The organism is Bradyrhizobium zhengyangense (assembly GCF_022012555.1).
Classification (GTDB): Bacteria; Pseudomonadota; Alphaproteobacteria; order Rhizobiales; family Xanthobacteraceae; genus Bradyrhizobium; species Bradyrhizobium zhengyangense.
Window position 1 is genome coordinate 56,298 of the sequence record NZ_JAKLTZ010000003.1, and the last position, 108,643, is coordinate 164,940.

The following is a 108,643-nucleotide window of genomic DNA, read 5'->3' on the forward strand; positions in this document are numbered from 1 at the left end:
ATCTAACGTGCGGCGACCTTTGATAGGCCCTTGGCTTCGGCCTTGCCTGCCGTCAGCGCCATCGTCGCGACGCTGACGACACGCTGCACCACGTCCTCAACGTCGTCGAGGTCGCATTTTCCTTCCGACAATTTCGTCAGGCGCTCGCTTTCGCGGATGGTGTGGTGCGCCATCGCGAGCGCAAAGTTGAGGCCCCAATAGATATCGACATCGCTGCGGTCGGGCAGGGAGCGGCGCATCGCGCCCGCGAATTTGCGCAAATGGTCGATCTCGCGGTTCTTGATGCGTCGGATCGGCGGCACGGATTCGATCGAGGCGCGGATCATGAAACGCGCCGAGGTGGAGCGCTGGTTCTCCGGCCCCAGACAGCCGCGCAAGGTCGGTCCGACCAACGCGCGCAGGATCACCTCGATCGGCGCGCGGCCGCCGCCGGCTTCCTCGGCCGCCTTCAGTTCACGCAAGCGCTCGCGATTGGTCGCGATCGAGCGGGTGACAAATAACTCCGCAATCAGTTCGTCCTTCGAGCCGAAATGATAGTTCACCGCCGCCAGGTTGACGTTGGCCTCGGCGACGATGTCGCGCAGCGTGACGTCGCCAAAACCGCGATCGGCATAGAGCCGTTCGGCGGCGGCGAGAATGGCAGACCTCGTATGATCGCTGGCCATGGATTGCCCTCAAGGAGGGGAGTTGCAATTCAAACACTTGTATGAAACTATCGTTTGAAGGTCGGAGAAAGTCAATCCGCATGATGGAATTGTGCCGCACCATGGTGCCGCCGGTTCCACGCCCCGCAATCCGCCTGATGGCGCTTGCGGGCCGCGCATCGCGGGAGGACAGTCCGACGCAAAACAGGCTTTCAAAGCGAGACCGAGGAGCGTCCCATGGATTTCGATCTGTCGCCCAAGCAGAAGGAATGGCTCGACCGCGTGCAGTCCTTCATGGCCAAGCACGTGCGTCCGGCGGTGCCGATCTACAATGAGCAGGACAAGAGCGGCGACCGCTGGAAGGTCATCCCTGTTCTCGAAGATCTCAAGAAGAAGGCGAAGGCCGAAGGCCTCTGGAACATGTTCATGCCGCCGAACGAGCATGAGGACGATGAATTCCGCGGCGCGGGATTGACCAATCTCGAATACGCGCTGCTGTCGGAGCAGATGGGCCACATCTCCTGGGCCTCGGAGGTGTTCAACTGTTCCGCGCCCGACACCGGCAACATGGAAGTGTTCATGCGCTACGGCTCCAAGGAGCAGAAGCGCAAATGGCTGCGTCCACTGATGGACGGCGAGATCCGCTCGGCTTTCCTGATGACGGAACCGGCGGTGGCTTCGTCCGACGCCACCAACATCGAGACCAGCATCAAGAAGGACGGCGATCACTACGTCATCAACGGCCGCAAATGGTGGTCGTCGGGCGTCGGCGATCCCCGCTGCAAGATCGCGATCCTGATGGGCAAGACCGATTTCAACGCCGCAAAACATCAGCAGCAGTCGCAGATCCTGGTTCCGCTCGACACCCCAGGCATCAAGGTCGAGAAGATGCTGCCCGTGTTCGGCTTCGATGATGCGCCGCATGGCCACGCCCAGGTGCTGCTCGAGAACGTGCGCGTTCCCAAGGAGAACATCCTGCTCGGCGAGGGCCGCGGTTTCGAGATCGCGCAGGGCCGTCTGGGGCCTGGCCGTATTCATCACTGCATGCGTACCATCGGCAAGGCCGAGGAAGCGCTGGAGAAGATGGTGAAGCGTCTGATGTCGCGCACCGCCTTCGGCAAGAAGATCGTCGAGCACTCCGTGTGGGAGCAGCGCATTGGCGAGGCCCGCACCAATATCGAGATGACGCGTCTTCTCTGCCTAAAGGCTGCGGACATGATGGACAAGGTCGGCAACAAGACCGCGCAGGCCGAGATCGCGATGATCAAGGTCGCAGCTCCGAACATGGCGCTGAAGATCATCGACGAGGCGATCCAGGCCTTCGGTGGCGCGGGTGTCTCCGATGAGGCTGGTCTTGCCAAGGACTATGCCGGCATCCGCACGCTGCGGCTCGCCGACGGTCCGGACGAGGTGCACAATCGCGCCATTGCCAGACTTGAAATCCGGAAGTATGCCAACTCTCCCAAGCATTAATTGGGAGAGCCGGGACGCGCTCCCGACTTGAAGAAACGAGCCGGCGTGATCCAACTGGGGTGACCGCTTGACGCAAGTGCGTCAGCGGTTACCGATTAGGATCATGTTCGGACTGCAGAGGGAGCGTCACCGTGACTGACGGCGTCAGGAAAGACGAAGAGTTCTCGGGCACCAAGCCGGTCGAGGAGCGTCATCGCTTCGACGAGCTCAGGCTCGAGACCTGGATGCGCGAGCACGTCGAAGGCTTTGAAGGCCCGCTGGTCGTCCTGCAGTTCAAGGGCGGCCAGTCCAATCCGACCTACCGGCTCAACACGCCCAAGCGCTCCTACGTGATGCGCAGGAAGCCGTTCGGCAAATTGCTGCCGTCGGCGCATGCGGTCGATCGCGAGTATCGCGTCATCGCTGCCCTTGGAAAGCAGGACTTTCCGGTCGCGCACGCCTATGCGCTGTGCCAGGACGACAGCGTCATCGGCGCCGCCTTCTACATCATGTCGATGGAAGAGGGCCGCGTGTTCTGGGATCCGACGCTGCCGAGCCAGGACAACGATGCGCGTCGAAAGATCTTCACCAGCAAGATCGAGACGCTGGCGAAGCTCCACATGTACGACCCAGTTGCAATCGGTCTCGGTGATTTCGGCAAGCCCGGCAACTACTTTGCACGCCAGATCGACCGCTGGACCAAGCAGTATCGCGCGTCCGAGACCCAGCACATTCCGGAATTCGAGAAGGTCGCCGAATGGCTGCCCAAGACCGTGCCGGAGCAGGCGCGCGTCTCGATCGTCCATGGCGACTACCGCCTCGACAACATGATTTTCCACGCGACGGAACCGCGCGTGCAGGCAGTACTCGATTGGGAGCTGTCGACGCTCGGCGATCCCATGGCCGACTTCACCTATCTGTTGATGCAATGGATCATGCCGGGCCTCGAGGGCGCCGACCTCAAGGCGCTCAACATCCCGAGCGTGGAGGAAGCCGCGCAGATCTATTGCAACCTCACCAAAATGACGGTGCCGGATCTGAACTGGTACTTCGCTTACAACCTCTTCCGCCTCGCCGGCATCACGCAAGGCATCGCCGGCCGCGTCCGCGACGGTACCGCCGCCAACGCCAAGGCGCTGGAATCCGCCAAGCGCACCGTGCCGCTGTCGAAAGCGTCATGGGAATACGCGCAGAAGGCCGGCGCGGTTTAGGAATGGTGAAGGCGCGGTCGATGGCCGCGCCTTTTTGTTTTGTGCGATGCTGCTCCCCCACACACCGTCATTGCGAGCGAAGCGAAGCAATCCAGACTGTCTCAGCGGCAGTCTGGATTGCTTCGTCGCAGCAAGAGCTCCTCGCAATGACGGGGAGGCCAGCCTGTCCTTGTCCAGCCACCAAGCGTGACCATATCTCCTCCCCAAGGAGACGGTCATGATCCAGCAATTGCGCATCTACGAAATCTTCGAGACAAACAAGGCCGCATTCCACGCCAGGTTCCGCGACCATGCCGCGCGCATCATGCGAACCAAGTACGGCTTCCGGATCGTGGCGATGTGGGAGACGAAGTCAGGCGACCGCACCGAGTTCGCCTATCTGCTGGAATGGCCGGACGAGGCGGCCAAGACATCGGCGTGGTCAGCCTTCATGGCGGACGCCGAGTGGAGCGAGATCAAGCGGATCACTCACGCGGAGCACGGACTCATGGTAGGTCAGATCGAGGACCGCCTGCTCGTGCCGGTGGACTATTCGCCGTCGTTCAGCCTCCTGAACTGATCCGCCTTCGGAGCCGCGACCATGATCGACCACGCAACGCTCGTCACCTACGTCCTGATCGTCTTCGGTTTTGTGTTCATTCCAGGTCCGGCGACGCTACTGACCATGGCGCGGGCAGCCAGCTCGGGAACGAGGGTGGGCATCGCGACCGGCGCCGGGATTGCGGCCGGCGACTTGATCCACACCAGCATGGCCATCGTGGGCCTCTCGGCGATCATTGCCGCCTCCGCGCTGCTCTTCAGTATCGTCAAATATGCGGGCGCGGCGTTCCTGATCTATCTCGGCATTCGCGCCATGCTCGACAAGGCGCCGATCGAGCTGAACGGCGGTGCGCCCGCCATCAGCGCGGGCCGCGCCTTCCGGCAGGCTGTGCTGACCGAAGTGCTCAATCCCAAGACCGCGCTGTTCTTCCTCGCCTTCCTGCCGCAATTCGTGCGGCCGGAGCACGGCTCAATCGGACTTCAACTTGCGACCCTCGGCATTGTCTTCGTGTTGCTCGGTCTCGTCAGCACGGTGGTGTTTGCGGTCGGCGCCGGTCGCCTTGGCAGTCTCCTGCGCCGCCATCCCTCTGTGGTGAAGTGGCAGGGCAAGGTGGTCGGGACCATCTACTGCGCCGTCGGCGTGCGTCTGGCCTTGCAGGAACCATGAGGGGGCAGCACTGGCTCCTCCGCTAGCTATCGTAGAGTGGGCAAAGGCGCGTAGCGCCGTGCCCACCAGTCGTTCGTGAAGGATACAGATCGTGGGCACGCTTCCGCCTTCGCTCTTCGAGCTACGGCGGACGAGCCGCTTTGCCCACCCTACGACACCTACGATGCCGTCTTCGCGCAATGCGCGATCAGCTTCTCCACGAAGCCTGCGCACTTCTCCAGTTCCGCCATCGCGATGAACTCATCCGGCGTATGCGCCTGCGCAATTGAACCGGGACCGATCACCACCGAAGGGATATCGGTCATGCTGGTGAACAGGCTCGCCTCGGTGCCGAAGGCGACCTTGGCGTGGTCGTTGCGGCCGGCGAGGCTTTTGGCGAGCGTGACAATGGCTGCGTCGGCCTTGGTGTCGAGCGCGGGGTAGTCGAGGATCTCCTCGAAATCGATGCCGCACTCGGAATGTCTCGCCTTCATCGCGGGCTCGAGCTCGGCCTTGGCCCAGGCGACGATCGCATCGGTCACCTCCTTGGACTCGGTGATGCCGATGCCGCGGCATTCGAAATCGACCGTGCAGGTATCAGGCACGATGTTCAGCGCGGCGCCGCCATGCACGATGCTGGTCAGCAGCGTCGAGTGCGGCACATCGTAGAGACTGTTGCGTTCGGCCTCAGTCGCGAGCTTCACGGCGCGGCGGCGGATCTCGGTGATCAGCTCGGCGGCATATTCGATGGCGTTGACGCCGTCGGGCGCGATCGAGGAGTGGCGGGCAAGGCCGTGGAACGTCGCACGCACGCCGTGCTTGCCCTTGTGGCCGATGGTGACCTTCATCTCCGTCGGCTCGCCGATGAAGGCGCCAAGCGGCCTGATCTTTTTCTTGGCGACCTCGGCAAGCATCGGCCGCACGCCGACGCAACCGATCTCCTCGTCATAGGAGATGGCAAGATGGATCGGCGTGGTCAGCTTCGCTTCCAACATCTCCGGCACCATGGCGAGGCACACCGCAACAAACCCTTTCATGTCGGTGGTGCCGCGGCCATAGAGCTTGCCGTCGCGTTCGACCAGCTTGAATGGATCGTGGCTCCAGTCCTGGCCCACGACGGGCACGACGTCGGTATGGCCTGACAGCACGAGACCAGGTTTATCCTCCGGTCCGATCGTCACCCAGAGCGAAGCCTTTTGCCCTGTTTCGTCGGTGATGCGTTCACCCTTGACGCCGAGGAAGGCGAGATAGTTCTCGATATGCGCGATCAGAGGCAAATTGGTGCGATCGCTGATCGTGTCGAAGGCAACAAGCTCGGCAAGCATGTTGCGGATGCGATCAGGACGTGAACTCGGGAAGATCGGATTGGGCATTGTCACTTCTTGTCGGAGATTGCGGAGGCTCAAGTTGCCTGCATGAACCATACCAATGTGACGGCCAGTCCGGCAAATCAACATCGAGGTTCCGGGCTTCGAGGCCACAACACCTTGCGTTGCCTGGCGGGCAAAACACCCTGGGCGTAGGGCATTATCCGCCGGCAAAAACATTCCACTTTACCGAAATTCGGAAACGGCGCATGTGTCGCGCAGCCCGGCCCATGGAGGAGGGGCGTATCGCGATCGTCACGACGCGGGCCGGACGGGTGGGCGTGGGTCACGTCGGCGCGAAGGGCTTTGCAGGGCGGGCAACCGTGAGCGAAGACCTCGCGCAAACGACCGGTGTGATCCGCGTACGGCAAAACCGTGTGGTCCTGGCGCCCGGAGCCTGTGCGCCAAGGCTCGTGATGATGTGCGATGTCCAACCGGGCGTGCACATCAGTCATCTGCGAGACGACGGGGGCAATAGTGCATCGCTCCCCGGGGAGATCACGACATAAGCCGTCAAACCACTGCGCAGGGAAGGCCGGATGTTTCGGCTTCACCTGTATGCCGCCGTGCAGCCTGTTGTAGCGCAGATATCGCACAGTGGACCGCGGGTGCCAGCCTTGCACCCGGTCTTCCCTGCGCCCTCTTTCAGAGGAGGGTGAGACGATGAAGCAAAACTCGGGCGAGATGAGCCCCGAGGATGCGAAAATGTGTCTGAGAGGAAGACGCAAACAATAGGGCGATGCCGATGCACCTCACTCCGTCATTGCGAGCGTAGCGAAGCAATCCAGACTGCCACCGCAGAAAGACTCTGGATTGCTTCGCTACGTTCGCAATGACGGTGTTGATGCAGGTGTGCCCAAAAGCAACCGTCTCGTGCCCCGGACGCAGCGCAGCGTCCCCGGCGATGCGAAGCATCGTCCGGTGCGGTGCGCTGCAGAGCCGGGGCCCATGCCACAGCGGACTCGGTTGCTTGCTCGATCCCGGCTCTGCGCAGCAGCGTAAGGACGCTGCAGCGCGTCCGGGACACGGAGAGCACGTGTCAGACCGGCTTGCCCGTATACGGCATCGATGCCGTCAGGCCACCGTCCACGGGGAACGCTTGCCCATTCACATACGACGCTTCGTCGCTCGCCAGGAACAATCCCATCGCGGCGAGCTCGTGCGGCTGGCCGGGGCGCTTTAGCGGGTTGAGCTGGCCGATCTTGTCCTGGGTGCCACGCTCCTTGGCGCGATCGAAGATCGGCTTGGTCATGCCGGTTTCGATCAGGCCGGGGCACACCGCATTGATGCGCACGCCGGTGCCGGTGAGCGAATAGGCCGTGGTCTGCACGAGGCTGATCACGCCCGCCTTGCTCGCGGCATAGGGATGCCCGCTGGCGCCGGCCTTGAGGCCTGCCACCGACGCCGTGAGCACGATCGCGCCGGATTGCTGTTTCACCATATGCGGCATCGCATGTTTCACCGCGAGGAACGGTCCGATCAGATTGATGCGGAGCACCTCCTGCCAATGCTCGACGGTCTGCTCGCCGAGCGGAACGAGACCGCCGGAGATGCCGGCATTGGCCCAGATCACGTCGAGCCGGCCGTGGGTCGTCACGGCCTTGTCGATGAACGCCATGACGTCCTTTTCGGAGCCCGCGTCGGCGATCATCGCCTCGGCGACGCCACCGGCCTTCTTCACTTCGTCGACGGTCTCTTTCACCGCCTCGGTGCGATCGACCGCGATCAGCTTGGCGCCTTCCCTAGTGAACAGGAGCGCAGCCGCGCGGCCGATGCCGCTGCCGGCGCCGGTGATGATGACGGATTTGCCTTGCAGGCGGCCCATGCGTTTCTCCCTTTGCTTCGCACGCGACGCTTGCCGCGCGACGGAATTTCAAACAAGATTTCAAACAGTAAAGTGTCTTGAGACACGTTCACACCTCACGTACAGCGACATCACACGAGATGGAAGGGTTTCGATGGCAGCCGAAGACAAGCCTGTGATCACGACGCGGTGGTGGTGGGTCCGGCATGCGCCGGTGCGAAACGACGGCGGCAACATCTACGGGCAGAGCGATCTGCCCTGCGACACCAGCGACACCTACGTCTTCAATGCCGTTGCCAAGGTGCTGCCACGCCAGGCGGTCTGGTATTCGAGCAATCTGATGCGCACGCATCAAACCGCCGAAGCGATCTGGGAGGCGGGCTATCCGCGGCCCGCGTCAATGCAGCGGGAAGCGGACCTCGCCGAGCAGAATCTCGGCCGCTGGCAGGGCATGAACCGCGCCGCTTTTATTGCCAGCCGTCCCCTCGGCTCGAACTGGTTTGCTGATATCAACGAGCCCGCGCCCGGCGGCGAGAGCTTCATGGATCTTTATGTCAGGACGCGCCGGACCATCGAGCGGATCAACAACGAGGCGGCCGGGCAGGACGTGATCGCGGTCGCGCATGGCGGCACCATCAAGGCGGCAATCGGCCTTGCACTTGACGGCCAGGTCGAGCGGGCGCTGTCGTTCGATATCGACAATGTCTCGATCACGCGGCTCGATTATTTCGCAAGCCCCGAGCGCTCGGTCTGGCGTCTGCCGATGGTGAACCAGCAGCCGTGGATCGCCGATGACGCCCATGCCGAGATGCATCAGCCGTCGGGGCCGGAAGTCAAGAAACTCGCGTGAGAGAATTGTCATTCCGGGTTCGATGCTTCGCATTGCACCGGAATGACATTGAATACGAAGACCAATCTGGGAGGAAAGCATGACCTTGTTCGACATGAAGGGTAAAGTTGCCGTCATCACCGGCTCGACGCGCGGCATCGGGCTTGCGATCGCCGAGCGCATGGCAGAGCACGGCGCCAAGGTCGTGATCTCCTCGCGCAAGGCCGATGTCTGCGAGCAGGTCGCCAAAGACATCAACGGCAAGTTCGGCAAGGGCACTGCGGTGGCGATCGCCGCCAACATCTCATCGAAAGAGAATCTGCAAAACCTCGTCGACGAGAGCAACCGCGCCTTCGGCAGGATCGACGTGCTGGTCTGCAACGCCGCGTCGAACCCGTATTACGGTCCGCTCGCCGGCATCTCCGACGATCAGTTCCGCAAGATTCTCGACAACAACATCGTCGCCAACAATTGGCTGATCTCGATGGTGGTGCCGCAGATGATCGAGCGCAAGGACGGCTCGGTGATCATCGTGTCGTCGATCGGCGGATTGAAGGGCTCGACCATCCTCGGCGCCTACGCGATCTCCAAGGCTGCCGACATGCAGCTCGCGCGCAATCTCGCCTGCGAATACGGCAAGCACAACATCCGCGTGAACTGCATCGCGCCCGGCTTGATCAAGACCGATTTTGCCAAGGCGCTGTGGGACAATCCGGAGAATTTGAAGGCCTCGACCTCGCGTTCGCCGCTGCTGCGCATCGGCATTCCCGACGAGATCGCAGGCGCGGCGGTGTTCCTGGGTTCGAAAGCCGGTGACTTCATGACTGGCCAGACCATGGTGATCGACGGCGGCGCGACGATTAGTTGAGGCGTCGCGCGGGAAGGGCGTGCAGCTAGCCCAATGACAGGTGTCATCGCCCGCGAAAGCGGGCGATCCAGTACTCCGCGGCGGAAGTTATGTGAACGAACTTCCGCTGCGGCGTACTGAATGCGCTGGTCAAGCCGGGGCATGACAGCGAGTGTGTGGATACGGTGTCGCGACTAGCAAGACTTCGCGCCCAATCGCAGACCTCAATCCACCGCCGCGTAAACCAGATCCCGCACCAAGGTCCGCGTAAAATCACGCTGTCCCGGGCCTTGGCTCATGAACACCGTGAACAGATCCTCCTTCGGATCGATCCAGAAGAACGTGCCGGCAATGCCGCTCCAGAAATACTGGCCGACGCTGCCGGGGAAGGGCGCGATGCCGGCCTCGCGCCGCACGGCGAAGCCGAGACCGAAGCCGTGGCCGGGCGGGAGCAGCGTGCCGTTGGTCTGAACGTGAGGGCCGAGGTGATCGGAGGCCATCAGCTCCAGCGTCTTGCGGCCGATGACCCTGGCGCCGTCGAGGGTGCCGCCATTGCGCAGCATCAGGGCGAAGCGGGCATAGTCCATCGTGGTCGAGACCAGACCGCCGCCGCCGGATTCCATCACCGGCTGCTCGAGCATGTTGAACAGCGCGACCTTATCGCCGGTCCAGGGATCGGCTTCGAACGGTTGGGCGAGCCTGCCGGCATTGGCCTCGGAGGTCGAGAAGCCGGTCTCGGTCATCTGCAAGGGCGCAAGGATGCGCTCGGTCAGGAATGCGCCGAGCGATTTGCCGCTGATGACCTCGATGATGCGGCCGAGGATGTCGGTGGAGCGGCTGTAGTTGAATTCGTCGCCGGGGTGGCAGACCAGCGGGAAGCTCGCCACCAGGGCGGCGTGCTCGGCATTGGTGATCTTGCGGCTGCGGACGCGGGATTCCTGATAGAGCTTGTGCACGGGGCCGTCGCCCTGGTGCTCATACGTCAAACCAGACGTGTGGCGGAGCAGGTCCTGCACCGTCATCGGCCGCTTCGGCGGAATCAGCTCCAGCCTGCCGCCGCTGATTACGCCGACCTTCTGATTGGCGAATTCCGGAATGAACTTGGCCACGGGATCGCCCAGCAGAAGGTGTCCATCTTCGACCAACGCCATGACCGCAACCGACACGATCGGCTTGGTCATCGAAAAGATCCGGAAGAGCGAATCGCGCGCCATCGCTGGTCCCGCCGGACACTGCTTGCCGAGCGCCTCGAACCAGCCGACCTGACCGCCTCTCCACACAAGAACGGTCACGCCGGGGATGGTTCCCTTGTCGATCTCACGCTTGAACGCATCCGACATCGCCTGCAGGCGGGGCCGCGACAGGCCGAGGGTTTCGGGACGGGCGTCCGGCAGGGCGGGTGTCCGGGCTACGGAGGCAGCTGTCGTGGCGGCATGGGCGTTCATGGGGGCTCCCGGGTGCGGTTTCTTGTCGTTCGGGCGCAACACTGGCCCAGAAGCGGCTCTGTGAACAAGCGGCCCCAATGCGCTTCTCCCTTGCAATCCGGTCGTCCCCTGTGCTTGAAAGCGCCCCTGAGCCGCGGCGACGCAGGTTCGTAGGAGTGTAGCTCAATTGGTAGAGCACCGGTCTCCAAAACCGGGGGTCGCAGGTTCGAGCCCTGCCACTCCTGCCAGCAAAATCAATCACATAAGCCGGCATCACCTCGAACAGACACTGAACTTGGACCCAAGCTGGACCCAAACGGTCAGGACCCAAGAATTCCGGCAGAGATAGCGTTGATGACGTTTGCGACCGAGGTGTCGGCCGTCTGCTTACGCTTGCGCTTGGCGTAGTTCCTCAGCAACACCGCAGGATCGTCTCCGATCCGTTCGGCCACGGTGTGCACCGGCACGCCCTTGTCTAGGAGCAAAGTGGCATGGGTGCCGCGGAGGTGGTGGAATTCAAACCCCTCGAAGCCAACCTTCGGGAACAACTTCGCAAGGGCGTCGACCGAGCGCCGGAACGTCTTCGAGAAGGCGCTCGGATCCCGCGGCTTGGTGAGGTCTGCACCGGCCGGAAAGATCAGGGCATCCTCGGGCAGCCGGACCAGGCTCATATCGACCTCGACTCCGTCAGGTATGCCCGCCAGCAACCGCTGGTGCTTTTCCCGCTCAGTCAGCAGCAAGGCCACCGTGCCGTCATCCAGCGCGATCGTACGTTTCCCACGCCACGTCTTGGGTGGCTTGTAGCGGATGCCAAACTTCTTGGTGACCTCCAGAGCGCGCTCGACCCGGATGGTCTTCTGCTCAGGATTGAAGTCGATCCAGCGGAAGGCTAGCAGCTCGTTGCGACGGACACCGGTTGCTGCATCCACAGCAACGGGGACGTACATCGTCGCCGACGGCTTAAACCCGGTGACGAGAGTTTTCAGGTCTGGCTCGTCGAGCGCGAGGCCGTGATCGCTCTCGCCGGCCGACGGCAACTGCTCGATCCGAGTCATGGGGTTGCTCGCCAGCATCCCCTTGCGCTCGGCCGTCGATAGGCACGAGTTGAAGCACCGGTGCACGTGGTTCACCGTCATCGGAGCAAGCTTCTGCTCGAGCTCGCCATAGAGATCGTCAATCTCAGTAGCCTTGAGCTTTTGCAGGATTTTATCACCAAGCTTCGGCTTCACGTGGACGCGCAATAGCTCCTCGTAACGTTCGAGAGTGCGCTGACCAACCTTCTGCTTTTTTCGACCGGGGGCGCCGGCGGCGATCCATTGGTCAATCCACTGGCTGACCGTGATCTTGTTCGGGTCAACGTGTTCGCCAGTATCGACCTTGCTGGTGAGGGATCGTAATTCCTTGCGGGCCTCAACCTTCGTGCCGTGAAACGTTTTGGTGTGACGCTTGCCGTTCGCGCGCCAGCGCAGGCGGAAGATGTTTTCGCCGCGCTCGTCGATCCCGCCTTCGCCGTGCCCTCGCTTACTCATGCTCGTGGTCCTTTCTCAGCATGGGGTTCCTTGCCAAAATTGCTTGCCGCGTGCGCTCATTTTCGAGCTTTAGGCGCTCGTTGCTCCTGGATTTGAAATCAAAGGCTTCGATTGTCTGACCGATCGCTTCGGGGTCGTCGGACGAAGTGATGATCCGGTTTGCAGGAAGCTCGCCGGCTTTGAACGAGGGATCCCCCTCCGGCTTCAACCGGGCAAGACGCGCGGTAATTGCGAAGCGAAGGGCTCGGTTTGCGGCAGGATGTTGGTGCCAGGAGCTACCTGTTTCTCGTTCCACATCGAGCGCCAAGCTAATGACGGCATCAGCGAGATCCCGCGTGCGAACGTCCACTGTTTCGTCGGCGAAGCTCTGAAACAGCCGCCGGCGCACTTCCTCCCCCAGACTGACGCTGGATTTTGCGGCAGCGGCCTCCAGTTCTCGCCTCAAGTGAGGGGTGAGAGAGACCGGCAGTTGTTTCGGTTTTTCCGGCGCGGGCTTCTGCTTTCTGGCCATCTCCACAACTTTCCCTAGCGAATGAAATTTTATTGCTTGACGTAATCTACAAGCAGATTGTACGTAATCGAACCATAGTTGACGGTCCGCGTAAAGGACAATTTGTCACCGATTGACATGGGATAGACTGACAATGCTGAAAAGCTCAGCGAAATCAGAGGATGAACGCCGCACGCGCACTGTGGACGAAGCTGCAAAGATCCTCGGCATCAGTCGGGCTTCTGCCTATACGGCCGCAAAAAACGGCGAACTGCCTACGATCCGTATCGGCAATCGCCTGCTCGTTCCGGATAGCGCGCTCGAAAAACTGCTGGCCTCGGCCTAGGGGGCATCCATGGCCAAGCGTCCAGAGATCGCCGAGCCGATCGAGGTCTACAAGGGCTGGATCAATCGCAAGCATGATGCCGTCGTCGTCAACTTGCAGACGTGGCAGGGCAACAACCTCGTCGATATCCGCAAGTGGATTATGGACCGCGATGGCCGCCTAAAGGCGTCGCCGAAGGGAATTGCTATCAGCGTTCGGAGGCTGCGTGACCTCCACAACGCGCTGGGCCGTGCGATTGCGAAGGCGGAAGAGCTCAAGCTCATCGACGGCGAGGACGCCGAATGAGCGATATCACCGACTTCCAGGAGCTTTGCCACGACTACGCCGGTTGGCGCCGCAACGGCATCTTGGAAAAGATCGACGCGGTCGATTGTGTGCAACGTCATGCTGAACTGTGGGGCATGATCGACGCGTATTGCGTTGACACCATTCAGGCGGCCATAGCCGAGGCATTCGCGCCAGAAGAAGATTTGCCGTCGGACTATGGTTCGCGGCTTCTGATGCAATGGGAGCTTGATGACCGACGCGATCGTTGGCGCTGGACGGGCGAGCTTCCTTCGGCAGAACCGGCAGATATCGTCGAGAAACGGGTCTACAGCACGTCGCAGTCGACGAGGGACGCTTTCGCATTTGTTGTCAGCACCGGCGATGCCGAGCGGCTTGCGGCCTGGCTGCGCAATCACCCCGACGACGCGGCTGCGCTGCTCGAGACCTTGGAGGCCGCGTAATGCTCAGCCCGGCAAATCGCGCAATGGCGCTGCGGGTATTCGAGGAGCTCGGCTTCAGAGATGAAACCGCGTCACACGACGAGCCGCCGCCCGTCGACTCTTTCGATGCTTTCGGTGGTGGTGCTCCGACGGAGCCGGAAGCGGCGACGACTGACGAGCGCCGGCCTGCCAATGCTGCGATCACACAGGCGGGGGCGCTGGTACTTGTCAGCCCGTCGACATGGCGCGGCGTAGCGCTGTTGCGCATGCGCTGGCTAGCCACAAGCCGGATCCCTGCCAGCGACGCCACAATTCTCTCCGGCGACGGCGGCGGCGGCAAGACCACGGTGGCGCTGCAACTGGCCGTTTCCGTCGCCTGTGGCCTTGGTGACTGGCTAGGCACCACCGTAGAGGCTGGGCCTGTGATCTTTTTCAGCGCCGAAGAGCCGGACCACGAAATGCGGCGGCGGCTGGTGCGCGTCGCCGAGAAGCGCGGCCTCAATCCGGACGAGATCGAAGAACTGCACTTCCACTTCGCCAGCCCGGAAAATTGCTTGCTAGCTGTGTCGCGGCCCGACGGGGTCATGGTCCCGACGCCGCTGTTCGAGGGATTGGCGCGGGCCGCCGCCGAGCTCCGGCCGGCCCTGATCGTTGTCGACAGCATAGCGGCGACATTCGGAGGCAGCCAGAACGATCGCGTAAGTGCGCGGACGTTTGTCAGCTTGTTCCGCCGCCTCGCCCAGGACGTCGACTGTGCGGTGCTGCTGCTCGACCACCCGAGCTTGTCCGGCATCACCAGCGGCACCGGCCGCGGCGGCAGCATGGACTGGCAGAATGCGACACGAGCGCGCCTGCATCTCGAGACCGTGCAGACAGACGGCGGCATTCCAGGCCGCGTGCTCGAGGTGAAGAAATCGAACTACGGGCCGACGGGCGAGAAGGTGACGCTGCAATGGGAGGACGGGTGCTTCGTGATGGAGGGCACCGCCAGTGCTCCGCATCAGGCTGCAGCTCACGCCAACGCCGAGCAGCGCTACCTTGAATGCCTCGACGCGGTGACGGCGCAGGGTCGCCACGTCTGCCACGCACCAGGACGCAGCTACGCGCCCAAGACGTTCGCAGAAATGCCCCAGGCTGGCGGCATGACGTGGCGCGCATTCCAGGCCGCACAGGAGCGCCTTTTCGCCACCGGCGCTATCGAGAACGTCCCCTATGGCCCGAAGTCTAAGGGCACCAAATGCATCGCGCGGAAGGCCTGACCATGCCTGCGATCCCCCTGCGATCCGTTCAAAACACCCTGCAATCCACCTGCGATCCCCATACCAATCAACCTTCTATCTGCCTGCGATCCGTTGCGATCCCCCTGCTTCTTTCCCCCCTTATACCCCGGGCGGATCGCAGCCCCGCCTTGGGCCGGTGGGCCCGTCGGTTCGGCGACCCGAAAAAGGGAAGGGACGCAAGAGGGGCAAAAGGACCTCCTCATCCTGATGCGCACGGTAACTCCGAGCATATGATCCGCTCGCAACGCTGTGTTTCGTGCATTATGCCGCTCGAGCTTCGGCAGCTGGGCAAACGGATAGCTTGTAACCATAACCGTTACGGGTCCAGCTTTGGGTCCAACGCCTCTCATCGCGTTGATATCGCTTGCCTGGCACCGGTTTGCTCATCCGGTGACGGCGAAAGGACACTAAAATACGCGCGCAGTGAAACGGATCTATCGGTAGGGAATGCGCGCGCGAGGCAATCGGCGGCGAAACCTGGATCGATGGCGATGTTTGGCTGGGCGAGGGGGCAAAAGAACCCGGCACCCAGTGGGGGTGGGGGAAGAACGCCTGGCCGCTCTGATTATCGACCTTCCACCATTCTTTCGCGGCCCTTCGAAAAATTTAAAGGCGTCCCTCCGCAAACATCGTCCACCTTTGCACCGGTGGAAGACTGATGACGCGAGACCTGGAAGAAATCGCGGATCAGACGAGCTTCGCGTTCAACGAAGGCGAGAGGGGCGCCGCGTCGCGGCCGGGCTTCTGGACGATCTCGCCGGCATTGGCGCGGGCGAAAGTAGCCCGCGCCCCGAACGACTCACCACCGGCCACCGCTAGCCCGCCTGAGGCCGTCCCAGCGGATGAGCCGGCCGAGCCAACCCCGATCCGCGACATAGCCGGAATTCGGCAGGCTCTGCGAGACGCAAAGCGGGCGCGCGGCATCACCTTTGCCACGATCGACCACATCTCAGGCCTGCCCGACGGCTACTCGAGCAAGGTGATGGCACCGAACCCGCCGAAGATGTACGGCAATCAGTCTCTCGGCGAGATCATGCAGGCCGTCGGCAAGATGCTGATCATGGTCGACGATCCCGAAGCCATCGCCCGCGTGCAACACCGGTGGGTGAAAAGCCAGCGTCCGGACCCGGAGACACCGCCGAAATTTTCGATCGCGGGGACCCTGAAGGACAAGGCGTTTATCCGCGAGAGGGACGAGCGGCGACAGCGTGGTCTTGATGGTGCGTTGATCGGCATCAGCAACTCGGCGCAGATTTCGTCCACCAACGTCCAGACCATAACCGAGGACAGCGATGTCGCGACCACAAAAGCCGCACTTGAGCTTTCGACCCACGCCGGAGCTCGCGACTGCGATCAAAGTGAAGGCAGCGGAGCAGAGGCGAACGCCGAGTCAATTAATCTCGATCCTCCTGGAGGACGTCCTGATGCCCAGGACTGATCAGCAGCAGCCGGAAGCCGCGCGGAGCGTAGCATGACTGCCGAGATCGTGGGCCTGCCTGGCTGGCCGCCGGTGTTTCGCGGCGTGCCGCTGACCGACGCTGAAAAGCGCGTTTACGGCGCCGAGGCCGAGCGTTGCGAGATCACTGGCTTCATTTTCGAATGCGGTATCGGTGCGGCCCCGAAAGAGGTCCAGACCGAGCGCTTCAAAGCCAACCTGCGCGACCCGAAATGGGTCGTCGACTACCTCCGGTCCGATCCTCAGGCTTGCGTGCGGCATCCCGCGCTTTACGGGGCGTTCAAATCGAAAGCGAGCGGCGATGCAACAGCATGAACCCATCGCCCCGGTGATTATCGCCAAGATCGACGGCGCGCGCGCAGCGGTTGCCGCTTTTGAGGCCGAGACCGCCGAGCTCGCGCTTGCCGCGGTGAAGGGCAAGGCCGGCGCGGCGGGCCAGTTAGCTGAGCATCGCAAGAAGCTCGAGTCGCTGCGCAGCGCCGAGGCAGAATTGTCGGCAGCGCTCACTCTGGTGCGGAAGCAAGATGAGATCGCCGATGTCGAGGCGCATCACAGCGATCTGCGCACCACGCTCGGCAAGATCAAAACCGCCGTTCAGAAACGGGACAAGGCCGCGGTACGCTTCTCCGAACTCGCCAAGGAGATTGTCGACACCTATCGCGAGTTGATCGACACGAGCTTCCTGATTGAGAACCTGGCCCCGCGCGACCTTGGCATGGTGCATGGCTTCGCTTTCCGGGGTGAGAGCATCATCGATGGCCGGGCATTTCCGTGCGGGCTCGATGGCCTCATCTCAAACGAACTTTTCAGGTACTCAGGCCCTGGCAAGACGGGGTTGCTTCCAAAGGCGGAAGCGCTGGGGCTCATGAATGTGATGAACCCGAAAGCCTCGGAGAGTATTGCGACGAGCTTACCTCGCCTTGGCGCGACGATCATCGCCACAATCGAGGACCGCATCGAGAGAATGCATCGGCGCGATCTCAAGCGCTGCAATTCGGAGGTTGCCGAGCAATGACCGAGACGCTCGTCACGACCACCACCCCTGTTGATCCGGCGAGCGCGCAGGCTCGTCGCGACGAGCTGGTTGGCAATGCCGAATGGCGTGAGCGATACCTGAACGGCGGCCCCGCCGAGCGGACAGAAATGCACTCGCTCAACGAGGTGATTGCCGGGCAAGCTCAGGCAGATCAGCAGATGGATCGATCGCTGTCCATCGACTTCGCGCGCGACCGTGGCGTCTCGGAAGAAACCATCAAATATCACCTGATTGATCGGACCCCGATCTCCGCCGAGGAACATGCGGCCGCGCTGCGCTGGCGCCAGTCGCACTTCGCGGACCCCAAATGGCGAGAGCTTTACATGACCGGCGATGTGACCGCGCGTCGCGAAGCCACGCTGTCCAGCATCCTGATTTCATCGCCGGTCAAGCCGGCAGCTTAACGGAGAAGAACATGACGCAACGTGTGCAGAACAAGACTGGCGGCCCAACCTTTCCGCGCACCGCCGCGGAGTGGCAGGAGAAGGGCCATTCACCGGCCCAGGCTGATCATAAGATGTGCCAGGACGTTTTTGGTCACGACTACAGGATCGACGCCAAGGGCTATCCCATTGAGACCGGCCGCGGCAGCGCCGCCAATCCCGTGACTGAAAGCCTCATCGCGCAGGAGCGTGAGAAGGACGCGGCGGAGCAGGCCAAGATGCGCCTCGGTTGGCACAAGGGCCTTGAGAATGCGTTCGATCCTCGCTCAGCACCGGCGGTGCGCTGATGTGGCCCGAGCTGGAGCTATTCCTCAAAGAATATCGGACCGGCCTGGAGCTCCACGCCGAGCATCTCGTCGACGTCATGCGCGACGAGATCCAAGGCATCTATGAGACGATCGAGAGCCCGGCCGCACTTGAGAAGTGGGATGAATTCCGCACTCTCGTTCGCTCGCCAGTCCCGTTCCGCATCAAGTATGAACGATCACGGCTATTGCTCGCTGAAGCTTGCGGCAAGCCTAACAACGAAGACGAAATTCAATGAGCGCGAACCAGGAGACCATGCGGTCGTCGATCAAGGCTGCCGACGTGGTCAAGACCGTTGCCGTTGCCAACGCCGAGGCGACCCGGCAGGGAACGCTTGCCGCAGCAAGCGTTCTCACCGGTTATCGTCCCGGCTTCCCCAGCGGCGCATCCACATTCGACGCCGCTGTGAAATCGGCGAACACGCAGAAGGTTGCGGATCTGTTCGCCGCAGAATCCGCTCGGCAGGCCGCGGTCTTCCTCGCGAAAGACCTTTTGCGCTCGCAGGGCGAGATCCCGTTCTAGGGAGCAGCACATGAACGAGCGATTAGAGGCGTTCATGGCTGAAGTCCGCGAATGCCCGGAAGTTGTCGCAGCAGTCCGAGACGATTGTTCGCTGGAAGCAGACTTGCGGAAGGTCGAGCGAGTGTTGCACGCGCTGAGCGCCAAGGCCGAACGCGAGAGGCTCCTGGAGCCTATTATCCAGCAGATGAACATTGTTGTGAGCCGCAACGACATCTCGATGCCGAGCAAGCTGTGTCGAATGAGGAGACTTCTACTGCTCGCTTGCCCAACACGCCCATCCGTCAACTGAAGGTCTTTCAGCATGGCTTTGGACATCTCGGGCTTCAACAGCATCGCCGGCGCGGTGAGCGATCTCTTCGCCGCCGACGCTGACCGCGCCAAGGGCAGTGCGCTGCGGCTCAAGGCGCAAGGCGATCGGATCGAAGGCGAGAACTACGGACTCGCGGCTGATCTCGCCAGCCAGAATGCGAAATTCACGGAGGTCTCGACCGCGATCAAGCAGACCCAGCTTGAGCGCGAACAGACCATGGCAATCGGCAGCACCCATGCGGCCATCGGCGGTGCGGGCCTTGCGGAGTCCGGCTCGGCGCTCGACGTTCTGGCCGACAGCACACGGCAGGCATCGCTCGCAAAATCGGTGCTCGGACAGCAGGGCCTTATTACCGAGGCCGGCTACCAGGAACAGCAGCAGTCGTATCTGAACATGAAGAAAGCGGCCGGCATCGCCGCGCAGGCGGATGAGGAATCGGCGAACGCCGCCGACAGGGCCGCGGAAGGCGCGACAATAACCGGCATCGCTAAGGGAATTATCGGAGTGGCATCGCTGTTCACGGGCGGTGCCGCTGCTCCGGCAGGACAGGCCGCCGGATCCGCCGTTGGGTTCGATGGCGGGATTGGCAGCTTGTACTGACCGATGTCAGCAAGGGCGGCAAACGGATTGATGCGAGCGGCGAGCGTTCAGACGCCAGCTAGAACGCAACAAGCGATCGCGGTGTTATGGCGCAAGCGCCACAAGAGGCTGGAAGTGATTGCCCTCGCGGGTTTAGCCGCACTCTCTCTATGTTGCGGTGTTTTGGGAGCCCCGATTTGTATAGATGAGGCGAGGCACCATTGCGCCGTCTGGGCCGCGATACAAACCGTCAAATTGAACGCTGAAACAGATTTCGGATGTCCTCACGAAATCCGGCTCAAAAATGGTTCGGTACCTCACGCGGGAGTAAATGAAGCATCTGACGGCACCGAGACGGAAATGTCCGAGATTGTCTCCGTAAATCCATTGGTGCACGCCAATGCCGCCGAGGCCGGGGCCAACGATACCGCCGGAATCTTCAGGGGGCGGAGTTTCAAATGTTGGGATTGGGCCATCGATGCGTTCGGCCCGCATTGTTGTGAATATTTCGACCCTAATGGCTGGGCTGCGTCCAGTGTTCTTCCATTTCGGGGCAATACCTATCGCCTCGGGATAACGGCCGTCTTCGGTGATCAAATCAGTCGACAAGGCCTGATCAAATCCATCCATGGACATCCATGCGCGCTCAGAATAGGCGGCGTCAGCGGCGGAGCGTGCGGCGGCTTGAGCTGCGGCAATGGAAGCCCGCATGTCGCGCGATTGCTTGATACTGGAGCGGATCGCGAACCGAAATTGCTTTTCGCCGGTTCCGTACAAGAGAACAGTGGCAATGCCCAATCCCACCGTGGCGAAAGCCAAAACGCCAGTGAAGGCCATCAACCAAAGCGTATAGTAAGCGAGCGCTTCGTCGGTTTCGTCTTTCTTGGACTTGGTTGCTTCGTTGGTGGCCTGTTGTTCATGCTGGGAAGCTATGCTGCTTTCCGTCACGTTGCGGCCATACAAAGCAAAGAAGAAGCTCGCGCCCAGCGCAAAGCCCATAAGGCCGGCATAGAGCGGCCAAACGACCCACCATTTCCGCACCAAGCGCCCCCCTGCGCTAAATCTCCTCCGATGCTACCCCTTCGAGTTCCAGAGCCGCAATACACACGAGAAAAAGTTTAGGAAAGCGCTTTTTTGGAGCGGCCTGGCGCGACCCACTTTGCTCTTGCCACTCAGGCGCGCGCCCTTCCGCAACGCCGAGCTTGTCGAAATCTGAGTCGTCGACCATGGGCTGATTGATTCCGCAACCGAAGGGCGAGCGCAATAGCGGAACGGATCGACCTCGAAATCAGGTGATTTGCTTCCAAAATGCATGAGCGGCACAAAGAGCCGCGACAAGTGCGGCCGTCGCCGCCCAGGCATTTACTTTGCCAATGCGCTGAAGCTCTCCGACGATTGTGTCAATGTTGTTTGGGACGTCGATGAGTGATCCCCAGAGCCATAGTCCGGCCGCGGCCAACGAAGCCGCAACACCTATCACAGCGATTGCCTTATCCATTATTTCCCCTTGGCCTTCAGCCCGATTTCGACCAGCCGGCGGATAGCTTCGGAGCGCGTCGGAGCGTCCGCCTGGCTGCCGGCCCATTTGTCGACTGCAGCGCCGACCTCGGGCGACAGGCGGACGGCTGATACCGGATAGACGCCACCAGCCTTCTTCGGTCGACCACGCGATTTTTTGTTTACGGAAATTGCTTTCTTCATATTTTCAGTTTACATAAATCGAGCCGAAACGGAAGTTGGAATTCCGCTCGGCTCTAACCTCGATCACAGAAGGGTATTCAAGATGACCGAAGCTGACAGCGTGCATAGCACGCCACCCCTAAACTCGTCTGCAAGCAACGTCATTGACTTGTCAGCCGCCCGCGCTGCGGCTGAGCCTGCCGCACCCGCGCCTCTGGGCACCATTGCCAAGGTGAAGAGGCTTGCTCCTCCACCGAAGTCCGAGGAGGAGCTTGACCGAGAATCCAAGATCATGAGGGCCGCCGTGACCTATACGGCGCTGAATGGCCTCTGGAACGGCGCCTGGATCGCCGAGCACACTGGCAATTCCACCGTCGCAGAAATTGTCGTTGAGGGGGTGTGTGAGCGGCGCGATGCCGTTCTGCGCAAGCTCACGCGTCTAATCCGCAAAACGGAAGCAGCTCGGACGGTTGAGATCTGGTCGCTCGCGAGCGTCGCCAAGGTGGTGCTGAACCAAAACGGCGATGAAGAGTCGGGCCGCAATCTCAGAGATTTCGAAATTTTGTTCTTGCAATCGATGTTCGAGCTGATCGAGCGCAGTTGCCAGCGCGAGGAGCGATCAGCATGAGCAACATCACCCAGCTTTTCCCAGGCCGAGGACAGCCCGGACGTCCTCATGCCGAGAAGCCAAAATCGACATTCGAACCCAACCACCTCAAGCGAGAGCGGTTAGCGAGCCGCGATCGCAAACAGGTTCAGGTGGACATTGATTGTCACATTGCAGCGCGATTTGCCTACGGGCAAGCGCTCGCCCGCGTGCAAGCGATCGAGGACGGAAACCTGCCGACGGCACAGATCGCGGATGCCCACCTGAAAGCCTATGAAGCCTATGCCAAAATGACGGAGGCCGCTCGGCAGCTGTTGATCGTCATGCCTACGGACCTGAAGGCACTGGTCGACCTGCTGCTGTACCTCGAAAAAAACTTCTCGCTATTGCCGCCGGAGATCGCAACCGGTGTCAGCAACGGCCAGACGCTGGCGTTCACCCTGCTTCAAACCGTGCGGCTCTCTCTCAGGCGCATAGCGAAATACGGCAAGGGCAAGTGTGACGGCCAGTCGGACGAGGAGGAGCAATGAAGCGCCGTCGCCGAGCACATAGACGGCGGGATCGCCAGAGACTCATGACGCACAGACGGCGGCTGAGGCGGTAACCGGCTGTCAACAGGTGGCGCGTTAAAGTAAGTCATCGCGGATTGGTGACGAGTACCGCGTACACGCATGGGCATAGAGAACCCGCCGGCTCCCATGTCGGCGGGTTTTTCTTTGCCTTCTAGTGGTGAGCTACAATTGCGGCCATGCTGAATGCTGCAACGCAAGCAGCGCCCAATGACCAGAATGCTATCGCGACCTGTTTTGGCATGGTGATGAGTCCTCCACTCAACAAAAGCCGCCCTTGGGGCTGACCTTATAGCACCGGCTTTTTAGTTCTTGACCCACCGTCGTAAGTTTCACCGGGTCGCGCAGGCGGGCTTCTTTCCAAATTTGAACCGCTGATTATGATCTACGGATCGAGAGAGTAAGGTCGGTCGCTCATCAATTTCACAGTTCGTGCTCCAGACGCAATTGATGCCGATCTGGTAGCCGATTCTTACTTACGGGACCGAGGTTGGGCGATTAGATCTCCTGCGCCGGAACCTGAGGTGAGCTTAAACTGTTTCAAGGCCGTCGTTAGTGGCGCGCAGCGCAATCCGGCACGAGCGCGCTGAGTTTTGTCCATTCCGGGCAGCGGAAACAATGACGTATGTCCTTGGTTTAGTCGGCGCGGCGATCGTTGGCGCAGCAGCCTGGTTCGCGACGTCCTTTGTCGCGCAGCCGATCCGGGTATTTTTCGATCTGCGAGAGGAAGCATTGCGCCAGCTGATTGTTTTGGACGAGTGCGAGGGGCAGATTTCCTTAACCGAGTGCCCGGAGGGTGAGACGCAGCGAGGACCTGCAAAAAAGCTGGCCGCCGCCCGGCACGAGCTACGCTGGCTCGGCGCCACGATCATCGCATTCGGGCAGCGCGAAAAGCTAGCGACCTCCTACCTCAAGTTATTTGGGTACGACCCGATGCGCGCAGGTGAGAATCTGATGATAGCCGCGGAGCAGCTCGGCAGTTGGGGGCCGAAAGCAGAGGCAGCAGTCAAGCAGGCGAAAGCATCGCTATAACTGCGATGACGAGGCTCGCCAGAGATGAGTTGGCGGCCTCTTTCATCCAATGCTGGACGATCCAGCGTGCGGCCTCGTCCTGTCGCCGGTGAATTGCTCGACGTAGTCGTCGATCGCGCTCCGCAGCTTCTCTGCGTCTGCGCCGTGGGCGCGCCGTCCAAGATGAGGTAGCGGCGCAGTCGGTCGAGCTCGGCGAGGTCCGCGGCAATGTCAGCAGCGCGGTCGGCCTCGCGGCGCTGTTGCTCACGATATTCGCGCCAGGCCTTCGCGGCTGCTCGATTCTCTGCCTTCGTCATGACGCCATCGAACCGCGGCGGCGGCGAGAGTCAAATCGTCAATCGGTGGTGGCTTGAACGGCCCGTGACCTACTGCGCGTGGTGAGTGGGAAAATGCGCCGGTCCGCGCTGGCGGGCCTTTTCGCATCATGTGCGCCCTTAAGGCAGTTGCGCTTGCCTTGCGTGCCGAAGCGCCGAGTTGGTCACGCATTCCGCCACTTTGTCCGCTTCACTGTGTGACTGTCGGCATTCTTCCCGAAACTGTCTGGTCAGGCTGTGGTCGTGGTGCAAGACAACCGTCGCATAGCCTGCCGCGAAGCAAAGAAACACGAGCAACGCGATACCAATCGGCCTCATGGCATGCCTCCGCCTGTTCCAGAAGCCTCGTATGCGAACGCGCCCGAAGGGCAAAAAGAGCCCCAGCTCAGTCGGGGTCAGCGAGCTGGGGCTAGCGAGTGCCCTTCGATGGGCGTCGGGAAAACTTGGCAGTACAACCAACGTTCCTATTCCCAGCGAAGTTTTCGAGCACGCCGGTCACGCTGGCGCGGGGCCTATCACGTCGTATTCGAACGCCACGCCCTCGGGGTCGTTTTCTTCAAACCATTTCTCCGCGGCGTCGACAGTCGCGAACACCTTGATGTGGTCCTTATCGCCGACCTGCTTGGCGGTATTGACGTATATGAAGACGGTCATTGATCCCTCTTCCGTTGGGCCATGACACGGCGGAGAGCCGCCCCGGCTTCAGGGGGCTGGGGGGGATGGCCGGGGCCGCTCCGCCAGCCCGACGGCGGGCCAGCGAGACTCACAAGCCCGGGGGGCGGCCTTCGTTCCTGTGAAATTTACGGGTGGTCAGCGCGACATGAGATTGTCGCCAGGCGACAAGAGCCGCACATAGGTACCGCTCTCGTGCATCTCGAGCCATCCCTGGTCGATCGCGTATTTGATGCCGGCTCCGAACTCGGCACCGCTGGCCTTGAGCGTGAACAGAAATGGCGCGTTGATCTTCTCGATGTGAATGCGACCGTCTTGGACCGCCTCGACGCCTTTGGCGAGCTCGATCAGCTTGCGCGCCGCAGCCTCTGGATCAGTGTAAGGTCGGTCGCTCATCAATTTCATAGTTCGTGCTCCAGACGCAATTGATGCCGATCTGGTAGCCGATTCTTACTTACGGGACCGAGGTTGGATGGCTAGCTCGGTGCTATTGCTGCCCGCGACGATGTTCGATCCGCGCATGCCGCATGCCGTGCAGATGAAGCGCGGCTCAAGCTGGGAAATTCTGATTCCGTCCGGCCATCGGTCGACGTACTCGGCTGGCAGCTTGACGTTGTGGCTGCACCGATAGTCCTGGCAAAACACAATCAGATCACGCACGCCGGTCGACCGCAGATCCCCCAGCGTGATCTTGAGCGGGCGGCCGTCAGGCTCGGTGCGGTCTTTGTGTCGCGGGCGTGGCATGGCGCCATCGAAGCGCGGCGCTGGCCATAGTCAAATTGTCAATCGGTGGTGGCTCGGAGGGCGTGCGAGCTACAGCGCGTCGTAGGTGATCCAGCTAAGTTCGCTACCAGAAGGTGGAAGATCTGGCCGGCCCCCAACTCCATTTGCCGGGTACGTACGGCTCAAGCGGATCAGCCGGTTGCTTTGCCGAGTCTGAGACATCGACACTAACTGCACGTTGTTGGATCGTTACGATCTGACCTGATGCAATCTCCGTGCGCCGTACTTCTTGGTCGATGCTCTGAGCGACTTCAAATGACATGCTTGGCCCTCCACACGCCGCAGAAGTTAGCAACGACGATCGACGAATGCTGTAGCCGAAGTGCTACAACTGCTGAGGAACAGCGCTGTCGGTGGGTTTGTTACACGCCTGTACCATAACGTGAATTGCCGCCTTGATGGCTTCAGGAATACTGGGCGGGCTATGGTGGCAGGGTTTTTGATTACCGGCGGTGTTGCCATGTTGGCCCTAGGCGTCACATTCGGCGTGGTGATGTACATGGACGGTCGAGCCGAGCGAAAGCGCCATTAGAAGATAGTTTTCTATGATACGCCCCGAATGGTCTTGACGCCGCGGCGACGGCACGCGTGTGCAGCTACTGCGCGTTGTGCGCACGGAAAAGCAAAGTGAGTGGCCACTAGAGAGCGGCGAGGGCCGCCTATGCCCAAAGTATACAGACCCGATTGCCGAATGCCCTTAGACCTTAGCAAGCCTCGGCGGCCCCCATTATTGTCGAGGCCTCCAGCGGCTCCGCCGGGTTGTGTTGGGGCCGTTTTTTGCAAGTGCAGCAATGAGCGCGCGCCCTTCAGCGCGTCGAGGGTGTGGAAGAGGCGCTATTATTCGGGTGAGAGTTGAGGGCGAATGACCGGAGTTTTGTCTTGAGGTCGAGTCTTGGCAAAATTGATGAAAGGCATTTCGAAAAAGCGCCACGATAACCAGGCTAGAGGAATCGTATAGGCGACAGCCATTGCAAAAATCACGAGCGAAGATTGTGTGCCGGATCTTGCCGCCAGAGTCAGGCCGATTGGGTGCAGCAGGTAGAAGCTATAGGAAATCCTGCCCATAAAACGAACCGGGGCCAAATCTAGTAACGCGAAGAGCCGATCCCGATCGCTTAGGGCGACGAGATGGATCAACATGGCAGAACCAACGGTCTCCCCCAAAATCGTTAGCGCGGTTTGCTTTCGCAAGCCGCAGATAAGCAAGACCGAAAGTGCGACGGCCGTACGCGCAACGCGAAATCGCGGCACATGGCCGGCATGGGAGGCGAAATGCAAAAGGACGCCGATCACGAAAGCATAGAGCGGTGCCAGATTGGTGAAGCCGCCAAGAAGGTCTCTATAGGGACCCCATGACGAGATACCGGCAAGTGCGATCGCCATAGCGATCAGCGGACGCGGCCCGTACGTTCGATGGAGTCCGAAGCATAACAGAATGAGCGGAGAGGCGACGCACTCAACGGTCAGTGACCACATGACGCCGTTGATGTCGCTTTTGATAAGCAATGCGTTCAGGACGATATTCGTCCAGGCAAAGGAGGCCTCGAACCCGACATAGAAACCAAATAGGGCATGAAGCGTGGAGAGCAGCAATACCGTGCCCGCGGCAGCAGGCAAAAGCCGGAAGGCGCGATGGCGGAAAAATCTGATAGCGCTCGAATTTCTATCGAGCGAGCGCGAGAGGACGAACCCGCTCAACACAAAGAAGAGCACAACAGGCGCCATGCCTGTAACCGCGCTGTCGTGGAACATGCCGTATGCATGGAAACCCACTACCGAAACGGCGGCGAGACCACGCAACGACTCAAGACGCGGGATAAACTGATGCGAGGGCACTGCCTGGGCTGATCAGATAAGATTGACGGCCGGGTTAAGTCATTTTGGTTGATCAGTCATTCGAATTCTCTACTTAGTATACCAATTCGATCGCCCCCGGAGTCTGATCCGCCGCATGGGGCAGCATCAGCGCGACATCGACGAGACTCGCGCGCATGGTGCGCATCTGGACCCAACTGTGGACCCAAAGGCGAAAGTACGGGACAGAACCAGACGGACAGGGTGGACCAAGGGGCGGGCAGGGCCGCTTGATTTCCTTACGCAATATTACAGGGCGGCACCAGATGGTACGATGCCGCCCGCACTCCAAAACCGGGGGTCGCAGGTTCGAGCCCTGCCACTCCTGCCAAGCAATCTCAATGACTTATCAGGAAATTGACGAGCCCGCGCTACCGGCAAATCGGCTATAGTAGCGCCTGGGTAGCAGCGCGATAGTTGGCTGCCAGATCGAGCAGCGCGTCGCGCTCCAGGGGCAGGGCGCTTTCCTCTGCCAGATCCCGGCTCCATGCGCGCGAGCTCGTCGAAGTCGTGCTGATGCTGCCGATGCCGACGATCAGACTCCCCGCCGTGCCAACCCGTCAAGAGCCGGCACCACCCGGAAATTTCCCAATGTCGCCCCGACTGCGACAGTCAGATCATCTCGAAATGAAATCACCCAAGGCCAAAGAGTGGACCGCGGCGGAACAGAGACGGCTAGCGTGGCTGGCACGCCGCCGGACTGCCGCTGAAATAGCGGAAGCTCTCGGCCGACACATCGGATCGGTACGGCGCATGGCACGGGAGTTGCGGCTGATCCTCAAAAAGTAGCCAAACACGGCACGTAGTCTGCCTATCTCACTGCAACCTTGGCGAATCGTGCGATCATGCGAACGATGAGCGAGCGCGGTTAGCGGGGCTTCCCCATGTCTCATTTCATGATGGACTGTTATTTCCCCGACGTGACGAAGCCGGGCGGGCTCGCGTGCGACGCCCTGCCAATTAAGGCCCTCAACGAGCGGGATGCAATCGAGGAAGCAAAAAGGATCGCGATTTGGAGAAAGCCTGTCCGGTTCGACGTTCGATCCGTCAGCCGAGGTGAAGAAAAAACGATATTTGCTTCCTAGATGAGCGGGCGGAAACCGCGCGCCTGCTGCGCCTCTTACTTTCCCACACCCACGACGCGCAGTATCTCACGCGTGCGCCGAGCCACCACCGATTGACGATTTGACTCTCGCCGGCGCGGCGCTTCGATGGCGACATGACTGTCCGTCTCATCAAACACGAAGCCGTGCCTGGCACCGGCAGCTTCGAGGTGCGCTTCGCTGATGGTCGTCGGAGTGTCTACTGCTACTTCGACGACCTGCCGTCGCGTCGGCTGAGGCCGAAGCAAATGCTCCGCGAGCAAGCGCTCGATCTGGCGACGATGTTCGCGCGAATTATGCGCGGCTTGATTGAGGGCTGGTCCCAAGGCAAAGGCCCGCCAGCGTGAACCGCTATTGCTCCTGAATCGAGACTCAGTCCTAATTCCCTATCATTGGGCCAAAGGGGGCGATCGTGAACGGCGAAGCCGGATGCACGGTTTGTAGCCAAGCTCGACTGCTCAAAGCTATTTTCCCCGTGGTCAAAGGCTACGAGCTGAAGCTGTATGAATGCGCCAGCTGCGGTAGCGATCTGTGGCTAGTTGCCAGAGCGTCCAGATCATCGAAGCCCAAGCGGCAGAGGGGAAGAGCTCCTCGAGGTACGCGGCTCAAGACCATCGAGGCGGCGTTGAAGGCCGCTGCTCGTGCCGCAGTTGCTCCAAAGCTAAAAGGCCCGCCAGCGTGAACCGGCGCAGGAGCTTTCGTCTGATCCGGATACGGAAAAGCCGCAGCGCGGTTCCAGCCCCACTGCGGCCCATCCCGGGCAACTTGAAATGACTAGGGTTTAAATCTCGCCGGTGTTCCTACGGTAGAACACCCCGTTCCGAAAATGGACTCCGTATAACTACCGGAGTTCACGGTTCCACCCATTGTCATTAACAGCCGAACATGGCACAGCTCGCTCTTCCAGCCCCCAATGCTCCCGGCTGCCGATTCAATTGCGGATCAGTGCGCCAGGAGTGCTAGGCCCGCCAGTATGACCGGCGGGCCTTTTGCTGTCACCGTCTCAGTCTCCGGCGGTGCGTTAGGAGTCCGGACCGTCCTGCCAGAGTTCAAGACCATCGGGGCGAGCCTCACTGGTCATCACAAAGGTGTCGTGCGATCCGCCGGTGTGGCCGCCGAAACACCAGCCGCGCGCGCCGACGATACGCCCAAGCGGCTGGTCCGTTTGAAGGCGTACCAGCTCGGCCAGTGCGCGCGCCACGCCGGCATCGTGACGCTTCATATAGCCGATCGCATAGACCAGGTTTTGTCGCCGCGCGGCTTCGATCAGTGACGCAGCCTGGTCCGTCGTGTAAGCCATCGGCTTTTCCGACAGTACGTGGCGGCCGCTGTCGAGCGCATCCAGGACTATCGGGCCGGTCGCGCGACGCTTGGTCACGACGACGACGGCGGAGACCTCGCGATCCGCGAGTAGCTCGTGGTGCGTCCCGTATATCCGCGAGACGCCGAATTTCTGTGCTGCTGCGGCAGCGAGATCAGGCCGGAGATCAGCGATCGCGACGACGCGGCAGGCGGGATTGGCGGCGAAATTGGCAAGGTGGCACATCTGGCCGACCATGCCCGTTCCGACAATGCCAATTCCTGGCTTCACGTGCTACGCTCCCGCTGCGCGCTTCCGGACGACGAGGAAATGCGCTGGCTGTCCCCAGTCGTTGAGGAACGCCTGATCGGATTGGGTGAAGGCGGTGACCCCTGCCATATCCCGCTGCGCGATCGCGCTGAAGATATGGTGGAGCTCTCGAGCGTCGCGGCAAAGGCCTCGAGCTCGGCCGGGTCGTCGGCAAGAATCTCGGCGCTTCGGATCGTCGCGCGCAGCGAGGCCAGACTCGCAATTACGCGCGGCAGGCTGTCGCCGAAGGGATCGTCGATCATCCTATCGACATCGAGCACCAGCGCTTCGATCGAAGCCGAGATCGCGCCCCACGGCTTCGGCCTTGCCGACCAGATAGAGCTTGCGTCCGCCGAGGAAGCTGAGGCGGCTGCGACCGAGGTGACGCGTCGCGCGCTGCAGCTTCTCGTCGCCGGACAGGACCTTTTTGTGCCAGTAGACGGCAAGGCTGTCGTGATAAGATGGCCACGCGGAATGGATATCAAATCCTTGACCGTGCGCCGCCGTGCACAAGGCCGCCGCATCGAGAAAGTAGCGGTAGCGGACGAAGGGGTTTTCGAGCACGTCCATCAGCCGGGATTCGAAGCTGCGGGTGTGCGGAATGCTGTCCCACTTCGCTTCGAACAGCGTCTTCGCGGTTTTGAGCGCAGATCGGCCCGTCAACGCCTTGCCGGCCGCGTGGACCGCCTTGAGTGCGAGTTCAAAGAAGCCGCCGTAGCGCTCATAGTAGGAGACGACGGCGAAACCGTCCGGATTGAGCAACCGGTGAAAGATGCCGAGCCAATTTTCGGTCGGCTGCACTGTGTAGATGAATCCTTCGGCATCGATGACGTCGAAGCGACGATCGCTGCGGAATGCCTCGACATCCGACGATACAAGCTCACGCAGACATGTCGTTTGGCCGAATTGCGCGAAGTAAGCGTGAATTTTGGCGTGCGCATGCCGGTTCGGCTCAGCGAGCGTCAAGTTCGCTCCCCACCGCGCAAACACCAGTGCGTTCTCGCCGGAATCGGGGCCGAACTCCAGCACCTCAGCGTCTTGGAACAGGCGCGGCGGCAGCACCAGCTTGTCCGAAAACAACTCCCGTCGCTGGCCGGCATAGGCTTCGAGCGCGGCGGACGATTTGAAATTGCCGAACGTCGGCAGAACGTCTTGGCGTTCGTAATAGTTGAAGAGTTTATCCTCAGCCATGCAGCGACCCTGCGGCGGCGTCGAGCCGGTCGAGTTCGCTCCAGATGTCGGACGGCGCGAAGATCGAGACGATCTGGAGCGGGCGCTTCAAATTCTCGCGCAGCCGGTTGCTGACCTTGTCTTCATTCTCCTGGTTCACGGCGAGAAGACAAACCAGCGGGCCGAATCTGCCGGTGAGGTCTTCCGGCGAGCGGATCGGAATGCCGGTGCCGGGCAGGAACAATCCCTGGCGCTCCTTCTGGTCGTCGACCGAGACATCGACCAGCTCCGCGAGTTCGTGGGCATTGGTGAAGGTGCAGGTGCGCGGCAGCCGGCGCCGTAGATTGCGATCTCGGCGCCGCTGGCGCGGGCCTTGGCGAGGATCGGGCGGAGACGGGCGCCGTACTCCCTCGCACGCTGACCGAATTTCTCGCCGACGCCAGCCGGCGCAGGCGGCGCTGTCACTGCGCCTGTGGCGCGGCGGGCTGCGATGGCCAGGCTGCCGCCGCTGAAATTGTATTTCTTGACGGAGACCGCCTCGAAGCCATGGCGCGCCAGCAACGCAAGCAGCGTCGGCTCGGTAAAGTAACTGACGTGCTCCTCCCAGAGCACTGAGAGGTCGCCCGCCATGGAGCCGGGCGCGAAATCAGGCACGTCGATGAACAGCAGTCCGTCGTCGCTGAGCGCGATCTTTATACAGGCGAAGAAGTTCTCGAAATCGATGATGTGTTCCAGCACCTGTCGCGAGACCACGAGATCGAACTTGCCGGCGTGTGCGACCGCATCGTGGCACAGTGCCGGGCTGATCATGTCGGCATAGACCTTGATGCCGCGCCCGCGGGCGATCTTGCCTGAGACCGGGTTGGGCTCCACGCCGACCAAGACCTTCGCGCCGCGCTCGCGCAACCGGTCCATGAACAGGCCGTCGTTACATCCGATCTCGAACACAGATTGATGCTTCGAGAATTTCGCGATGGTATCGAGCTCGTCCACTTGGTGCGGCTCCGGCTTCCAGCTGCTGAAATTGTAGTTGAACTGCCGATACAGAATGTCGGGGTCGATCGGTCTGACGATCTGGGGCAGGCCGCAATCGCCGCAGGCCTCCTGAAGAGCCATGGCGCGGCCAGCGTCGTGATTGCCAACAACATGATCGCCAATGTCGACAATCTCGATCCGCTGGTGATCGTGGTTCGCGATGTGCTGCGCGGGACGGCCTGTTCGTATTCGAGACGCAATACGGCGTCGACGTCACCGAGAAGAATCTGCTCGATACCGTTTATCACGAGCATCCGTCGTATTCTAACATCAAGCCGCTGACGCGCTTCTTTGCGCGACTCGGGATGGAATTGATCGACGTCCAGCACATCTGGACCAAAGGTGGCTCGATCCGCGTGACGGTTCAGCGCGCGGGCGGCGCCAAGAAACCGTCGGCGGAGGTCGCGCGCTTCATCGCCGAGGAAGACCGGCTCGGCGTCGATCAGCCGGCCTATTACGCGCCCTACGTCAAGAGAATCGCAGCCATTCGCGACGAACTGGTCGCGATGGCCGATGCCGCCCATGCGCAGGGCCAATTGGTCGCCGGCTACGGCGTTTCGGTCGGCACCACGGCGCTGCTGCCGCAGTTCGGCCTGGAGAGCAAAATCGACTTCCTCGTGGACGACGATCCCAAGAAGGGGAACGTGATGGCGGGCCCGGGGTACGACATCCCGATCCTGCCCCCCGCCGCACTCTACGAGCGCAAGCCGGCCTTCGTCGTCGTCTTCGCCTGGCGCTATGTGGACCCGATCCGGGCAAAGCACGCCAGCTATTTCGCCGAGGGCGGAAAGTTCGTGGTGCCGTTGCCGGGCATTTCCATGGTCGACAGTGCCGTCTGAGGGGCGATCGCCAAAAGCGCCCGAGGGGAGGGCGCTGATGGGCGATCTGCAGGGAACGGGTCAACGCCTTTTGGGACGCGCCCGTAAGAGACGGATAAGCCCTTGATCGGTTTGGGCTCTGCTTGGTCGTCCAAGCAAAGCCGGCCGGGCCGGGAAGGCTCCCTCGATCTTGACCTTTGGCCCCATCCGCAGTAGATACCCCGCACTCGCAGCCGGCCCGTTAGACGCGGATCTCCGGCGCGGCTTTGAAATCCCCGAACATCAGAGCCCGGTTTTCCGGCTCATCCTTCGAGACAGAGGGCTGGGCCACAGGCGGCTGTTCGGATCCCCGAAATCCTTATTGGCGTCTCAAACGATGGCAGTCAGCCCGTTCAAGTTCTTGCAGGAAGTGCGCTCGGAGACCGCCAAGGTCACCTGGCCGACCCGTCGTGAGACCACGATCACAACCATCATGGTTTTCGTGATGGTCGCCGTGGCCTCGATCTTCTTCTTCGCCGCCGACCAGATCATCCGCTACCTCATCACCTTCCTTTTGGGCATTCACTGATGGCAACAGCCGCCGCAACCCAATCGTCCGACAAGCGCTGGTATATCGTCCACGCTTATTCGAACTTCGAGAAGAAGGTCGCCGAATCGATCCGCGAGCAGGCCAAGCAGCGCGGTCTCGAGGAGCTGTTCGAGCTCGTGCTGGTTCCGACCGAGAAGGTCACGGAAGTGCGCCGCGGCCGCAAGATCGACGCCGAGCGCAAGTTCTTCCCGGGCTACGTGCTGGTGAAGATGAAGCTGACCGACGAGGCGTTTCATCTCATCAAGAACACGCCGAAGGTGACGGGCTTCCTCGGCGCGGAAAACAAGCCGATGCCGATCTCGGAATCCGAGGCCATGCGCATCCTGCACCAGGTACAGGAAGGCGTGGAACGGCCGAAGGCGTCGGTGTCGTTCGAGATCGGCGAGAACGTGCGCGTGGCCGACGGCCCGTTCGCCTCGTTCTCGGGTGTGGTCGAGGAAATCGACGAGGCGCGCTCGCGCGTGAAGGTTGCGGTGTCGATCTTCGGTCGCGCAACGCCCGTGGAACTGGAATTCGGTCAGGTCGAGAAGGTCTGACCGGGTGCGCGTGAGACTCAGGTCTCGCGCAGAGAGAGGCCGTGGGAGGGAGAGGGCGGTAGCCAGCCGCATCCGACCCAGACCACGAACCTGAAACCGCCGGCGCTTGCCGGCACAACAGGAGTGATACATGGCAAAGAAAGTGACCGGATACCTGAAGCTTCAGGTCCCGGCCGGTGCGGCGAATCCCTCGCCCCCGATCGGTCCCGCGCTCGGTCAGCGCGGTCTCAACATCATGGAGTTCTGCAAGGCGTTCAACGCCCAGACCCAGAAGGAAGAGAAGAACACGCCGATCCCGGTGATCATCACCATCTATGCGGACCGTTCCTTCACCTTCGAGATGAAGACGCCGCCGATGTCCTACTTCCTCAAGCAGGCCGCCAAGATCCAATCCGGCTCGAAGGCGCCGGGCCGTGACAAGGCCGGCAAGGTGACCAAGGCGCAGGTGCGCGAGATCGCCGAGAAGAAGATGAAGGATCTCAATTGCGATACCATCGAATCGGCCATGAAGATGGTCGAGGGCTCCGCCCGTTCGATGGGTCTGGAAGTTGCGGGGTAAGCGGCTATGGCAATCGGAAAGCGTTTGAACAAAGCCCGCGAAGGTGTTGACCGCGAAAAGCTTTACCCGCTCGCGGACGCCATCAAGATGGTCAAGGAACGCGCGAAAGCGAAGTTCGACGAGACCATCGAGGTCGCGATCAATCTCGGCGTCGATCCGCGTCACGCCGACCAGATGGTCCGCGGCGTCGTGACCCTGCCGAACGGCACCGGCCGTACGCTCCGCGTCGGCGTGTTCGCCCGTGGCGCCAAGGCTGATGAGGCCAAGGCTGCTGGTGCTGACGTCGTCGGCGCCGAAGACCTGGTCGAGAAGGTGCAGAACGGCGCGATCGATTTCGACCGCTGCATCGCCACCCCCGACATGATGCCGCTGGTCGGTCGTCTCGGTAAGGTGCTCGGCCCGCGCGGCCTGATGCCGAACCCGAAGATCGGCACGGTGACCATGGACGTCACCGGTGCGGTGAAGGGTGCCAAGGGCGGCTCGGTCGAGTTCCGCGTCGAGAAGGCGGGCATCCTGCAGGCCGGCGTCGGCAAGGCCTCGTTCTCCGAGGAGAAGCTGGTCGAGAACATCAAGGCTCTCGCTGACGCGGTCGCGAAGGCGAAGCCGGCTGGCTCCAAGGGCACCTACATCCAGCGCGTTGCGGTGTCCTCGACGATGGGCCCGGGCGTGAAGGTCGAGCCGGGCACCATTCTCGGCTGAGGTTTGGAAATTGCAAGAGGCGAGGGGCGGAATCGGGCAACCGATTCCGCCCCTCGTCGTTTGTGGGCACATCCACCGGAAACAAGAACAATGGCTGACAAGGTCCTGGTCTACTCGCGCTTTCCCAAGTCGATGATGGCGCGCTTCGCCGAGCGGTTCGAGCTGCTCGACACCGGTGGCAAGCCCGCCCACGAGGTGTTTTCGGCCGGCGAGCTCGGCGGCATCCGCGCGCTGCTGACCGCCGGCGGCTCGCCGCTGGGGGCGGAGGCGATGGATCTGTTCCCAAAGCTCGGCGCGATCGTCTGCTACGGCACCGGCTATGACGGCGTCGACCTGAAAGCTGCCGCTGCGCGCAACATCGCGGTCGGGCACAGCCCGGGCGCCAATGCCGCCTCGGTCGCAGATATCGCGATGACCCTGATGCTGGCGACGACGCGGCGGATCCTGGTGGCCGACCAATATGTCCGCAGCGGCGATTGGTCCGCCTCGAAACAGTCGCCGATGATGCGCCCGCAAGCCGGCATGCCCGGCCGCCGCATCGGCGTCTACGGCATGGGCCAGATCGGCCGCAAGATCGCCGCGCGCTGCGCCGCGTTCGAGAGCGAGGTCGGCTATTTCAGTCGCAGCAAATACGATCTGCCCTATCAATATTTCCCGACTTTGGAGGCTCTGGCCGATTGGTGCAGCGTGCTGATGATCGCGGTGCGGGCAGGGGCGGAGACCCAGCATGTGATCAACGCCGATATCCTCAGGCGGCTCGGTGCGGACGGCTATGTCGTCAACATCTCCCGCGGCTCCGTTATCGACCAGAAGGCCCTGATCGCGGCGCTGACCGAGAGGACCATCGCCGGCGCCGGCCTCGACGTCTTCGAGAAGGAGCCGCACGCCCCCGACGCGCTGACGGCGCTGCCGAATGTGGTGTTCGCCCCGCATATCGGCGGCCACACCCTCGAATCGCATGTCGCCATGCAGAACTGCGTGCTGGCGAACCTGAGCGCATTTTTCGAGGGCAAGCCGCTACCGTATGAGGTCAAATCGGCCTGAATCGGCCCTTGTCGGCCCGGATCAAGCCGAACCGGCAACGGATTGGAACTGGTGCGAATTTTGCTCTTGGCAATCCGGCAGAGAGCGGTTAAAGAGCCGCTTCCGGACGTGCCGGCCTTGGCTGGCGCGTTCGTGCACGCATTCCGAAAACCCGACACGCAGGAGATCATTCCTTTTCAGGACGTCCGCAAGGATTTGCCCGAAAAGGAAGGAAAATCCATCGGCCGGTGGGATGCGGGCAAAGGTCAGACGGTTCGCCGGCTGGCCTTGTCCTGTCCAAGACTGCAGGCGCCCGCGGGAAATTTCGATTTCTCAACGGCTTAATCGCATGGCCTGCATAGACGGGTGAAGACCGGATTTCACTTCGCTTTCCACTTGAGGGTGGTCGCGGAAGGAGTTTGGTTCGGACCTCGACACCCCGTGGACCTTGCAAGGGTTCCGGGAGGGCAGGCTTTAATCGTTGTCTCGCCCCGGCGTGTCCAAAGGGTTTTGGCCCAGAGGTTCAGGTTTGAGCGGGACAATGGGTGCAACCCGGCGGTCCCGCTTTCGCGATGACCGCCAACCGGAAAGAGCTTGCTGTGGAACGAGCGGCAAAAAAGGAAGCGGTCGAACAGCTCAATGGGGTCTTCAAGACCACGAGCGTCGCGGTCGTTGCCCAATATTCCGGCCTGACCGTTGCCCAGATGCAGAAGCTGCGCATGCAGATGAAGCAGGCTGGCGCCTCGGTGAAGGTCTCGAAGAACCGTCTCGCCAAAATTGCTCTTGAAGGCACTGACGTCGTTGCCATCGGCCCCATGCTCAAGGGACCGACCGTGATCGCCACTTCGAACGATCCGGTAGCGGCGCCAAAGGTCGCCATCGAATTCGCCAAGGCGAACGAAAAGTTCGTCATCATCGGCGGCTCGATGGGAAAGACCGTCCTGAATGTCGACGGCGTGAAGGCGCTTGCCTCGCTGCCGTCGCTTGACGAACTGCGCGGCAAGATCGTCGGCCTAATCGTGGCCCCGGCGACCAAGCTCGCTCAGCTCGCCAACGCGCCCGCGGGCAAGCTCGCGCGCGTCATCCAGGCTCATGCCTCAAAGGGCGAAGCGGCCTGACGCCCTTCGCAAAACTCAAACCCGAACCAGACTTACACTCAAGGAAACTGAACAATGGCTGACTTGCAGAAGATCGTTGACGACCTCTCGAGCCTCACCGTGCTCGAAGCCGCTGAACTGGCGAAGCTCCTCGAAGAGAAGTGGGGCGTTTCGGCTGCCGCGGCTGTCGCCGTGGCCGGCCCGGCTGGTGGTGGCGCTGCCGCCGCTCCGGCGGAAGAGAAGACCGAGTTCACGGTCGTTCTCGCCTCGGCTGGCGAGAAGAAGATCGAGGTCATCAAGGAAGTCCGCGCCATCACCGGTCTCGGCCTCAAGGAAGCAAAGGACCTCGTCGAGGGTGCTCCGAAGCCGCTGAAGGAAGGCGTGAACAAGGAAGAAGCCGAGAAGATCAAGGCCCAGATCGAGAAGGCTGGCGCCAAGGTCGAGCTCAAGTAAGCAACGCTTACGGGGTCCCGGGCCGAGGCCCGGGACCTTTTCTGCCCCTCAAGAGGGCGACCTCAAGATGGCAGTCAGATGCAAAAGGCGTGCGACGGATCGTCCCGACGCAGGCCAGACACGAAAATGTGTGGGGATTTGAGGGTTTACCCCTCGAATCTGCACTATTGTCGCCCCATATCGGGTCGGCAGCACGAAAGCGCGGTGGGCAGGGATGCCGGATTTCCCTGTAAGCCGTTGGGAGAGCAGGCTATTTCGGGCTTTTGCAGTCCGTGAAGAGGATCGTTGTGACGGGCGGGCGTGCCTATGCGCCCCGCGCGTCGTTTTGCGTTTTGAAGGTCTGAAGAACAGATTCAGGACATGACGGCCTGAAACTGGATTTTCGGTTCCCCAAAACGGGTTCGAAAAATTCAACCCGGGGAGCGGCGGCAGCTGCGTTCCGGACGGTTCGCCCAGAGCGGGCGACGAAAATGAGAGGCCACGATGGCGCAGCAGACATTCACCGGTCGCAAACGCGTTCGCAAGTTTTTCGGACACATCAAGGAAGTCGCCGAGATGCCGAACCTCATCGAGGTTCAGAAGGCGTCCTATGACCAGTTCCTGATGGTCGATGAACCCGCGGGCGGGCGCCTCGACGAGGGCCTGCAGGCTGTGTTCCGTTCCGTGTTCCCGATTTCCGACTTCTCGGGCACGTCGATGCTGGAATTCGTCCGCTACGAGTTCGAGCAGCCCAAGTATGACGTCGACGAGTGCCGCCAGCGCGGCATGACCTTCGCTGCCCCCCTCAAGGTGACGCTGCGCCTCATCGTGTTCGATATCGATGAAGAAACCGGCGCGAAGTCGGTCAAGGACATCAAGGAGCAGGACGTCTACATGGGCGATATTCCGCTCATGACGATGAACGGCACCTTCATCGTGAATGGCACCGAGCGCGTCATCGTCTCGCAGATGCATCGTTCGCCGGGCGTGTTCTTCGACCACGACAAGGGCAAGACCCACTCCTCGGGCAAGCTGCTGTTCGCTGCCCGCGTGATCCCGTATCGCGGCTCCTGGCTCGACATCGAGTTCGACGCCAAGGACATCGTCTATGCGCGTATCGACCGTCGCCGCAAGATTCCGGTGACGTCGCTGATGTTCGCCCTCGGCCTCGACGGCGAGGCGATCCTGTCCACGTTCTACAAGAAGATCCTCTACAAGCGGACCAAGGAAGGCTGGCGCGTTCCGTTCGACGCCAACCGTTTCCGCGGTTACTCGACCATCAACGACCTGATCGACGCCGACACCGGCAAGGTCGTGCTCGAGGCCGGGAAGAAGCTCACCGTTCGCGCCGCCCGCCAGCTCCAGGAGAAGGGGCTCAAGGCGCTGCGTCTGTCGGATGAGGAACTCGTCGGCAATTACCTCGCCGAGGATCTCGTCAACCCGAAGACCGGCGAGATCCACGCCGAAGCCGGTGAAGAAATCACCGACAAGTCGATGAAGGCCCTCAACGAGCACGGCTACAAGGAACTGCCGCTGCTCGACATCGACCACGTCAATGTCGGCGCCTATATCCGCAACACGCTCTCGGCCGACAAGAACATGACGCGTGAAGACGCGCTGTTCGACATCTACCGCGTGATGCGCCCGGGCGAGCCGCCGACGCTGGATTCGGCGCAGGCGATGTTCCAGTCGCTGTTCTTCGATGCCGAGCGTTATGACCTCTCCGCGGTCGGCCGCGTCAAGATGAACATGCGCCTCGACCTCGATGCGCCCGACACCCAACGCACGCTGCGCAAGGAAGACATCCTCTGCGTCATCAAGACGCTGGTGGATCTGCGCGACGGCAAGGGCGAGATCGACGACATCGACCATCTCGGCAACCGCCGTGTGCGCTCGGTCGGCGAGCTCATGGAGAACCAGTACCGCATCGGCCTCCTGCGTATGGAGCGCGCGATCAAGGAGCGCATGTCCTCGGTCGACATCGACACGGTCATGCCGCAGGATCTGATCAACGCCAAGCCGGCGGCTGCCGCCGTGCGCGAGTTCTTTGGCTCCTCGCAGCTTTCGCAGTTCATGGACCAGACCAACCCGCTGTCGGAGATTACCCACAAGCGCCGCCTCTCGGCACTTGGACCGGGCGGTCTGACCCGCGAGCGCGCCGGCTTCGAGGTGCGCGACGTGCATCCGACGCATTACGGCCGCATCTGCCCGATTGAGACGCCGGAAGGTCCGAACATCGGTCTGATCAACTCGCTCGCCACCTTCGCGCGCGTGAACAAGTACGGTTTCGTCGAGACGCCGTATCGCAAGGTCAAGGACGGTCGCGTCACCGACGAGGTCGTGTATCTCTCGGCGATGGAAGAAGGCCGCTACTCGGTCGCCCAGGCCAACGTGCCGGTCGACGCCAAGGGCCGCTTCACTGAAGACCTCGTGGTCTGCCGCGCGAGCGGTACCCGCGACGTCGTGCCGATGACGCCGGACAAGGTCGACTACATGGACGTGTCGCCGAAGCAGCTCGTTTCGGTCGCCGCGGCGCTGATCCCGTTCCTCGAGAACGACGACGCCAACCGCGCGCTGATGGGCTCGAACATGCAGCGCCAGGCGGTGCCGCTGGTTCGCGCCGAGGCGCCGTTCGTCGGCACCGGCATGGAAGGCGTGGTTGCGCGTGACTCGGGTGCTGCGATCGCGGCGCGCCGTTCGGGCGTGATCGACCAGATCGACGCGACCCGCGTCGTTATCCGCGCCACCGAAGATCTCGATCCGACCAAGTCGGGTGTCGATATCTACCGTCTGATGAAGTACCAGCGTTCCAACCAGTCGACCTGCATCAACCAGCGTCCGCTGGTGAAGGTCGGCGACATCGTCAAGAAGGGCGACATCATCGCCGACGGTCCGTCGACCGATCTCGGCGAGCTCGCGCTCGGCCGGAACGTGCTCGTCGCGTTCATGCCGTGGAACGGCTACAACTTCGAAGACTCGATCCTGCTCTCCGAGCGGATCGTGAAGGAAGACGTGTTTACCTCAATTCATATCGAAGAATTCGAGGTGATGGCCCGCGACACCAAGCTCGGACCTGAGGAAATCACCCGCGATATTCCGAACGTCTCGGAAGAAGCGCTGAAGAACCTCGACGAAGCCGGCATCGTCTACATCGGTGCAGAAGTGCGCGCCGGCGACATCCTGGTCGGCAAGATCACGCCGAAGGGCGAAAGCCCGATGACGCCGGAAGAAAAGCTCCTGCGCGCCATCTTCGGCGAAAAGGCCTCCGACGTTCGCGACACCTCGCTGCGCGTTCCCCCGGGCGTGCAGGGTACGATCGTGGAAGTCCGCGTGTTCAACCGCCACGGCGTCGACAAGGACGAGCGTGCGCTGGCGATCGAGCGGGAAGAGATCGAGCGTCTGGCCAAGGACCGCGACGACGAGCAGGCGATCCTGGACCGCAACGTCTACAACCGTCTTGCCGAGCTCCTCGAGGGGCGGCAGGGCATTGCCGGTCCCAAGGGCTTCAAGAAGGACACCAAGATCACCCGTGCGGTGCTCGAGGAGTACCCGAAGTCGCAGTGGTGGCTGTTCGCTTCGCCGAACGACAAGCTGATGGCCGAGATCGAGGCCATGCGGAAGCAGTACGACGAGTCGAAGAAGGGGCTCGAGCAGCGCTTCCTCGACAAGGTCGAGAAGCTTCAGCGCGGTGACGAATTGCCGCCCGGCGTGATGAAGATGGTCAAGGTCTTCGTCGCGGTGAAGCGCAAGATCCAGCCCGGCGACAAGATGGCCGGCCGCCACGGCAACAAGGGCGTGGTGTCGAAGATCGTGCCGATCGAGGACATGCCGTTCCTCGAAGACGGCACGCACGCCGACATCGTGCTCAACCCGCTGGGCGTGCCCTCGCGCATGAACGTCGGACAGATCCTCGAGACGCATCTCGGCTGGGCTTGCGCCGGCCTCGGCAAGCGTATCGGCCAGACGGTCGATGCTTATTTGTCGAAGCAGGACATCAAGCCGCTGAAGGAAACCTTGAAGAAGGTCTACGGCGAGGACGAGACGATCAAGACGCTCAACGACAGCGAGCTGCTTGAACTCGGCCACAATCTGAGCCGCGGCGTGCCGATCGCTACGCCGGTGTTCGATGGCGCCAAGGAGACCGACATCGAGGAGATGCTGAAGCTGGCGGGTCTGGACGCATCGGGTCAGTCGACCGTCTATGACGGCCGCACCGGCGATGCCTTCGATCGCAAGGTGACGGTGGGCTACATCTACATGCTCAAGCTGCACCATCTCGTGGACGACAAGATCCACGCGCGTTCGATCGGTCCGTACTCGCTCGTCACCCAGCAGCCGCTGGGCGGCAAGGCGCAGTTCGGCGGCCAGCGTTTCGGCGAAATGGAGGTGTGGGCGCTCGAAGCTTACGGCGCGGCCTACACGCTCCAGGAAATGCTGACCGTGAAGTCGGACGATGTCGCCGGCCGTACCAAGGTGTACGAGGCGATCGTGCGTGGCGACGACACCTTCGAGGCCGGTATTCCGGAATCGTTCAACGTGCTGGTCAAGGAAATGCGCTCGCTCGGCCTCAACGTCGATCTGCACAATTCCAAGATCGGTCCGGCACCGACGTCGGAAGCGGCCGAGTAACACGACCTTTCATGCCCGGCCTTCGCGGCCGGGCATTGGCGCCCCTCCCGATGCCTTGAGGGCAGGGCGCCCCGCTCGAGTGATTTTCGAATTTGCGGCCGGAGGCGACCGGTACGCGAGGAGAAGACGATGAACCAAGAAATTATGAATCTCTTTAACCCGACGACGCCGGCTCAGGTCTTCGACCAGATCCGGATCTCGATCGCGTCCCCGGAGAAGATTCTGTCCTGGTCCTACGGCGAGATCAAGAAGCCGGAGACCATCAACTACCGTACCTTCAAGCCCGAGCGCGACGGCCTGTTCTGCGCCCGCATCTTCGGACCGATCAAGGACTACGAGTGCTTGTGCGGCAAGTACAAGCGCATGAAGTACAAGGGCATCATCTGCGAGAAGTGCTCGGTCGAGGTCACGCTGTCGCGCGTTCGGCGCGAGCGCATGGGCCACATCGAGCTGGCGGCGCCCGTTGCTCACATCTGGTTTTTGAAGTCGCTGCCCTCGCGCATCGGCCTTTTGCTCGATATGACGCTGAAGGATCTCGAGCGGATCCTCTACTTCGAATACTACGTCGTGCTTGAGCCGGGCCTGACCGCGCTGAAGGACCGTCAGCTGCTGTCGGAAGACGAGTATCTGAAGGCGCAGGACGAGTACGGCCAGGATTCCTTCACCGCCATGATCGGCGCCGAGGCGATCCGCGAGCTGCTCAAGGGCATGGACCTCGAGAAGCTCGAGCTGTCGCTGCGCGCCGAGATGCAGGAGACCGACTCCGACATCAAGCACAAGAAGCTCGCCAAGCGTCTGAAGATCGTCGAGGCCTTCCGCCACTCCGGCAACAAGCCGGAATGGATGATCCTGACTGTCGTTCCCGTGATCCCGCCGGACCTGCGTCCGCTGGTGCCGCTGGACGGCGGCCGCTTCGCGACCTCGGATCTCAACGACCTCTACCGCCGTGTCATCAACCGCAACAACCGCTTGAAGCGGCTGATGGAGCTGCGCGCGCCCGACATCATCATCCGCAACGAGAAGCGCATGCTTCAGGAAGCGGTCGATGCGCTGTTCGACAACGGCCGCCGTGGCCGCGTCATCACGGGTGCCAACAAGCGCCCGCTGAAGTCGCTCGCCGACATGCTCAAGGGCAAGCAGGGTCGCTTCCGTCAGAACCTGCTCGGCAAGCGCGTCGACTATTCAGGCCGTTCGGTGATCGTGGTCGGTCCCGAGCTGCGCCTGCATCAGTGCGGCCTGCCGAAGAAGATGGCGCTCGAGCTGTTCAAGCCGTTCATTTATTCGCGGCTTGACGCCAAGGGCCTGTCCACCACCGTGAAGCAGGCGAAGAAGCTGGTCGAGAAGGAGCGGCCCGAGGTCTGGGACATCCTGGACGAGGTGATCCGCGAGCATCCCGTGCTGCTCAACCGCGCGCCGACGCTGCATCGTCTGGGCATCCAGGCGTTCGAGCCGGTACTGATCGAGGGCAAGGCGATCCAGCTTCACCCGCTGGTCTGCTCGGCGTTCAACGCCGACTTCGACGGCGACCAGATGGCCGTGCACGTTCCGCTGTCGCTTGAAGCGCAGCTGGAAGCGCGCGTCCTGATGATGTCGACCAACAACATCCTGCATCCGGCGAACGGCCAGCCGATCATCGTGCCGTCGCAGGACATCGTGCTCGGTCTCTACTACGTCTCGATCATGCGCGAAGGCCTGCCCGGCGAGGGCAAGCTGTTCGGCGACATGGCCGAGCTCGAGCACGCCCTGCATGCGAAGGTCATCCACCTCCACACCAAGATCAAGTATCGGTGGGAAGGCATGGACGAGACCGGCAAGATCTCCAAGCGCTGGATCGAAACCACCGCCGGCCGCGTCATGCTCGGCAATCTGCTGCCGAAGAACCCGCGCATCTCGTACGAGATCATCAACAAGCTGATGACCAAGCGCGAGATCTCGGGCGTCATCGACCAGGTCTACCGTCACTGCGGCCAGAAGGAGACTGTGATCTTCTGCGACCGCATCATGGCGCTCGGCTTCTACAACGCGTTCAAGGCCGGCATCTCGTTCGGCAAGGACGACATGGTCGTTCCGCACTCCAAGTGGAAGATCGTCGACACCACTCGTACGCTGGCGAAGGATTTCGAGCAGCAGTACAATGACGGTCTGATCACCCATGGCGAGAAGTACAACAAGGTCGTCGACGCCTGGTCGAAGGCCACGGAAGAAATCGCCAAGGCGATGATGAAGGAGATCTCCTCCACCAAGAAGACGGCGGCTGGAGCCGATGCCGACATCAACTCGATCTACATGATGGCTCACTCCGGTGCCCGCGGTTCGCCGGCCCAGATGCGCCAGCTTGCCGGCATGCGCGGCCTGATGGCCAAGCCGTCGGGTGAGATCATCGAGACGCCGATCATCTCGAACTTCAAGGAAGGCCTCTCGGTTCTCGAGTACTTCAACTCGACCCACGGTGCCCGTAAGGGCCTCGCGGACACCGCGTTGAAGACCGCGAACTCCGGCTACCTGACCCGTCGTCTGGTCGACGTCGCGCAGGATTGCATCATCACGCAGTCCGACTGCGGCACGAAGCTCGGCATCAAGATGCGCGCCATCGTCGATGCCGGCACCGTGGTCGCTTCGCTCGGTTCGCGCATCCTCGGACGCACGGCCTGCGAAGACGTGAAGGACGCTTCGGGCAAGGTGATCATCAAGCGCGACACGCTGATGGAAGAGAGCCATCTGGACGCCATCCAGCAGGGTGGTGTGCAGGAGGTGAAGATCCGCTCGGCGCTGACTTGCGAACTCGTCAACGGCATCTGCGGCAAGTGCTACGGCCGCGATCTCGCTCGCGGTACGCCGGTCAACCACGGCGAAGCGGTCGGCGTCATCGCGGCGCAGTCGATCGGCGAGCCGGGCACCCAGCTGACCATGCGCACCTTCCACATCGGTGGTGCGGCGCAGCTCAACGAGCAGTCGTTCGTCGAAGCCAATTTTGACGGCAAGATCGTGATCCGGAACAAGGCCATCGCCCGCAACAGCGAAGGTCACCTGGTCGCGATGGTCCGCAACATGGTGATTGCGATCGTCGATGCGGACGGTACCGAGCGTGCGACGCACCGTATTCAGTACGGCGCGCGCCTGCACGTGGACGAGGGCGACATGGTCAAGCGTGGCCAGCGCATCGTCGAGTGGGATCCGTACACCCGTCCGCTTCTCACCGAAGTGGAAGGCACCATCGGCTTCGAGGATCTGGTCGAAGGCCAGTCGATCTCGGAAACGCTGGACGAGGCCACCGGTATCGCCAAGCGCGTTGTCATCGACTGGCGCTCGACCCGCGGCGGCTCGGACCTGCGTCCGGCCATCGTGGTCAAGGGCAAGGACGGCAAGGTGCTGAAGCTCGCCCGTGGCGGCGATGCCCGCTACATGCTGTCGGTCGACGGCATTCTGTCGGTCGACGTCGGAGCCAAGGTCAACCCGGGTGACATCCTCGCCCGTGTCTCGACCGAAAGCGCCAAGACGCGTGACATCACCGGCGGTCTGCCGCGGGTGGCGGAACTGTTCGAGGCACGGCGTCCGAAGGATGCGGCGATCATCGCCGAAATCGCGGGCACCATCCGGTTTGGACGCGACTACAAGAACAAGCGTCGCATCTCGATCGAGCCGATGGACAAGACCGACGAGCCGCGCGAGTACCTGATCCCGAAGGGTAAGCACATCCACCTTCAGGACGGCGACATCGTCGAAAAGGGCGACTTCATCGTGGAAGGCAACCCGGCGCCGCACGACATCCTTGCGGTCAAGGGCATCGAGGAACTGGCGGCCTACCTGGTCAACGAGATCCAGGAGGTCTACCGGCTCCAGGGCGTGCTCATCAACGACAAGCACATCGAGGTGATTGTCCGTCAGATGCTCCAGAAGGTGGAAGTCACCGACCAGGGCGACACGGACATGATCTCCGGCGAGCAGGTCGACAAGATCGAGTTCGACGCGCTCAACGAGAAGGCCAAGGAAGAGGGCAAGAAGCCCGCCACGGGTACGCCGGTTCTGCTCGGCATCACCAAGGCGAGCCTGCAGACCCGCTCCTTCTTCTCGGCGGCCTCGTTCCAGGAGACCACCCGCGTCCTCACGGAAGCGGCGGTCAACGGCAAGGTCGATCCGCTCGAAGGCCTCAAGGAGAACGTCATCGTCGGCCGGCTGATCCCGGCGGGCACCGGCGCCTCCATGGCCAAGATCCGCGAAGTCGCGATGAAGCGCGACAAGCTGATTCTCGACGAGCGCGAGAAGCAGGCGGCCGTTGTGTCGCCCGCCCCGGAAGCGGAGCTTCCTGCGCTGCCGCCCGCGGAATGATCGTTCATCCGTAGGATTACTGAGGACAATGAAAAGGCCGGCGAAAGCCGGCCTTTTTGCTGCTTTGTTTGCCTGTTGCGATGCGGGATCAACCTTTGTTCATCTTTCCTTCAGGCGCAAAAGCGCTTCTGCTAAGGGAACTTAGACCGGTGGTCCCGTGACGGGGGCAGGGCCGGAGACCACGGAACTAACATGCTTGATCTCGCAATCGTTGGCGGCGGCCCCGGCGGGCTGATGAGTGCTTGGTACCTGAAGCGTAAGCTTGGCGACCTCTGCCGCATCACCATCTTCGAGGCCTCCGACCGGCTCGGCGGCAAGATCGTCACGCGCAAATTCGATTCTGCGCCGGCGATGTACGAGGCCGGCGTCGCCGAGATCTACGACTACTCGATGACGGGTCCAGATCCGCTGCGCGAGCTGATCCAGCATTTCGGCCTGCAGACCATTCCGATGGACGCCGAACAGGTCCAGTTCGGCGGCGAGCTGCTCGACGACGTCGCCGGCATGCGCCGCAAATATGGCGCCAAGACCGCGGCGGCGATCGAGGCGTTCCGCAAGCGTTGCGCCGACGCGATGTCGCCGATCGAGTATTACGAAGGCGTCGGCGCCCACGACAACGAGAACCCCTGGGCCTACAAGACTGCCGAACAGGTGCTCGACGAGGAGGTCAAGGACGAGATCGCCAAGCGCTTCTTCAAGGTGATGGCGCGCTCGGATATCGCGACGGAGAGCCACAACACCAACGGCCTCAACGCGCTCAAGAACTACCTGATGGATGTCGACGGTTATATCGGTCTCTACTCCATCCAGAATGGCAACGAGCAGCTGATCGAATGCCTGCAGTCGGAGGTCAACGCCGACATCCAGCTCAATCATCGCGTGCTCGCCGTCGGCAAGGCGTCGACCGGCCGCTATCAGCTCAAGATGATGAACGGGAAGGGGCCGGAGACGCGCGACTTCGATCTCGTGCTGGTCTGCCTGCCGCATTCCTGGCTCTCCACGATGGGGTGGGAAGGCGAGCAGCTGCGCAAGTCGATGGTCAAGCACGTCTCCTATTTCGATCGTCCGGCGCACTATCTGCGCGTCTCGATCCTGTTCGACTCTCCGTTCTGGGGTGAAAAGATTCCCGGCGCCTGGTTCATGTCGGAAGCCTTTGGCGGCTGCTGCGTCTACAACGAGGGCGCGCGCCACGACGTCGGCAAGCACGGCGTCTTGAACTGGCTCATTCCCGGTTCCGATGCGCTCGCCTTCGCCAATCTGTCGGATCAGGAGCTGATCGACGCCGCGCTGAAATCGCTGCCGGCCTCGCTCGGGGACGCGCGTGGGCACTTCATGGAGGGCAAGATCCACCGCTGGCTGTCGTCGGTGAATGCTATTCCGGGCGGTCTGCCCGTGCGCGACGTCATGACCAACCACCGGCCCGAGCCGAAGGAACATCCCGGCATCGTCGTGGTCGGCGATTACCTGTTCGACTCCACGCTGAACGGCCTCCTCGATTCCTCGGACGCAGCGACCGACATCATCCTGACCGAGATGATGCGCCTGCGCCGCGAGCGCGCGCGGGAAGAGGGCGAGCCGATCTCCGACAAGATCGACCGCGACTATTTCGAGAACTATCGCGGCCTCGGCCCCTATAGCGAAACGTGGAGTCATTTCACCGATCCCGACTATCTGACCAAGCTGATCGGCATCGTCTGGGGCAAGGCCAAGGGCGCCAAGCTTCTGGTCGCGGGCTCCGCCAGCGGCGAGCTGGTCGGCGCGCTGCGCGATCGCGGCATCGATGCCTGGGGCATCGAGAACAACCGTGCGATCCACGCCAAGACGCCGAAGGCGCTGAAGAAGTACAACAAGCTCGGCTCGATCACCGACATGCCGTTCAAGGATGGCAGCTTCGACTTCGTGTTCGAGACCAGCCTCTGCCACGTTGCCCCGAAGCAGGTGGTCCGTGCGATCCGCGAGTTGAACCGCGTGGTCAAGACCGGCCTCGTGTTCGGCTCTGTCACCTCGGACATGGCATCAGCCGTGATCGACCGCTACGACCTCTTGCGGGGGGTCAAGAAGCTCGGCACCTGGTGGGAATGGTCCGAGCTGTTCTTCGGCAACGGCTTCGATCTGTCGATGCACCGCAAGGACTGCACGGACGCGCTCTGGACCGCGACGCTCGCCGCGGGCAAGGGCCCAGGGCAGTGGTACGCCGACGCCGACAGCTTGCGCTATTCCTTCTTCGACAAAGTCGAGGACGAAGACGACGACTAAGCATCACAGGGCGGATGAATTCGCCAATTGTTTTGCCGAATTCATCCTGATCGCATAGAATCGGTGCAAGTAGCGGCTTCCGCTATTTCCCTGCTTTCTCTGCGGTCATGCCGGCCGTCAGCATCGGTTGGTTTCATGGCGTCCAGGCCTCTCTCTCCCGACAAACAGAAGCTCGCCGCGCAAGAGGCGGTCGAGCTCGACGACAAGCTCGCCTCCAGCGCCAAGCCGGACCTCGAAGACGACGAAGACGAGGATGATGACGAGATTGATCTCGACGACGACGATGATGACGAGGACCTCGTCGTCTTTACCGCGCGCGAAGCCGCCGGCGCGCTCGCGACCATCCTGGGTTTCGTCAAGCCTTTCCTGTCCAACTACAAGCGCATCCTGGGCTATGTGGCGTTCGGCGTTCTGGTCGAGACGCTGTTCAACGTCATCATGCCGCTCAGCTTGAAGTTCCTGATCGACGACGCGCTCGGCGAGGAGGATTTCCAGGCGCTGTACAAGATCCTCGGCGTGCTCGCGGTCGCCGGCATCTTCACCTCGATCGTCGCGGTCTGGTACGAGCGTTGGGACGCGCGGCTGGCAGCTTCCGTCATCTCCGATGTCCGCACGCGCCTGTTCGAGCACGTCCAGGACCTGCCGGCCGCCTATTTCGGCCGCACCAAGCGCGGCGAGATCCTGTCGCGCTTCTCGGTCGACCTCTCGGCCTTCGAAGGCTCGGTCAAGTCGTTCGCCAACAGCGCCGCGCTGCCGTTCCTGGAATTGATCGCGGGCATCATCCTGATGTTCTTCCTGAACTGGCAGCTCGCCCTCGTCGCGCTGCTGGTGTTCCCGATCACACTAATCGGCCCGCGCATCCTGACGCCGAAGGCCGTGCAGGCCAATTACGAGCAGAAGCTCAACGAAAGCGCGCTGCTCGGCATGGTGCAGGAGAACGTGGCGGCGCAGGCCGTGATCAAGGCGTTCAGCCTGCAGCGCAAGATGTTCGGTTTCTTCACCTTCCGCAACGATGCGACCCGCAACAGGATCGCGGCCGCCGGCTTCCTGTCGACGATGGTGGAGCGCACCGTCACCATCTCGGTGCTGTTGTTGCACCTCGTCGTGCTTGCCATCGGCGCCTATCTGGCGACCAAGGGCCAGATCACCATCGGCACCTTCGTCACTTTCGAGAGCGCGTTCTGGGAGGTTTCCTACAACATCGCCCATGTGATGCACTTCATCCCGGTATCGATCTCCTCGGCCGCCGCGATCCGCCACATGCAGGAGTTGCTGGACGAGCCCACCCGTGGTGCCGATCGTCCCGGCGCGCCCGATCTGCCGCGCATCACCCACGACATCACCTTCGACCACGTGACGTTCCAGTACGAGGGCGCGCAGACCCCGGTGCTGGACAATCTCAGCCTCAAGCTCAATGCCGGCAAGCGCATCGCCATCGTCGGCCCATCGGGCTCCGGCAAGAGCACGCTGCTCAACCTGATCTTGCGGCTCTACGTGCCGGACGAGGGCCGCGTCACCATCGACGGCGTCGACGTCCGCAAGGTGACGCTGGATTCGCTGCGCCGGAGCATGGCGGTGGTGTTTCAGGAGAACATGCTGTTCAACATGTCGATCCGCGAGAACATCCGGCTCGGCAAGGAGGGCGCGACCGACGATGAGGTGGAGGAGGCGGCCAAGAAGGCCGAGATCCACCGCTACATCATGAGCCTGCCGCAGCGCTACGACACGCCGGTCGGCGAGCGCGGCGATACGCTGTCGGGCGGCCAGCGCCAGCGCATTGCGATCGCACGCGCGGTCATCCGCAATCCCTCCGTGTTGCTGCTGGACGAGGCGACCTCGGCGCTCGACCAGACTACGGAGGCCGCGATCAACCGCACGTTGCTGAAGGTCGCCAAGGGCCGCACCCTGATCTGGTCGACCCATCGCTTGACCTCTGTGGTCGAGATGGACGAGATCATCGTGATTTCAGGGGGCAGGGCGATCGAGCGCGGTTCGCATGCGGAGCTGCTCGCCAAGAATGGCACCTATCGCAAGCTGTGGAACGACCAGATCCACCAGCCGAACGGCGTGGCCGCTCAGGCCGACGACGACAGCGATGATGACGAGGACGATGAGGACCTCGACGAGGATGATGAGGACGAGGACGACGAGTGACCGAGGAAGTTCGGCTCCAAATGGAATACCCCTCCCAGCCGCCGCAACAATCCCTGGGTCGACCACGCCGTGAAGCGCGCCCAGCGCTGCGCCGTCCAGTAGGGGCTCGTCGCAATCGATACCGAGCGGAAGCCGAATGCTTTTGCCGCCGACCATTCATCGCAGGCTCGCTTGACGGGATCGTCGTAGAAGGCCGCGATCTTGTTTGCATCCATCCCGTCGGACGCCAGCCATTGCGGGATGTGGACGTTGCAGAGCCGCTCGACATCTGTGAACACCTTGTCGCAGCCTGTGCCGGCGGCCGGGCAGGAGGTCGCGAAGGCATCGCCTGCCAGCACCACGCCCGGCTGATGGCTGGAATCGTTCACGTAGAGATCGACCGGGCGAATCTTCACCTCGCCCATGATGTCGAAGGCGCCGGTGATGCGCTTCAGCCGCGGCAGGGCGGCATTCAGAGTCTCGGCCGGCGCGCGGCGGAGCTCGCGCAGCCAGGGATCGTCGAAGTTGCGATACACGAACAGATTGGCCCGCATGCGCGTGCCGATCGGAAACAGTGAGATGTAGGCAATACGGTCGCTCGGCCGTTCGGAGAAATAGGTCAGCGCCGGGAAGTCGAACGCGTTCCGTCCGGCCGGCGCCACATCGAAGCCGATCGAGATCGAATGGCAGGCGCTGATGATGTTTCTGGTGATGCCAAGCTGATGCCGCAGACCGACGTTCAGGCCGTTGGCGAGCACGACCAGGCGGGCCGAAACCGTCTCGTCATTGGCGAGCGCGATTCTCTGCCGCTCGGGGCTGGTCTCGACCGATACCGCCTTGGCCCAGATTCGCTCGACAGTGTCGGGAATCTCGTCGCGGATCGCGTTAACCAGGGAATCATAGAGGATGTTGAACTGCCGGCTCGGCGCCTTGTCGAGGAGATGGCCGAATCGTGCGATCCAGTTCTCGCCGGAGAAAGTCGCGCGGCGCAGGACTGAGTCGGCGATTCCCGTTCGCTGGAATCGCTCGACCTGCAGGTGACCACTGAGCTTCTCGACGCGAAAATCGCCCGGATAGGTCTCGTGCGGATCGATCATGACAGCCGAAATGCCGGCGCGCCCAAGCATTGCGGCGGCGGTCGAACCGGCAAGTCCCCCGCCAATGATGGCAATATCGGTATACCGCATGGCGCTTGTCTCTGCCCGGAGGTGGCAGATTGACGCATCAAGAGGAAAAAAAGCCTTAGCATTGGTTATAAAAGTACATTTCATCCGGGTAAAAATAGGAGTGAGGCTGGCAGAGCAGGGGCCTCGCTCCCATATTCAGGACGCACCGTAAGGGCGTCAGGCAGGCAATTTCTGAAGGTGCGAGAAGCGCTTTGTGACTGTCGTTTCGCCTTGACTTGAGCGAGTCTCACTTATAGAAAGCGCCTCACTTAACGACAGGCGGTGAGCATCGCCAACGTCGGAACGGGCCACCCGTTTGATCCCGAAGGGGTCGCAAAGACGGGCACCAACCTCGACGAATGCCGCTCAAACGCTGTCGATAATAGCTAGGCAATGCCAGTGCGATTTTAGGTCTTCCGAGCATGTTCTCGTGAGGCCGAATTCGGATGCATGACCTCGGTGCGCGGGCCGCGGCTTTACGCTGATCGGCCGCAATACTGCGGTCCTCTGTGGCGTCGAAGCGCTTTCCACTCAGCGATGAGCGGTTGGCGCGATTTCGCTTTGTGCGGATTGTTCCCGTGCGAAGCGGGCCCCGTCGGGCGGGTAGCGCGACAAGAATTTGCGGTCCCGGAAACGGGCTCGCGGCAAGACAGCGGACCCGCAAGGGGCTGCGATAACAAAGGGTAAGGCCAGAATGCCGACGATCAACCAGCTGATCGCTCAACCGCGTGAAGTGCAGAAGTCGCGCAAGAAGGTGCCAGCGCTGCAGCAGTCGCCGCAGAAGCGTGGCGTTTGCACGCGCGTCTACACCACGACCCCGAAGAAGCCGAACTCGGCGCTTCGTAAGGTCGCCAAGGTGCGTCTGACCAACGGTTTCGAGGTGATCGGCTACATCCCGGGTGAAGGCCATAACCTTCAGGAGCACTCGGTGGTCATGATCCGCGGCGGCCGCGTCAAGGACTTGCCCGGCGTGCGCTACCACATCCTCCGCGGCGTTCTGGATACCCAGGGCGTCAAGAACCGTAAGCAGCGTCGTTCGAAGTACGGCGCGAAGCGTCCGAAGTAAGCGGGAACCAGCTCAATGTCTCGTCGCCACTCAGCGGAAAAGCGCGAAGTTCTTCCCGATCCGAAGTTCGGGAACATCATCGTCACGAAGTTCATGAACTCGGTGATGTACGCCGGCAAGAAGTCGGTCGCGGAAGGCATCGTCTACGGTGCGTTCGGCATCATCGAATCCAAGACCAAGCAGAACCCGCTCGGCGTGTTCGAGCAGGCGCTCGAAAACGTCATGCCGACGATCGAAGTGCGCTCCCGCCGCGTCGGCGGTGCGACCTATCAGGTTCCGGTCGAAGTTCGTTCGACCCGCCGTCAGGCGCTGGGCATTCGCTGGCTGATTTCGGCTGCGCGCGAGCGCAACGAGAAGACCATGACCGAGCGGCTCTCGGCTGAGCTCCTGGACGCATCGAACAACCGTGGCAACGCCGTCAAGAAGCGTGAAGACGTGCACCGGATGGCGGAAGCCAACCGTGCCTTCTCGCACTATCGCTGGTAACGGCGAAACAAACGGACTCGCAAGGAACACCCCATGCCCCGCCAACATGCCATCGAAGACTACCGCAACTTCGGTATCATGGCCCATATCGACGCCGGCAAGACGACGACGACCGAGCGCATCCTCTATTACACCGGCAAGAGCCACAAGATCGGCGAAGTGCACGAAGGTGCCGCGACGATGGACTGGATGGAGCAGGAGCAGGAGCGTGGCATCACGATCACCTCGGCTGCGACCACCGCGTTCTGGGCCGGCAAGCGCCTGAACATCATCGATACTCCCGGCCACGTCGACTTCACCATCGAAGTCGAGCGTTCGCTGCGCGTGCTCGACGGCGCCGTCTGCGTGCTCGACTCGAACCAGGGCGTTGAGCCCCAGACCGAGACCGTCTGGCGCCAGGGCGACAAGTACAAGGTTCCGCGCATCGTCTTCGCCAACAAGATGGACAAGACCGGCGCCGACTTCTTCAAGTGCCTGGCCGACATCGTTGACCGCCTCGGTGCCAAGCCGATCGCGATCCAGCTTCCGATCGGTGCCGAGAACAACTTCAAGGGTCTCGTCGACCTCGTGAAGATGAAGGGCATCGTCTGGAACGACGAGTCGCTCGGCGCGAAGTTCGACTATGTCGACATTCCGGAAGACATGGTCGATCAGGCCAAGGAATACCGCGAGAAGATGGTGGAAGCCGCCGTCGAGCTCGACGACGACGCCATGGCCGCCTATCTCGACGGTAAGGAGCCTGATGAGGCGACCCTGAAGCGCCTGCTGCGCAAGGCGGTGCTGACCGGTGCGTTCTATCCCGTGCTGTGCGGCTCGGCCTTCAAGAACAAGGGCGTGCAGCCGCTGCTCGACGCCGTCGTCGACTATCTGCCGTCGCCGATCGACGTGCCCGCGATCAAGGGCACCGACGACAGCGGCAACGAAGTCGTGCGCAGGGCGGACGACAAGGAGCCGCTCGCGCTGCTCGCGTTCAAGATCATGGACGACCCGTTCGTCGGCACCATTACATTCTGCCGCATCTACTCCGGCGTTCTGCAGAGCGGCACCGGCGTCGTGAACTCGACCCGCGAGAAGAAGGAGCGCATTGGGCGCATGCTGTTGATGCATGCGAACAACCGCGAAGACATCAAGGAAGCCTATGCCGGCGATATCGTCGCGCTGGCCGGCCTGAAGGAAGCGCGCACCGGTGACACGCTGTGCGATCCCGACAAGCAGGTGGTCCTGGAGAAGATGGAATTCCCCGAGCCGGTCATCGAGATCGCGATCGAGCCGAAGTCCAAGGCCGACCAGGAAAAGCTCGGCGTGGCGCTGGCCAAGCTCGCTGCGGAGGATCCGTCCTTCCGCGTCTCGACCGACCAGGAGTCCGGTCAGACCATCCTCAAGGGCATGGGCGAACTCCATCTCGACATCAAGGTCGACATCCTCCGCCGTACCTACAAGGTCGACGCCAACATCGGCGCGCCCCAGGTTGCGTTCCGTGAGCGCGTCACCAAGAAGGCCGAGGTCAAGTACACCCACAAGAAGCAGACCGGTGGTACCGGTCAGTTCGCCGAAGTGTCGATCGTCGTCGAGCCGAACGAGCCCGGCAAGGGCTACGAGTTCGAGTCGAAGATCGTTGGTGGCGCGGTGCCGAAGGAATACATCCCCGGCGTCGAAAAGGGCCTCAACAGCGTGATGAGCTCTGGCGTGGTCGCGGGCTTCCCCGTGGTCGACGTCAAGGTTCAGCTCGTCGACGGCAAGTATCACGACGTCGACTCGTCGGCGCTCGCCTTCGAAATCGCATCGCGCGCGGCTTTCCGCGAAGCGCTGCAGAAGGGCAAGTCCGTCCTGCTCGAGCCGATCATGAAGGTCGAAGTGGTGACCCCGGAAGACTATACCGGTTCGGTCATTGGCGACCTGAATTCCCGGCGCGGTCAGATCCAGGGCCAGGACATGCGCGGCAACGCCAACGTCATCAACGCGATGGTGCCGCTCATGAACATGTTCGGTTACGTGAACAACCTGCGCTCGATGAGCCAGGGGCGCGCGACCTTCACCATGCAGTTCGATCACTACGCAGAAGCGCCGGCTAACGTGTCGGCGGAAGTCCAAAAGAAGTTTGCCTGATTGTCGTCGGTCTAAAGCTGACGATTGAACGGAGAGTCAAATGGCCAAAGCAAAGTTTGAACGTACCAAGCCGCACTGCAACATCGGCACCATCGGTCACGTCGACCATGGCAAGACGTCGCTGACCGCGGCGATCACCAAGGTTCTCGCCGAAGCCGGCGGTGCGACGTTCACCGCGTACGACCAGATCGACAAGGCGCCGGAAGAGAAGGCGCGCGGCATCACTATCTCGACCGCGCACGTCGAGTACGAGACGCCGAACCGCCACTACGCGCACGTCGACTGCCCCGGCCACGCCGACTACGTGAAGAACATGATCACCGGCGCCGCACAGATGGACGGTGCTATCCTGGTCGTGTCGGCTGCTGACGGCCCGATGCCGCAGACCCGCGAGCACATCCTGCTCGCCCGCCAGGTCGGCGTGCCCGCGCTCGTCGTGTTCCTCAACAAGTGCGACATGGTCGACGATCCGGAACTGCTCGAGCTCGTCGAGCTCGAAGTCCGCGAGCTGCTCTCGAAGTACGACTTCCCGGGCGACAAGATCCCGATCATCAAGGGTTCGGCTCTCGCCGCCCTCGAAGACTCGGACAAGAAGCTCGGCCACGACGCCATCCTCGAGCTGATGAAGAACGTCGACAGCTACATCCCGCAGCCGGAGCGTCCGATCGACCAGCCGTTCCTGATGCCGGTTGAAGACGTGTTCTCGATCTCGGGCCGCGGCACCGTCGTGACCGGCCGTGTCGAGCGCGGCGTCGTCAAGGTCGGCGAGGAAATCGAGATCGTCGGTCTCCGCGCCACCCAGAAGACCACCGTCACCGGCGTCGAAATGTTCCGCAAGCTGCTCGATCAGGGCCAGGCCGGCGACAACATCGGTGCGCTGCTCCGCGGTACCAAGCGTGAAGACGTCGAGCGCGGCCAGGTGCTCTGTAAGCCGGGTTCGGTCAAGCCGCACACCAAGTTCAAGGCTGAGGCTTACATCCTCACCAAGGAAGAGGGCGGTCGTCACACCCCGTTCTTCACCAACTATCGTCCGCAGTTCTACTTCCGCACCACCGACGTGACCGGTGTCGTGCATCTGCCGGAAGGTACCGAGATGGTGATGCCGGGCGACAACATTGCGATGGAAGTGCACCTGATCGTGCCGATCGCGATGGAAGAGAAGCTCCGCTTCGCGATCCGCGAAGGCGGCCGCACCGTCGGCGCCGGCGTCGTCGCTTCGATCATCGAGTAATTACGAGAATAGGGATCGGCGAGTAGCGAATGGACACATTCGCTATTCGCTATTCGCCACCCAACGAAGAGAGACCACGGCAATGAACGGCCAAAATATTCGCATCCGTCTCAAGGCGTTCGACCATCGTATCCTCGATACGTCGACCCGCGAGATCGTGAACACGGCGAAGCGCACCGGTGCGCAGGTCCGCGGACCCATTCCGCTGCCCACCCGCATCGAGAAGTTCACCGTCAACCGTTCGCCGCACGTTGACAAGAAGAGCCGCGAACAGTTCGAGATGCGCACTCACAAGCGCCTGCTCGACATCGTCGATCCGACCCCGCAGACCGTCGATGCTTTGATGAAGCTCGACCTGGCCGCCGGTGTCGACGTCGAGATCAAGCTCTAAGATTTTTGGATCACGTTCGCACCTCGCGGACAGAAAGAACAGGAAGCACGCCGATGCGCTCCGGAGTGATCGCACAAAAGGTCGGGATGACGCGGGTCTTTACAGAGGCCGGCGAACATATCCCCGTGACCGTGCTGAAGCTCGGCAATTGCCAGGTCGTAGGCCACCGCACTGAAGAGAAGAACGGTTACGTCGCGCTCCAGCTTGGTTCTGGCAGCCGCAAGACCGTGTACATGCCCAAGGCTGAGCGCGGCCAGTTCGCGGTCGCCAAGGTCGAGCCGAAGCGGCAGGTCGAGGAGTTCCGCGTGTCCGCGGACGCCATGATCCCCGTGGGCGCCGAGATCCTCGCCGACCATTTCGTCGTCGGCCAGTTCGTCGACGTTACCGGCACTTCGGTCGGTAAGGGCTTTGCCGGCGGCATGAAGCGCTGGAATTTCGGCGGTCTGCGAGCCACGCACGGTGTGTCGGTCTCGCATCGTTCAATCGGTTCGACCGGTGGCCGTCAGGACCCCGGCAAGACCTGGAAGAACAAGAAGATGCCCGGCCACATGGGTGTCGATCGCATCACCACGCTGAACCTTCGCGTCGTCCAGACCGATGTCGAGCGTGGCCTGATCCTCGTCGAAGGCGCCGTTCCCGGCTCCAAGGGCGGCTGGATCCGCGTGCGCGACGCCGTCAAGAAGCCGCTGCCGAAGGAAGCTCCGAAGCCCGGCAAGTTCAAGGTTGCGGGCGGCGAAGCCGAGGCTGCGGCCCAGCAAGAGGGTGCGTGAGATGGAACTAAAGGTCACCACCCTCGAAGGTAAGGAAGCGGGCTCGGTCCAGCTGTCCGACGCCATTTTCGGCCTTGAGCCGCGCCAGGACATCATTGCGCGTTGCGTGCAGTGGCAGCTCAACAAGCGTCAGGCCGGCACGCACAAGGCCAAGGGTCGCGCCGAGATCTGGCGCACCGGCAAGAAGATGTACAAGCAGAAGGGCACCGGCGGTGCTCGTCACGGCTCGGCCCGCGTGCCGCAGTTCCGCGGCGGCGGTCGTGCCTTCGGACCGGTCGTGCGTTCGCACGCCACCGACCTGCCGAAGAAGGTCCGTGCGCTTGCTCTCAAGCATGCACTGTCGGCCAAGGCCAAGGACGGCGATCTGCTCGTGATCGACAAGGCCGCGCTGGAAGCCGCCAAGACCAAGGCGCTGCTCGGTCACTTCTCGGGCCTCGGCTTGACCAACGCGCTGATCATCGACGGTGCCGAGCTCAACAACGGCTTTGCGGCTGCGGCCCGCAACATCCCGAACATGGACGTGCTGCCGATCCAGGGCATCAACGTCTATGACATCCTGCGCCGTCAGAAGCTCGTTCTGACCAAGGCCGCCATCGATGCGCTGGAGGCGCGCTTCAAATGAGCAAGAACATCGAGCCTCGGCATTATGACGTGATCGTCGCACCGGTCGTCACCGAAAAGGCGACGCTGGCGTCCGAGCACAACAAGGTCCTGTTCAAGGTGGCCGCGAAGGCGACCAAGCCGCAGATCAAGGAAGCGATCGAGAAGCTGTTCGACGTCAAGGTCAAGAGCGTCAACACGCTGGTCCGCAAGGGCAAGACCAAGGTCTTCCGCGGCAATCTCGGTTCGCAGTCGAACACCAAGCGCGCGATCGTGACCCTCGAAGAGGGTCATCGGATCGACGTGACCACCGGTCTGTAAGGTCGCACGACGATGGCACTGAAGAAATTCAATCCCACGACACCGGGCCAGCGCCAGCTGGTGATGGTCGATCGTTCGGCCCTCTACAAGGGCAAGCCGGTCAAGGCGCTCACCGAAGGCAAGCACTCCTCGGGCGGTCGCAACAACACCGGTCGCATCACCGTGCGCTTCCGCGGCGGCGGTCACAAGCAGACCCTCCGCATTGTCGACTTCAAGCGCGACAAGGTCGACGCGCCCGCGACCGTTGAGCGGCTGGAATACGATCCGAACCGCACCGCGTTTATCGCGCTGGTCAAGTACGAAGACGGCACCCAGGCCTATATCCTGGCGCCGCAGCGTCTGGCGGTCGGCGATTCCGTGGTTGCCGGCAACTATGTGGACGTGAAGCCGGGCAACGTCATGCCGCTTGGCAACATGCCGGTCGGCACGATCATCCACAACATCGAGGTCAAGATCGGGAAGGGCGGTCAGCTCGCCCGCTCCGCCGGCACCTATGCCCAGCTCGTCGGTCGCGATCAGGACTACGTGATCATCCGTCTGAATTCGGGTGAGCAGCGCCTGGTGCACGGCCGTTGCCGCGGCACGATCGGCGCGGTGTCGAACCCGGATCACATGAATACCTCGATCGGCAAGGCCGGCCGCAACCGTTGGCTGGGCCGCAAGCCGCATAACCGCGGCGTTTCGATGAACCCCATCGACCATCCGCACGGCGGTGGTGAAGGTCGTACCTCGGGCGGTCGCCACCCGGTCACCCCGTGGGGCAAGCCGACCAAGGGCAAGAAGACCCGCACCAACAAGTCGACCAACAAATTCATTCTCCTAAGCCGCCACAAGCGGAAGAAGTAAGGAACGCCGGACATGGTTCGTTCAGTCTGGAAAGGCCCGTTCGTCGAGGGTTCTCTGCTCAAGAAGGCAGATGCCGCCCGCTCGTCCGGCCGTCACGACGTCATCAAGATCTGGAGCCGTCGCTCGACGATCCTGCCGCAATTCGTCGGTCTGACCTTCGGCGTCTACAACGGTCAGAAGCACGTGCCGGTGGCCGTCAACGAGGAAATGGTGGGTCACAAGTTCGGCGAGTTCTCGCCGACCCGGACCTTCCATGGCCACTCCGGCGACAAGAAAGCCAAGAAGGCTTGAGGATTAAACGATGAGCAAACCTAAGCGCGAACGGAGCCTCGCCGAGAACGAGGCCAAGGCGGTCGCCCGGATGCTGCGGGTGAGCCCGCAGAAGCTCAACCTGGTCGCCCAGCTCATTCGCGGCCGGAAGGCTTCCGCTGCGCTCGCCGATCTGCAGTTCTCGCGCAAGCGGATCGCGGTCGACGTGAAGAAGTGCCTGGAATCGGCTATCGCCAATGCCGAGAACAACCACGACCTCGACGTCGATGATCTCGTGGTGGCGCAGGCCTTCGTCGGCAACGGCCTCGTGATGAAGCGTTTTGCCGCCCGCGGCCGTGGCCGCTCGGGCCGTGTCTACAAACCATTTTCGCAGCTGACGATCATTGTTCGTCAGGTCGAAGCCGAAGCAGCAGCGGCTTAAGGGCCGCAGGAGAAAACGATGGGTCAAAAGATCAATCCGATCGGTCTGCGTCTCGGCATCAACCGGACCTGGGATTCCCGCTGGTTCGCCGGCAAGCAGGAATACGGCAAGCTGCTGCACGAGGACGTCAAGATCCGCGAGATCCTGCACAAGGAGCTCAAGCAGGCGGCCGTCGCCCGCATCGTGATCGAGCGTCCGCACAAGAAGTGCCGCGTCACCATCCACTCGGCTCGTCCGGGCGTGGTGATCGGCAAGAAGGGCGCCGACATCGACAAGCTGCGCAAGAAGGTCGCGGACATCACCTCGTCCGACGTCGTCATCAACATCGTCGAAATCCGCAAGCCGGAGCTCGATGCGACGCTGGTGGCCGAGTCGATCGCCCAGCAGCTGGAGCGCCGCGTTGCGTTCCGCCGTGCCATGAAGCGCGCCGTTCAATCGGCGATGCGTCTCGGCGCGGAAGGCATCCGCATCAACTGCTCGGGTCGTCTGGGCGGTGCGGAAATCGCGCGCATGGAGTGGTATCGCGAAGGCCGCGTGCCGCTGCACACCCTGCGCGCCGACATCGATTACGGCGTTGCGACCGCGTTCACGACCTTCGGCACCTGCGGCGTCAAGGTCTGGATCTTCAAGGGTGAGATCCTCGAGCACGATCCGATGGCCCAGGACAAGAGAATGGCCGAAGGCGAGACGGGTGGCGGTGGTGATCGTGGTGGCCGTCAGCGCCGCGATACGGCTGCGGCCTGATCCAGCACAGGAATTTGAGGGCTTAAAGCCATGATGCAACCTAAGAAAACGAAGTTCCGGAAGGCGCATAAGGGCCGTATCCACGGCGTTGCGTCGTCGGGCGCGACGTTGGCGTTCGGCCAGTTCGGCCTGAAGGCGACCGAGCCTGAGCGCGTCACCGCGCGCCAGATCGAAGCCGCCCGCCGCGCGCTGACCCGCCACATGAAGCGCGCCGGCCGCGTCTGGATCCGCGTGTTCCCCGACGTTCCGGTGTCGAAGAAGCCGGCCGAAGTCCGCATGGGCTCCGGCAAGGGTTCGCCGGAACTGTGGGTCGCCCGCGTCAAGCCGGGCCGGGTGCTGTTCGAGATCGACGGCGTCAACACCCAGACGGCGCGCGAAGCGCTGACGCTCGCGGCCGCCAAGCTGCCGATCAAGACGCGCTTCGTCGAGCGCATTGCGGAGTAATGGCCATGGCCCAGATGAAGATCGAAGACATCCGCGCGATGAGCCCCGACCAGCAGGACGATGCCGTCCTGAACCTGAAGAAGGAGCGCTTCAACCTGCGCTTCCAGCGTGCCACCGGGCAGCTCGAGAACACCTCGCGTCTGCGCGAGGCTCGCCGCGACATCGCCCGGATCAAGACCGTCGCCGCGCAAGCGCGCGCGAAGAAGAAGTAAGGGGCTAACGGATATGCCGAAACGTACTTTGCAAGGCGTGGTCGTCAGCGACAAGACTGCCAAGACCGTCGTGGTGCGCGTCGATCGCCGCTTCACGCACCCGATCTACAAGAAGACGATCCGTCGTTCGAAGAACTACCACGCGCACGACGAGAACAACGAGTTCAAGCCGGGCGACATGGTCTGGATCGAAGAGACCAAGCCGATTTCGAAGTTGAAGTGCTGGATCGTGATCCGGGGCGAACACAAGAAAAGCGCCTGATCTGTTGGCCTTGGCCGACTGACTTCAGGGAAATGTTGAGCGCCGGCTAGGCTGGCGCAAAGAGAAAGAGGACGAGGTGCATCAATGATTCAGATGCAGACCAACCTCGACGTGGCCGATAATTCTGGCGCACGCCGTGTCATGTGTATCAAGGTGCTCGGAGGCTCCAAGCGCCGCTACGCGACGATCGGCGACATCATTGTCGTCTCGATCAAGGAAGCCATTCCGCGTGGCAAGGTGAAGAAGGGCGACGTGATGAAGGCCGTCGTGGTGCGTGTCCGCAAGGACATCCGCCGCGCTGACGGTTCGGTCATCCGCTTCGACCGCAACGCCGCTGTCCTGATCAACAACCAGGCCGAGCCGGTCGGCACCCGTATCTTCGGGCCCGTGCCGCGCGAGCTGCGTGCGAAAAATCACATGAAGATCATTTCGCTCGCGCCGGAGGTGCTGTGATGGCTGCGAAGATCCGCAAGGGCGACAAGGTCGTCGTGCTGACCGGCCGCGACAAGGGTCGCACCGGCGAGGTGTTTGAAGTTCGCCCCGACGCCGGTACGGCGCTCGTGCGCGGCATCAACATGGTCAAGCGTCACCAGAAGCAGACGCAGGCCCAGGAGGGCGGCATCATCTCGAAGGAGTCGCCGATCCAACTGTCCAACATCGCGTATGTCGGCAAGGACGGAAAGCCGACCCGCGTCGGATTCAAGATTCTGGCGGACGGCAAGAAGGTCCGCATCGCCAAGAGCTCGGGAGCTGAGATCGATGGCTGAGGCCGCTTATACCCCGCGCCTGCGCGCGGAATACGATGCGAAGATCCGCACGGCGATGACCGAGAAGTTCGGTTATCAGAACGTGATGCAGGTTCCGCGTCTGGACAAGGTCGTGCTGAACATGGGCGTTGGCGATTCCGTCAACGACCGCAAGAAGGCCGAGACCGCAGCTGCCGAGCTGACCCAGATCGCCGGCCAGAAGGCAATCGTGACCTACTCGCGTATCGCGATCGCGACCTTCAAGCTGCGTGAGAATCAGCCGATCGGCTGCAAGGTCACGCTGCGCAAGGCCCGTATGTACGAGTTCATCGATCGCCTGGTGACGGTCGCGCTGCCGCGCGTCCGCGACTTCCGCGGCCTGAACCCGAAGAGCTTTGACGGCCGCGGCAACTACTCGCTCGGCATCAAGGAGCACATCATTTTCCCCGAGATCGACTTCGACAAGGTCACGGAAGCCCGTGGTATGGACATCACCGTCTGCACCACGGCCAAGACCGACGAAGAGGCGAGGGCCTTGTTGACCGCTTTCAATTTCCCGTTCCGGCAGTGAGACGCTGACCTAAAGCCTCTCAAACGCGGATACCCAGGAGCCAAGCATGGCAAAGAAGAGTTCAATCGAGAAGAACAACCGGCGCAAGCGGATGGTGAAGAACGCCGCCCCGAAGCGCGAGCGGTTGAAGGCGATCATCGCCGACAAGACGCTGCCGATGGAGGAGCGGTTCGCCGCCACCCTGAAGCTTGCGGAAATGCCGCGCAATTCGTCGGCCACCCGCATTCGTCTGCGTTGCGAGCTGTCGGGCCGCCCGCGCTCGAACTATCGCAAGAACAAGCTGTCCCGTATCGCGCTCCGCGACCTTGGCTCCAAGGGCATGGTCCCGGGCCTCGTGAAGTCGAGCTGGTAAGGAGGGTCGTTTAGATGTCTACGCACGATCCAATCAGCGATCTGATCACCCGCATCCGCAACGCGCAGATGCGCTCCAAGAGCAAGGTCTCCACGCCCGGCTCGAAGATGCGCGAGAACGTCCTCGAAGTGCTCAAGAGCGAGGGCTACATCCGCGGTTACGCCACCCTCGAGCACGCCTCGGGCCGCAGCGAGATCGAGATCGAGCTGAAGTATTTCGACGGCGAGCCCGTCATCCGCGAGATCGAACGTGTCTCCAAGCCAGGGCGTCGCGTGTACGCCTCGGTGAAGAACCTGCCGCGGGTCAATAACGGGCTCGGTATTTCGGTGTTGTCGACGCCGAAGGGGATCATGGCCGACCACAGTGCGCGTGAAGCGAACGTGGGCGGTGAAGTCCTCTTCACGGTGTTCTGAGAAGGGTTTTTGATCCATGTCACGAGTTGGCAAAAGGCCTGTGGCGGTGCCGTCCGGTGTGACCGCGACCGTCGATGGGCAGACCGTCAAGATGAAGGGCCCGAAGGGCCAGCTTCAGTTCGTCGTCCATGACGACGTCGAGGTGAAGCTCGAGAGCGGCCAGATCAAGGTCAAGCCGCGGGCTGAGACCAATCGCGCGCGGGCGCTGTATGGCACCGCTCGCGCCCAGGTCGCGAATCTGGTCGAAGGCGTCACCAAGGGCTTCGAGAAGAAGCTTGAGATCACCGGCGTCGGTTACCGCGCCGCGATGCAGGGCAAGAACCTGCAGCTCGCGCTCGGTTACAGCCACGACGTGATCTACGCGATCCCGGAAGGGATCACGATCGCCGTGCCGAAGCCGACCGAAATCACGGTGTCGGGCAGCGACATTCAGCGCGTCGGCCAGGTTGCCGCCGAGATCCGCTCCTATCGTCCGCCGGAGCCCTACAAGGGCAAGGGCGTGAAGTATGTGGGCGAATTCATCTTCCGCAAGGAAGGCAAGAAGAAGTAACGGAGCCGGTCATGTCCAAAGCCAAGGTTACCAATGCCCGGCGCAAGCGGAGTGTGCGGCTGAAGCTGCGCCGCTCCGGTGGTGGTCGTCCGCGTCTGTCGGTGTTCCGCTCGTCCAAGCACATCTACGCCCAGGTCATCGACGACCTGAAGGGCGAGACGCTGGCCTCTGCCTCGTCGCTTGAGAAGTCGATGCGCGACGGCGGCAAGACCGGCGCCGACATCGATGCAGCGAAGGCGGTCGGCAAGCTGCTGGCCGAACGCGCCGCCGAGAAGGGCGTCAAGGAAGTCGTGTTCGATCGCGGCAGCTACCTCTACCACGGGCGCGTCAAGGCTCTCGCCGACGCTGCGCGTGAGAGCGGGCTGAGCTTCTAACAGAATTTGAGGATTGAGGCGCAAGCCTCTGAAGGATTGGAAAAATGGCAGAACGCGAACAACGTGGTGGACGCGATCAACGCGGCGGCGGGCGTGAACGCAAGGAGCGCGAGGAGCGCGACAGCGAGTTCGTCGACAAGCTCGTCCACATCAATCGCGTGGCCAAGGTCGTCAAGGGCGGCAAGCGCTTCGGTTTCGCTGCGCTGGTCGTGATCGGCGATCAGAAGGGCCGCGCCGGCTTCGGTCATGGCAAGGCGCGCGAAGTGCCCGAGGCGATCCGCAAGGCCACCGAGTCCGCCAAGCGCAACCTGACCCGCGTGTCGCTGCGCGAGGGTCGTACGCTGCATCACGACATCGCCGGCCGTCATGGCGCTGGCCGCGTCTACCTGCGTGCAGCTCCGGCCGGTACCGGCATCATCGCCGGTGGCCCGATGCGCGCCGTGTTCGAGACGCTCGGCGTCCAGGACGTGGTGGCGAAGTCGATCGGCTCGTCGAACCCGTACAACATGGTTCGCGCGACCTTCGATGCGCTGAAGCACCAGGACTCACCGCGTTCGGTCGCGGCGCGCCGCAACATCAAGGTGTCCACCCTCCAGGGTCGTCGCATCGGCGGCGATGCCGAGGCGGCGGCTGACTAACCAACGCTTTTCGGAGTAGACCACGATGGCCAAGGCCGCAAAGACGATCAAGCTCGAGCAGACCGGCAGCGCGATCCGCCGCCATCACTCGCAGCGTTCGACGCTGATCGGGCTCAAGCTCAACAAGATCGGCCGCGTCAGCGAACTGCCGGACACCCCGGCCGTCCGCGGCATGATCGAAAAGGTTCACCATCTCGTTCGCATCGTCGACGAGAAGTAAAATTGCGCGCATGATCCCAAAGGGCGGATCCCGGTTTTCGGACCAGATCATGCGCAAAACACAAGGAGCAGGGCGATGAAGCTCAGCGATATCGCCGACAACGCCGGCTCGCGCAAGAAGCGCATGCGCGTCGGCCGTGGCATCGGTTCGGGCAAGGGCAAGCAGTCCGGCCGCGGCGGCAAGGGCCAGACCGCGCGTTCGGGCGTGCGCATCAAGGGTTTCGAGGGCGGCCAGATGCCGATGCATCGCCGTCTGCCCAAGCGCGGCTTCAACAACATCTTCCGCGTTGAGTACGCCGAGATCAATCTCGACCGTCTCCAGGATGCGGTCGATGCCAAGAAGCTCGACACTGGCAGCGTCGTCAACGTCGAGGCGCTGGTGAAGGCAGGCGTGCTGCGTCGCGCCAAGGCCGGCCTGCGGCTGCTCGGCCGCGGCGAGCTCAAGGCCAAGCTGAACATCGAAGTCCACGGCGCCACCAAGTCCGCGATCGAAGCGGTCGAGAAGGCCGGTGGTTCGGTGAAGATCCTCGCCCCTGCCAAGGAAGAAGGCGAGGCGGCGTAACAAACGCGTCATTGGCCCGCGCCTCGCGGGCCTTTTTCGCATGCGGGACGATGGACTTATCGAAGCCGAAGCCCCAGATAATGTCCGGCGTCCGCTAGAATAGCCCGGCCGCGGGTATGACGGCGCAAAAGGCGGCGGGAGAAAGTCCAATATGGCCTCTGCAGCGGAACAACTGGCAGCCAACCTCAATTTCGGCGCGTTCGCCAAGGCCGACGAACTGAAGAAGCGCATCTGGTTCACGCTGGGTGCGCTGCTCGTTTATCGGCTCGGCACCTACATCCCGCTGCCCGGCATCGATCCCAACATCTGGGAGCAGGTGTTCAAGTCGCAGGCGGGCGGCATCCTCGGCATGTTCAACATGTTCGCCGGCGGCGGTATCCATCGCATGGCGATCTTCGCGCTGAACATCATGCCGTACATCTCGGCCTCGATCATCATTCAGCTCCTGACCACCGTCTCGCCGCAGCTCGAGGCGCTGAAGAAGGAAGGTGAGGCGGGCCGCAAGACGCTGAACCAGTACACCCGCTATCTGACGGTGATCCTGGCCGCGTTCCAGTCCTACGGCATCGCGGTCGGTCTCGAAGGCGCCGGCAACGTCGTCAGCGATCCCGGCATGTTCTTCCGTCTTTCCACCGCGATCACGCTGACCGGCGGCACCATGTTCCTGATGTGGCTGGGCGAGCAGATCACCTCGCGCGGTATCGGCAACGGTATCTCGCTGATCATTCTCTCCGGCATCGTTGCCGAGCTGCCGGCGGCGCTCGCCAACATGCTCGAGCTTGGCCGTCAGGGTGCGATGTCGACCGGCCTGATCCTGGTCGTGATCGTGATGGCGGTCGCTGTGATCGCCTTCATCGTGTTCATGGAGCGTGCCCAGCGCCGGCTGCTGATCCAGTATCCGAAGCGCCAGGTAGGCAACAAGATGTTCGAGGGCCAGTCCTCGCATCTGCCGCTCAAGCTCAACACCTCGGGCGTGATTCCGCCGATCTTCGCGTCCTCGCTGCTGCTGCTGCCGACCACGGTTGCGAACTTCAACGCCGGCAAGGGGCCGGAATGGTTCCAGTGGATCACCACCCAGCTCGGCCACGGCCGTCCGCTGTTTCTGATCCTCTATCTCGCGCTGATCGTGTTCTTCGCCTTCTTCTACACCGCGATCGTGTTCAACCCGACCGAGACCGCCGACAATCTGAAGAAGCACGGCGGCTTCGTCCCGGGTATCCGCCCCGGCGAGCGCACGGCCGAATATATCGACTACGTGCTGTCGCGCATCACCGTGCTGGGTGCGATCTACCTGGCGATCGTCTGCTTGATCCCGGAGATCCTGATCTCCTACGCCTCGGTGCCGTTCTATTTCGGCGGCACCTCGTTGCTGATCGTTGTCAGTGTCACCATGGACACGGTGGCGCAGGTGCAGGGCTATCTGCTGGCTCATCAGTACGAAGGCCTGATCCGCAAGTCGAAGCTGCGGGGCCGCCGCAGGTAGCGCGCACCGCAAGATGACGAACGAGCTCGCGCGCCGCATCGCTATCACGATCGGCGCGCTTCTCGTTTATAGGCTCGGAACGCACATCCCGGTCACCGGCGTCTGGACGTCGATGGGCGCACTGCCGCCGGGCGCATTTGCCCGGTTGTCGATCTTCTCTCTTGGTCTCATCCCCTATCTGAGCGCGGCGATCTTCATTCGATTGCTGTCGCTGGTCTGGAAACGGCTCAGCGCGATCGAGCGCTCCAGCGAGCGCGGCCGCACCAGCATCGCGCGCTACACGCTGCTTCTCACCCTGCTGCTCACCACGTTCCAGGCCTGGGGCATAGCGACGGCCATTCAGCGGATTCCGGAGATCGCCGCTGATTCCGGCGGCTGGTTCGTGCTCTCGACCGCAGTCTCGATGACGGGGGGCGTGTTCTTTCTGATCTGGCTCAGTGAGCAGATTACGCGCCGCGGCATCGGCAACGGCCTCGCGCTGATTCTCAGCGTGGCCATCATTCCTGACCTTCCGGGTGAGCTCGCCGCGATTCTCGACTTGGTGCGGCGTGGCGCGGTTTCCAGCAATCTCGTGCTGGGCCATGCGGCGCTTTGGATAGCGATGGTCGTGCTGATCGTCGTCGTCGAATCCGCGCGGCGGAATGTGCCGGTGCAATTTGCCGAGCGCCGCGTCGGTGAGCGCGTCCTTCTGTCGCGTGCGGTAGTGCTGCCGATCAAGATCAACAGCGCCGGTTATCTGGTGCCCAGCACAGTGGGGCCGTGGCTGATCTATTTGCCGCTCGCCTTTGCCGATTGGATCTTCACTGCCGATACGCCCTGGCTCAACGCGGTCTATCTGCATCTTCACTATGGCCGGCCGGCGCATCTCATCGTCGGATCGCTTGCCGTGTTCGTGCTCGCAATCGTCTACACGGCGTTTGTCGTCGATCCCGATAACGCCGCCGAATCGCTTGCCCGGCAGGGCGGGGTGATTCCCGGCGTCATGCCGGGTGAGGCCACCGCTGAATATCTCGACCGCGTGGTGTCGTCGACGACGCTGTTGGGTGCGGCCTATTTGACTGCGATTTCGCTGATTCCGGAGGTGTTCTTGGCCTACGGGAATGGGCTAGATTACAAAATGGGTGGTGGTGCAGCGCTGATTGTGGTTTGCACTATTCTCGACATTCAAACACAGGTGCGCGACCTATCGCTCACCAATCCGGGGGGCGTACGCCGATGAGAATTATACTTCTTGGACCGCCAGGGTCGGGCAAGGGGACCCAGGCGCAGCGACTGGTGCAGCGCTATGGCATCGTCCAGCTCTCGACCGGCGAGATGTTGCGCGCAGCCGTCGCGGCCGGAACGCCGGTCGGGCTCAAGGCCAAGGAGATCATGGCCAGCGGCGGTCTCGTCCCTGACGACATCGTGGTTGGAATCATCTCCGATCGGATCGACCAGCCGGACGCGAAGAATGGTTTCATCCTGGACGGATTCCCGCGCACTGTGCCGCAGGCCGAGGCGCTGGACGAGCTCCTGAAGCACAAGCACATGAAGCTCGACGCCGTGATCGAGTTGCGCGTCAACGAGAGTGCACTCTTGAGCCGCGTCGAGACCCGTGTCGCCCAGATGCGGGAGCGCGGGGAGGAGGTCCGGGTCGACGACACCCCGGAGGTCCTGACCAGGCGACTCGCCAGCTACCGCAGCCAGACGGAACCACTGATTCACTACTATTCCGAGCGCCGGAAGCTCTCGACCATCGACGGCATGATGGCCATCGACGAGGTCACCCGTGCCATCCACCGCCAGCTGCTGGCGCTGGGCGCGGTCGAGCCCAAGACCCATGCTCGTAGCGCGGCCAAGGCAGCGCCCGCCAAGAAGGGGGCCAAGAAGGCCAAGGTAGCCAAAAAGCCGGCGAAAACGGCCAAAAAGGCTGCCAAATCGGCGAAATCAGCCAAAAAGGCTGTGAAGGGCGCCAAGAAAGCGGCGAAGAAGGTTGCCAAGAAATCGGTCAAGAAGGCCGCCAAGACGGCAGTCAAAAAGGGTGCCAAAAAGGCCGCAAAAAAGGTCACGAAAAAGCGAGCCAAGCGCTAGCGGCGGTTGACGAAAGCCCCCTGAATCCCTTAATAAGCCCCGCATCCAAGTCGGATAGTTTCAAACGATGCCGGGCCCCAGGAAGACTAGGGGTGGGCGTCGTGTTCGCGTTTGTGAACACCTGCCCGAGAAACATAAGCACTTAAAGCCCGATTCCTGACGAGGGATCGGCAACAGGAGAGAAGGCCGTGGCCCGTATTGCCGGCGTGAACATTCCGACCAACAAGCGCGTGCTGATCGCGCTCCAGTACATCCATGGCATCGGCCAGAAGATCGCTGGTGAGATCCTCGAAAAGGTGAAGATCCCCGAGGATCGTCGCGTCAATCAGCTCAGCGATGCCGAAGTGCTCCAGATCCGCGAAGTCATTGACCGCGACTATCTCGTCGAGGGTGATCTGCGTCGTGAAGTCGGTATCAACATCAAGCGTCTGATGGACCTCGGCTGCTATCGCGGCCTGCGTCATCGTCGCGGTCTGCCGGTGCGCGGTCAGCGCACCCACACCAATGCGCGTACGCGCAAGGGTCCGGCCAAGGCCATCGCCGGCAAGAAGAAGTAAGTTTTCGAATCCAATCGCGGCGTGTGGCGATAGGGGAAACCCGTTCGCCACGCGCCTTTCGTTCCATCAGGTGTAGCCGCTGGCATTACGGCGGCGTTTGAGATCTCCAGGAAAGGTACTCTATGGGCAAGGAAGCCACCCGCGTTCGTCGTCGTGAGCGTAAGAACATCGCCTCCGGCGTCGCGCACGTGAACTCGTCCTTCAACAACACGACCATCACCATCACCGACGCACAGGGCAACACGATTGCCTGGTCTTCCGCCGGCACGATGGGCTTCAAGGGCTCGCGCAAGTCGACCCCGTATGCCGCGCAGGTCGCCGCTGAAGACGTGTCCAAGAAGGCGCAGGAACACGGCATGCGCACGCTGGAAGTCGAAGTCGCCGGTCCCGGTTCGGGCCGTGAGTCGGCGCTCCGCGCGCTGCAGGCCGCGGGCTTCACCGTCACCTCGATCCGCGACGTGACCACGATCCCGCACAACGGTTGCCGTCCGCGCAAGCGTCGGCGCGTCTGATACGAAGTTGCGGGCGCTGTGGTGCCCGCGATGCTTTTTTTAAGAAGCCGCGGGTTTGATCTGCGGCCTTTCTCCAACGCCAGTGTTTGAATTTTCAAATCGACTGGCCTGTATGGGTGAAACAGTGACGATCCAGAAAAATTGGCAAGAACTGATTCGGCCGAACAAGCTCCAGGTGCAGCCCGGCAGCGATTCCTCGCGTTTCGCGACCATCGTCGCCGAGCCGCTCGAGCGTGGTTTCGGCCAGACGCTCGGCAACGCGCTGCGCCGCATCCTGCTCTCCTCGCTCCAGGGCGCGGCGGTGCAGTCGGTGCACATCGACGGCGTGCTGCACGAGTTCTCCTCGATCGCTGGCGTCCGTGAGGACGTCACCGACATCGTGCTGAACATCAAGGACATCGCGATCAAGATGCAGGGCGAAGGCCCCAAGCGCATGGTCGTGAAGAAGTCGGGCCCGGGCACTGTCACAGCTGGCGACATCCAGACCGTCGGCGACGTCGTCGTGCTGAACCCGGACCTCCAGATCTGCACGCTCGACGAGGGCGCCGAGATCCGCATGGAGTTCACGGTCTCCACCGGCAAGGGCTACGTGCCGGCCGAGCGCAACCGTCCCGAGGACGCGCCGATCGGCCTGATCCCGGTCGACAGCCTGTACTCGCCGGTCCGCAAGGTCTCCTACAAGGTCGAGAACACCCGCGAGGGCCAGATCCTCGACTACGACAAGCTGACCATGACGATCGAGACCGACGGCGCGATCTCGCCGGATGACTCGGTGGCCTACGCCGCCCGCATCCTGCAGGATCAGCTCAACGTGTTCGTCAACTTCGAAGAGCCGCGCAAGGAAGTCGCCCAGGAAATCATCCCGGACCTCGCCTTCAACCCGGCCTTCCTCAAGAAGGTGGACGAGCTCGAGCTGTCGGTGCGTTCGGCCAACTGCTTGAAGAACGACAACATCGTCTACATCGGCGACCTCGTGCAGAAGAGCGAAGCGGAAATGCTCCGCACCCCGAACTTCGGTCGCAAGTCGCTGAACGAGATCAAGGAAGTGCTGGCCCAGATGGGTCTGCATCTCGGCATGGAAGTGCCGGGCTGGCCGCCGGAGAACATCGACGAGCTCGCCAAGCGCTTCGAGGATCACTACTGAGTATTTCCACAGTCGTGGCCGGAGTCATCCGGCCACGATTTTTATTGGGCGAACGCAGGCAGCCCACCTGAGCAACATGTCCGACGAACCGTCGCGGCAGTTTTAAGTAAGGACACCACACATGCGTCACGGCAAGGTTCATCGGAAGCTCAACCGCACGGCCGAGCACCGCCGCGCGATGTTCGCCAACATGGCGGCCGCGCTGATCAAGCACGAGCAGATCGTCACCACGCTGCCCAAGGCCAAGGAGCTTCGTCCGATCGTCGAGAAGCTCGTCACTCTCGGCAAGAAGGGCGGCCTCTCCATGCGCCGCCAGGCCATCTCCGAGATGCGCGACAAGGACCAGGTCAAGAAGCTGTTCGATGTTCTGGCGCCCCGCTACAAGGATCGCCAGGGCGGCTACACCCGCATCATCAAGGCCGGCTTCCGCTACGGCGACAACGCCGCGATGGCCGTGATCGAGTTCGTCGATCGCGACGTCGATGCCAAGGGCCAGGACTCAGGTCCGGTGCAGGCAAAGGAAGCCGAGGCGGCGTAAGCCGGACGGCATTTGAATTTTTTGAGAAAGCGGCGCCCTCGGGTGCCGCTTTTTTGTATCCCGCAGCCATTTCTCATGCTGCGCACGCGATGATTTTGACAGAACGTTTTGATTGGGGCTTCGATGAGGATCGCCTTTGGGATTGCGCTGGCGCTGCTGATATCGCCCGCTACAGCCGAGACGCTGGTCGAGCGCGGCGCCTATCTCGTTGGCAGCGTGATGGTCTGTAACAACTGCCACACGCCGCGTGGGCCCCAGGGCCTCGACATGACGCGCATGCTCTCGGGCGGCCAGACCTTTGACGAGCCCGCTTTCAAGGTCACCGCATCCAACATCACGCCCGATAAGGAGACCGGCATCGGCAGCTGGAGCGATGCCGAGCTGAAGCATTTCCTCGTCAGCGGCGTCAGGCCGAACGGATCGGCCGTTGCGCCGATCATGCCGACCATCTTCTACACGGTGCTCACGACCCGCGATCTCGATGCACTCACTGCCTACTTGCGCTCGGTGCCATCGGTGCATCGCGAGACGCCGGCGCCGGAATACAAGATCTCACTGAAGCCAGAAATGCCGACCTATGCGGGCAAGCAGGCGACCGAGGCGGAGCTGGCCGACAAGCTTGCCCGCGGCCGCTACCTCCTGACCATCGCCCATTGCCTCGAATGCCACACGCCGGAGGGCCGGTCCGTCGTGCACGACTTCGCTGATGCCAGCGGGAAGGGTGGACGCACCTTCAGAGGGCCGTGGGGCGAATCTGTCTCGCCCAACATCACCTCGGATCCTGCGGCCGGCATCGGGCAGTGGAGCGACGACGAAATCAAACGTGCGATTACGCAAGGCGTCGCGCGCGATGGTCGCAAGCTCAAGCCGCCGATGGCTTATGCTGGCTACGCCACCATGACGGCCCAGGATCTCGATGCCATCGTCGCGTTCGTCCGAACGCTACCGCCGAAAAGCTGAAACCTCACGCGTCGGTGAGGGACGATTGAAGCTGCGTGCGCAGCGCACGATATCTCCGTCAACAGCAATGGAGATTGACTGATGAAGATCGACCTTTCCGGAAAGACTGCTCTCGTCACCGGCTCGACCGCCGGCATCGGCCACGCCATCGCCAAGGGCCTCGCGGGCTCGGGTGCGAGCGTCGTGATCAATGGGCGCGGCCGGGACAAGGTCGATGCCGCTGTGCGCAAGCTGGAAGGGACGGGTAGCAAGGTGCGAGGCATCGCCGCCGACGTCTCGACCGCTGCTGGCTGCAAGGCGCTGGTGGCGGCACTGCCTGAGGTCGACATCCTCATCAACAACGCCGGCATCTTCGAGCCGAAGGGCTTCTTCGAGATTCCGGACGAGGATTGGAGCCGCTTCTTCGAGGTCAACGTGATGAGCGGCGTGCGGCTGTCGCGCGCCTACATGCAGGGCATGCTGAAGCGCAACTGGGGCCGCATCGTCTTCATCTCCTCCGAGTCCGGACTCAATATTCCCGCCGAGATGATTCACTACGGCATGAGCAAAACAGCCCAGCTCGCGGTCGCGCGTGGCCTCGCGCAGCTCACCCAGGGTACCAGCGTTACCGTGAACTCGGTGCTGCCTGGCCCGACCATGTCCGAGGGCGTCGAGACTTTCGTGAAGGATCTCGCCTGGCAAAACGGGCAATCGGTGGATGAAGCCGCCGCCAATTTCGTCAGGCAGCACCGCCCGAGCTCGCTGATCCAGCGTTTTGCCAGCGTCGACGAGATCGCCAACATGGTGGTCTATGTCGCCTCGAAGGAGGCATCCGCGACCAACGGCGCGGCGCTACGGGCAGAAGGCGGCATCGTCAACACTATCGCTTAAGCCGTCATCGGGCGTCGGGAGCGGGAGTTCCAGCCTAGCTGTTCTGCTCCCGCGCCCCTTTCATTCGTGGCGAGACTGGCTAAAACGGGCCACCATGCTCTGGCCCCTCTCGACCCGCCACAAGCGCCTGTTCAGGCTGACATCCGCGCGCTGGCAGCGGCGGGCGATCTTTCTGCTCGGCGGGATCGGGGTCGGCGCTGCAGCGGTGGCGCTGGCGCAGCTGGCCGATCTCGCGCAGCACGCCTTCGCGCTCCTGCTGGCCAAGTCGCGCTATGCCGTGCTGGCGGTGACGCCGCTCGGCTTCATGCTGTCGGCCTATATGACCATCCGTCTTTTTCCGAATGCGCAGGGCAGCGGCATCCCGCAGGCGATCGCCGCGCGCCATCTGACCGATCAGGCGGCGCGTGAGAGCCTGGTCTCCATCCGGATCGCGATCGGCAAGATGATCCTGACCCTGTTCGGGTTGCTGTGCGGCGGCTCTGTGGGGCGGGAAGGGCCGACCGTTCAGGTCGGCGCGTCCATCATGTTCGCGCTCGGTCGTGTCTCGCCGCGTCGCCAGCCTGGATTGATCCTGGCCGGTGCGGCTGCCGGCGTCGCCGCGGCCTTCAATACGCCGCTCGCCGGAATCGTCTTCGGCATCGAGGAGATGAGCCGAGCATTCGAGACCCGCACATCCAGCCTGATCATTGCCGCCGTCATCGCCGCCGGCCTGACGTCTCTCGCGCTGGCCGGCAATTACGCCTATTTCGGCAGCAGCGCGATGTCGCTGGCGCGTGGCGCCGACTGGCTGGCCGTTCCGGCCTGCGGCGTCGTCGGCGGCCTCGCCGGCGGCCTGTTCAGCCGTGTTGTCATCGCCATGGCGCGCGGTTTCAAGAACCCGCTCGGACGTGCGATCAAGGGCCACCCACTCTGGTTTGCTTTTGCCTGCGGCTTCGCCGTGGCGATTTGCGGCCTGGTGTCGGGCGATACAGTTTACGGCACGGGATACGTGCAGGTGAAAGAGGCGCTGGATCACGGCACCCCGCTGCCGCAGAACTTCGGCGTGCTCAAGCTGCTGGCGACGAGCTTCGCCGCGATCAGCGGCATACCGGGCGGCATCTTTTCGCCTTCGCTCGCCGTCGGCGCCGGCATCGGCAGCAACATCGCCGCGTTCTTCCACGACGCGCCGCTTGGTGCGATCATGCTGCTCCGCATGGTCTCGTATTTCGCCGGCGTCGTGCAGGCGCCGATCACCGCCTTCGTGATCGTGACCGAGATGACCGACAATCACGGCATGGTCGTGCCGCTGATGGCGGCCGCGCTGATCGCGCATTTCGTCTCGCGCATGATCTGCGAGGAGGGTATCTATCACGCGCTCGCGAAAGGCTTTGTCGAGCGGGCGACGCGTCCGCGCGAGGGGGAGGGAAGATGAGCCGTTTCTGGAGCAGCTTGACGCATGATTTGAAGCCCTACGTGCCGGGCGAACAGCCGCGCATGGCGGACCTGGTCAAGCTGAACACCAACGAGAATCCGGTCGGCCCGTCGCCGCGTGCGCTGGAGGCGATCCGCGACGCGGCAGCCGATACGCTGCGTCTGTATCCGGACCCGCAGGCAACCGCGCTGCGGGCAGCCCTGGCCGCCTATCACGGCGTGAGACCGGAGCAGGTGTTCGTCGGCAACGGCTCGGACGAGGTGCTGGCGCATACCTTCGTCGCGCTGCTGAAGCACGATGCACCGCTGCTGTTTCCCGATATCACCTACAGTTTCTATCCGGTCTATTGCCGTCTGTTCGGCATCGCCTATGAGACCGTGCCGCTCGATCAGGCCATGCAGATACGCATCGCGGATTATCGCCGGCCGGCCGGCGCGATCATCATCCCCAATCCGAACGCGCCGACGGGGATCGCGCTGTCGCGCGCCGAGATCGCGGCGCTCCTGCACGAGCATCCCGATATTCCCGTGGTCGTTGACGAGGCCTATGTCGACTTCGGCGCCGAGACCGCAATTCCGCTGGTCGCGTCCCGTCGCAATCTGCTGGTCGTGCAGACCATGTCCAAGTCGCGCGCGCTCGCCGGGCTTCGGGTCGGATATGCGATCGGCGATGCCGATCTGATCGATGCGCTGACGCGCGTGAAGGACAGCTTCAATTCATATCCGCTCGGCCGGCCGGCCCAGGCCGGCGCGATCGCGTCGATCGCGGACGAGGCCTATTTCCAACAGAGCCGCCTTTGCGTGATCGAGGGCAGGGAGCGGCTGACCCGCGGACTGAAAGCGGCCGGCTTCGACGTGCTGCCGTCTCTGGCCAACTTCGTCTTCGCGCGCCATCCCGCGTATGAGGGGGCCGCGCTTGCAGCGGCGCTACGCGAGCAGGCGGTGATCGTCCGCCACTTCTCAGCGCCTCGCATCTCGGATTTCTTGCGGATCACCGTCGGAACGGATGAGCAGATCGACCGGCTGCTGTCGGCGTTGGCTGAGATCGTGGGACAACACGAGAAATCGTAGGGTCGGCAAAGCGGCTTGTCCGCCGTAGCTCGAAGAGCGAAGGCGGAAGCGCGCCCACCATCTCTCGCGCCATTGCGAGGTGGTGGGCACGGCGCAAGGGCGCCTTTGCCCACCCTACCCACCTGCGATGTGGTCGCCTACCACCCCTCCAGCACGATCTTGCCGCGCGACTTGCCGCTCTCGAGCAGCGCGTGCGCGCGCTTGAGATTAGCCGCGTTGATGGTGCCGAAAGTCTGGTCGAGCGTGGTACGCAGCACGCCCTTGTCGATGAGATCGGCGACGTCGTTCAGCAAGTGATGTTGCGCGATCATGTCAGGCGTCTGGAACGAGGAGCGCGTGAACATCGATTCCCAGTGTACCGAGATCGCCTTGCCCTTGAACGTGCTCATGGCGAATTCCGGGGGATCGTCGATCAGGCCGAACTTTCCCTGCGGCGCCATGAACTCGGCGATGCTCTTGTAGTGCTGGTCGGTGAAGGTGAGGCTTGCCACCAGCGCGACCGGCGGCAGCTTCAGTTTCTCGATCTGCTCCTTCATCGGCTTGCCGTGATCGATCACCGCGTGCGCGCCGAGATCGAGGCACCATTTCTGTGACTCCGGCCGCGTCGCGGTCGCAACCACGGTGAGGCCGGTGAGGCGGCGGGCGAGCTGGATCAGGATCGAGCCGACACCGCCGGCGCCGCCGGTGATCAGGAGCGTGCGTGGATCGACGCTCTTGCCCGGGACTGCGCCGAGACGATCGAACAGCAATTCCCATGCGGTGATGGAGGTGAGGGGCAGGGCGGCGGCCTGCGCGAATGAGAGCGACTTCGGCCTGTTGCCGACGATGCGTTCGTCGACCAGATGGAATTCGGAATTGGTGCCCTGGCGCAGGATCGAGCCTGCGTAAAACACCTCGTCGCCCGGCTTGAACAGCGTGACGTCGGGGCCGACAGCATCGACGATGCCGGCGGCGTCATAGCCCAAGATCTTGGTCTCGCCCTCCGGCGGCGCGGCGCGCTTGCGCACCTTGTAATCGACCGGATTGGCCGAGATCGCCTTTACGGCGACGCGGATGTCGCGTCCTTTGGGCTCTGGTTTGGCAGTCTCGAAATCGATCAGCGCGTCCTGATCCTCGATCGGAAGCGACTTCTTGTAGCCGACGGCCTTCATGGCTGGTCTCCATCAGATGGCGTATTCGCCTGCCGCTCTTAACTGTCCCGCTAGCTCCAATTTGGCAAGTACTGTACGTTCGGGGATATAGTCCCTGTTTGGATACTATTGGGAAAACAAGCATGAAACGGCGCAATTTTGCCCGTCGCCCCGGCTGCTCGGTCGAGGCGACGCTGGATTTGATCGACGGCAAGTGGAAGGGCGTGATCCTCTATCATTTGCAGAGCGGCACCCAGCGCTTCGGCGAACTGCGCCGCATGATGCCGGGCATCACCCAGCGCATGCTGACCAAGCAGCTTCGCGCGCTGGAGGAGGACAAGCTGGTCATCCGCAAGGTCTATGCCGAGGTGCCGCCGCGCGTGGAGTATTGCCTCTCCGAGTTGGGGGAGAGCCTGCGGCCGGTGATCGATATTCTCAAAGCCTGGGGCGAGAGCCACCAGCAGCGGCTGTCCTGCGCGCCGCCGCCTGACGTGGTGAAGAAGCCAAAGCGCGCAGCGTAATATCCGGGAGCGGCGTGCCGCTCCCGGAAGGGATCGCCTAGAACGCGACCTGCGTGCGCATTGCGACCGCGTTGAACGTCGAGCCCGTGTTCACCGAGGAGGTCGCACTCGCCTGCTTGGAGATGTCGCCATGCAGGTAATCGAGCATGAAGCGGACGTTGTTGTTGACGTACCAGTTCAGCGCCGCGGTGTAGATGGTTTGCCGTCCGCCCGCGATGCCTGCGGCGGTCGCGAGCTGATCGTTCAAATTCATCGTGCTCACGCGTCCGGCGATTTCCCAGGCGCCCCAGCCGCCACCGGCCAGCGAGAAGGGATTGGCCGGCTTGATGCCACCATACGAGGCGCTCGCCGCGTTGTAGGCACGGCTCTCGCCGGTCAGCACGTAGCCGACCTGCGCGTAGCCGCCGTCGAATTTCAGGCTCGACGCGCCGAGCGGCGGCAGGCCCGTATTCGCCGTGCGGTCGACGTTGAACCAGTAATATTCGCCCTGCGCGATAAACGAGCCATAGGTCGCGGCCGCTTCGACGCCGTAGACCTGCGCGCCCGATACGTTGGCAATCGCACCGGTGGAAATCAACGTCGTGGGATCGATCCGCAGCTCGGGCCGGTCGCTGAGCGTTAGCGTCTGCGCCTGCGTCACCAGGTTGCGCGGCGGCTGGATCAGCCATTCCGCATCGGCGCCGACATGCACGGAGTAGCCGTTGCCGCTGACCGGGTTGCCGGCGATGCGGGCGACTGCGCCATATTGCTCGCTGCTTCCGGGCGGGGAGACGCTGGAGGCGGAGTGGATCGCGCCCGTGGTCGGTCCTGTAACGTAGGCGCCCATCCAGAGCTGGTCATTCCACCAGCGGGTGCCAACCGCCGAGCGGAAGTCACCGGCTGCGATGTTCTGCGCGATGATGCCGGCCGAGGCGCGCTCCATGAACATGATGTCGTTGGAGCTGGTGGATTCGTCGAGCGTCCAGGCAATATCCATGACGCCGGCTTCGACCGCCATCTTGCCGCCGAATGGCTTGAGGCCGGTATAGCTCAGATAGGCGTTTTCGATGCCCGACGTGCCGCCGCCCGGCAGGAAGCCGACAGCGGTGCCGCCGGCCGCGCCGGTGCCGCCAAAACCGTCGGCCGTGCCGCCGAAATCGTAGATCAGGGAGTAATTCCAGTCGCCGAAGAACTTGCCGACGATGCCGATACGCGCCCGGCGAACGTTCTCGCCGCTGTCGAGCTTTTGCGGCACGGTTGATGCCGTGTCGGGGCGGTAATTGTAGCCGCCGACATCCCAGTGCACGCGGCTCGTGATGGCAACGCAGTTCTGCTCGTCCGCGGTGCAGATGGTCGGCCGGTTATTCGGCATCGTCACCACGACGCCTGACGGGGCGACCGGACCCTTGACCGGAATGGCCGCGTTGGCGTTGGCGAGGGCAGCTTTCGCCTCCGAGCGCGCTTCAGCCTTGGCCTCGGCCTTGGCTTCCTGCCTGGCTTTCGCCGTGGCGGCCGTGTTCGCGGCGGTCTGGTTCTGGAGCTTGTCGAGCTTCTGCTCCAGCATCTTCAACTGCTGCTTCAGGAGTGCGATCTCCTGCTCGCTATTGCTGGCTGATTGAGCCTGGGCCTGTGAGGCCGCCAGCACGCCGGCGAGACCAATCGCCGTGGCTGCCATTCTTGTCCTGCTCATGTCGTGACTCCATCCTTTGACGAACTTCCCCAAGTCGCAACGGGAGAGCCTAAGAGTGATCGATGACTGCCCCGCGACGGCGCGCGCCCGGCTCTGCGGTTCCCACTGATGCCAATTCGCCGCAACCGAATCCGCCTGGCACGAGCATGCAGGATGATGCGCATCATGCCAATCCACCGCCCAAGTCAGATTGTGATTTCGCACGCCGGGCTTGCATGCCGGACACACCGGAAAGGGGCTGAATATTGCTCCCCGGCGCCCTTCTATTGGGAGGCGAACGCGCCTATATTCCGGCGTCTTTTCCAAGAGGTAGGAATGTTTCGATCGACCTGGATCGCCGTCGTCACGGCATTGTGCATAGGCTTTTCGGCCCACTTCAATCCGGCTGCGGCGCAAGACCGTCGCGTGCCCTCGTCACAGGCCGAGCTGCGGCTGTCCTATGCGCCGATCGTGCAGCGGGTGCAGCCGGCGGTCGTCAACGTTTATGCCGCCAAGGTGGTGCAGAACCGCAACCCGCTGCTGGACGACCCGATCTTCCGTCGTTTCTTCGGCGTGCCGGGCCAGCAGCAGGAGCAGGTGCAGCGGTCACTGGGCTCGGGCGTGATCGTCGATTCCTCCGGGCTCGTCGTCACCAACGTTCATGTTATCGAAGGCGCCGACCAGGTGAAGGTGTCGCTGTCGGACAAGCGCGAGTTCGAGGCCGAGATCGTCTTGAAGGACTCCCGCAGCGATCTCGCGGTGCTGCGTCTGAAGGATACAAAGGAGAAGTTTCCGGCGCTCGAATTCACCAATTCGGACGAGCTGATGGTCGGCGACGTCGTGATGGCGATCGGCAACCCCTTCGGCGTCGGCCAGACCGTGACCCATGGCATCATCTCGGCGCTAGCGCGTACGCAGGTCGGCATCACCGACTATCAGTTCTTCATCCAGACTGATGCTGCGATCAATCCCGGCAATTCCGGTGGCGCGCTGGTCGACATGAACGGCCGGCTCGCCGGCATCAACACTGCCATCTATTCGCGCTCCGGCGGCTCGCAGGGCATCGGCTTTGCGATCCCGGCCAATATGGTTCGGGTCGTCGTCGCCTCTGCCAAGAGTGGCGGCAAGGCGGTGAAGCGGCCATGGCTTGGCGCGAAGTTGCAGGCGGTGACGCCGGAGATCGCGGAGAGCCTCGGTCTGCGCTCGCCGACCGGTGCGCTGGTCGCGAGCGTCGTTGCCAATGGGCCTGCGGCGAAGGCCGGGTTGAAATCCTCCGACCTCATCACCGGGATCGACGGCCAGGCCGTGGACGATCCCAACGCGTTTGACTATCGCTTCGCCACCCGCCCGATCGGCGGGTCAGCGCAGATCGACCTGCAGCGCGGCGGCAAGCCGCTCAAGCTGACGATCGCGCTCGAGACTGCCCCCGATACCGGCCGCAACGAGCTCGTCGTCACCGCGCGCTCGCCGTTCCAGGGCGCGAAGGTCTCGACCATCACGCCGGCGGTCGCCGACGAGCTGCATCTCGACGCCGACACCGAAGGCGTCGTCATCACCGAGCTCGGTGATGACTCCCCGGCCGCCCAGGTCGGCTTCCAGAAGGGCGACATCATCCTGGCCGTCAACAACCAGAAGATCGGCAAGACCGGCGACCTCGAGAAGGTGGCAGGCGTCAGCCAGCGGCTCTGGCGCATCACGCTGGTGCGCGGCGGTCAGCAGATCAACGTCACGCTGGGCGGATGAGTCCGAAGCGACCACAGGAGACGCCAACTCTCTTTGCCGCGGCGGGGCTCGATCACGATGCCCCGCATCCGCTGCCCGACAGGCTGCGGCCGCGCGCGCTGTCGGAGGTCGTAGGCCAAGATCACATCCTCGGCCCTGATGGCGCACTGACGCGCATGCTGGAGACGCGCACGCTGGGCTCACTGGTGTTCTGGGGCCCGCCGGGCACCGGCAAGACCACGGTGGCGCGGCTGCTCGCGGATGCGACCGACCTGCATTTCGAGCAGATCTCGGCGGTCTTCTCGGGTGTAGCAGATTTGAAGAAGGCCTTCGATGCTGCGCGCGCGCGCCGCGAGATGGGCAAGGGCACGCTGCTGTTCGTCGACGAGGTGCACAGGTTCAACCGCGCCCAGCAGGATTCGTTTCTGCCCGTGATGGAAGACGGCACCGTCGTCATGGTCGGCGCCACCACGGAAAACCCGTCCTTCGAGCTCAACGCGGCGCTTTTGTCCCGCGCACGCGTCCTGGTGTTTCGCTCGCTCGATGCGGCCGCGATCGAAAAGCTGTTCGCGCATGCCGAGGCGGTCGAGGGCCGCAAGTTGCCGCTCGATGCCGAGGCGAGGGCGGCGCTGGTGCGCATGGCCGACGGCGATGGCAGAGCTTCGCTGACGCTCGCCGAAGAGGTCTGGCGCTCGGCGCGAGCCGACGAGATTTTCAATGCCGCGCAGCTGCAGGACATCCTGCAACGGCGTGCGCCAATCTACGACAAATCGGCGGATGGCCATTACAACCTGATCTCGGCCCTGCATAAATCGGTGCGCGGCTCCGATCCGGACGCCGCGCTGTATTATCTCGCGCGCATGCTGGACGCCGGCGAGGACCCGCTGTTCCTGGCGCGCCGCGTCGTGCGCATGGCGGTGGAGGATATCGGCCTTGCCGATCCGCAGGCGCTCGTCATCGCCAATGCCGCCAAGGACGCCTTCGACTTCCTCGGCCACCCCGAAGGCGAGCTCGCGATCGCGCAAGCGGTGGTCTATCTCGCCACAGCGCCGAAATCGAATGCGGTCTACACCGCGTTCGGCACGGCGATGCAGGTGGCAAAACAGGCTGGCTCGCTGCTGCCGCCAAAGCACATCCTGAACTCACCGACCAAGCTGATGAAATCGGAAGGCTACGGTTCAGGCTACGAATACGACCACGATGTCCCCGATGCCTTCTCCGGCCAAGACTACTTCCCGGAAGCCCTGGGCCGCCAGACCTTCTACGACCCGCCCGAGCGCGGCTTCGAGCGCGAGATCAGGAAGCGGCTGGATTATTGGGCCAAGCTGCGCAAGGAGCGGGGCGGCGCGGGCTAGAGGCGGCCATTTCGCCGTGACGGGAGCCGGCTTTTAGGGTACGCAGGCAACCATGAGCCGCCGCATCAAGAGAATGAACCCAAAGCCCCGTTCGCGTGACGAACGCGACGATTCGCGTCCATTCAAGGCGCGCAGCGCAAAGAAGGCTGGACCGCGGCCTGGGACCAAGCCCGGGGTAAAGCCGCCGCGCTTTGCGGCCGAGCGCGCAGAACGGCGTGCGCCCAAAGCTGCAATGGAAGAGCCGGCTGCGGCAAAGCCCGTCGAGGCGTTGCTGCCGACCAAGGTCCAGACCGTCAAGGTGACGGCTGACGAGAACAACATGCGCGTCGATCGCTTTCTGGAGGCGCGCTTTCCCGGCCTATCGTTCTCCCATATCCAGCGCGTCGTCCGCAAAGGCGAGCTGCGCGTCGACGGCAAGCGTGTCGACAGCAAGGACCGCCTGGAAGAGGGCCAGAGCGTCCGCATTCCGCCGCTGAAGCTCGACACACCGAAGGTTGCCGGCGAGCTCTCGGAGGCCGCACAGAAGACGCTCAAGGCGCTGAAGGAGATGACGATCTACGAGGACGACGACGTCCTCGTGCTGAACAAGCCCGCCGGCCTTGCCGTGCAGGGCGGCTCGGGCATGACGCGCCACATCGACCAGATGCTGGAGGTGATGCGCGATTCCAAGGGTCAGAAGCCGCGCCTCGTGCATCGCATCGATCGCGAGACGTCAGGCTGCCTGCTGATCGCGAAGACGCGCTTTGCCGCCTCGCATCTGACCGGCGCGTTCCGCTCGCGTTCGGCGCGCAAGGTCTATTGGGCATTGGTGCCGGGCCTGCCGAAGCCGAAGCAGGGCCGCATCTCGACTTTCCTTGCGAAAGAGGAGAGCGAGGACGACACCATCATGCGCATCGCGCAGCATGGCGACGAGGGCGCCAGTCACGCGGTGACCTATTACGCGGTGGTCGAGACCGCCGGCAACAAGCTGACCTGGGTGTCGCTGAAGCCGGTGACAGGCCGCACGCACCAGCTTCGCGCCCACATGGCCCATATCGGTCATCCCATCGTCGGCGATCCCAAATATTTCAACATCGAGAACTGGCAGTTGCCGGGCGGCCTGCAAAACCGGCTGCATCTGCTCGCGCGCCGCATCGTCATCCCGCATCCCCGCGGCGGCGTCATCGACGCCACTGCGCCACTGCCGCCGCACATGCAGCAGTCGTGGAATTTGCTCGGGCTCGACGCAAGCAGGTTCGATCCGATCGAGAACGCGCCGGAGGAGTAAGCCAGGCTGCTAATCTAGCCACGTTCTCTGTCATCGCCCGCGAAGGCGGGCGATCCAGTATTCCAGAGGCCGGCCTTGGAGAGCTCGCTCTCACCACATCCGCCGCGGCGTACTGGATGCCCCGCCTTCGCGGGGCATGACAGCGGTAATTGTGGATGCGACTGAAGCCCCCCTCAATTTCGAAATTGCTCCAGAAACATCCGCAAGCTGTCATGCGGGCTCTCGACATCCATGATCAGCCAGCCCTCCGGACCGTTGACCAGGATGAAGTTCAGCACGACCTTGCGGCCGTGATTGTCGAAGACCGCCGCGACATAGGTCTTGTCGTATTGCTTGCGGGTGATCGCGATTGCGACCGGGCCGAGCTTCCAGTTCGTGCTCTGCACCAGGAAATCATAGGGCTCGCTGCGCGGCGCAGACCACGCTTTGCGCAAGGAGGGGTCGAAGAATTGCCGGGTCGTCGCAGCATCCCGCGGCAGGCCCCTCGACAGCTCCGGCGAGCCCGCGCCGTAATAGGCATAGACGTTGCGGATCAGCGATTCCGGGGTGCGAAAGCCGGCCTCGGCCGCGGCCGGCCAAAGCCCGGCGAACAGGGCCACAATGCCCGCAAGTTCCCTCATGCCCGCCGCTCGCTTTATCGGCTGCCGGTCTTATTTTAAAAGCTTAGCACTCAGCGACCGGGACCGAAAACTCACATGCGCGAACTGTTCGAAGAAGCAGCCGGCCAGCCCCCGCCGGACCCCAGGGAATCGGCGCGCGCCTCGGCGCGGACGCCGTTGCGCAAGCGCTTCTACAAGGAGGCCGGCGTTGCGGAGACCGAAGGCGGCTTTGGCATCACCCTCGATGGCAGGCCGATCCGCACGCCCTCTGGCCGCCAGGTGGTGATTCCCTCGCGCGCGCTGGCCGATGCCGTGGCCGCGGAATGGGCCGCTCAGGGCGAGGCGATCGATCCCGTGACCATGCCGCTGACGCGGATCGCCAACAGCGTGGTCGAGGGCGTGGTCGACCGCGTCGAGCTCGTCACTGATGACCTCGCGAAATACTTCGAGACCGACCTGCTGTTCTATCGCGCCGGCCACCCCGAGGGGCTGGTCGCCCGCGAGGCTGCGCATTGGGACCCCGTGCTGTTCTGGGCCGCAGAGGCGCTGGGGGCGCATTTCATCCTCTCCGAGGGCATCATGCATGTGAGGCAGCCGGACGAGGCGCTCCAGGCTGCCCGTGCGGCGTTGCCTGGCGATCCCTGGTCCGTGGCCGCCCTCCACATGGTGACGACCCTGACCGGCTCGGCGCTGCTGGCGCTGGCGCTGGCCCATGGTATGCGCGACGCCGACCAGGTCTGGGCCGCGGCTCATGTCGATGAGGACTGGAACATCGACCAATGGGGTGTGGACGAGGAGGCCGCCGCCCGCCGGGCCACCCGCCTGCGCGATTTCGACGCCGCCGTGGCAGTTTTGACCGCCGTGAAGCCGCCTGCGGCCCAAGGTCCTTAACGAGAGGTTTACGAGGGGCTCTTAGGGTGGGCCAGATTCTCGGGCCCTTCAGATGCCGACGCCGATAAGCTCGATCCTTCCGGTCAGTGCCGCCAGCCCCGTGGCTGATGCGGCAACGCCCGATCTTGTGCTTCAGGCCGGCAGCGTCGTCGATGCCAAAGTCGTCAGCTTGCTTGCCGACAATCTGGTGCGGATCGCGATCGCCAACCTCTCGATGGACGTGATGTCCGAGGTGGCGCTGACCCCCGGGCAAAATCTCCAGCTCGCGGTGTCGCAGAACGATGGCACCATCAGGCTCGCCGTCGTGGGCGGCGCAGGCGAGGCAAGCGCCGATCAGGCCACGCTGACGCCGACCGCGGCGTCGCTGGTCGACAGCCCGCCGCTGGCGCCGTCGGTCAATGCGGCACGCAACACGTTGACACCTTTGGAGCAGGTCGCCGTTACAGCAGCCTCGGCCGAGGCGGTCACAAAGCAGGGCAGCCAGGCGCCGCTGTTCGCCAATCTCGCATCGGTCGTCACCGGCAGCGATTTGCCGGCCGGACTGAAACAGGCCGTGCTGGACGTGCTGGCGCAGCAGACACCCCTCAATGCTGCGCTGGATGGCGGCGATATCGAGTCCGCGTTTCAGAAGTCCGGCCTGTTTCTCGAAGCTTCGCTGGCCGCTGGCACGACGCCCCAGTCAGGTGCGGTGCCGGATCTGAAGGCAGCGCTGCTGGTGCTGCGCCAGACATTGGCGGCGACGTCAGGCCTGCCCGCGACCGCCGCGCCACAAGTCGCAGCACAGAACGCAGCGCCTGGCACTTCGGTCGTTCTGCAGACTGCAGTCTCGGCGCCGCAGGTGGCGGGCGAGACAGCACAGGCGGTGCTTCCGTCGCCCGGTGCGGCGATTGCTCAGCCTGCGCAATTGCCGCGCGAGGCTGCGCCGGCCACTGCGGTGCTGGCCAACATCACCGGCGAAACGCCCCAGGCGGCTCTGCCTCGCACCACCATGTCGGCAGGCCTTGCCGCGAGCCTGCTGCAGGAGGTCACGCAAAACCTGCCGCGCCTGACCGGCAATGTGCCGGGTGCGACCAAGGCCGTTCCTGACGGCCATGTCTTCGAGGCGGCCGCGCGCGCGACGACGCCACCGCCGTTCCGTGGAGCGCTGCCGGCGCCGCAATCCGTCGCTTCGCCAACGCTCGCGCCCGACACGCCGCTCGCTGCGACCGTGCATCGCCTGCTCGACGACACCGATGCCGCGATCGCGCGGCAGACGCTGCTGCAGGTCGCCTCGCTCCCCGACCGCGTCGATGCCAGCGGTCATCGCAGCGATCCGACCGCGCCGCAGTGGAATTTCGAGATTCCGTTTGCGACCCCGCAAGGCACAGCGATGGCGCAGTTCGAGATCTCGCGCGACGGCGGCAACGAAACGCCCGATCCCGCAAAGCGCGCCTGGCGCGCGCGCTTCACGATCAATGTCGAGCCATCAGGACCCGTGCACGCGCTGATCACGCTCAACGGCGACAAGACCTTCGTGCGGATGTGGGCCGAGCGGCCGGCGACCGCGCAGCAGCTCCGCGCCGGCATCGGCGAGCTCAATCAGGCGCTGACCAAGGCCGAGCTCAAGCCGGGCGACATCATCGTGCGTGATGGGACGCCGCCGCAACCGGCGCCGGCGCGCGCCGGGCACTTTCTGGATCGCGCCACATGAGTGACCAATCCAAGCTCGCAATCGCGCTGCACTACGAGAAGGGCAGTGGCGCGCCTGTCGTCGTCGCCAAGGGCAAGGGCACGATCGGCGAAAAGATCGTCGAGATCGCCAAGGCCAATGACATCCCGATCGAGGAGAACGAGATTTTGGCCGGCGCGCTGTCCAAGGTCGAGCTCGGTGAGGAGATTCCGCCCGATCTCTACAAGGCCGTCGCCGAAGTTCTGGTTTTCGTGCTGCGGCTCTCCGGTCGCGCGCGCTAGCGCACAACAGTGATGCGGAGCGCGATGCCCTAGGGTAGGCAAAAAGCGCGCGGCGGACAAGTCGCTTTGCCCATCCTACGCCACCTGGGCCCGTCGTGACGGTGTCGGCTCTATCCCAGCTTGAACAGCGCCTGCAAAAACTCCACCACCGCCTTGCGCGATTCCGCGGCCGTTGTCGGATTGCCGCCGACATGCGGGTTGAGCTCGACGCAAGGGTCCTTGTAGGTGAAGGGCGCGTTGGTATCGCCGTTCATCAGCACGCCGCCGTCGCCTTCCTTGATATGGCAGTTGCGCACGGTCTGGGCGTTGGCCGACACCACGACCGAGTTGACGCCGAGCAGCCCGCTGTCAAAGCCGTGCGCGCTGTCGGGATATTCGGTCAGCACCGCGTCGCGGCCCGCAGCTTTCAGCCGCTCGACGAAGGCCTTGCAACTCCTCACCGGGTTATAATCATCAGGCGTGCCGTGGAAGATGCGGATCGGGCGCGCGGCGATTTCGGTGTCGGTCTGATAGGTCGTCGAGCAGTCCGGATAGAACGGGATATAGGCCGCGAACTGCAGGCCAGACTTGTTCCAGAGCTTGTTGAAGCGGTCGAGGCTCGCATAGAGCGTCGCCTGTCCGCCGCGCGAAAAGCCCATCAGCACGATTCGATCAGGATCGACGCGGGGATGCTTCGCCAGGATCTCCAGCGAGCGGTAGATGTCGATAATCAGGTTGAGGCGGCCGAGCAGGGCCTGGTTCGGCCCCGTCACCGTCAGCCCTCGGCCGGTAAAGCCGTCGATCACGAAGGTCGAGATGCCCATGGCGTTGAATTCGTGCACCCAGGCTTCGGTAGTGGCTCCGACGCCGCTCGAGCCGTGTATCAGCACCACGACCGGCATCTTGCCGGTGCCCTGCGCCACGCGGAATTCACCGGCAACGGTTACCGGCTTGCCGGACGCGGCATCGCCGTTGAGGAATTGCTGGTCGGAGAGGGTGAGTGACGGGATCGGGAAGATCTCGGTCCGGGCTGGTGCTTCCTTGGGAAGCGATTGAGCGCCGGCGAACCCTGATGAAACGCAGAGCGCGACGAGCGTCACGGCGACGCGGAATGCCGTCGGCATTGAATCCTCCCCTTAGATTTTTGGGAAGTAGATCAACGCTCATCAGCGCTGTCAATTTGCGCGAAGCAGCCTCAGGCCTTGTCGGCCGGCTCTTTCGCCGTCAGCGCCTGGTCGATGGCGAAGCCGCCGATCTCGCTCATCGCCTGCGAGATCACGTCGCCTTTGCGCTCAAAGCCCCGCGAGAGATAGTCGAACTGCGTCCGCGCCAGCCGCAGCACCTCGATCGGCACCGAGACCGCGGTCTCGTTGAAAGCGTCGACGGAGGCGCGCAAGGTTTCGAGCTCGGTGGTGAGCTTGCCGATGTGGCTTTCCGCATCCTGCATCAGGCTGAGCAGCTTGCCGCGCTCGGTGTCGAAGGCAGCGCGCTCGGCGGCCGCGGCTGCGGTCACCTCCGCAAGCTGCGCCCGCAGCGCGGCGATCTGGCTGACCATGGCGTCGGAGGCAAGCTCTGCGGCTTCGTGGCGTTCGGCGTTACGCGTGCTCTCTTCCTGCGCCTGGTGATAGAACCGTTCGGCCGACATCGCCCGCTGTGCCAGCGACTCTATCAGACTTGCCGCGCGCAGCAGCATCTGGCCGTTCCGCCCCGACACCATGCTGGCCATGCGCCGCAGGAAGTCGGTGGTCTCGGACGCGCTGTTCGGGGGCAGGGGAACGACCGTGGCGGACATGAGGTGATGCTTGCAGCCGGACGTGATGACCGCCGCCGTACCGACTGAGCTCACGCAACATTCGGCGCCTGATCGTAAGCAGGGAGCAAGCCTGAATCGGCAGGCCCGGTCAACCGACCTGAACGGGCAAATCGTCGGCATCCCGTCCTTTGGCGTCAAGCGTCCTTCTGCCGCCCGATCCGCCCCAGATGGGTGAAGCCGAAGCCAGCGGAATATTTCAGGCCGTAGCCCAGAGCTCGGTCGATGCCGATATGGGCGAGCCAGATCAAGGCAATGGAGAGGGTGAGGGACGAGGCGAGGCCAAAACCCAGCGTCATCAGCGTCACCGGCGCCATGTAGCTGTGGGCCGCGTTGTAGACCAGCGCGCCGAACTTGGCGTCCGACAGGTATGCCAGGAAGCTCAGATCCGGGACCAGGAAGAGCAGGGCGTAGACCCACCAGGAGCCGCCCCAGGTCGCATAGAGCGCAGTCATGGCCGCGAACAAAGCGAGCCCCTCGAGCCGCAGCAGGATCCTGACGCCGCCGGTCACAGCGCCTGTTTCAACAGGTCTTTCGTCCATCCTGGCCTCCAGGGCAAAACTTTGTAATTCCTTGCGCTTTCACGCTACTTCAGGGCAGCCCTGCGGCGCCGAAAGCCGCTTCCCGGCTTGCAAAATGCCGTGTTAGAACCCGCTTCACTTAAGGCTTAAGAACTGGCGGGAGCAAATGAAACATATCCTGGACGCCCTTGAAGACCGTCGTGCCGGCGCCAAGCTCGGTGGCGGGGAGAAGCGCATCGAGGCGCAGCACGCCCGCGGCAAGCTGACCGCCCGCGAGCGCATCGAGCTCCTGCTCGACAAGGGATCGTTCGAGGAGTTCGACATGTTCGTCGAGCACCGCTCCACCGAGTTCGGCATGGAGAAGAACAAGATCCCCGGCGACGGCGTCGTCACCGGCTGGGGCACCGTCAACGGCCGCAAGACCTTCGTCTTCGCCAAAGACTTCACGGTGTTCGGCGGCTCGCTCTCGGAAACGCACGCGCTGAAGATCACGAAACTCCAGGACATGGCGATGAAGGCGCGGGCGCCCATCATCGGCCTATACGACGCGGGCGGCGCGCGCATCCAGGAAGGCGTCGCCGCGCTCGCCGGCTATTCCTACGTGTTCCGCCGCAACGTGCTCGCCTCGGGCGTGATCCCGCAGATCTCGGTCATCATGGGTCCCTGCGCCGGCGGCGACGTCTATTCGCCCGCCATGACCGACTTCATCTTCATGGTGAAGAACACCAGCTACATGTTCGTCACCGGCCCTGACGTCGTGAAGACCGTGACCAACGAGGTCGTCACCGCCGAAGAGCTCGGCGGTGCCTCGGTGCACGCGACGCGCTCTTCGATCGCCGACGGCGCCTTCGAGAACGACGTCGAGACGCTTCTGCAGATGCGTCGCCTGATCGACTTCCTGCCATCCAACAACACCGACGGCGTGCCGGAATGGCCGAGCTTCGACGACACCGCCCGCATCGACATGTCCCTGGACACGCTGATCCCGGACAATCCGAACAAGCCCTACGACATGAAGGAGCTGATCCTGAAGGTCGTGGACGAGGGCGACTTCTTCGAGATCGCGGAAGCCTTCGCCAAGAACATCGTCACGGGATTTGGCCGCATCGCCGGCCGCACCGTCGGCTTCGTCGCCAACCAGCCGATGGTGCTGGCCGGCGTGCTCGACAGCGACGCGTCTCGGAAGGCCGCGCGCTTCGTTCGTTTTTGTGATGCCTTCAACATCCCGATCGTCACCTTCGTCGACGTGCCGGGCTTCCTGCCAGGCACCGCGCAGGAATATGGTGGCCTGATCAAGCACGGCGCAAAGCTGCTGTTCGCCTATTCGCAGTGCACCGTGCCGCTGGTGACGATCATCACCCGCAAGGCCTATGGCGGCGCCTTCGACGTCATGGCGTCCAAGGAAATCGGCGCCGACATGAACTACGCCTGGCCGACCGCCCAGATCGCCGTGATGGGCGCCAAGGGTGCGGTCGAGATCATCTTCCGCAGCGACATCGGCGATCCCGACAAGATCGCCGCGCGCACCAAGGAATATGAAGACCGCTTCCTGTCGCCCTTCATCGCCGCCGAGCGCGGCTACATCGACGACGTCATCATGCCGCACTCGACGCGGAAGCGGATCGCAAGGGCGCTGGCGATGCTGAAGGACAAGAAGGTCGAAGCGCCGGCAAAGAAGCACGACAATTTGCCGTTGTAAAAAATGAGTAGGGTGGGTTAGGCGAAGCCGTAACCCACTAACGGAACTGACCGTGCCGAGATTTTGGTGGGTTACGCCGAGCAGATGCGCTTCGCGAATCGGCAGGGCTCACCCACCCTACAGGTTCGATCAAAATCCCATGACCGAAGACGATCCGACCGACGAAATCTCCGACATCGAAGACCGGATCGAACGGCTCGCCGAGATCGCCGAGCGGTGCCGCAAATACATCCTGGCGTCCAAGATCGCGATCGGCGGCGGTGCGGCGCTGCTCCTGGTCACCATCCTCGGGCTGTTTGGGTTTGGTCAGACCGCCGCGCTCGGTTCGATCGCTCTGGTGCTTGGCGGCATCGTCTCGCTCGGCTCGAACATCAGCACGTTGCGGCAAACGGACAATGCGATCGGCGCCGCGGAAGCGCGCCGGTCGGCGCTCATCGGCAGCATCGATTTGCGCGTGGTCGCCGATACGCCGATGAAGCTCGTGTAGTGCGCTGCTTCATGCGGCAGCCTTGACGGTCAGAACCTGCAACTCCGCGCGGCATTCGGCGGCGAAGGCTTGCAGCCGTTCCGCAGTTTGCTGGTCGAGGATCGCCTTCGCCAGACGCTCGGCACGGGCTACTTGCTCTCTGAGATAGTCGATGCGGGCCATGTGTCACCTTCCGCCAAGGTAATTTGAAGCAAATTGCATCGTTCCAGTGGCCGTAAGCCTATGGCTAATACCGGGTTAACGATGTGCTGTGGGTCACATTCCGCGCGTCTTATCCGCCGCAGCAAAGTGCGCCATCTGATCGGCATGAGCCTTTGCGAAGGCCGGACGGCCGATCGCGCGCGCGACGTATGCGCGGCAGCCGGGACTGTCCGCCAGAGCGTCGAAACCGTCGACGACGCGCAACACGTCCGACATCAGGATGTCGGCGACGGAGAAGGAACCCGCCAGCCATTCACGGCCAGCCAGCACCGGCTCCAGATGCTTGAGGCGGAGCTTGAGGAAATCGTCGACGAATTTCCACGCCGCCGTATCGCTCGGATGACCCATGAACTTCGACATGGCCCAGGGCAGGCCGGCCATCTCGACCGAATTGAGCGCGGCGAACACCCATTCCGTTGCTTCGCTGCGGCCGTGCGGATCTGATGGCATCAGCCTATCGCTGAGCCCGCCGAGATGCAGCAGGATCGCGCCGCTCTCGAAGATCGAGATGTCGCCATCGGTCAGCCACGGCACCTGGCCGAAGGGCTGGTGCGCAAGATGTTCTGCGCCGCGTCCGTCGAACGGCACGCTTGCGACGCGATAGGGCAGCGCGGCCTCTTCCAGCGCCCAGCGCACGCGAAGATCGCGCACGAAGCCGCGCGGGGGCGGGGGAACCCAATCGAAGGTGGTGAGGGTGAGGGCGGGCATGCGATCTCTCCGTGTTGTCTCAAGCCTAGGACGGCCGGAGGCGACCCGTTCCGACAGCGGCAGGAAAGTTTTTCGCTGCAGTCCGTAAGTCGGCTTAGCCGGTCAACTCGCTCGCGGGCCGACCTTGCCCGTGCGACATTCTCACTGCAGTGAGAAAGCCAGCAGCCACGCGCCCGCGCCCACACAGGCAATGCCGGCAGCACGCGCGATCCATCGTCCGACTGGCGTCAGTTTCTCCAACAGGACAAGCAGGGCCAAAAGCGCGATCCAGAGCACGTTCATCACGCCGCCGATGAACAAAAGCGCCATCAAGAGCCAGCAGCAGCCGACGCAATAGCCTCCGTGCTGCAATCCCAGCAGAAGGCTGCCACGCGCGTGGCCGCGAAAGCCGCCGTGGCGCATCAGGAATAGAAGCGGCGACTGGCATTGGACGAGACAGGCGTCCTTGAGCGGTGTCCATTGATAGATGCCGACCGCAATCAGCACAAACGCCCCGAGCAGGTTATTGGCGAGCGTCATCCGGGAGTCCAGCATGGCCATCCGCTCGATCACCCATTGCAGAAAAGTTGCCGCCAGCGAAAAGCCGTTCCAGGCGAGGAGATAGCCCGCCGCAAACCAGCCCGTCGCGGCGAACGGCTTGCCCTGTGCCATCGCCTGTCGAGCCACACGGGCGTACATGAGGATCATGGGCGTTGCCGACGGTGCCATCATTCCGACCATCATGATGACCCACATCAGGAAGACGTAAGTAAACTCGATCACCCGCCACGGCTCATTGGCCGGGAGCATGATTCCGATTCCCGCGGGAATCATGCGAAAACCGGTCATGTCCATGCCGCCCATGTCCATGTCGTTTGCGAGCCAGAGCACATAACTCCATGCCAGCGCGACGACGACGCCGATCGCGCCGCTGACAATCCAGCGATCGCGCCGCAGCACGGTTTCCAGGGCGCTGTCGGTCATCTGCGAAGCGTGTTACGGGCCTTCGCGCCAGCCGTCACGGCAGGGGCGGCATCAAGCCTGGTTCGACCACTGGATCGGCGCATAGAGGCCGTTCTTGCCCGAGTTGTCCCAGCGCATGCCGTGATCGCTGAACGTATTGCCGGGAGCGCCGACGGCCATCACCATTCTGTCGGGGCTCACCGGATGGCCGATGTTGGCCCAGATTTCTCCGCTCGGATGCATGGTCGGCAACGGATCGACGGACATGTGCAGAATTCCCGGGATTTCCGCCGACCGCGTCTTACCGTCGATCCGGAACGTGATCGGGACCTTGCTCACCCCGAGGTTCTTGCTGATCAGCGGCGTGAACGCGGCCATAGGACCACCGGCCGCGCCGCTGAAGATCGCGGCCAGGGCCTCGGTTTGCTGATCGTCTGCCCGCTGATCCACGTAAGTGGCTTGCGACCAGTCTCCGTCAGCCATGACGCCCGGCGCGTGGAGGATAACCAGCACGTTCAGTCCATCGAGCGCTGTGTCACCGTAGCGGCCACTCTCCACGTGGAAGATCAGCGGCACATTGCAGAAGCCCTCGGTCGGTCGTGCGGTCAGCGGGGGGCCGGCCGATACGAGACACGGACATACGATGCTGCAACTGCAATTTTCGAAATAGTCACCGACAAGGTGCCATGAGACCTGGTCCACCATCGCTCTCTCCCGCTAGGCCGAACCTGACAGATCGCTTTCGAATGAAACGACCTGTGGTGGAAGGCTACGCTTCGTGAGCAGGGTTCGCAAGGCGACGCACCGATCAAGCTGATGTGATGCCGAGGCCGGCGCACACGCCCGCTACGGCCCGAGCTTCGCCAGCTTGCCTTGTTTTGCGGCCTCAACCGCACGCTCCGTATCCTCCGGCAGCAGAGTCCGCTCCGCGACCTGCCGTGCGGCCTCGCGCTTCACCGCAGCCACATAGGCGCCGTCGTCTGCATATCGCTCCGCAATCGACAGCCTGGGGTCGTGCACCTCCTTCCGCGCCGCTTCCGTCGGTGCGAACGGCACGACCGCGCCTTGCAGCGGATAGAGCGCGGTCGGGCCGAAACCTTGCGCGCGCGGATTCCAGGCGGTGTAGGTCGCGCGCGGCACGGCCAGCGCAAGCTGGCGAATGCCTGCGATGGCCATGCCGTCATCATCCGCCTTCGGCACGAACACGGGATAGCGGCCGATCTCCTTGGGCGGCAGCACGCTCTGGTCGGAGAAGGCGGCCAGCGTGTGGATGCCGGCATAGGGCACGCCGGGGATATCGGTCGGCACCGCGCCTTGCGCCGGCACAAGCGTGCCGTGGGCACGCATGGGAACGCGGCTTGCGGGCGGCCTGGTGCCGTCGCTGATCCAGGCGTTGAGGTCGGTGAGCAGCGCGCGCATCGGCATGCCCGCATGCATTGGATTCTGCGGCAGCGACATTGCCGGCAAGCCCTTCTTCATGACGTCAGCGGCTTCCGCGAAATGCGGCGTGCCCGTGATCATGTAGGCGCGGACGTTGTCCGGCAGGTCGATGTGATTGCCGGCGAGATCGGTGACCAGCAGCGAGGCATGCGAGGCCCACCATTCGTGCTCACTGTCGGTCTGCATCACCTTCGGGCAGGTCGCAGAGAGCGAGCATCGGCGGAGCAGGCCGTCGGTCTTGCCGGAATAGGGATCGCTGAGGCTTGCATAGGTGAAGGGGAAGAGATCGGCCTGCCACGCCGGATCCTGCATATGGCGCGGATTGCGACCAGGTTGACCGAAGCGGACATTGGTCGCCATCCGCCGCGTGCCGGCGACGTGCGGCATCAATCCGTCGAACACCATCCGGCCCTGCAGATCCTCGTTGAAGCCGAGATAGAGGAAGTCTCGCAGGAAGCGGCCGGATTGCGAGACGCCAAAACCAATGGCGCGGCTGACCGAGGGATGCAGGCCTTCGAGCAGCGGGTTGGCTGGCGTCTCGTCGTGGCGGAGGAAGCTGACGACATCGCGCACGGCGGTAAAGCCCATGCCGAGCGGCACCGGATCGCGCGCGGTGTAGGTGATCTCGTAGAGCGCGCCGGCATCAAAGCCGTCGGGCCTGGTGATCTCCACGGTCGCGGGATCGACGAGTTTGGCAGAAAGGCCTGGTGGCGTCTGCCGCGGATCGGGCCAGGCCGCGCGCACGGTGACGTTGAGGTTGGCGGCGTCCGCCGCGGGCCAGGTCAGCTTTGCGCGTGCGGGACTTGTGGTGTTGTCGAAGATCACCTCTTCGCGTGCAGGGCCTGTGATGCTTTTGATCATCGGCGCGCTCATCGCGAGCTGCCCGGGCTTGGACGGGATGTCACCCTGCCAGCCGACCCAGACCATCGTATAGCCCTGGCGATGCAGGAAGCCGATGCCGGCATCCTCGGCCTTGTCGGCATTGTTGGCGCCGGGCTGGGCGGAATCGTCAAACAATTGCGGTGCGAGCTTGCGGCCGCGATTGGGCACATCCAGCAGCAGCGTGCCGTTGCCGTGGGTGGGGTCGCTAGGCCTGAGGATCACGACATCGGCGGTGGCCTCGACCTTGCCGTCGGCATTGCGCGGGGCGAGCGCAAGATCGGTAATGACGGCGTTGCGCTCATCGGCCGGGTTAAGCGCGAAGATCGCGCGCGCGGTGATGCGCTCATAGGTGCCGACATTGCCAAAGCTGCGCCCGGCAAAGGCTGGCACGCGTTCAGTGATGTCGAAGCGGACGATCTCGGCGCGCGAGGCCGGGGGGAAGAGGCAAGCGATCCCGATGAGGCTCGTGACGATCCTGCGCATGACGGCCCTTCCCTGATGTCGCGCGCTCATGTTTCGTCGCGCGGTCTTTTTGTTGCCGGCACTATATCAAGTTATGCTGCGGCCGAACAACAGGAGGAAATCCGATGCCCGCTGCCTACTTCGTCGGCCGCGCCATCATCACCGATGCCGAAAAACGCGCCGCCTTCGACAGATGGTACGAAACCGGCGTTGGTGCTGGCACAGGAGTTCGCAGGATGGCGATGGCCACGACGGTTTCTGGCCCCTTGCAACGAATCTGAACGCGCGATTCAGCGGCAGTTCATGTCGTCGCCGCGACACTTCCTCTGCATCACTCGATCGATGAATCAGAGGATTAGGTCATGGAGCGCCGGAACTTTTTGAAACTTGCATTCGGTGTCGCGGCAGGAGCTGCCGCGTTCGCCGCCGCCGCGCAGGCCGCGCCGCTGGCGCCGCAGGTGCTGGGAAATGGCAGCATGCCATCAGCCGATCCGGACGCTCATCCCGCCGTCACCACCAGCGAGGAAGCAGCCCAGCTCAAGCCCGAGCAGGTGCGCTGGGGTCACGGCCACTGGCATCACCGTCACTGGGGCTGGCACCACCGGCACTGGGGTTGGCGTCACCGTCATTGGGGTTGGCGCCGTCGCTGGCATCGCCGCCACTGGCGTCACTGGTAACGTCCGCGCCTGGACTGAAAAAGGGGATCGCGATTGCGATCCCCTTTTGATTTGTCTGTGCGTCTCAAGAAAATGACCGCGCGAGCCAATGCCGCGCGGCCAATTCGCAAATGCGAGCGATCAGAACGGACGGCAGCGCCCGGCGTACCAGCGGAAGCCATAGGGGCACACGCGCGGACGCACGACGACGACGGGCGGGGCGACCACGACCGGGCCGGGAGCCACGACAACGGGACCGCGCATCGGACGACAGCCGCCATAGGGGCCGCGGTACCAGCCCGGGCCGCAACCACCCGCGGCGCTCGCCGCTTCGCTGAAACCAACGACCGCGCTGGCGAGCATCACGGCGGCAAACAGATATTTCATTTGATCGTCCTTCTCGTTCTCGGAGGAAATTCTTGAGGCAGGCTCTAGGGATTGGCGCTTGCGGCGCACAATGAATCAAAAGACACGATTCGACACATTAAATTTGGACACGTGCCGACGCGTCGCGATCCAAACCTGCCAATCATGACCTGAATGCGGCATGAACATTTTCCCGTACGGCCCTACGCGACATGACATGGGCGCTAGCGGCCGAGAAAGCCAAGCACCAGCTCCTTGTACTTTTCGGGCGCCTCCAGGAAGACGAGATGTCCCGTGTCTGGGATCACCTCGGCGCGCGCATTCGGCATCTTCGCAGCAAACGCTTTTGCAAGCTCGGCGTTCTGCCCCATCTTTGCGCGCAACGCCTCCGGCGCATTCGGCCGGCCCGGCGCGTTGTGGTCGTCGGCGCCCATGATGAACAGCGTCGGCTCGGTGATCTCAGCTATCTCGTGTGCGACCGGCTCGCGATAGATCATCTGGCCGGATGAGACGAAGGCGCGCAGCCAGCGCGGATAGTCGGGGCTGCCTTTGATGTTGAAGCGGGCGTCGATGAAGGGCGTGATCGCCTCAGGCGGCAACTTGATCGCGTAATTGGTCTGGAGCTGTTTTCGGTAGCCGTCGGCGGTGAGCTTGTCCTCGGTCTCGATCATCTTCTCGGTCGGCGTCGGCGGCACGTAAAGACGGTAGTCTTCGAGGCCGATCGGCGCCGTCAGCACCAGATGGGCGATGCGATCAGGATAGGCGCGGGCGATGCGCACGCCCAGCATGCCACCGAGCGAATGCGCGACGATGTCGGCCTTGTCGATTTTGAGGTGGTCGAGCAGCGCGATGGTGTTGCGCGCCAGCGTGTCGAAATGCAGCTCGCCCACGGGCTTGGAAGATTTGCCGAAGCCGATCTGGTCCGGCACCACCACACGATAGCCAGCCTCGTTGAGCATCTTGATGACAGGCGCCCAGTAGCTCGACGGGAAATTGCGCCCATGCAGCAGCACGACAGTGCGGCCGTTCGGCTGCGCTGGTGGGACGTCCATATAGGCCATGCTGAGCTGCTCGCCGTCATTGACTATAGGCAGCAGATGCACGGGATAGGGATAGGCAAAGCCTTCGAGCGCAATGCCGTAAGGCTCGCGTTGGGGCGTGTCGGCGGCGCGTGCGGTCGTGAGTGGGGAAATGAGGAAGGCTGCGGCGAGCGCGGCCGGGAGGATGCGGATCATAGGGACGTCTCTGACGGTGACGGGATGATCGTTCGCATAAGCGCGTTGATGGCCGGGTCAAGCCCGGCCATGACGACGGTGACAGTTCACACGCGATTGTGTGCCGTCACTCATCTCGCGTGATCAGTCCTTGCCGTTCCCGAACAGCGCCGCAAACTGCTTCTCGCCGGTGCGGGTGAAATTCACCACGCGGCTGCCGGGTGTTGTGTCGCGCGCGGCCCATTTCAGTTCCGCGAAGCGCTGCATCATGGCAGCCCCGAGTGTGCCGGCGAGATGGTGGCGCCGCTCGCTCCAGTCGAGGCAGGCCTTGCAGACCGGGCGGCGCGGATGGCTGAGCATGTCGGGCGAGATCTGCAAATTCTTGGCGAGGAAGCGCTCGCCCTCGGCCGTCAGCTCGATATCCTGCTTCTTCTGCTTCACCAGGTTTCGCGACCGAAGTGAGTCCAGCATCTGCACGCCGAGGTCGCCGGCGAGGTGGTCGTAACAGATCCGCGCCCGGCGCAGCGCCGGATCCTTCGGCCCGGTGCGCACACGCATATGGCCGGTGCGTGCCGCAAGGCCGGCGAGGCCTTCGAGCACGCCGGCGACGTCGTCGTCGGTGAGGCGATAGTAGCGGTGGCGGCCCTGCTTCTCCGGCTCGACCAGCCCGCCGGCCTCGAGTTTTGCCAGATGCGAGCTCGCGGTCTGCGGCGTGATGCCGGCCTCTTGCGCCAGCTCGCTCGCCGTGAGCGCGCGTCCGTTCATCAGCGCCGTGAGCATGTTGGCGCGGGCGGGGTCGCCGACCAGCGAGGCGACCATGGCGATGTCAGGTCCTGATTTCATGCTTCGATGGTAGCCGAAGCATTGTGGTCGGGCAAGCCAGTACTCTCTCACCACATCGTCATTGCGAGCGCAGCGAAGCAATCCAGGATGCTTCAGCGGCGACGGTGTTGCTCGCGCTTTTCGCGATGGCCGAGAAAACGTCAGGAGAGCCCAACATGTCCGTCACCGTCTTCATCCGCTACCAGCTCGATCCCTTCAAACGCGCGCAGTTCGAGGAGTATTCGAAGCGCTGGCTCAGCATCATTCCGAAGTGCGGCGGCGACCTGATCGGCTATTTCATGCCGCATGAAGGCACCAACAACATCGCGTTCGCGCTGATCACCTTCGAGAGTCTTGCCGCCTACGAGGCCTATCGCGCGCGGCTGCGGCAGGACGCCGAAGGCATGGCGAACTTCCATTTCGCCGAGGACAATAAATTCATCCTTGCGGAAGAGCGCACCTTCCTGCGCAAGGTGGTAGTCTAGGCCATCAACGCGAAGGAGATGCCCATGATCGCTGTGATCTTCGAGGTCTGGCCCAAGCCGGACCATCGCCAGGACTATTTCGACCTCGCGGCCGATCTGAAGCCGATCTTGCAAACCATCGACGGTTTCATTTCGGTCGAGCGGTTCGAGAGTCTCACCGAGAAGGGCAAGGTGCTGTCGCTGTCATTCTGGCGGGACGAGGCCGCGGTGCAAGCCTGGCGCAACACGATGGAGCACCGCCGCACGCAAGCCAAGGGCAGGGCAAAGATCTTTGCGGACTATCACCTGCGCATCGCCAGCGTAATCAGGGACTACGGCATGACCGATCGCGCGCAGGCGCCGAAGGACAGCCGCGCCGTGCACGATGCGCACTAGCGCGTTTCAATAAGCGTGCCTATCTCTGCGCGGCCAACAAGGGAGAGAAACATGCACGTGACAACCGCTGACAAGCGCGCGACGTTCAGGAAGCTGCACGAGAGCGGATGCTTCATCCTGCCCAATCCGGTCGATGTCGGCGGCGCCAAGGCGTTGCAGCATCTCGGTTTCAAGGCGATCGCCTCGTCGAGCGCGGGCTTTGCCTGGACCATCGGCAAGGCCGACAACCGCGTCACGGTCGAGGATGTCTGTCAGCATCTGGCAGCATTGAGCTCGTCCGTCGATATTCCCGTGAACGCGGATTTCGAGGGCGGATTTGCGGTCGAGCCGGACAGGGTCGCGGATAATGTCGAGCGCGGCGTGCGCACCGGCGTCGCGGGCCTGTCGATCGAGGATTCCACCGGCGACAAGGACAAGCCGCTCTACGATCGCGCGCTTGCGGTCGAGCGCATCAAGGCCTCGCGCAAGGCGATCGGCGACAGCAACACGCTGCTGGTCGGTCGCTGCGAGGCTTATCTGTGGGGCATCACCGATCTCAAGCTCGTCATCGACCGGCTCACCGCTTACGCGGATGCCGGTGCCGATTGCCTCTACGCGCCGGGCCTGAAGACGCGTGAGGACATCGCCGCGGTGGTGAAGGCCGTTGCACCCAAGCCGTTCAATTTGCTGATCGGCGGCTCCGGCTTGTCGTTGAAGGAAGCCGAAGATCTCGGCGTGCGCCGCATCAGCGTCGGCGGCTCGCTCGCCCGCGCCGCCTGGGGCGGCTTCATGCGCGCGGCGAAGGAGATGGCGGAGAAGGGGACGTTTGGCGAACTCGCCAGCGGTTATTCCGGCGGCGAGCTCAACAAGATGTTCAGCTAGCGCCATAAGACAACAGCGGCGGGAGTTTTCGATCCCGCCGCTGTTGCACGTCGTTGCAAATCGTTACTTGGCGCCGTCAGACGGCGTCTTCGTGTCCGGCGCCGGCTTGGCCGTAGGCGTATCCGCCGGAGCGGCCGGCTTGGCCGGCGCGGCACCCGTGGTCACGCCCGGCGCAGTGTTGTTGCGCGGCGTCACGTCACGCATGCCGGGAGGTGCGGCCGGATTGGCCGGGGCCGTCTGCTGCGCGGTCTGTGTCGCAGGCGTATTGCTCGCCTGGTTGCCGGTACTGGTGTTGTTCAAGCCATAGAACACGGCGCCCAGCACCAGGGCGATAGCCACCGCGAACAGCGCGATCTTGCCGCTGGAGGCGGGGCCTTCGCCGAGCTCTGGATCAGCCTGGAGGTCGGCATCCCGGCGCGTCGCCCGAAGATACTCATCGTCGGCGAGGTTCGGGCGGTACGGATCGTTGGGAAAACGGTCGTCAGCCATCGATTGGGTCTCCTCGTTTATTGCGGCGTGACAACCCGGAAATCCAAGATTCTGTTCCGCGTTCTCCGATACTTTCGTCGCATGTTGCCCCCGCGCCGGGAATCGGGAACCTGTTCCGCGGGGAACCAAAGACGTAAGTTCCGCGGCCGGGGATGAGGGAACACTGCGATGTGGAGCCTGCCACCGAGCGATAGCGTGCTGCATTTCCTCTCTCTGGTTGCGGTTGCCGCGCAAGGCATGACGGCCGCACTCGCCGCCGGCCGTCGCAGCATGGATTGGCTAGGGGTCTGCTTCCTCGGCTGCATCACCGCGCTCGGCGGCGGCACGCTGCGCGATCTCTTTCTTGGGCACTATCCGCTGGCCTGGGTGCAGAACCCGATCTATCTCGCGCTCGCCGGCGGCGCGGCCTTCCTCACAATCTTGTTCGCGCGTCTCGTGCACCGGCTGAAGCTTGCCTTCGTCGTGCTCGATGCCATCGGCCTCGTCGTCTTCACCATGACCGGCTGCGACATCGCCTGGCAGATGGATGCATCGCTGCCGATCGTGATCGTCTCCGGCATGGTGACGGGCTGTGCGGGCGGCGTACTCCGCGACGTGCTCTGCAACGACGTGCCGCTGCTGTTTCGCTCCGAGCTCTACGCCAGCGTCTCGGTGGTGACTGGCTTGTTCTATGCCACCGCGTTCGGGCTCAAGCCCAACGCGGAGCTCTGGACCATCCTGACCTTCGTCCTCGGCATCAGTTTTCGTCTCCTCGCCGTGCGCTACAAATGGGAGATGCCGAAATTCGTGTTCACGGGAGACGAGGAGAAGTAGCTACGGCTCTTGCCCGCGCGCCTTTGCTACCTGCGCCGGCGTCACCAGTGGGCCGGCATTGCCCCAGGAATTGCGGATGTAGTTCGTCACCGCCGCGATCTCCTCGTCCGACAATTGCTTGGCATAGCCCGGCATCTCGCCGGTGTTCGGCGCGCGCGGCGTCGTCACGGTGTGCGCGCCGTCGAGGATGACGCGCAAGGTCGACGACGGATTGATCGATTGCAGCAGCGCATTGCCCGGCAACGGCGGATAGATTCGCGGCGCACCGGAGCCGTCGGCTTCATGGCAGGCGATGCAGAATTTGGCGTAGACGGCCTGGCCGGCTTTCATCTCGGCCTCATCGGGCGGCGTCACCTTCGGCTCGCGCCGCACCGGCGGCAGGTCTTTCAGATACGTCGCGATCGCGCGCACATCTGCATCGCTCATCTTCGAGGTCGAACCGACGATCACCTCGGCCATGGGGCCGCCGGCATGACTTTTGGCGTTGCGGCCGCTCTGCAGATATTCGGTAATGTCGTCCGCGCTCCATGACTGCAACCCCGTGCGCGTGGCGCCATCGAGCCGCGGCGCGTACCAGCCGCCGAGTTGGCTGCCGGCCAGCGCCTGCGCGGTCTTGTCTGCGCCAAAATAGTTCTTCGGCGTGTGGCAGGAACCGCAATGGCCGGGGCCGGTGACGAGATAGCCGCCCCTGTTCCACGCCGCGCTCTTGCTTTGGTCCGGCTCGAACAGGCCGGGCGTGAAGAACAGCAAATTCCAGCCGCGCATCAGGAAGCGATAGTTGAGCGGCCAGTGCAGCTCCGGCGGCTTGTTGCGGCTGGTCACAGGCGCGAGGGTGCCGAGATAGGCGCGGATCGCCAGCGTGTCGTCCTTGGTCATGCGCGTGAAGTAGGGGTAGGGAAACGCCGGATAATACAGCGAGCCGTCCGGCTTGGTGCCATAGCGCAGGGCGCGGGTGAAATCGGCGTCCTGCCAGGCGCCGATGCCGGTGTCGCGATCCGGGGTCAGGTTCGGCGCATAGATCGCACCGAAAGGCGTGTCGATGCGCTTGCCCCCGGCGAACGGCTTGGCGGGATCGGCGGTGTGGCAGCCCGCGCAGTCGCCGGCCTCGACCAGCGTCTTGCCATAGGCGATCAGCTCGGGCGACGGCTCGGCGGCGAGGGCGGCCTTCGTAACCGCACTGCACAACAGTGCAACAGCCAGAATCGTCCGCATCGAATGCCTTCTCCTGCGCCCCTCAATCGACAGCCGGATCATAACGGCGTCATGTCGTTTCGCGACAGCGGGGGTATGGTGACACAAACTGAAAATCGCCAATGCCTTTCCGGCCACGAAATTGCGTTTTTTTCCTGCCGCCACGGATGGGCCAGATTTGTGATGCGCCGGGTTAAATATCCGACATAGAGTGGCAGAGGTGGTCGGCGTGCCCTAGCTAAAAGCAATGGGCAGGCAACGGCTTAAGCAGCCAAACGCTCATAAGGGCGGAAGAGGACAAGAATGGGCATCAACCAGGGTCCGATCAGTCTCGATCAAAAATACACCCAGGACACCGGCCATATCTTCACGACGGGCATCCAGGCCCTGGTCCGTCTGCCCATGGCACAGATTCGCCGCGACCGCGCCGCCGGCCTGAACACCGCCGGCTTCATCTCCGGCTACCGCGGCTCGCCCCTCGGCGGCTACGACCAGCAGCTTTTCGCGGCGCGGAAGCACCTCGAGCAGTACAACATCAAATTCCAGCCCGGCGTGAACGAGGATTTGGCGGCGACCGCCGTCTGGGGCTCGCAGCAGCTCAACCTCTCGCCCGGCGCCAAATATGATGGTGTGGTCGGCATCTGGTACGGCAAAGGCCCCGGCGTCGACCGCTGCGGCGACGTCTTCCGCCACGGCAACGCCGCCGGCTCCGCCAAGAACGGCGGCGTACTCTGCCTTGCCGGTGACGACCACGGCGCCAAATCCTCCACCGTCCCGCATCAGTCCGACCATGCCTTCATCTCGGCGCTGATGCCCTATCTCTATCCCTCGAGCATCCACGAGATGATCGAGATGGGCCTGCTCGGCATCGCGATGTCGCGCTATTCCGGCTGCTGGGTCGGGATGAAGGTGATCACCGAGACGGTGGAGACCACGGCCGAGATCGACCTCACCGACGAGATGAAGCCCTTCATTATCCCGCCCGAATTCGAGCTACCGCCCGGCGGCCTCAATCTGCGCTGGCCTGACGACCGGTTCGAGCAGGACCGCCGCCTGCAGGACTACAAGGGCTTTGCCGCGATCGCCTTTGCCCGCGCCAACAAGGTCAACCGCGTCACCATGGATTCGCCGAACGCCCGTTTCGGCATCATGGCCTCGGGCAAGAGCTACGAGGATGTCCGCCAGGCGCTGCGCGAGCTCGGCATCACGGAAGAGGTCGCCGCTAGAATCGGCCTTCGCCTCTACAAGATTGGCATGCCCTGGCCGCTGGAGCCGGAAGGCGTACGGCAGTTTGCCGTCGGCCTAGAGGAAATCTTCATCGTCGAGGAGCGCCGCGAGATCGTCGAGAACCAGGTCAAGCAGGAGCTGTTCAACTGGCGCGATGACGTTCGCCCGCGCATCGTCGGCAAGATGGACGAGCACGACAAGCGCTTCCTGACCTTCGCCGCCGAGCTCAGCGTTGCCTCGCTTGCGACCTCGCTCACCGAACGCCTGCTTCGACTTAACCTCAACCCCGAGATTGCCGAGATGCTCCGCGCCAAGGCCGACTGGTTCAACGGTCGGCAGGCGTCGCAGATGATCCCCACGGCGCCAGTTTCTCGTACCCCTTACTTCTGCTCCGGCTGCCCCCACAACACTTCCACGAAAGTCCCCGAAGGCAGCCGCGCGCTCGCCGGCATCGGCTGCCATTTCATGGCGCTGTGGATGGATCGCTCGACCGAAACGTTCACGCATATGGGCGGCGAGGGTGTGCCATGGGTCGGCATCGCGCCCTTCACCGACGAGAACCACATTTTCGCAAACCTCGGCGACGGCACCTATTTCCACTCGGGCCTGCTCGCTATCCGCCAGGCAGTCGCGTCCAAGACCAACATTACCTACAAGATCCTCTACAACGACGCCGTCGCCATGACCGGCGGCCAGCGTCACGACGGCGATCTCTCGCCGCAGCAGATCACCTTCCAGCTCCACGCCGAAGGCATCCGCGAGATCTATCTGGTCTCGGAGACGCCCGACGCCTATCCGGCCGACACCATCGCGCCCGGCGTGAAGAAGTATCATCGCGACGAACTCGACAACGTCATGAAGATGTGCCGGGAGTACAAGGGCACGTCGGCGATCGTGTTCGTGCAGACCTGCGCCGCCGAGAAGCGCCGCCGCCGCAAGCGCGGCCTGATGGAGGATCCGGCGCGCCGCGTCATGATCAACCCGGCCGTCTGCGAAGGCTGCGGCGACTGCTCGGTGCAGTCGAACTGCATCTCGGTCGAGCCTCTGGAGACCGAGTTCGGCCGCAAGCGCGCCATCAACCAGTCGTCCTGCAACAAGGACTATTCCTGTCTGAAGGGCTTTTGCCCATCCTTCGTCACCGTCGACGGTGGCAAGCCGCGTCACCGCGCGCCGGCGGAGCTCGCTGACATCGGCGCGCTGCCCGAGCCGACCTCGAAGCCGACGCTCGACAAGCCCTACAACATCGCCGTCGGCGGTGTCGGCGGCACCGGCGTGCTCACCATCGGCGCGCTGCTCGGCATGGCCGCGCACATCGAGGGCAAGGCCTCGATGATCCTCGACATGTCCGGCCTCGCGCAGAAGGGCGGCGCGGTGCTCAGCCACGTCCGCCTGTCGGATCATACGGCCGAGGTGACCTGCTCGCGCATCGTCACCGGCACGGCCGATCTCGTGCTCGCCGCCGACGAGGTGGTCGCGGTCGCCAAGGACACGATCTCGCTCTGCGACTCGAGCCGTACCCGCGGCATCATCAACAGCCACGTCATCCCCACCGCCGATTTCGTCCTCAACCGCGACTTCAACTTCCAGACCCGCAAGCTCAACGGCCTGCTGGAGACGGCACTGCACAAGGACTCAGTCTTCTTCGATTTCACCAAGCCGGCCGAGCAGCTGCTCGGTGACAGCATTGCCACCAACATGATGATGATGGGCTATGCCTATCAGAAGGGCCTGTTCCCGTTGTCGGCTGAATCGATCGAGCAGGCGATCGAGGTCAACGGCGTCTCGATCAAGATGAACAAGGAGGCCTTCCGCCTCGGTCGCCTTGCGGTGGCAGACCCCGCGCGCCTCGCCGAGATGCTGAAGGGAACGGACGAGGTTGCAGCACCCAAGTCGCTGGACGCCATGACGCTCGACGAGATCATCGAGCACCGCGCCAAGCATCTCACCGCCTATCAGAACAGCCGCCTGGCCAAGCGCTATCGCAAGCTGGTCGACCAGGTCCGCGACGCTGCGGTCAAGGGCGGCTACGGCGATGCGCTGCCGCGCGCGGTCGCGATCAATTACTCAAAACTGCTCGCCTACAAGGACGAGTACGAGGTCGCGCGCCTGTTCTCCGACGGCGCGTTCGAGCAGCAGCTCCGCGATCAGTTCGAAGGCGACTACGTCTTCAGCTTCAATCTCGCTCCGCCGATCCTCAGCCGCGGCGTCGACGCGCTCGGCCGTCCGAAGAAGCGCGCCTTCGGCCCGTGGATGCTGAAGGC

Annotated in this window: 122 protein-coding genes, 1 tRNA gene and 2 pseudogenes (1 of these 125 running past the window's edge); 89 read left to right on the top strand and 36 right to left on the bottom strand. The window is 62.9% G+C overall.

The genetic code is table 11. The annotated features are described in order from the left end of the window. Positions 1-2: 2 nt before the first annotated feature. Positions 3-665, bottom strand: coding sequence for a TetR/AcrR family transcriptional regulator (locus L6639_RS10670; protein WP_237861378.1), 663 nt, complete (start codon positions 663-665; stop codon positions 3-5). Positions 666-881: 216 nt separating this feature from the next. Between L6639_RS10670 and L6639_RS10675 the strand changes: the two genes are divergently transcribed. The 4 genes from L6639_RS10675 (at position 882) to L6639_RS10690 (ending at position 4,514) form a co-directional block, all read left to right on the top strand. After that, positions 882-2,117, top strand: coding sequence for an acyl-CoA dehydrogenase family protein (locus tag L6639_RS10675; RefSeq protein ID WP_237861379.1), 1,236 nt, complete (start codon positions 882-884; stop codon positions 2,115-2,117). Positions 2,118-2,248: 131 nt separating this feature from the next. Next, positions 2,249-3,307 (top strand): phosphotransferase family protein, encoded by a 1,059-nt coding sequence (locus L6639_RS10680; RefSeq protein ID WP_237861381.1) that lies wholly within the window; start codon positions 2,249-2,251, stop codon positions 3,305-3,307. 217 nt (positions 3,308-3,524) lie between these two features. Then, the gene (locus tag L6639_RS10685) at positions 3,525-3,866 is read left to right on the top strand and encodes an NIPSNAP family protein (protein ID WP_237861382.1); all 342 of its coding nucleotides are present in this window, start codon (positions 3,525-3,527) and stop codon (positions 3,864-3,866) included. 21 nt (positions 3,867-3,887) lie between these two features. Next, positions 3,888-4,514, top strand: coding sequence for a LysE family translocator (locus L6639_RS10690; protein ID WP_237861383.1), 627 nt, complete (start codon positions 3,888-3,890; stop codon positions 4,512-4,514). A 158-nt stretch (positions 4,515-4,672) separates the two neighbouring features. Here the strand turns inward: L6639_RS10690 and argE are convergent, their stop codons facing one another. Both argE and L6639_RS10700 read right to left on the bottom strand, forming a co-directional pair. Next, positions 4,673-5,866: an acetylornithine deacetylase gene (gene argE, locus L6639_RS10695; RefSeq protein WP_237861384.1), complete on the bottom strand. Its 1,194-nt coding sequence runs from the start codon at positions 5,864-5,866 to the stop codon at positions 4,673-4,675. A 1,033-nt stretch (positions 5,867-6,899) separates the two neighbouring features. Continuing rightward, on the bottom strand, positions 6,900-7,685 hold the full coding sequence (locus L6639_RS10700; protein WP_237861385.1) for an SDR family NAD(P)-dependent oxidoreductase: 786 nt from the start codon (positions 7,683-7,685) through the stop codon (positions 6,900-6,902). 133 nt (positions 7,686-7,818) lie between these two features. Between L6639_RS10700 and L6639_RS10705 the strand changes: the two genes are divergently transcribed. Further along, the gene (locus tag L6639_RS10705; RefSeq protein WP_237861386.1) at positions 7,819-8,514 is read left to right on the top strand and encodes a histidine phosphatase family protein; all 696 of its coding nucleotides are present in this window, start codon (positions 7,819-7,821) and stop codon (positions 8,512-8,514) included. A 79-nt stretch (positions 8,515-8,593) separates the two neighbouring features. Continuing rightward, positions 8,594-9,361, top strand: coding sequence for an SDR family NAD(P)-dependent oxidoreductase (locus L6639_RS10710; RefSeq protein WP_237861388.1), 768 nt, complete (start codon positions 8,594-8,596; stop codon positions 9,359-9,361). Between the two features lie 203 nt (positions 9,362-9,564). On the opposite strand, the gene L6639_RS10715 is transcribed toward L6639_RS10710, so the two are convergent. Next, positions 9,565-10,785, bottom strand: a complete 1,221-nt coding sequence (locus L6639_RS10715; protein WP_237861389.1) for a serine hydrolase domain-containing protein — start codon at positions 10,783-10,785, stop codon at positions 9,565-9,567. Between the two features lie 151 nt (positions 10,786-10,936). Between L6639_RS10715 and L6639_RS10720 the strand changes: the two genes are divergently transcribed. Beyond that, a tRNA-Trp gene (locus L6639_RS10720) sits at positions 10,937-11,012 on the top strand. Positions 11,013-11,084: 72 nt separating this feature from the next. Here the strand turns inward: L6639_RS10720 and L6639_RS10725 are convergent. Together L6639_RS10725 and L6639_RS10730 are read right to left on the bottom strand one after the other, a co-directional pair. Next, complete coding sequence (locus tag L6639_RS10725; protein WP_237861390.1) at positions 11,085-12,293, bottom strand: tyrosine-type recombinase/integrase; 1,209 nt, start codon at positions 12,291-12,293, stop codon at positions 11,085-11,087. Further along, on the bottom strand, positions 12,286-12,804 hold the full coding sequence (locus L6639_RS10730) for a hypothetical protein (RefSeq protein ID WP_237861391.1): 519 nt from the start codon (positions 12,802-12,804) through the stop codon (positions 12,286-12,288). The genes L6639_RS10725 and L6639_RS10730 overlap by 8 nt, the downstream gene beginning before the upstream one ends. A gap of 133 nt (positions 12,805-12,937) precedes the next feature. On the opposite strand from L6639_RS10730, the gene L6639_RS10735 reads away from it, so the two are divergent. The 13 genes from L6639_RS10735 to L6639_RS10795 all read left to right on the top strand — a co-directional run bounded on the left by L6639_RS10735 (position 12,938) and on the right by L6639_RS10795 (position 19,789). Further along, positions 12,938-13,129 carry a helix-turn-helix domain-containing protein gene (locus L6639_RS10735; RefSeq protein ID WP_237861392.1) on the top strand — a complete coding sequence of 64 codons (192 nt, stop codon included), beginning with the start codon at positions 12,938-12,940 and terminating at the stop codon, positions 13,127-13,129. Positions 13,130-13,138: 9 nt separating this feature from the next. After that, positions 13,139-13,414: a transcriptional coactivator p15/PC4 family protein gene (locus L6639_RS10740; RefSeq protein ID WP_237861393.1), complete on the top strand. Its 276-nt coding sequence runs from the start codon at positions 13,139-13,141 to the stop codon at positions 13,412-13,414. Further along, positions 13,411-13,857, top strand: coding sequence for a hypothetical protein (locus L6639_RS10745; protein WP_237861394.1), 447 nt, complete (start codon positions 13,411-13,413; stop codon positions 13,855-13,857). The genes L6639_RS10740 and L6639_RS10745 overlap by 4 nt, the downstream gene beginning before the upstream one ends. Continuing rightward, positions 13,857-15,095, top strand: coding sequence for an AAA family ATPase (locus tag L6639_RS10750; RefSeq protein ID WP_237861395.1), 1,239 nt, complete (start codon positions 13,857-13,859; stop codon positions 15,093-15,095). Before L6639_RS10745 ends, L6639_RS10750 begins: the two co-directional genes overlap by 1 nt. Positions 15,096-15,879: 784 nt before the next feature. Further along, a complete protein-coding gene (locus L6639_RS10755; RefSeq protein WP_237861397.1) occupies positions 15,880-16,554 on the top strand; it encodes a hypothetical protein in 675 nt (224 codons plus the stop codon). A gap of 33 nt (positions 16,555-16,587) precedes the next feature. Continuing rightward, complete coding sequence (locus L6639_RS10760) at positions 16,588-16,887, top strand: hypothetical protein (protein WP_237861398.1); 300 nt, start codon at positions 16,588-16,590, stop codon at positions 16,885-16,887. Next, a complete protein-coding gene (locus L6639_RS10765; protein WP_237861399.1) occupies positions 16,874-17,587 on the top strand; it encodes a hypothetical protein in 714 nt (237 codons plus the stop codon). Before L6639_RS10760 ends, L6639_RS10765 begins: the two co-directional genes overlap by 14 nt. Continuing rightward, a complete protein-coding gene (locus L6639_RS10770; protein WP_237861400.1) occupies positions 17,584-18,012 on the top strand; it encodes a hypothetical protein in 429 nt (142 codons plus the stop codon). The genes L6639_RS10765 and L6639_RS10770 overlap by 4 nt, the downstream gene beginning before the upstream one ends. 11 nt (positions 18,013-18,023) lie before the next feature. Next, positions 18,024-18,338, top strand: coding sequence for a hypothetical protein (locus tag L6639_RS10775; protein WP_237861401.1), 315 nt, complete (start codon positions 18,024-18,026; stop codon positions 18,336-18,338). Continuing rightward, positions 18,338-18,595 carry a hypothetical protein gene (locus tag L6639_RS10780; RefSeq protein ID WP_237861402.1) on the top strand — a complete coding sequence of 86 codons (258 nt, stop codon included), beginning with the start codon at positions 18,338-18,340 and terminating at the stop codon, positions 18,593-18,595. Before L6639_RS10775 ends, L6639_RS10780 begins: the two co-directional genes overlap by 1 nt. Further along, positions 18,592-18,879 (top strand): hypothetical protein, encoded by a 288-nt coding sequence (locus L6639_RS10785; protein ID WP_237861403.1) that lies wholly within the window; start codon positions 18,592-18,594, stop codon positions 18,877-18,879. Before L6639_RS10780 ends, L6639_RS10785 begins: the two co-directional genes overlap by 4 nt. A 10-nt stretch (positions 18,880-18,889) precedes the next feature. Next, positions 18,890-19,168, top strand: a complete 279-nt coding sequence (locus L6639_RS10790) for a hypothetical protein (protein WP_237861404.1) — start codon at positions 18,890-18,892, stop codon at positions 19,166-19,168. A gap of 18 nt (positions 19,169-19,186) precedes the next feature. Continuing rightward, the gene (locus L6639_RS10795) at positions 19,187-19,789 is read left to right on the top strand and encodes a hypothetical protein (RefSeq protein ID WP_237861405.1); all 603 of its coding nucleotides are present in this window, start codon (positions 19,187-19,189) and stop codon (positions 19,787-19,789) included. Between the two features lie 147 nt (positions 19,790-19,936). Here the strand turns inward: L6639_RS10795 and L6639_RS10800 are convergent, their stop codons facing one another. From L6639_RS10800 to L6639_RS10810, 3 genes are all read right to left on the bottom strand, one after another. Continuing rightward, positions 19,937-20,812 (bottom strand): hypothetical protein, encoded by an 876-nt coding sequence (locus L6639_RS10800; protein ID WP_237861407.1) that lies wholly within the window; start codon positions 20,810-20,812, stop codon positions 19,937-19,939. Positions 20,813-20,825: 13 nt separating this feature from the next. Next, positions 20,826-20,996, bottom strand: coding sequence for a hypothetical protein (locus L6639_RS10805; protein ID WP_237861409.1), 171 nt, complete (start codon positions 20,994-20,996; stop codon positions 20,826-20,828). A gap of 269 nt (positions 20,997-21,265) precedes the next feature. Next, on the bottom strand, positions 21,266-21,469 hold the full coding sequence (locus L6639_RS10810; protein WP_237861410.1) for a hypothetical protein: 204 nt from the start codon (positions 21,467-21,469) through the stop codon (positions 21,266-21,268). An 82-nt stretch (positions 21,470-21,551) separates the two neighbouring features. On the opposite strand from L6639_RS10810, the gene L6639_RS10815 reads away from it, so the two are divergent. From L6639_RS10815 to L6639_RS10825, 3 genes are all read left to right on the top strand, one after another. Next, positions 21,552-22,076: a hypothetical protein gene (locus L6639_RS10815; protein ID WP_237861411.1), complete on the top strand. Its 525-nt coding sequence runs from the start codon at positions 21,552-21,554 to the stop codon at positions 22,074-22,076. Further along, positions 22,073-22,585, top strand: coding sequence for a hypothetical protein (locus L6639_RS10820; RefSeq protein ID WP_237861412.1), 513 nt, complete (start codon positions 22,073-22,075; stop codon positions 22,583-22,585). The genes L6639_RS10815 and L6639_RS10820 overlap by 4 nt, the downstream gene beginning before the upstream one ends. A gap of 657 nt (positions 22,586-23,242) precedes the next feature. After that, positions 23,243-23,656 carry a hypothetical protein gene (locus L6639_RS10825; protein WP_237861413.1) on the top strand — a complete coding sequence of 138 codons (414 nt, stop codon included), beginning with the start codon at positions 23,243-23,245 and terminating at the stop codon, positions 23,654-23,656. An 809-nt stretch (positions 23,657-24,465) separates the two neighbouring features. On the opposite strand, the gene L6639_RS10830 is transcribed toward L6639_RS10825, so the two are convergent. From L6639_RS10830 to L6639_RS10845, 4 genes are all read right to left on the bottom strand, one after another. Continuing rightward, positions 24,466-24,624, bottom strand: a complete 159-nt coding sequence (locus tag L6639_RS10830) for a hypothetical protein (protein ID WP_237861414.1) — start codon at positions 24,622-24,624, stop codon at positions 24,466-24,468. Between the two features lie 156 nt (positions 24,625-24,780). After that, complete coding sequence (locus tag L6639_RS10835; RefSeq protein ID WP_237861415.1) at positions 24,781-25,047, bottom strand: hypothetical protein; 267 nt, start codon at positions 25,045-25,047, stop codon at positions 24,781-24,783. 45 nt (positions 25,048-25,092) lie between these two features. After that, on the bottom strand, positions 25,093-25,386 hold the full coding sequence (locus tag L6639_RS10840) for a hypothetical protein (RefSeq protein ID WP_237861417.1): 294 nt from the start codon (positions 25,384-25,386) through the stop codon (positions 25,093-25,095). Positions 25,387-26,262: 876 nt separating this feature from the next. After that, on the bottom strand, positions 26,263-27,261 hold the full coding sequence (locus L6639_RS10845) for an acyltransferase family protein (RefSeq protein ID WP_338076533.1): 999 nt from the start codon (positions 27,259-27,261) through the stop codon (positions 26,263-26,265). A gap of 1,237 nt (positions 27,262-28,498) precedes the next feature. Between L6639_RS10845 and L6639_RS10850 the strand changes: the two genes are divergently transcribed. After that, entirely contained in the window at positions 28,499-28,729 is a 231-nt protein-coding gene (locus L6639_RS10850; RefSeq protein WP_237861421.1) for a hypothetical protein, read from the top strand. Between the two features lie 674 nt (positions 28,730-29,403). Here the strand turns inward: L6639_RS10850 and L6639_RS10855 are convergent. From L6639_RS10855 to L6639_RS43275, 6 genes and pseudogenes are all read right to left on the bottom strand, one after another. Further along, positions 29,404-29,973, bottom strand: a complete 570-nt coding sequence (locus L6639_RS10855) for a Gfo/Idh/MocA family protein (protein ID WP_237861423.1) — start codon at positions 29,971-29,973, stop codon at positions 29,404-29,406. Continuing rightward, entirely contained in the window at positions 29,970-30,272 is a 303-nt protein-coding gene (locus L6639_RS10860) for a hypothetical protein (RefSeq protein ID WP_237861424.1), read from the bottom strand. Before L6639_RS10860 ends, L6639_RS10855 begins: the two co-directional genes overlap by 4 nt. Continuing rightward, the gene (locus L6639_RS10865; protein ID WP_237861425.1) at positions 30,256-31,182 is read right to left on the bottom strand and encodes a class I SAM-dependent methyltransferase; all 927 of its coding nucleotides are present in this window, start codon (positions 31,180-31,182) and stop codon (positions 30,256-30,258) included. Before L6639_RS10865 ends, L6639_RS10860 begins: the two co-directional genes overlap by 17 nt. After that, positions 31,175-31,321: a hypothetical protein gene (locus L6639_RS43265; RefSeq protein ID WP_237861426.1), complete on the bottom strand. Its 147-nt coding sequence runs from the start codon at positions 31,319-31,321 to the stop codon at positions 31,175-31,177. The genes L6639_RS10865 and L6639_RS43265 overlap by 8 nt, the downstream gene beginning before the upstream one ends. Before the next feature lie 42 nt (positions 31,322-31,363). Continuing rightward, positions 31,364-31,768: pseudogene (locus L6639_RS43270) on the bottom strand (hypothetical protein); the annotation flags it as partial. Then, positions 31,750-32,277 (bottom strand): annotated as a pseudogene (locus L6639_RS43275) (class I SAM-dependent methyltransferase); the annotation flags it as partial. The pseudogenes L6639_RS43275 and L6639_RS43270, both read right to left, overlap by 19 nt. A 224-nt stretch (positions 32,278-32,501) precedes the next feature. On the opposite strand from L6639_RS43275, the gene L6639_RS10890 reads away from it, so the two are divergent. From L6639_RS10890 to L6639_RS10950, 13 genes are all read left to right on the top strand, one after another. Further along, positions 32,502-33,035 carry a methyltransferase C-terminal domain-containing protein gene (locus L6639_RS10890; protein WP_237861428.1) on the top strand — a complete coding sequence of 178 codons (534 nt, stop codon included), beginning with the start codon at positions 32,502-32,504 and terminating at the stop codon, positions 33,033-33,035. Positions 33,036-33,390: 355 nt separating this feature from the next. Continuing rightward, positions 33,391-33,582 (top strand): preprotein translocase subunit SecE, encoded by a 192-nt coding sequence (gene secE, locus L6639_RS10895; RefSeq protein WP_007611620.1) that lies wholly within the window; start codon positions 33,391-33,393, stop codon positions 33,580-33,582. Beyond that, positions 33,582-34,139 carry a transcription termination/antitermination protein NusG gene (gene nusG / locus L6639_RS10900; RefSeq protein WP_015685389.1) on the top strand — a complete coding sequence of 186 codons (558 nt, stop codon included), beginning with the start codon at positions 33,582-33,584 and terminating at the stop codon, positions 34,137-34,139. Before secE ends, nusG begins: the two co-directional genes overlap by 1 nt. Positions 34,140-34,269: 130 nt before the next feature. Continuing rightward, positions 34,270-34,698: a 50S ribosomal protein L11 gene (rplK, locus tag L6639_RS10905; RefSeq protein WP_011088164.1), complete on the top strand. Its 429-nt coding sequence runs from the start codon at positions 34,270-34,272 to the stop codon at positions 34,696-34,698. 6 nt (positions 34,699-34,704) lie between these two features. Beyond that, complete coding sequence (rplA, locus tag L6639_RS10910) at positions 34,705-35,397, top strand: 50S ribosomal protein L1 (RefSeq protein WP_128951210.1); 693 nt, start codon at positions 34,705-34,707, stop codon at positions 35,395-35,397. Positions 35,398-35,487: 90 nt separating this feature from the next. Further along, on the top strand, positions 35,488-36,441 hold the full coding sequence (locus L6639_RS10915) for a 2-hydroxyacid dehydrogenase (RefSeq protein WP_237861430.1): 954 nt from the start codon (positions 35,488-35,490) through the stop codon (positions 36,439-36,441). Positions 36,442-36,492: 51 nt separating this feature from the next. Further along, positions 36,493-36,765: a hypothetical protein gene (locus tag L6639_RS10920; protein WP_237861431.1), complete on the top strand. Its 273-nt coding sequence runs from the start codon at positions 36,493-36,495 to the stop codon at positions 36,763-36,765. Between the two features lie 254 nt (positions 36,766-37,019). Further along, positions 37,020-37,538: a 50S ribosomal protein L10 gene (gene rplJ / locus L6639_RS10925; protein ID WP_140976519.1), complete on the top strand. Its 519-nt coding sequence runs from the start codon at positions 37,020-37,022 to the stop codon at positions 37,536-37,538. Between the two features lie 54 nt (positions 37,539-37,592). Then, positions 37,593-37,970, top strand: a complete 378-nt coding sequence (rplL, locus tag L6639_RS10930) for a 50S ribosomal protein L7/L12 (protein ID WP_018647233.1) — start codon at positions 37,593-37,595, stop codon at positions 37,968-37,970. A 483-nt stretch (positions 37,971-38,453) separates the two neighbouring features. Further along, on the top strand, positions 38,454-42,578 hold the full coding sequence (gene rpoB / locus L6639_RS10935) for a DNA-directed RNA polymerase subunit beta (protein WP_237861433.1): 4,125 nt from the start codon (positions 38,454-38,456) through the stop codon (positions 42,576-42,578). A 129-nt stretch (positions 42,579-42,707) separates the two neighbouring features. Further along, positions 42,708-46,904 carry a DNA-directed RNA polymerase subunit beta' gene (gene rpoC, locus L6639_RS10940; protein WP_237861434.1) on the top strand — a complete coding sequence of 1,399 codons (4,197 nt, stop codon included), beginning with the start codon at positions 42,708-42,710 and terminating at the stop codon, positions 46,902-46,904. Between the two features lie 192 nt (positions 46,905-47,096). Beyond that, positions 47,097-49,160 carry an FAD-dependent oxidoreductase gene (locus L6639_RS10945; RefSeq protein WP_237861436.1) on the top strand — a complete coding sequence of 688 codons (2,064 nt, stop codon included), beginning with the start codon at positions 47,097-47,099 and terminating at the stop codon, positions 49,158-49,160. Between the two features lie 135 nt (positions 49,161-49,295). Beyond that, the gene (locus L6639_RS10950) at positions 49,296-51,314 is read left to right on the top strand and encodes an ABC transporter ATP-binding protein (RefSeq protein ID WP_237861438.1); all 2,019 of its coding nucleotides are present in this window, start codon (positions 49,296-49,298) and stop codon (positions 51,312-51,314) included. Here L6639_RS10950 and L6639_RS10955 read toward each other — a convergent pair. Beyond that, positions 51,236-52,480: an FAD-dependent oxidoreductase gene (locus L6639_RS10955; RefSeq protein ID WP_237861440.1), complete on the bottom strand. Its 1,245-nt coding sequence runs from the start codon at positions 52,478-52,480 to the stop codon at positions 51,236-51,238. The genes L6639_RS10950 and L6639_RS10955 overlap by 79 nt on opposite strands. Before the next feature lie 673 nt (positions 52,481-53,153). Here L6639_RS10955 and rpsL point away from each other — a divergent pair. From rpsL to hisC, 36 genes are all read left to right on the top strand, one after another. Continuing rightward, the gene (rpsL, locus tag L6639_RS10960; protein WP_007603006.1) at positions 53,154-53,525 is read left to right on the top strand and encodes a 30S ribosomal protein S12; all 372 of its coding nucleotides are present in this window, start codon (positions 53,154-53,156) and stop codon (positions 53,523-53,525) included. A 15-nt stretch (positions 53,526-53,540) separates the two neighbouring features. Further along, positions 53,541-54,011, top strand: coding sequence for a 30S ribosomal protein S7 (gene rpsG, locus L6639_RS10965; protein WP_008136420.1), 471 nt, complete (start codon positions 53,541-53,543; stop codon positions 54,009-54,011). A 33-nt stretch (positions 54,012-54,044) separates the two neighbouring features. Next, entirely contained in the window at positions 54,045-56,117 is a 2,073-nt protein-coding gene (gene fusA, locus L6639_RS10970; RefSeq protein WP_237861441.1) for an elongation factor G, read from the top strand. Between the two features lie 40 nt (positions 56,118-56,157). Next, positions 56,158-57,348 carry an elongation factor Tu gene (gene tuf / locus L6639_RS10975; protein WP_057745503.1) on the top strand — a complete coding sequence of 397 codons (1,191 nt, stop codon included), beginning with the start codon at positions 56,158-56,160 and terminating at the stop codon, positions 57,346-57,348. 82 nt (positions 57,349-57,430) lie between these two features. After that, a complete protein-coding gene (rpsJ, locus tag L6639_RS10980) occupies positions 57,431-57,739 on the top strand; it encodes a 30S ribosomal protein S10 (protein WP_002712302.1) in 309 nt (102 codons plus the stop codon). Positions 57,740-57,792: 53 nt separating this feature from the next. Continuing rightward, positions 57,793-58,509, top strand: coding sequence for a 50S ribosomal protein L3 (gene rplC / locus L6639_RS10985; RefSeq protein ID WP_092294142.1), 717 nt, complete (start codon positions 57,793-57,795; stop codon positions 58,507-58,509). 1 nt (position 58,510) lies between these two features. Further along, on the top strand, positions 58,511-59,131 hold the full coding sequence (gene rplD, locus L6639_RS10990; protein ID WP_011088150.1) for a 50S ribosomal protein L4: 621 nt from the start codon (positions 58,511-58,513) through the stop codon (positions 59,129-59,131). Then, positions 59,128-59,430 carry a 50S ribosomal protein L23 gene (locus L6639_RS10995; RefSeq protein ID WP_237861442.1) on the top strand — a complete coding sequence of 101 codons (303 nt, stop codon included), beginning with the start codon at positions 59,128-59,130 and terminating at the stop codon, positions 59,428-59,430. Before rplD ends, L6639_RS10995 begins: the two co-directional genes overlap by 4 nt. Positions 59,431-59,442: 12 nt before the next feature. Next, on the top strand, positions 59,443-60,276 hold the full coding sequence (gene rplB / locus L6639_RS11000) for a 50S ribosomal protein L2 (RefSeq protein ID WP_237861443.1): 834 nt from the start codon (positions 59,443-59,445) through the stop codon (positions 60,274-60,276). A gap of 12 nt (positions 60,277-60,288) precedes the next feature. Beyond that, the gene (gene rpsS / locus L6639_RS11005) at positions 60,289-60,567 is read left to right on the top strand and encodes a 30S ribosomal protein S19 (RefSeq protein WP_007603021.1); all 279 of its coding nucleotides are present in this window, start codon (positions 60,289-60,291) and stop codon (positions 60,565-60,567) included. A 10-nt stretch (positions 60,568-60,577) separates the two neighbouring features. Continuing rightward, on the top strand, positions 60,578-60,967 hold the full coding sequence (gene rplV, locus L6639_RS11010) for a 50S ribosomal protein L22 (RefSeq protein WP_057745488.1): 390 nt from the start codon (positions 60,578-60,580) through the stop codon (positions 60,965-60,967). An 18-nt stretch (positions 60,968-60,985) separates the two neighbouring features. Next, positions 60,986-61,711 (top strand): 30S ribosomal protein S3, encoded by a 726-nt coding sequence (gene rpsC / locus L6639_RS11015; RefSeq protein ID WP_237861444.1) that lies wholly within the window; start codon positions 60,986-60,988, stop codon positions 61,709-61,711. A 30-nt stretch (positions 61,712-61,741) separates the two neighbouring features. After that, a complete protein-coding gene (gene rplP / locus L6639_RS11020) occupies positions 61,742-62,155 on the top strand; it encodes a 50S ribosomal protein L16 (RefSeq protein WP_008136349.1) in 414 nt (137 codons plus the stop codon). Between the two features lie 5 nt (positions 62,156-62,160). Beyond that, complete coding sequence (gene rpmC / locus L6639_RS11025; RefSeq protein ID WP_027535297.1) at positions 62,161-62,367, top strand: 50S ribosomal protein L29; 207 nt, start codon at positions 62,161-62,163, stop codon at positions 62,365-62,367. A gap of 13 nt (positions 62,368-62,380) precedes the next feature. Then, positions 62,381-62,629, top strand: coding sequence for a 30S ribosomal protein S17 (gene rpsQ / locus L6639_RS11030; protein WP_057745481.1), 249 nt, complete (start codon positions 62,381-62,383; stop codon positions 62,627-62,629). Between the two features lie 84 nt (positions 62,630-62,713). Further along, positions 62,714-63,082, top strand: coding sequence for a 50S ribosomal protein L14 (rplN, locus tag L6639_RS11035; RefSeq protein ID WP_008549246.1), 369 nt, complete (start codon positions 62,714-62,716; stop codon positions 63,080-63,082). Then, positions 63,082-63,396, top strand: coding sequence for a 50S ribosomal protein L24 (gene rplX, locus L6639_RS11040; RefSeq protein WP_007603031.1), 315 nt, complete (start codon positions 63,082-63,084; stop codon positions 63,394-63,396). The genes rplN and rplX overlap by 1 nt, the downstream gene beginning before the upstream one ends. Further along, positions 63,389-63,946, top strand: a complete 558-nt coding sequence (rplE, locus tag L6639_RS11045) for a 50S ribosomal protein L5 (protein ID WP_128966828.1) — start codon at positions 63,389-63,391, stop codon at positions 63,944-63,946. Before rplX ends, rplE begins: the two co-directional genes overlap by 8 nt. 46 nt (positions 63,947-63,992) lie before the next feature. Continuing rightward, positions 63,993-64,298 (top strand): 30S ribosomal protein S14, encoded by a 306-nt coding sequence (rpsN, locus tag L6639_RS11050; RefSeq protein ID WP_027535302.1) that lies wholly within the window; start codon positions 63,993-63,995, stop codon positions 64,296-64,298. A 14-nt stretch (positions 64,299-64,312) separates the two neighbouring features. Continuing rightward, positions 64,313-64,711, top strand: a complete 399-nt coding sequence (gene rpsH / locus L6639_RS11055; protein WP_057745471.1) for a 30S ribosomal protein S8 — start codon at positions 64,313-64,315, stop codon at positions 64,709-64,711. 16 nt (positions 64,712-64,727) lie between these two features. After that, positions 64,728-65,261, top strand: coding sequence for a 50S ribosomal protein L6 (gene rplF, locus L6639_RS11060; RefSeq protein WP_237861445.1), 534 nt, complete (start codon positions 64,728-64,730; stop codon positions 65,259-65,261). A gap of 11 nt (positions 65,262-65,272) precedes the next feature. Beyond that, entirely contained in the window at positions 65,273-65,635 is a 363-nt protein-coding gene (gene rplR, locus L6639_RS11065) for a 50S ribosomal protein L18 (protein ID WP_007603036.1), read from the top strand. A 44-nt stretch (positions 65,636-65,679) separates the two neighbouring features. Beyond that, entirely contained in the window at positions 65,680-66,273 is a 594-nt protein-coding gene (rpsE, locus tag L6639_RS11070; protein ID WP_057745465.1) for a 30S ribosomal protein S5, read from the top strand. Between the two features lie 25 nt (positions 66,274-66,298). Beyond that, a complete protein-coding gene (gene rpmD, locus L6639_RS11075; RefSeq protein ID WP_063682061.1) occupies positions 66,299-66,493 on the top strand; it encodes a 50S ribosomal protein L30 in 195 nt (64 codons plus the stop codon). A gap of 75 nt (positions 66,494-66,568) precedes the next feature. Then, complete coding sequence (rplO, locus tag L6639_RS11080; protein ID WP_128951226.1) at positions 66,569-67,054, top strand: 50S ribosomal protein L15; 486 nt, start codon at positions 66,569-66,571, stop codon at positions 67,052-67,054. Positions 67,055-67,205: 151 nt separating this feature from the next. Next, positions 67,206-68,537, top strand: a complete 1,332-nt coding sequence (gene secY / locus L6639_RS11085) for a preprotein translocase subunit SecY (RefSeq protein ID WP_237861446.1) — start codon at positions 67,206-67,208, stop codon at positions 68,535-68,537. Positions 68,538-68,550: 13 nt separating this feature from the next. After that, positions 68,551-69,756, top strand: coding sequence for a preprotein translocase subunit SecY (locus L6639_RS11090; RefSeq protein WP_276576231.1), 1,206 nt, complete (start codon positions 68,551-68,553; stop codon positions 69,754-69,756). Then, on the top strand, positions 69,753-70,607 hold the full coding sequence (locus L6639_RS11095) for an adenylate kinase (RefSeq protein WP_237861450.1): 855 nt from the start codon (positions 69,753-69,755) through the stop codon (positions 70,605-70,607). The genes L6639_RS11090 and L6639_RS11095 overlap by 4 nt, the downstream gene beginning before the upstream one ends. A gap of 188 nt (positions 70,608-70,795) precedes the next feature. Then, positions 70,796-71,164, top strand: coding sequence for a 30S ribosomal protein S13 (gene rpsM / locus L6639_RS11100; protein WP_014494511.1), 369 nt, complete (start codon positions 70,796-70,798; stop codon positions 71,162-71,164). Positions 71,165-71,286: 122 nt separating this feature from the next. Then, a complete protein-coding gene (gene rpsK, locus L6639_RS11105) occupies positions 71,287-71,676 on the top strand; it encodes a 30S ribosomal protein S11 (protein WP_007603045.1) in 390 nt (129 codons plus the stop codon). A gap of 112 nt (positions 71,677-71,788) precedes the next feature. Continuing rightward, positions 71,789-72,820, top strand: coding sequence for a DNA-directed RNA polymerase subunit alpha (locus L6639_RS11110; protein ID WP_237861451.1), 1,032 nt, complete (start codon positions 71,789-71,791; stop codon positions 72,818-72,820). Positions 72,821-72,941: 121 nt separating this feature from the next. Next, the gene (rplQ, locus tag L6639_RS11115) at positions 72,942-73,358 is read left to right on the top strand and encodes a 50S ribosomal protein L17 (RefSeq protein WP_057745449.1); all 417 of its coding nucleotides are present in this window, start codon (positions 72,942-72,944) and stop codon (positions 73,356-73,358) included. Between the two features lie 123 nt (positions 73,359-73,481). Then, positions 73,482-74,318 (top strand): c-type cytochrome, encoded by an 837-nt coding sequence (locus L6639_RS11120; RefSeq protein WP_237861452.1) that lies wholly within the window; start codon positions 73,482-73,484, stop codon positions 74,316-74,318. Between the two features lie 81 nt (positions 74,319-74,399). After that, on the top strand, positions 74,400-75,188 hold the full coding sequence (locus L6639_RS11125; RefSeq protein WP_237861453.1) for an SDR family NAD(P)-dependent oxidoreductase: 789 nt from the start codon (positions 74,400-74,402) through the stop codon (positions 75,186-75,188). Between the two features lie 94 nt (positions 75,189-75,282). Next, positions 75,283-76,599, top strand: a complete 1,317-nt coding sequence (locus L6639_RS11130) for a chloride channel protein (RefSeq protein ID WP_237861454.1) — start codon at positions 75,283-75,285, stop codon at positions 76,597-76,599. Then, positions 76,596-77,669 (top strand): histidinol-phosphate transaminase, encoded by a 1,074-nt coding sequence (gene hisC / locus L6639_RS11135; protein WP_237861455.1) that lies wholly within the window; start codon positions 76,596-76,598, stop codon positions 77,667-77,669. Before L6639_RS11130 ends, hisC begins: the two co-directional genes overlap by 4 nt. Before the next feature lie 137 nt (positions 77,670-77,806). Here the strand turns inward: hisC and L6639_RS11140 are convergent, their stop codons facing one another. Then, positions 77,807-78,820 carry a zinc-binding alcohol dehydrogenase family protein gene (locus L6639_RS11140; RefSeq protein ID WP_237861456.1) on the bottom strand — a complete coding sequence of 338 codons (1,014 nt, stop codon included), beginning with the start codon at positions 78,818-78,820 and terminating at the stop codon, positions 77,807-77,809. A 122-nt stretch (positions 78,821-78,942) separates the two neighbouring features. On the opposite strand from L6639_RS11140, the gene L6639_RS11145 reads away from it, so the two are divergent. Then, positions 78,943-79,320: a winged helix-turn-helix transcriptional regulator gene (locus L6639_RS11145; protein WP_237861457.1), complete on the top strand. Its 378-nt coding sequence runs from the start codon at positions 78,943-78,945 to the stop codon at positions 79,318-79,320. Positions 79,321-79,357: 37 nt separating this feature from the next. On the opposite strand, the gene L6639_RS11150 is transcribed toward L6639_RS11145, so the two are convergent. After that, the gene (locus L6639_RS11150; RefSeq protein ID WP_237861459.1) at positions 79,358-80,989 is read right to left on the bottom strand and encodes an OprO/OprP family phosphate-selective porin; all 1,632 of its coding nucleotides are present in this window, start codon (positions 80,987-80,989) and stop codon (positions 79,358-79,360) included. 315 nt (positions 80,990-81,304) lie between these two features. Here L6639_RS11150 and L6639_RS11155 point away from each other — a divergent pair, with 315 nt between their 5' ends. Genes L6639_RS11155 through L6639_RS11165 form a run of 3 tightly spaced genes read left to right on the top strand, consistent with a single transcriptional unit; the run spans position 81,305 to position 85,312 of the window. Further along, the gene (locus L6639_RS11155; RefSeq protein ID WP_237861460.1) at positions 81,305-82,711 is read left to right on the top strand and encodes a DegQ family serine endoprotease; all 1,407 of its coding nucleotides are present in this window, start codon (positions 81,305-81,307) and stop codon (positions 82,709-82,711) included. After that, the gene (locus tag L6639_RS11160) at positions 82,708-84,045 is read left to right on the top strand and encodes a replication-associated recombination protein A (RefSeq protein WP_237861461.1); all 1,338 of its coding nucleotides are present in this window, start codon (positions 82,708-82,710) and stop codon (positions 84,043-84,045) included. The genes L6639_RS11155 and L6639_RS11160 overlap by 4 nt, the downstream gene beginning before the upstream one ends. 52 nt (positions 84,046-84,097) lie before the next feature. Continuing rightward, positions 84,098-85,312: an RluA family pseudouridine synthase gene (locus L6639_RS11165; RefSeq protein ID WP_237861462.1), complete on the top strand. Its 1,215-nt coding sequence runs from the start codon at positions 84,098-84,100 to the stop codon at positions 85,310-85,312. A gap of 173 nt (positions 85,313-85,485) precedes the next feature. On the opposite strand, the gene L6639_RS11170 is transcribed toward L6639_RS11165, so the two are convergent. After that, positions 85,486-85,932, bottom strand: a complete 447-nt coding sequence (locus L6639_RS11170; RefSeq protein ID WP_237861463.1) for a hypothetical protein — start codon at positions 85,930-85,932, stop codon at positions 85,486-85,488. 75 nt (positions 85,933-86,007) lie between these two features. On the opposite strand from L6639_RS11170, the gene L6639_RS11175 reads away from it, so the two are divergent. The 3 genes from L6639_RS11175 to L6639_RS11185 are packed head-to-tail and all read left to right on the top strand — an operon-like array spanning position 86,008 to position 88,752. Continuing rightward, positions 86,008-86,802 carry an ATP12 family chaperone protein gene (locus L6639_RS11175; RefSeq protein WP_237861464.1) on the top strand — a complete coding sequence of 265 codons (795 nt, stop codon included), beginning with the start codon at positions 86,008-86,010 and terminating at the stop codon, positions 86,800-86,802. A gap of 52 nt (positions 86,803-86,854) precedes the next feature. Further along, positions 86,855-88,492: a flagellar hook-length control protein FliK gene (gene fliK / locus L6639_RS11180; protein ID WP_237861465.1), complete on the top strand. Its 1,638-nt coding sequence runs from the start codon at positions 86,855-86,857 to the stop codon at positions 88,490-88,492. Next, positions 88,489-88,752, top strand: a complete 264-nt coding sequence (locus L6639_RS11185) for an EscU/YscU/HrcU family type III secretion system export apparatus switch protein (protein ID WP_237861467.1) — start codon at positions 88,489-88,491, stop codon at positions 88,750-88,752. Before fliK ends, L6639_RS11185 begins: the two co-directional genes overlap by 4 nt. 110 nt (positions 88,753-88,862) lie before the next feature. On the opposite strand, the gene L6639_RS11190 is transcribed toward L6639_RS11185, so the two are convergent. The 3 genes from L6639_RS11190 to L6639_RS11200 form a co-directional block, all read right to left on the bottom strand. After that, positions 88,863-89,855, bottom strand: coding sequence for a dienelactone hydrolase family protein (locus L6639_RS11190; protein WP_237861469.1), 993 nt, complete (start codon positions 89,853-89,855; stop codon positions 88,863-88,865). Positions 89,856-89,926: 71 nt separating this feature from the next. Further along, a complete protein-coding gene (locus tag L6639_RS11195) occupies positions 89,927-90,523 on the bottom strand; it encodes a hypothetical protein (RefSeq protein ID WP_237861471.1) in 597 nt (198 codons plus the stop codon). A 155-nt stretch (positions 90,524-90,678) separates the two neighbouring features. Continuing rightward, a complete protein-coding gene (locus tag L6639_RS11200) occupies positions 90,679-91,083 on the bottom strand; it encodes a DUF4260 domain-containing protein (protein WP_237861472.1) in 405 nt (134 codons plus the stop codon). A gap of 145 nt (positions 91,084-91,228) precedes the next feature. Between L6639_RS11200 and L6639_RS11205 the strand changes: the two genes are divergently transcribed. Together L6639_RS11205 and L6639_RS11210 are read left to right on the top strand one after the other, a co-directional pair. Continuing rightward, positions 91,229-92,761: an acyl-CoA carboxylase subunit beta gene (locus tag L6639_RS11205; protein ID WP_237861474.1), complete on the top strand. Its 1,533-nt coding sequence runs from the start codon at positions 91,229-91,231 to the stop codon at positions 92,759-92,761. A 139-nt stretch (positions 92,762-92,900) separates the two neighbouring features. Further along, positions 92,901-93,248: a hypothetical protein gene (locus tag L6639_RS11210; RefSeq protein ID WP_237861475.1), complete on the top strand. Its 348-nt coding sequence runs from the start codon at positions 92,901-92,903 to the stop codon at positions 93,246-93,248. A 9-nt stretch (positions 93,249-93,257) separates the two neighbouring features. Here L6639_RS11210 and L6639_RS11215 read toward each other — a convergent pair whose 3' ends face one another. The 5 genes from L6639_RS11215 to L6639_RS11235 all read right to left on the bottom strand — a co-directional run bounded on the left by L6639_RS11215 (position 93,258) and on the right by L6639_RS11235 (position 97,904). Beyond that, positions 93,258-93,410 carry a hypothetical protein gene (locus tag L6639_RS11215; RefSeq protein ID WP_237861476.1) on the bottom strand — a complete coding sequence of 51 codons (153 nt, stop codon included), beginning with the start codon at positions 93,408-93,410 and terminating at the stop codon, positions 93,258-93,260. Between the two features lie 93 nt (positions 93,411-93,503). Continuing rightward, positions 93,504-94,157 carry a glutathione S-transferase family protein gene (locus L6639_RS11220; RefSeq protein ID WP_237861477.1) on the bottom strand — a complete coding sequence of 218 codons (654 nt, stop codon included), beginning with the start codon at positions 94,155-94,157 and terminating at the stop codon, positions 93,504-93,506. A 141-nt stretch (positions 94,158-94,298) separates the two neighbouring features. Then, positions 94,299-95,120, bottom strand: a complete 822-nt coding sequence (locus L6639_RS11225; protein WP_237861478.1) for a DUF2182 domain-containing protein — start codon at positions 95,118-95,120, stop codon at positions 94,299-94,301. Between the two features lie 51 nt (positions 95,121-95,171). Further along, positions 95,172-95,804 carry a DUF1326 domain-containing protein gene (locus tag L6639_RS11230; protein ID WP_237861479.1) on the bottom strand — a complete coding sequence of 211 codons (633 nt, stop codon included), beginning with the start codon at positions 95,802-95,804 and terminating at the stop codon, positions 95,172-95,174. A 141-nt stretch (positions 95,805-95,945) separates the two neighbouring features. Then, positions 95,946-97,904, bottom strand: coding sequence for an alpha/beta hydrolase domain-containing protein (locus L6639_RS11235; protein ID WP_237861480.1), 1,959 nt, complete (start codon positions 97,902-97,904; stop codon positions 95,946-95,948). 104 nt (positions 97,905-98,008) lie between these two features. Between L6639_RS11235 and L6639_RS11240 the strand changes: the two genes are divergently transcribed. Together L6639_RS11240 and L6639_RS11245 are read left to right on the top strand one after the other, a co-directional pair. Next, positions 98,009-98,164: a hypothetical protein gene (locus tag L6639_RS11240; RefSeq protein WP_237861481.1), complete on the top strand. Its 156-nt coding sequence runs from the start codon at positions 98,009-98,011 to the stop codon at positions 98,162-98,164. A gap of 81 nt (positions 98,165-98,245) precedes the next feature. Beyond that, positions 98,246-98,560 carry a twin-arginine translocation signal domain-containing protein gene (locus L6639_RS11245; protein ID WP_237861482.1) on the top strand — a complete coding sequence of 105 codons (315 nt, stop codon included), beginning with the start codon at positions 98,246-98,248 and terminating at the stop codon, positions 98,558-98,560. A gap of 120 nt (positions 98,561-98,680) precedes the next feature. On the opposite strand, the gene L6639_RS11250 is transcribed toward L6639_RS11245, so the two are convergent. From L6639_RS11250 to L6639_RS11260, 3 genes are all read right to left on the bottom strand, one after another. After that, positions 98,681-98,926, bottom strand: coding sequence for a GCG_CRPN prefix-to-repeats domain-containing protein (locus tag L6639_RS11250; protein ID WP_128966804.1), 246 nt, complete (start codon positions 98,924-98,926; stop codon positions 98,681-98,683). A 203-nt stretch (positions 98,927-99,129) separates the two neighbouring features. Beyond that, positions 99,130-100,140 carry an alpha/beta fold hydrolase gene (locus L6639_RS11255; RefSeq protein WP_237861483.1) on the bottom strand — a complete coding sequence of 337 codons (1,011 nt, stop codon included), beginning with the start codon at positions 100,138-100,140 and terminating at the stop codon, positions 99,130-99,132. Positions 100,141-100,263: 123 nt separating this feature from the next. Continuing rightward, complete coding sequence (locus tag L6639_RS11260; protein ID WP_237861484.1) at positions 100,264-100,962, bottom strand: winged helix-turn-helix domain-containing protein; 699 nt, start codon at positions 100,960-100,962, stop codon at positions 100,264-100,266. A 155-nt stretch (positions 100,963-101,117) separates the two neighbouring features. On the opposite strand from L6639_RS11260, the gene L6639_RS11265 reads away from it, so the two are divergent. From L6639_RS11265 to L6639_RS11275, 3 genes are read left to right on the top strand one after another with little or no spacing between them, the layout of a single operon-like run. Continuing rightward, the gene (locus tag L6639_RS11265) at positions 101,118-101,426 is read left to right on the top strand and encodes an NIPSNAP family protein (RefSeq protein ID WP_237861485.1); all 309 of its coding nucleotides are present in this window, start codon (positions 101,118-101,120) and stop codon (positions 101,424-101,426) included. A gap of 24 nt (positions 101,427-101,450) precedes the next feature. Then, complete coding sequence (locus L6639_RS11270) at positions 101,451-101,801, top strand: antibiotic biosynthesis monooxygenase family protein (RefSeq protein WP_237861486.1); 351 nt, start codon at positions 101,451-101,453, stop codon at positions 101,799-101,801. A gap of 51 nt (positions 101,802-101,852) precedes the next feature. Beyond that, positions 101,853-102,662 carry an isocitrate lyase/PEP mutase family protein gene (locus L6639_RS11275; protein ID WP_237861487.1) on the top strand — a complete coding sequence of 270 codons (810 nt, stop codon included), beginning with the start codon at positions 101,853-101,855 and terminating at the stop codon, positions 102,660-102,662. A 63-nt stretch (positions 102,663-102,725) separates the two neighbouring features. Here L6639_RS11275 and L6639_RS11280 read toward each other — a convergent pair whose 3' ends face one another. After that, entirely contained in the window at positions 102,726-103,151 is a 426-nt protein-coding gene (locus L6639_RS11280) for a hypothetical protein (RefSeq protein WP_237861488.1), read from the bottom strand. Between the two features lie 168 nt (positions 103,152-103,319). Here L6639_RS11280 and L6639_RS11285 point away from each other — a divergent pair, with 168 nt between their 5' ends. Beyond that, on the top strand, positions 103,320-103,964 hold the full coding sequence (locus L6639_RS11285) for a trimeric intracellular cation channel family protein (RefSeq protein ID WP_237861489.1): 645 nt from the start codon (positions 103,320-103,322) through the stop codon (positions 103,962-103,964). Here the strand turns inward: L6639_RS11285 and L6639_RS11290 are convergent, their stop codons facing one another. After that, a complete protein-coding gene (locus tag L6639_RS11290) occupies positions 103,965-105,176 on the bottom strand; it encodes a c-type cytochrome (RefSeq protein WP_237861490.1) in 1,212 nt (403 codons plus the stop codon). Positions 105,177-105,458: 282 nt separating this feature from the next. Between L6639_RS11290 and L6639_RS11295 the strand changes: the two genes are divergently transcribed. Further along, a protein-coding gene (locus L6639_RS11295; protein WP_237861492.1) for an indolepyruvate ferredoxin oxidoreductase family protein crosses the window boundary here: on the top strand, positions 105,459-108,643 show its 5' portion. Its footprint extends 307 nt past the window's final position; only the first 3,185 of its 3,492 coding nucleotides appear in the window; the start codon lies at positions 105,459-105,461; its stop codon lies beyond the right edge, outside the window.

Excerpts from the sequence above, each read along its gene's own strand:
- L6639_RS10670 (WP_237861378.1), bottom strand. The coding sequence starts at position 665 with ATGGCCAGCGATCATACGAGGTCTGCCATTCTCGCCGCCGCCGAACGG.
- L6639_RS10675 (WP_237861379.1), top strand. The coding sequence starts at position 882 with ATGGATTTCGATCTGTCGCCCAAGCAGAAGGAATGGCTCGACCGCGTG.
- L6639_RS10685 (WP_237861382.1), top strand. The coding sequence starts at position 3,525 with ATGATCCAGCAATTGCGCATCTACGAAATCTTCGAGACAAACAAGGCC.
- L6639_RS10690 (WP_237861383.1), top strand. The coding sequence starts at position 3,888 with ATGATCGACCACGCAACGCTCGTCACCTACGTCCTGATCGTCTTCGGT.
- argE (WP_237861384.1), bottom strand. The coding sequence starts at position 5,866 with ATGCCCAATCCGATCTTCCCGAGTTCACGTCCTGATCGCATCCGCAAC.
- L6639_RS10700 (WP_237861385.1), bottom strand. The coding sequence starts at position 7,685 with ATGGGCCGCCTGCAAGGCAAATCCGTCATCATCACCGGCGCCGGCAGC.
- L6639_RS10705 (WP_237861386.1), top strand. The coding sequence starts at position 7,819 with ATGGCAGCCGAAGACAAGCCTGTGATCACGACGCGGTGGTGGTGGGTC.
- L6639_RS10710 (WP_237861388.1), top strand. The coding sequence starts at position 8,594 with ATGACCTTGTTCGACATGAAGGGTAAAGTTGCCGTCATCACCGGCTCG.
- L6639_RS10715 (WP_237861389.1), bottom strand. The coding sequence starts at position 10,785 with ATGAACGCCCATGCCGCCACGACAGCTGCCTCCGTAGCCCGGACACCC.
- L6639_RS10725 (WP_237861390.1), bottom strand. The coding sequence starts at position 12,293 with ATGAGTAAGCGAGGGCACGGCGAAGGCGGGATCGACGAGCGCGGCGAA.
- L6639_RS10730 (WP_237861391.1), bottom strand. The coding sequence starts at position 12,804 with ATGGCCAGAAAGCAGAAGCCCGCGCCGGAAAAACCGAAACAACTGCCG.
- L6639_RS10735 (WP_237861392.1), top strand. The coding sequence starts at position 12,938 with ATGCTGAAAAGCTCAGCGAAATCAGAGGATGAACGCCGCACGCGCACT.
- L6639_RS10740 (WP_237861393.1), top strand. The coding sequence starts at position 13,139 with ATGGCCAAGCGTCCAGAGATCGCCGAGCCGATCGAGGTCTACAAGGGC.
- L6639_RS10745 (WP_237861394.1), top strand. The coding sequence starts at position 13,411 with ATGAGCGATATCACCGACTTCCAGGAGCTTTGCCACGACTACGCCGGT.
- L6639_RS10750 (WP_237861395.1), top strand. The coding sequence starts at position 13,857 with ATGCTCAGCCCGGCAAATCGCGCAATGGCGCTGCGGGTATTCGAGGAG.
- L6639_RS10760 (WP_237861398.1), top strand. The coding sequence starts at position 16,588 with ATGACTGCCGAGATCGTGGGCCTGCCTGGCTGGCCGCCGGTGTTTCGC.
- L6639_RS10765 (WP_237861399.1), top strand. The coding sequence starts at position 16,874 with ATGCAACAGCATGAACCCATCGCCCCGGTGATTATCGCCAAGATCGAC.
- L6639_RS10770 (WP_237861400.1), top strand. The coding sequence starts at position 17,584 with ATGACCGAGACGCTCGTCACGACCACCACCCCTGTTGATCCGGCGAGC.
- L6639_RS10775 (WP_237861401.1), top strand. The coding sequence starts at position 18,024 with ATGACGCAACGTGTGCAGAACAAGACTGGCGGCCCAACCTTTCCGCGC.
- L6639_RS10780 (WP_237861402.1), top strand. The coding sequence starts at position 18,338 with ATGTGGCCCGAGCTGGAGCTATTCCTCAAAGAATATCGGACCGGCCTG.
- L6639_RS10785 (WP_237861403.1), top strand. The coding sequence starts at position 18,592 with ATGAGCGCGAACCAGGAGACCATGCGGTCGTCGATCAAGGCTGCCGAC.
- L6639_RS10790 (WP_237861404.1), top strand. The coding sequence starts at position 18,890 with ATGAACGAGCGATTAGAGGCGTTCATGGCTGAAGTCCGCGAATGCCCG.
- L6639_RS10805 (WP_237861409.1), bottom strand. The coding sequence starts at position 20,996 with ATGGTCGACGACTCAGATTTCGACAAGCTCGGCGTTGCGGAAGGGCGC.
- L6639_RS10810 (WP_237861410.1), bottom strand. The coding sequence starts at position 21,469 with ATGAAGAAAGCAATTTCCGTAAACAAAAAATCGCGTGGTCGACCGAAG.
- L6639_RS10815 (WP_237861411.1), top strand. The coding sequence starts at position 21,552 with ATGACCGAAGCTGACAGCGTGCATAGCACGCCACCCCTAAACTCGTCT.
- L6639_RS10820 (WP_237861412.1), top strand. The coding sequence starts at position 22,073 with ATGAGCAACATCACCCAGCTTTTCCCAGGCCGAGGACAGCCCGGACGT.
- L6639_RS10825 (WP_237861413.1), top strand. The coding sequence starts at position 23,243 with ATGACGTATGTCCTTGGTTTAGTCGGCGCGGCGATCGTTGGCGCAGCA.
- L6639_RS10830 (WP_237861414.1), bottom strand. The coding sequence starts at position 24,624 with ATGACCGTCTTCATATACGTCAATACCGCCAAGCAGGTCGGCGATAAG.
- L6639_RS10835 (WP_237861415.1), bottom strand. The coding sequence starts at position 25,047 with ATGAAATTGATGAGCGACCGACCTTACACTGATCCAGAGGCTGCGGCG.
- L6639_RS10840 (WP_237861417.1), bottom strand. The coding sequence starts at position 25,386 with ATGCCACGCCCGCGACACAAAGACCGCACCGAGCCTGACGGCCGCCCG.
- L6639_RS10850 (WP_237861421.1), top strand. The coding sequence starts at position 28,499 with ATGACTGTCCGTCTCATCAAACACGAAGCCGTGCCTGGCACCGGCAGC.
- L6639_RS10865 (WP_237861425.1), bottom strand. The coding sequence starts at position 31,182 with ATGGCTGAGGATAAACTCTTCAACTATTACGAACGCCAAGACGTTCTG.
- L6639_RS10890 (WP_237861428.1), top strand. The coding sequence starts at position 32,502 with ATGGAATTGATCGACGTCCAGCACATCTGGACCAAAGGTGGCTCGATC.
- secE (WP_007611620.1), top strand. The coding sequence starts at position 33,391 with ATGGCAGTCAGCCCGTTCAAGTTCTTGCAGGAAGTGCGCTCGGAGACC.
- nusG (WP_015685389.1), top strand. The coding sequence starts at position 33,582 with ATGGCAACAGCCGCCGCAACCCAATCGTCCGACAAGCGCTGGTATATC.
- rplK (WP_011088164.1), top strand. The coding sequence starts at position 34,270 with ATGGCAAAGAAAGTGACCGGATACCTGAAGCTTCAGGTCCCGGCCGGT.
- rplA (WP_128951210.1), top strand. The coding sequence starts at position 34,705 with ATGGCAATCGGAAAGCGTTTGAACAAAGCCCGCGAAGGTGTTGACCGC.
- L6639_RS10915 (WP_237861430.1), top strand. The coding sequence starts at position 35,488 with ATGGCTGACAAGGTCCTGGTCTACTCGCGCTTTCCCAAGTCGATGATG.
- rplL (WP_018647233.1), top strand. The coding sequence starts at position 37,593 with ATGGCTGACTTGCAGAAGATCGTTGACGACCTCTCGAGCCTCACCGTG.
- rpoB (WP_237861433.1), top strand. The coding sequence starts at position 38,454 with ATGGCGCAGCAGACATTCACCGGTCGCAAACGCGTTCGCAAGTTTTTC.
- rpoC (WP_237861434.1), top strand. The coding sequence starts at position 42,708 with ATGAACCAAGAAATTATGAATCTCTTTAACCCGACGACGCCGGCTCAG.
- L6639_RS10945 (WP_237861436.1), top strand. The coding sequence starts at position 47,097 with ATGCTTGATCTCGCAATCGTTGGCGGCGGCCCCGGCGGGCTGATGAGT.
- L6639_RS10950 (WP_237861438.1), top strand. The coding sequence starts at position 49,296 with ATGGCGTCCAGGCCTCTCTCTCCCGACAAACAGAAGCTCGCCGCGCAA.
- L6639_RS10955 (WP_237861440.1), bottom strand. The coding sequence starts at position 52,480 with ATGCGGTATACCGATATTGCCATCATTGGCGGGGGACTTGCCGGTTCG.
- rpsL (WP_007603006.1), top strand. The coding sequence starts at position 53,154 with ATGCCGACGATCAACCAGCTGATCGCTCAACCGCGTGAAGTGCAGAAG.
- rpsG (WP_008136420.1), top strand. The coding sequence starts at position 53,541 with ATGTCTCGTCGCCACTCAGCGGAAAAGCGCGAAGTTCTTCCCGATCCG.
- fusA (WP_237861441.1), top strand. The coding sequence starts at position 54,045 with ATGCCCCGCCAACATGCCATCGAAGACTACCGCAACTTCGGTATCATG.
- tuf (WP_057745503.1), top strand. The coding sequence starts at position 56,158 with ATGGCCAAAGCAAAGTTTGAACGTACCAAGCCGCACTGCAACATCGGC.
- rpsJ (WP_002712302.1), top strand. The coding sequence starts at position 57,431 with ATGAACGGCCAAAATATTCGCATCCGTCTCAAGGCGTTCGACCATCGT.
- rplC (WP_092294142.1), top strand. The coding sequence starts at position 57,793 with ATGCGCTCCGGAGTGATCGCACAAAAGGTCGGGATGACGCGGGTCTTT.
- rplD (WP_011088150.1), top strand. The coding sequence starts at position 58,511 with ATGGAACTAAAGGTCACCACCCTCGAAGGTAAGGAAGCGGGCTCGGTC.
- L6639_RS10995 (WP_237861442.1), top strand. The coding sequence starts at position 59,128 with ATGAGCAAGAACATCGAGCCTCGGCATTATGACGTGATCGTCGCACCG.
- rplB (WP_237861443.1), top strand. The coding sequence starts at position 59,443 with ATGGCACTGAAGAAATTCAATCCCACGACACCGGGCCAGCGCCAGCTG.
- rpsS (WP_007603021.1), top strand. The coding sequence starts at position 60,289 with ATGGTTCGTTCAGTCTGGAAAGGCCCGTTCGTCGAGGGTTCTCTGCTC.
- rplV (WP_057745488.1), top strand. The coding sequence starts at position 60,578 with ATGAGCAAACCTAAGCGCGAACGGAGCCTCGCCGAGAACGAGGCCAAG.
- rpsC (WP_237861444.1), top strand. The coding sequence starts at position 60,986 with ATGGGTCAAAAGATCAATCCGATCGGTCTGCGTCTCGGCATCAACCGG.
- rplP (WP_008136349.1), top strand. The coding sequence starts at position 61,742 with ATGATGCAACCTAAGAAAACGAAGTTCCGGAAGGCGCATAAGGGCCGT.
- rpmC (WP_027535297.1), top strand. The coding sequence starts at position 62,161 with ATGGCCCAGATGAAGATCGAAGACATCCGCGCGATGAGCCCCGACCAG.
- rpsQ (WP_057745481.1), top strand. The coding sequence starts at position 62,381 with ATGCCGAAACGTACTTTGCAAGGCGTGGTCGTCAGCGACAAGACTGCC.
- rplN (WP_008549246.1), top strand. The coding sequence starts at position 62,714 with ATGATTCAGATGCAGACCAACCTCGACGTGGCCGATAATTCTGGCGCA.
- rplX (WP_007603031.1), top strand. The coding sequence starts at position 63,082 with ATGGCTGCGAAGATCCGCAAGGGCGACAAGGTCGTCGTGCTGACCGGC.
- rplE (WP_128966828.1), top strand. The coding sequence starts at position 63,389 with ATGGCTGAGGCCGCTTATACCCCGCGCCTGCGCGCGGAATACGATGCG.
- rpsN (WP_027535302.1), top strand. The coding sequence starts at position 63,993 with ATGGCAAAGAAGAGTTCAATCGAGAAGAACAACCGGCGCAAGCGGATG.
- rpsH (WP_057745471.1), top strand. The coding sequence starts at position 64,313 with ATGTCTACGCACGATCCAATCAGCGATCTGATCACCCGCATCCGCAAC.
- rplF (WP_237861445.1), top strand. The coding sequence starts at position 64,728 with ATGTCACGAGTTGGCAAAAGGCCTGTGGCGGTGCCGTCCGGTGTGACC.
- rplR (WP_007603036.1), top strand. The coding sequence starts at position 65,273 with ATGTCCAAAGCCAAGGTTACCAATGCCCGGCGCAAGCGGAGTGTGCGG.
- rpsE (WP_057745465.1), top strand. The coding sequence starts at position 65,680 with ATGGCAGAACGCGAACAACGTGGTGGACGCGATCAACGCGGCGGCGGG.
- rpmD (WP_063682061.1), top strand. The coding sequence starts at position 66,299 with ATGGCCAAGGCCGCAAAGACGATCAAGCTCGAGCAGACCGGCAGCGCG.
- rplO (WP_128951226.1), top strand. The coding sequence starts at position 66,569 with ATGAAGCTCAGCGATATCGCCGACAACGCCGGCTCGCGCAAGAAGCGC.
- secY (WP_237861446.1), top strand. The coding sequence starts at position 67,206 with ATGGCCTCTGCAGCGGAACAACTGGCAGCCAACCTCAATTTCGGCGCG.
- L6639_RS11090 (WP_276576231.1), top strand. The coding sequence starts at position 68,551 with ATGACGAACGAGCTCGCGCGCCGCATCGCTATCACGATCGGCGCGCTT.
- L6639_RS11095 (WP_237861450.1), top strand. The coding sequence starts at position 69,753 with ATGAGAATTATACTTCTTGGACCGCCAGGGTCGGGCAAGGGGACCCAG.
- rpsK (WP_007603045.1), top strand. The coding sequence starts at position 71,287 with ATGGGCAAGGAAGCCACCCGCGTTCGTCGTCGTGAGCGTAAGAACATC.
- L6639_RS11110 (WP_237861451.1), top strand. The coding sequence starts at position 71,789 with ATGGGTGAAACAGTGACGATCCAGAAAAATTGGCAAGAACTGATTCGG.
- rplQ (WP_057745449.1), top strand. The coding sequence starts at position 72,942 with ATGCGTCACGGCAAGGTTCATCGGAAGCTCAACCGCACGGCCGAGCAC.
- L6639_RS11120 (WP_237861452.1), top strand. The coding sequence starts at position 73,482 with ATGAGGATCGCCTTTGGGATTGCGCTGGCGCTGCTGATATCGCCCGCT.
- L6639_RS11125 (WP_237861453.1), top strand. The coding sequence starts at position 74,400 with ATGAAGATCGACCTTTCCGGAAAGACTGCTCTCGTCACCGGCTCGACC.
- L6639_RS11130 (WP_237861454.1), top strand. The coding sequence starts at position 75,283 with ATGCTCTGGCCCCTCTCGACCCGCCACAAGCGCCTGTTCAGGCTGACA.
- hisC (WP_237861455.1), top strand. The coding sequence starts at position 76,596 with ATGAGCCGTTTCTGGAGCAGCTTGACGCATGATTTGAAGCCCTACGTG.
- L6639_RS11140 (WP_237861456.1), bottom strand. The coding sequence starts at position 78,820 with ATGAAGGCCGTCGGCTACAAGAAGTCGCTTCCGATCGAGGATCAGGAC.
- L6639_RS11145 (WP_237861457.1), top strand. The coding sequence starts at position 78,943 with ATGAAACGGCGCAATTTTGCCCGTCGCCCCGGCTGCTCGGTCGAGGCG.
- L6639_RS11150 (WP_237861459.1), bottom strand. The coding sequence starts at position 80,989 with ATGAGCAGGACAAGAATGGCAGCCACGGCGATTGGTCTCGCCGGCGTG.
- L6639_RS11155 (WP_237861460.1), top strand. The coding sequence starts at position 81,305 with ATGTTTCGATCGACCTGGATCGCCGTCGTCACGGCATTGTGCATAGGC.
- L6639_RS11160 (WP_237861461.1), top strand. The coding sequence starts at position 82,708 with ATGAGTCCGAAGCGACCACAGGAGACGCCAACTCTCTTTGCCGCGGCG.
- L6639_RS11165 (WP_237861462.1), top strand. The coding sequence starts at position 84,098 with ATGAGCCGCCGCATCAAGAGAATGAACCCAAAGCCCCGTTCGCGTGAC.
- L6639_RS11170 (WP_237861463.1), bottom strand. The coding sequence starts at position 85,932 with ATGAGGGAACTTGCGGGCATTGTGGCCCTGTTCGCCGGGCTTTGGCCG.
- L6639_RS11175 (WP_237861464.1), top strand. The coding sequence starts at position 86,008 with ATGCGCGAACTGTTCGAAGAAGCAGCCGGCCAGCCCCCGCCGGACCCC.
- fliK (WP_237861465.1), top strand. The coding sequence starts at position 86,855 with ATGCCGACGCCGATAAGCTCGATCCTTCCGGTCAGTGCCGCCAGCCCC.
- L6639_RS11185 (WP_237861467.1), top strand. The coding sequence starts at position 88,489 with ATGAGTGACCAATCCAAGCTCGCAATCGCGCTGCACTACGAGAAGGGC.
- L6639_RS11190 (WP_237861469.1), bottom strand. The coding sequence starts at position 89,855 with ATGCCGACGGCATTCCGCGTCGCCGTGACGCTCGTCGCGCTCTGCGTT.
- L6639_RS11195 (WP_237861471.1), bottom strand. The coding sequence starts at position 90,523 with ATGTCCGCCACGGTCGTTCCCCTGCCCCCGAACAGCGCGTCCGAGACC.
- L6639_RS11200 (WP_237861472.1), bottom strand. The coding sequence starts at position 91,083 with ATGGACGAAAGACCTGTTGAAACAGGCGCTGTGACCGGCGGCGTCAGG.
- L6639_RS11205 (WP_237861474.1), top strand. The coding sequence starts at position 91,229 with ATGAAACATATCCTGGACGCCCTTGAAGACCGTCGTGCCGGCGCCAAG.
- L6639_RS11210 (WP_237861475.1), top strand. The coding sequence starts at position 92,901 with ATGACCGAAGACGATCCGACCGACGAAATCTCCGACATCGAAGACCGG.
- L6639_RS11215 (WP_237861476.1), bottom strand. The coding sequence starts at position 93,410 with ATGGCCCGCATCGACTATCTCAGAGAGCAAGTAGCCCGTGCCGAGCGT.
- L6639_RS11220 (WP_237861477.1), bottom strand. The coding sequence starts at position 94,157 with ATGCCCGCCCTCACCCTCACCACCTTCGATTGGGTTCCCCCGCCCCCG.
- L6639_RS11225 (WP_237861478.1), bottom strand. The coding sequence starts at position 95,120 with ATGACCGACAGCGCCCTGGAAACCGTGCTGCGGCGCGATCGCTGGATT.
- L6639_RS11230 (WP_237861479.1), bottom strand. The coding sequence starts at position 95,804 with ATGGTGGACCAGGTCTCATGGCACCTTGTCGGTGACTATTTCGAAAAT.
- L6639_RS11235 (WP_237861480.1), bottom strand. The coding sequence starts at position 97,904 with ATGCGCAGGATCGTCACGAGCCTCATCGGGATCGCTTGCCTCTTCCCC.
- L6639_RS11240 (WP_237861481.1), top strand. The coding sequence starts at position 98,009 with ATGCCCGCTGCCTACTTCGTCGGCCGCGCCATCATCACCGATGCCGAA.
- L6639_RS11245 (WP_237861482.1), top strand. The coding sequence starts at position 98,246 with ATGGAGCGCCGGAACTTTTTGAAACTTGCATTCGGTGTCGCGGCAGGA.
- L6639_RS11250 (WP_128966804.1), bottom strand. The coding sequence starts at position 98,926 with ATGAAATATCTGTTTGCCGCCGTGATGCTCGCCAGCGCGGTCGTTGGT.
- L6639_RS11255 (WP_237861483.1), bottom strand. The coding sequence starts at position 100,140 with ATGATCCGCATCCTCCCGGCCGCGCTCGCCGCAGCCTTCCTCATTTCC.
- L6639_RS11260 (WP_237861484.1), bottom strand. The coding sequence starts at position 100,962 with ATGAAATCAGGACCTGACATCGCCATGGTCGCCTCGCTGGTCGGCGAC.
- L6639_RS11265 (WP_237861485.1), top strand. The coding sequence starts at position 101,118 with ATGTCCGTCACCGTCTTCATCCGCTACCAGCTCGATCCCTTCAAACGC.
- L6639_RS11270 (WP_237861486.1), top strand. The coding sequence starts at position 101,451 with ATGATCGCTGTGATCTTCGAGGTCTGGCCCAAGCCGGACCATCGCCAG.
- L6639_RS11275 (WP_237861487.1), top strand. The coding sequence starts at position 101,853 with ATGCACGTGACAACCGCTGACAAGCGCGCGACGTTCAGGAAGCTGCAC.
- L6639_RS11280 (WP_237861488.1), bottom strand. The coding sequence starts at position 103,151 with ATGGCTGACGACCGTTTTCCCAACGATCCGTACCGCCCGAACCTCGCC.
- L6639_RS11285 (WP_237861489.1), top strand. The coding sequence starts at position 103,320 with ATGTGGAGCCTGCCACCGAGCGATAGCGTGCTGCATTTCCTCTCTCTG.
- L6639_RS11290 (WP_237861490.1), bottom strand. The coding sequence starts at position 105,176 with ATGCGGACGATTCTGGCTGTTGCACTGTTGTGCAGTGCGGTTACGAAG.